The sequence below is a fragment of the Bacteroides sp. 43_46 genome, from assembly GCF_001915455.1.
In the GTDB taxonomy this organism is placed as follows: Bacteria; Bacteroidota; Bacteroidia; order Bacteroidales; family Bacteroidaceae; genus Bacteroides; species Bacteroides caccae.
Genome location: NZ_MNQN01000099.1, coordinates 1 through 95,415 on the forward strand (window position 1 = coordinate 1; position 95,415 = coordinate 95,415).

69 protein-coding genes, 1 tRNA gene, 1 pseudogene and 1 riboswitch are annotated in these 95,415 nt (G+C 44.1%); of the genes and pseudogenes, 47 read left to right on the top strand and 24 right to left on the bottom strand.

The window, feature by feature from the left end; translation table 11 throughout:
• Positions 1-504 precede the first annotated feature (504 nt).
• From BHV72_RS08255 to BHV72_RS08275, 5 genes are read left to right on the top strand one after another with little or no spacing between them, the layout of a single operon-like run.
• The gene (locus BHV72_RS08255) at positions 505-3,681 is read left to right on the top strand and encodes a SusC/RagA family TonB-linked outer membrane protein (protein ID WP_122294775.1); all 3,177 of its coding nucleotides are present in this window, start codon (positions 505-507) and stop codon (positions 3,679-3,681) included.
• Positions 3,682-3,736: 55 nt separating this feature from the next.
• The gene (locus tag BHV72_RS08260) at positions 3,737-5,668 is read left to right on the top strand and encodes a RagB/SusD family nutrient uptake outer membrane protein (protein WP_286855576.1); all 1,932 of its coding nucleotides are present in this window, start codon (positions 3,737-3,739) and stop codon (positions 5,666-5,668) included.
• A gap of 19 nt (positions 5,669-5,687) precedes the next feature.
• On the top strand, positions 5,688-6,878 hold the full coding sequence (locus BHV72_RS08265) for a DUF5000 domain-containing lipoprotein (RefSeq protein WP_122295074.1): 1,191 nt from the start codon (positions 5,688-5,690) through the stop codon (positions 6,876-6,878).
• A gap of 15 nt (positions 6,879-6,893) precedes the next feature.
• Positions 6,894-8,096 carry a DUF4998 domain-containing protein gene (locus BHV72_RS08270; RefSeq protein ID WP_122294779.1) on the top strand — a complete coding sequence of 401 codons (1,203 nt, stop codon included), beginning with the start codon at positions 6,894-6,896 and terminating at the stop codon, positions 8,094-8,096.
• Between the two features lie 32 nt (positions 8,097-8,128).
• The gene (locus BHV72_RS08275) at positions 8,129-10,318 is read left to right on the top strand and encodes an alpha-galactosidase (protein WP_373141819.1); all 2,190 of its coding nucleotides are present in this window, start codon (positions 8,129-8,131) and stop codon (positions 10,316-10,318) included.
• 427 nt (positions 10,319-10,745) lie between these two features.
• Here the strand turns inward: BHV72_RS08275 and BHV72_RS08280 are convergent, their stop codons facing one another.
• Entirely contained in the window at positions 10,746-13,157 is a 2,412-nt protein-coding gene (locus tag BHV72_RS08280) for a glycoside hydrolase family 95 protein (RefSeq protein WP_286855577.1), read from the bottom strand.
• Between the two features lie 187 nt (positions 13,158-13,344).
• On the opposite strand from BHV72_RS08280, the gene BHV72_RS08285 reads away from it, so the two are divergent.
• The 4 genes from BHV72_RS08285 to BHV72_RS08300 all read left to right on the top strand — a co-directional run bounded on the left by BHV72_RS08285 (position 13,345) and on the right by BHV72_RS08300 (position 23,068).
• The gene (locus BHV72_RS08285) at positions 13,345-17,364 is read left to right on the top strand and encodes a hybrid sensor histidine kinase/response regulator transcription factor (protein WP_195414442.1); all 4,020 of its coding nucleotides are present in this window, start codon (positions 13,345-13,347) and stop codon (positions 17,362-17,364) included.
• 141 nt (positions 17,365-17,505) lie between these two features.
• Positions 17,506-19,530, top strand: coding sequence for an alpha-galactosidase (locus tag BHV72_RS08290; protein WP_195414441.1), 2,025 nt, complete (start codon positions 17,506-17,508; stop codon positions 19,528-19,530).
• Positions 19,531-19,548: 18 nt separating this feature from the next.
• Positions 19,549-21,099 (top strand): glycoside hydrolase family 43 protein, encoded by a 1,551-nt coding sequence (locus BHV72_RS08295; RefSeq protein WP_195414440.1) that lies wholly within the window; start codon positions 19,549-19,551, stop codon positions 21,097-21,099.
• Positions 21,100-21,109: 10 nt separating this feature from the next.
• Entirely contained in the window at positions 21,110-23,068 is a 1,959-nt protein-coding gene (locus tag BHV72_RS08300) for a sialate O-acetylesterase (protein ID WP_286855578.1), read from the top strand.
• An 85-nt stretch (positions 23,069-23,153) separates the two neighbouring features.
• Here the strand turns inward: BHV72_RS08300 and BHV72_RS08305 are convergent, their stop codons facing one another.
• Positions 23,154-24,026, bottom strand: a complete 873-nt coding sequence (locus BHV72_RS08305) for an NAD kinase (RefSeq protein WP_005679819.1) — start codon at positions 24,024-24,026, stop codon at positions 23,154-23,156.
• Between the two features lie 310 nt (positions 24,027-24,336).
• Between BHV72_RS08305 and BHV72_RS08310 the strand changes: the two genes are divergently transcribed.
• The 14 genes from BHV72_RS08310 to folE all read left to right on the top strand — a co-directional run bounded on the left by BHV72_RS08310 (position 24,337) and on the right by folE (position 36,071).
• Complete coding sequence (locus tag BHV72_RS08310) at positions 24,337-25,050, top strand: pyridoxine 5'-phosphate synthase (protein ID WP_005679192.1); 714 nt, start codon at positions 24,337-24,339, stop codon at positions 25,048-25,050.
• The gene (locus tag BHV72_RS08315; protein ID WP_005679193.1) at positions 25,050-25,769 is read left to right on the top strand and encodes a MotA/TolQ/ExbB proton channel family protein; all 720 of its coding nucleotides are present in this window, start codon (positions 25,050-25,052) and stop codon (positions 25,767-25,769) included. Before BHV72_RS08310 ends, BHV72_RS08315 begins: the two co-directional genes overlap by 1 nt.
• Before the next feature lie 42 nt (positions 25,770-25,811).
• Entirely contained in the window at positions 25,812-26,228 is a 417-nt protein-coding gene (locus BHV72_RS08320) for an ExbD/TolR family protein (protein ID WP_022042298.1), read from the top strand.
• Positions 26,229-26,236: 8 nt separating this feature from the next.
• Complete coding sequence (gene tolA / locus BHV72_RS08325; RefSeq protein ID WP_022042299.1) at positions 26,237-27,109, top strand: cell envelope integrity protein TolA; 873 nt, start codon at positions 26,237-26,239, stop codon at positions 27,107-27,109.
• 25 nt (positions 27,110-27,134) lie between these two features.
• Positions 27,135-27,686, top strand: coding sequence for a DJ-1 family glyoxalase III (locus tag BHV72_RS08330; RefSeq protein ID WP_005679197.1), 552 nt, complete (start codon positions 27,135-27,137; stop codon positions 27,684-27,686).
• Between the two features lie 7 nt (positions 27,687-27,693).
• Positions 27,694-28,353 carry a 2-C-methyl-D-erythritol 4-phosphate cytidylyltransferase gene (locus BHV72_RS08335; RefSeq protein WP_022042301.1) on the top strand — a complete coding sequence of 220 codons (660 nt, stop codon included), beginning with the start codon at positions 27,694-27,696 and terminating at the stop codon, positions 28,351-28,353.
• Positions 28,354-30,450 carry an ATP-dependent DNA helicase RecG gene (gene recG / locus BHV72_RS08340; protein ID WP_005679200.1) on the top strand — a complete coding sequence of 699 codons (2,097 nt, stop codon included), beginning with the start codon at positions 28,354-28,356 and terminating at the stop codon, positions 30,448-30,450.
• 223 nt (positions 30,451-30,673) lie between these two features.
• Positions 30,674-31,138, top strand: a complete 465-nt coding sequence (gene ndk / locus BHV72_RS08345) for a nucleoside-diphosphate kinase (protein WP_022042302.1) — start codon at positions 30,674-30,676, stop codon at positions 31,136-31,138.
• Positions 31,139-31,157: 19 nt separating this feature from the next.
• Positions 31,158-32,033: a peptidoglycan DD-metalloendopeptidase family protein gene (locus BHV72_RS08350; protein WP_122294794.1), complete on the top strand. Its 876-nt coding sequence runs from the start codon at positions 31,158-31,160 to the stop codon at positions 32,031-32,033.
• 125 nt (positions 32,034-32,158) lie between these two features.
• Complete coding sequence (locus BHV72_RS08355) at positions 32,159-32,701, top strand: DUF1599 domain-containing protein (RefSeq protein ID WP_005677047.1); 543 nt, start codon at positions 32,159-32,161, stop codon at positions 32,699-32,701.
• Positions 32,691-34,082, top strand: coding sequence for a BT_3928 family protein (locus BHV72_RS08360; RefSeq protein ID WP_122294796.1), 1,392 nt, complete (start codon positions 32,691-32,693; stop codon positions 34,080-34,082). Before BHV72_RS08355 ends, BHV72_RS08360 begins: the two co-directional genes overlap by 11 nt.
• A 120-nt stretch (positions 34,083-34,202) precedes the next feature.
• Positions 34,203-34,961 carry a triose-phosphate isomerase gene (tpiA, locus tag BHV72_RS08365; protein ID WP_122294798.1) on the top strand — a complete coding sequence of 253 codons (759 nt, stop codon included), beginning with the start codon at positions 34,203-34,205 and terminating at the stop codon, positions 34,959-34,961.
• A gap of 59 nt (positions 34,962-35,020) precedes the next feature.
• On the top strand, positions 35,021-35,470 hold the full coding sequence (locus BHV72_RS08370; protein ID WP_122134289.1) for an SPOR domain-containing protein: 450 nt from the start codon (positions 35,021-35,023) through the stop codon (positions 35,468-35,470).
• A 7-nt stretch (positions 35,471-35,477) separates the two neighbouring features.
• Entirely contained in the window at positions 35,478-36,071 is a 594-nt protein-coding gene (gene folE / locus BHV72_RS08375; protein WP_005677051.1) for a GTP cyclohydrolase I FolE, read from the top strand.
• 119 nt (positions 36,072-36,190) lie between these two features.
• On the opposite strand, the gene dnaG is transcribed toward folE, so the two are convergent.
• The 9 genes from dnaG to BHV72_RS08420 all read right to left on the bottom strand — a co-directional run bounded on the left by dnaG (position 36,191) and on the right by BHV72_RS08420 (position 48,425).
• On the bottom strand, positions 36,191-38,293 hold the full coding sequence (gene dnaG / locus BHV72_RS08380; protein ID WP_122294800.1) for a DNA primase: 2,103 nt from the start codon (positions 38,291-38,293) through the stop codon (positions 36,191-36,193).
• 115 nt (positions 38,294-38,408) lie between these two features.
• The gene (locus tag BHV72_RS08385; protein WP_005677055.1) at positions 38,409-39,182 is read right to left on the bottom strand and encodes a prephenate dehydrogenase; all 774 of its coding nucleotides are present in this window, start codon (positions 39,180-39,182) and stop codon (positions 38,409-38,411) included.
• Between the two features lie 206 nt (positions 39,183-39,388).
• On the bottom strand, positions 39,389-40,450 hold the full coding sequence (locus BHV72_RS08390) for a bifunctional 3-deoxy-7-phosphoheptulonate synthase/chorismate mutase type II (protein ID WP_005677057.1): 1,062 nt from the start codon (positions 40,448-40,450) through the stop codon (positions 39,389-39,391).
• Between the two features lie 4 nt (positions 40,451-40,454).
• Positions 40,455-41,642, bottom strand: coding sequence for a pyridoxal phosphate-dependent aminotransferase (locus BHV72_RS08395; protein ID WP_286855579.1), 1,188 nt, complete (start codon positions 41,640-41,642; stop codon positions 40,455-40,457).
• On the bottom strand, positions 41,617-42,465 hold the full coding sequence (locus BHV72_RS08400; protein ID WP_005677059.1) for a prephenate dehydratase: 849 nt from the start codon (positions 42,463-42,465) through the stop codon (positions 41,617-41,619). Before BHV72_RS08400 ends, BHV72_RS08395 begins: the two co-directional genes overlap by 26 nt.
• A gap of 342 nt (positions 42,466-42,807) precedes the next feature.
• Positions 42,808-43,770 (bottom strand): tetratricopeptide repeat protein, encoded by a 963-nt coding sequence (locus tag BHV72_RS08405; RefSeq protein ID WP_005677060.1) that lies wholly within the window; start codon positions 43,768-43,770, stop codon positions 42,808-42,810.
• 41 nt (positions 43,771-43,811) lie between these two features.
• Positions 43,812-45,716, bottom strand: coding sequence for a RecQ family ATP-dependent DNA helicase (locus tag BHV72_RS08410; protein WP_022042307.1), 1,905 nt, complete (start codon positions 45,714-45,716; stop codon positions 43,812-43,814).
• Positions 45,709-47,427 (bottom strand): single-stranded-DNA-specific exonuclease RecJ, encoded by a 1,719-nt coding sequence (gene recJ / locus BHV72_RS08415; RefSeq protein ID WP_005677064.1) that lies wholly within the window; start codon positions 47,425-47,427, stop codon positions 45,709-45,711. Before recJ ends, BHV72_RS08410 begins: the two co-directional genes overlap by 8 nt.
• Positions 47,428-47,990: 563 nt before the next feature.
• Positions 47,991-48,425, bottom strand: coding sequence for an acyl-CoA thioesterase (locus tag BHV72_RS08420; RefSeq protein WP_005677066.1), 435 nt, complete (start codon positions 48,423-48,425; stop codon positions 47,991-47,993).
• A 78-nt stretch (positions 48,426-48,503) separates the two neighbouring features.
• Between BHV72_RS08420 and BHV72_RS08425 the strand changes: the two genes are divergently transcribed.
• From BHV72_RS08425 to glmM, 8 genes are all read left to right on the top strand, one after another.
• On the top strand, positions 48,504-49,067 hold the full coding sequence (locus BHV72_RS08425; protein ID WP_286855580.1) for an L-threonylcarbamoyladenylate synthase: 564 nt from the start codon (positions 48,504-48,506) through the stop codon (positions 49,065-49,067).
• A complete protein-coding gene (locus BHV72_RS08430; RefSeq protein ID WP_005677068.1) occupies positions 49,068-50,861 on the top strand; it encodes a chloride channel protein in 1,794 nt (597 codons plus the stop codon).
• A 61-nt stretch (positions 50,862-50,922) separates the two neighbouring features.
• Positions 50,923-51,891 (top strand): methionyl-tRNA formyltransferase, encoded by a 969-nt coding sequence (gene fmt / locus BHV72_RS08435; protein WP_005677069.1) that lies wholly within the window; start codon positions 50,923-50,925, stop codon positions 51,889-51,891.
• Between the two features lie 64 nt (positions 51,892-51,955).
• Complete coding sequence (rpe, locus tag BHV72_RS08440) at positions 51,956-52,606, top strand: ribulose-phosphate 3-epimerase (protein ID WP_005677081.1); 651 nt, start codon at positions 51,956-51,958, stop codon at positions 52,604-52,606.
• 3 nt (positions 52,607-52,609) lie between these two features.
• On the top strand, positions 52,610-54,739 hold the full coding sequence (locus BHV72_RS08445; RefSeq protein WP_286855584.1) for a ComEC/Rec2 family competence protein: 2,130 nt from the start codon (positions 52,610-52,612) through the stop codon (positions 54,737-54,739).
• 46 nt (positions 54,740-54,785) lie between these two features.
• A complete protein-coding gene (locus BHV72_RS08450) occupies positions 54,786-55,823 on the top strand; it encodes a DHH family phosphoesterase (protein ID WP_005679834.1) in 1,038 nt (345 codons plus the stop codon).
• A 118-nt stretch (positions 55,824-55,941) separates the two neighbouring features.
• Positions 55,942-56,595, top strand: coding sequence for a BamK family beta-barrel-assembly machinery protein (bamK, locus tag BHV72_RS08455; RefSeq protein WP_022042309.1), 654 nt, complete (start codon positions 55,942-55,944; stop codon positions 56,593-56,595).
• 36 nt (positions 56,596-56,631) lie between these two features.
• Positions 56,632-58,023: a phosphoglucosamine mutase gene (gene glmM, locus BHV72_RS08460; RefSeq protein ID WP_005677088.1), complete on the top strand. Its 1,392-nt coding sequence runs from the start codon at positions 56,632-56,634 to the stop codon at positions 58,021-58,023.
• A 111-nt stretch (positions 58,024-58,134) separates the two neighbouring features.
• Here the strand turns inward: glmM and BHV72_RS08465 are convergent, their stop codons facing one another.
• Positions 58,135-60,513, bottom strand: a complete 2,379-nt coding sequence (locus tag BHV72_RS08465; RefSeq protein WP_182423234.1) for a TonB-dependent receptor — start codon at positions 60,511-60,513, stop codon at positions 58,135-58,137.
• Positions 60,514-60,702: 189 nt separating this feature from the next.
• On the opposite strand from BHV72_RS08465, the gene BHV72_RS08470 reads away from it, so the two are divergent.
• Positions 60,703-62,037, top strand: coding sequence for a WD40-like domain containing protein (locus BHV72_RS08470; protein WP_055172297.1), 1,335 nt, complete (start codon positions 60,703-60,705; stop codon positions 62,035-62,037).
• Between the two features lie 19 nt (positions 62,038-62,056).
• Here the strand turns inward: BHV72_RS08470 and BHV72_RS08475 are convergent, their stop codons facing one another.
• From BHV72_RS08475 to BHV72_RS08490, 4 genes are all read right to left on the bottom strand, one after another.
• A complete protein-coding gene (locus BHV72_RS08475; RefSeq protein ID WP_005677091.1) occupies positions 62,057-62,659 on the bottom strand; it encodes a response regulator transcription factor in 603 nt (200 codons plus the stop codon).
• Between the two features lie 6 nt (positions 62,660-62,665).
• On the bottom strand, positions 62,666-64,327 hold the full coding sequence (locus BHV72_RS08480) for an NAD(P)/FAD-dependent oxidoreductase (protein ID WP_138333507.1): 1,662 nt from the start codon (positions 64,325-64,327) through the stop codon (positions 62,666-62,668).
• 57 nt (positions 64,328-64,384) lie between these two features.
• Positions 64,385-65,752: a DNA repair protein RadA gene (radA, locus tag BHV72_RS08485; RefSeq protein ID WP_005677094.1), complete on the bottom strand. Its 1,368-nt coding sequence runs from the start codon at positions 65,750-65,752 to the stop codon at positions 64,385-64,387.
• 220 nt (positions 65,753-65,972) lie between these two features.
• Positions 65,973-67,010 carry an asparaginase gene (locus BHV72_RS08490; protein WP_149921662.1) on the bottom strand — a complete coding sequence of 346 codons (1,038 nt, stop codon included), beginning with the start codon at positions 67,008-67,010 and terminating at the stop codon, positions 65,973-65,975.
• Positions 67,011-67,408: 398 nt separating this feature from the next.
• Between BHV72_RS08490 and thrA the strand changes: the two genes are divergently transcribed.
• The 3 genes from thrA to thrC are packed head-to-tail and all read left to right on the top strand — an operon-like array spanning position 67,409 to position 72,380.
• Positions 67,409-69,850: a bifunctional aspartate kinase/homoserine dehydrogenase I gene (gene thrA, locus BHV72_RS08495; protein WP_250539453.1), complete on the top strand. Its 2,442-nt coding sequence runs from the start codon at positions 67,409-67,411 to the stop codon at positions 69,848-69,850.
• Positions 69,851-69,856: 6 nt separating this feature from the next.
• The gene (locus BHV72_RS08500) at positions 69,857-71,065 is read left to right on the top strand and encodes a cofactor-independent phosphoglycerate mutase (protein ID WP_286855581.1); all 1,209 of its coding nucleotides are present in this window, start codon (positions 69,857-69,859) and stop codon (positions 71,063-71,065) included.
• A 13-nt stretch (positions 71,066-71,078) separates the two neighbouring features.
• Positions 71,079-72,380, top strand: coding sequence for a threonine synthase (gene thrC / locus BHV72_RS08505; RefSeq protein WP_005677101.1), 1,302 nt, complete (start codon positions 71,079-71,081; stop codon positions 72,378-72,380).
• Between the two features lie 176 nt (positions 72,381-72,556).
• Here the strand turns inward: thrC and BHV72_RS08510 are convergent, their stop codons facing one another.
• The 3 genes from BHV72_RS08510 to BHV72_RS08520 are packed head-to-tail and all read right to left on the bottom strand — an operon-like array spanning position 72,557 to position 76,053.
• On the bottom strand, positions 72,557-73,183 hold the full coding sequence (locus BHV72_RS08510; protein WP_005677102.1) for a thiamine diphosphokinase: 627 nt from the start codon (positions 73,181-73,183) through the stop codon (positions 72,557-72,559).
• Positions 73,180-73,785, bottom strand: a complete 606-nt coding sequence (pnuC, locus tag BHV72_RS08515; RefSeq protein WP_005677103.1) for a nicotinamide riboside transporter PnuC — start codon at positions 73,783-73,785, stop codon at positions 73,180-73,182. Before pnuC ends, BHV72_RS08510 begins: the two co-directional genes overlap by 4 nt.
• Before the next feature lie 15 nt (positions 73,786-73,800).
• A complete protein-coding gene (locus tag BHV72_RS08520) occupies positions 73,801-76,053 on the bottom strand; it encodes a TonB-dependent receptor (protein ID WP_005677104.1) in 2,253 nt (750 codons plus the stop codon).
• Positions 76,054-76,150, bottom strand: a riboswitch (TPP riboswitch).
• Positions 76,151-76,244: 94 nt separating this feature from the next.
• On the opposite strand from BHV72_RS08520, the gene BHV72_RS08525 reads away from it, so the two are divergent.
• Positions 76,245-77,156: a mechanosensitive ion channel family protein gene (locus BHV72_RS08525; protein WP_005677106.1), complete on the top strand. Its 912-nt coding sequence runs from the start codon at positions 76,245-76,247 to the stop codon at positions 77,154-77,156.
• 102 nt (positions 77,157-77,258) lie between these two features.
• Here BHV72_RS08525 and BHV72_RS08530 read toward each other — a convergent pair whose 3' ends face one another.
• Both BHV72_RS08530 and BHV72_RS08535 read right to left on the bottom strand, forming a co-directional pair.
• Complete coding sequence (locus tag BHV72_RS08530; protein ID WP_005677108.1) at positions 77,259-77,498, bottom strand: hypothetical protein; 240 nt, start codon at positions 77,496-77,498, stop codon at positions 77,259-77,261.
• A gap of 66 nt (positions 77,499-77,564) precedes the next feature.
• Positions 77,565-78,851 carry an O-acetylhomoserine aminocarboxypropyltransferase/cysteine synthase family protein gene (locus BHV72_RS08535; protein ID WP_005679842.1) on the bottom strand — a complete coding sequence of 429 codons (1,287 nt, stop codon included), beginning with the start codon at positions 78,849-78,851 and terminating at the stop codon, positions 77,565-77,567.
• A gap of 177 nt (positions 78,852-79,028) precedes the next feature.
• Between BHV72_RS08535 and BHV72_RS08540 the strand changes: the two genes are divergently transcribed.
• From BHV72_RS08540 to BHV72_RS08585, 10 genes and pseudogenes are all read left to right on the top strand, one after another.
• Positions 79,029-79,499 (top strand): Lrp/AsnC family transcriptional regulator, encoded by a 471-nt coding sequence (locus tag BHV72_RS08540; RefSeq protein ID WP_005677110.1) that lies wholly within the window; start codon positions 79,029-79,031, stop codon positions 79,497-79,499.
• Between the two features lie 129 nt (positions 79,500-79,628).
• Entirely contained in the window at positions 79,629-80,429 is an 801-nt protein-coding gene (locus BHV72_RS08545) for an IclR family transcriptional regulator (protein WP_229095614.1), read from the top strand.
• Between the two features lie 32 nt (positions 80,430-80,461).
• Positions 80,462-82,219: a YncE family protein gene (locus BHV72_RS08550; protein ID WP_005677112.1), complete on the top strand. Its 1,758-nt coding sequence runs from the start codon at positions 80,462-80,464 to the stop codon at positions 82,217-82,219.
• A gap of 11 nt (positions 82,220-82,230) precedes the next feature.
• Positions 82,231-83,325 carry a chorismate transformation FkbO/Hyg5 family protein gene (locus BHV72_RS08555; RefSeq protein ID WP_055256615.1) on the top strand — a complete coding sequence of 365 codons (1,095 nt, stop codon included), beginning with the start codon at positions 82,231-82,233 and terminating at the stop codon, positions 83,323-83,325.
• A gap of 35 nt (positions 83,326-83,360) precedes the next feature.
• Positions 83,361-83,930, top strand: a pseudogene (locus BHV72_RS08560) (cupin domain-containing protein); the annotation flags it as partial.
• Positions 83,927-87,340, top strand: coding sequence for an SUMF1/EgtB/PvdO family nonheme iron enzyme (locus tag BHV72_RS08565; RefSeq protein ID WP_122271502.1), 3,414 nt, complete (start codon positions 83,927-83,929; stop codon positions 87,338-87,340). The pseudogene BHV72_RS08560 and the gene BHV72_RS08565, both read left to right, overlap by 4 nt.
• Before the next feature lie 12 nt (positions 87,341-87,352).
• The gene (locus BHV72_RS08570; protein WP_286855582.1) at positions 87,353-89,767 is read left to right on the top strand and encodes a cytochrome c biogenesis protein CcsA; all 2,415 of its coding nucleotides are present in this window, start codon (positions 87,353-87,355) and stop codon (positions 89,765-89,767) included.
• A gap of 21 nt (positions 89,768-89,788) precedes the next feature.
• Positions 89,789-90,673 (top strand): beta-propeller domain-containing protein, encoded by an 885-nt coding sequence (locus BHV72_RS08575; RefSeq protein WP_005677119.1) that lies wholly within the window; start codon positions 89,789-89,791, stop codon positions 90,671-90,673.
• A 207-nt stretch (positions 90,674-90,880) separates the two neighbouring features.
• Positions 90,881-91,513, top strand: a complete 633-nt coding sequence (locus tag BHV72_RS08580; protein ID WP_022042998.1) for a CatB-related O-acetyltransferase — start codon at positions 90,881-90,883, stop codon at positions 91,511-91,513.
• A 174-nt stretch (positions 91,514-91,687) separates the two neighbouring features.
• Positions 91,688-92,230, top strand: coding sequence for a glutathione peroxidase (locus tag BHV72_RS08585; RefSeq protein ID WP_122264606.1), 543 nt, complete (start codon positions 91,688-91,690; stop codon positions 92,228-92,230).
• On the opposite strand, the gene BHV72_RS08590 is transcribed toward BHV72_RS08585, so the two are convergent.
• The 3 genes from BHV72_RS08590 to BHV72_RS08600 form a co-directional block, all read right to left on the bottom strand.
• Positions 92,208-92,726: an NUDIX hydrolase gene (locus BHV72_RS08590; RefSeq protein WP_055172258.1), complete on the bottom strand. Its 519-nt coding sequence runs from the start codon at positions 92,724-92,726 to the stop codon at positions 92,208-92,210. The genes BHV72_RS08585 and BHV72_RS08590 overlap by 23 nt on opposite strands.
• A gap of 58 nt (positions 92,727-92,784) precedes the next feature.
• The gene (locus BHV72_RS08595; RefSeq protein ID WP_055172256.1) at positions 92,785-94,005 is read right to left on the bottom strand and encodes an S-adenosylmethionine:tRNA ribosyltransferase-isomerase; all 1,221 of its coding nucleotides are present in this window, start codon (positions 94,003-94,005) and stop codon (positions 92,785-92,787) included.
• A 113-nt stretch (positions 94,006-94,118) separates the two neighbouring features.
• Positions 94,119-94,192: transfer RNA gene (locus tag BHV72_RS08600), tRNA-Pro, on the bottom strand.
• 536 nt (positions 94,193-94,728) lie between these two features.
• Between BHV72_RS08600 and BHV72_RS08605 the strand changes: the two genes are divergently transcribed.
• Positions 94,729-95,415: phage integrase SAM-like domain and Arm DNA-binding domain-containing protein (locus tag BHV72_RS08605; protein ID WP_286855583.1), on the top strand; the 687-nt coding region annotated here is incomplete at its 3' end.

The window sequence follows — 95,415 nt, forward strand, 5'->3', positions numbered from 1 at the left end:
GAAATTATCGGGTCGACATCTTCGAAGGTGGTAATTTGATAGGCTCGCAGACATTTACGCTAAACTGATAGGCTTATAAATACACTTGGTAAAACGGGTGTTTGGTTATAATAAAAAGACGTATGCAATTGCTCAGATTTATAGGAGCAATTGCATACGTCTTTTTATATTATACCTTATTTGTATAGATGTGGCTGAGTTCTACATTGATAATTTTTCTGTTATAAGTGGTGATAGTGATATTCTATTTTAGCGTAAATACGCCAAAAAATGAAATATTTGTGTCTTTTGTGTGGTGCCGCACCCTTTTTGGTGTAAAAGTCTTATTTTTTTCTTTATTCATAGACGGTTTGCGATAAATAAACTCTATACATTTGCCATTGCTCTGGCAAGAGACCATAATTTAATATGAATGAAATAACGTTTCTTAAAACTAATGCAATGGTAAATTTACAAATGAAACGAGGCAATAAATGCAATGGATTGTCTCATGAAAAACAACAAATGAAGGAGAAGAAGTTTCTATTTTCCCGCATAGTCGGTGTTCTCCTGTTAATCTTAATCTCTACATTACCGCATTCTGTTGTTTTTGCAAATACAGAAATGCCTAATAGTATTGTTCAAGCTACATTACAGAACTTAAAGGGTAAAATTGTTGATGCGACTGGAGAGCCACTTCCGGGAGCTACGGTTCAGTTAAAAGGTAGTACTAAAGGAGTAATATCTGATATGGACGGTAATTTTGAGTTTAGTAATTGCTCGGCAGGTAGTATTTTAATTGTGTCTTTTGTCGGAATGGAGACGAAAGAGATTAAATACAATGGAGAGGATTTCCTGAAAATTACATTGAAACCTAAAACAGACGAACTGGACGAAGTCACCGTTGTTGCTTTTGCAAAGCAGAAAAAGGAAAGTGTGGTAGCTTCTATCACTACGGTAAAACCTGCGGAATTAAGAGTTCCAAGTAGTAATCTTACTACTGCTCTTGCCGGTCGTGTCGCAGGTTTAATATCTTTCCAACCTAGTGGAGAACCCGGACAGGATAATGCGAATTTCTTTATTCGTGGTATTACAACTTTCGGAGCGGATGCCAAAAAAGATCCTTTAATTCTGATTGACGGGATAGAATTGACCACAGATGACCTGGCACGTCTGAATACAGATGATATTGCAGCTTTTTCTATAATGAAAGATGCGACAGCGACAGCTCTTTACGGGGCGCGTGGAGCAAATGGAGTTATTTTAGTGACTACAAAAGAGGGAAAAGAAGGAAAGGTTTCTGTCAATGCTCGTGTAGAGACCTCTTTCTCATCTCCGACAGAGCGTGTAAAGATTGCAGATCCGGTCACTTATATGCGTATGCAAAACGAGGCAATTAAGACTCGTGACCCGATGGGATTAGCCATGTATTCGGAAGAAAAAATAAGCATGACTGCTGCCGGACGTTATCCTCATTTATTTCCTGCGATCAATTGGTACGATACAATGTTGAAGGATGTGACCTCCAATCAACGAGCAAACGTCAGTTTGAGCGGTGGTGGTCCATTGGCGCGCTATTATGTTGCAGCTAATATATCCCATGACAACGGTAATATAAAAGTAGATAAAAGGAATAACTACAACAATAATATTAGTTTGATAAAATATGCCTTCCGTTCAAATATCAATCTGAATCTGACAAAATCAACGGAATTATATTTGAAATTAAGTGCTTCATTCGATGATTATAATGGTCCGATCGACGGAGGTACGGAAGTATATCGTATGGCTATGCAGGCTAATCCCGTACTATTTCAACCTTATTATGAGGCAGATGAGCAGTATTCGAACGTAAGACATATATTATATGGTAATTATGGAGACGGTAATTATGTGAATCCGTATGCACAGGTACAGAGAGGATATCGTGAGTACAGTAAGAATACGATGCTTGCCCAGTTAGGCTTTAAACAGCAACTGGATATGGTAACGGAAGGGCTTTCGGCACGAGCTTTTGTAAATATAGACCGTTATGCCGAGTTTTCCGCAAGACGTGAATGGACTCCATTTTATTATGGTATCTCAAACTATAAATTATTGGATGGAAGTTATACGTTGAAAAGATTAAAGAGTGGAAGTGATGGCTTGAACTATGCCGCAGGGGATAGGTATATTAATACAGCCTTTTATCTGGAAGCCGCATTGGAATATTCACGTATGTTCAAAGAGAAACATAGTGTAAATGGGTTGTTTGTTTATACAATGCGTGAAGCCAAACAGTCCAATCCGTACATAACCAGTTTGCAACTGTCTTTGCCCAATCGTAACATTGGTTTTGCAGGACGTATGGCTTATAATTATGATTACCGTTATATGTTGGAATTGAACTTTGGTTACAATGGCTCCGAACGTTTTGCAAAGAATAATCGTTGGGGTTTTTTCCCTTCTATTGGCGCAGGATGGATGTTATCTAACGAAAAGTTCTTTAAGCCTTTACGTAGCATATTTGACCAGTTTAAGATTAAGGCTACTTATGGTATGGCAGGTAATGATCAGATTGGTAATAATGAAGATCGTTTTTATTATATGTCAGATGTAAATAACGGGGCTGACAATACAGTGAATTGGGGAGAAAGATTGGACTATAATCCTGGCGGCGGCTTTTATGTAAATCGTTATGCAAACGACCAGATTGGTTGGGAAAAATCATATAAATTGAATACAGGCATTGAGTTTACTACTACGTTTGGGTTGGGAGGAAATATAGAATATTTCCATGAGAAACGTGATAACATATTATTAGGACGTACAATTCCGTCAACGACTGGTATTACCCAAGGAGTAAAGGCCAACTTGGGCGAGGCAAAAGGTAGTGGTATTGATATGGAAATTAATTATGATAAAATTATCAACAAGGATTTCTGGCTACAAGCCCGTGGTACATTTACATACGCGGCGAGTGAAGTTTTGGTATGGGAGGAGCCGGATTATACCGATACTCCATGGGTTTCAGCTGTAGGGCAATCTATCGGACGTATTGGGGGGTATATTGCCGAACGCCTTTTTATTGATGAGGAGGAAGTCAAAAACTCTCCGGTGCAATTTGGTGACTATACAGCGGGTGATATTAAGTATAGAGATGTGAATAATGATGGTAAGATAAATGAGTTGGATAAGGTAACAATTGGTTTTCCGAATACCCCGCAGATAAATTATGGTTTTGGAGTATCAGCAGGATATAAGGGAGTGGATATTTCTTGTTTCTTTCAGGGATCGGCACGCCAGTCATTCTTGCTTAATATTCCGGAGATAACTCCGTTTCATAATATTCGCGGTGACGGATTGATTGGTGCGAATGTAATACTTCAGGATATTGCAAACAGCTACTGGTCTGAAACCAATCCTAATCCGTATGCTTTTTGGCCTCGTTTGCAGAATGGGGTTAATGAAAATAATAATCAGCCAAGTACATGGTGGTTGCAAGACGCTGGCTTCTTGCGTTTGAAATCAGTTGAAATCGGTTATACTTTTCCACAAAAAGTGTTGAAAAAACTAGGAATGAATAATTTGCGTTTATATTGTAGTGGTACAAACCTGTTGTGCTGGAGCAAATTTAAAATGTGGGATCCGGAGTTGGCTGGTAGTGGACTGAATTATCCTCTCCAGAGAGTTTTTAATGTAGGATTGAATCTTGGGTTTTAATTAAATAATACTATAGAAAATGAAATCAATTTATAAATATATAGCCAGTATATGCATGATATTATCAGTTTCATCATGTAACTATTTGGATATAATGCCTGATGATACTGTGACAGTGAACAGTATGTTTGCCGACCGTTATACTGCTGAACGTTATTTGGCGACTTGTTATCGTGGATTACCGCGCTTGGGAGAGACCAACCGGAATCCCGGATTGGTGGGAGCTATGGAAATGGTATACAATACTACTACTGATATGGTAAACAATGCTTGTATGAGATTGGCTTTGGGGCAAAACAGTGCTTCTTCCAATGTTATTGATTATTGGCAGGGGACTGACGGCTGTTATGCCTCTATCCGTGTTTGTAATGATTTTCTGGAAGGCATTGATGGAGTGACTGATTTGCAGCAGTACCAGCGTGAGCGAATGAAAGCGGAAGTAAAGCTAATAAAAGCCTATCTGCATTTTTACCTGATTAAATATTATGGTCCTATTTGTCCGATGCGTGTTAATATTGCAGTGGATGAATCGACTCAAGGGGCGCGTGTATATCGTGAAAAGGTAGATGATTGCTTCTCTTACGTTCTGGAATTATTACAGGAGGTAATCGATAGCCAAGCACTTCCGGTGATTATTGCTAATAGGGCTACGGAGTTGGGGCGTTTCACGCAGGCAGCGGCTTATACATTGAAAGCAAAAGTTTTATTATATTGGGCAAGTCCATTGTTTAATGGAAATACAGATTACAATGACTTTTTAGATCATAATCAGGAACCTTTCTTCAATCAGGTTGAAGATAAGGGGCGTTGGAATTTGGCGGCAGAAGCCTGTGAGGATGCGATAAATGCCTGTACACAAGCAGGAATCCGCTTATATCAAAAAGAGGATTATGTTACATCACAGTTGCTGACGGATGAAACAAAGTTAGTCAATGCCATTCGGAATTCTGTTGCCGAACCATGGAACTGTGAGTTAATTTGGGGATGTACCCGTTCATTGTTAGATCCCGGCTTCCAGAGTTCGTGTCTTCCCAGATTGGAGGATGGAGGTACGGCTGTAACATCTGCTACTATTAGCCTTCCATTTTCCACAGTTAATGCTTTCTATACGAAAAACGGGTTGCCTGTCGAACAGGATGCAAACTATTATAAAGATGGAATGTATTTTCCTGTAAAATACTCTAAGGACAATTCTGAGTTTACAGAGCATTATGATTTTGATTATAACTATCGTTATGTGATTGAAAATGAAACTACGGCTGGAATGAATTTTGACCGTGAACCTCGTTTCTATGCTTCAGTAGGTTTTGATAGAGGAGTTTGGTATGGCAATTCATATAGTGATCCGGCTGGTGACCAAAGTGAGTCGCAAGCTGCATATAGATATCCCAGAAATCGTTTTGGTGAATTTTCCTCGGTTTGGAATTCCACTTGGTATAATGTTACTGGCTATTGGGCAAAGAAACTGGTCGCTTTACGTTCCACTTTTACAGGAAGCGATAATGTCTCTTTCTATTCTGTTCCTTTTCCGGATATGCGTTATGCAGACTTGTTGTTAATGGCGGCAGAAGCATGGAATGAAGCAGAAGAAACGCCTAACGAGAAAGTATACGATTATTTGGACCAGGTGAGAGAACGGGCTGGATTGGAAGGTATTAAAGAAACATACGCTAAATATGCAAGTGTGCAATATAAAGACTATCCTTCCCATAAATCTCAGATGCGGGATATTATTCATCGTGAACGGCAGGTGGAATTGTCATGTGAGGGATCTTACTATTGGGATACTCGTCGTTGGAAGACAGCAGAGAAAGAACTGAACCGTATTGTACAGGGCTGGAATGTTTTAAACGGAGAGACTGCGGAGGATTATTATATTCCTACTAATATATATAACCAGCAATTTACCCTCAGAGATTATTTCGCTCCGATACCGGATGGTGATATTATCAGGAATCCTCAGTTAGTTCAGAATCCATGGTGGTAATTATTAAATTATGAGTATTATGAAAAAGATATATATATTAATTACTTTGTCTTTAATGATATTGGTCTCCTGTACGGAAAAGCGCCTGGAACCAATTACAGAGAGCTTAGGGATGCCGACCGTACCGACAGAAATCAGTGTTGAACCAGTTTCCGGAGGAGTTGTCATATCATATCGTGTTCCTGATGTAGAGGATATTTTGGGTGTGAAGGCTGTTTATTCATTGGCTGACGGAAAGCAGCGCGAGGTAATTTCGTCCTATTATAACAATCAAGTTCGAATTATGGGATATGACGATATGGAAGAGCATGAAGCGGTGTTATATACAGTGAATCGTGCAATGGAATTATCAGAGCCTGTTACTGTATCTTTTACTCCCTTAGAATCTTCTATCAGTAAGGTTTCGAAAAGTATGAAGATTATACGTGATTTTGGCGGAGCTCAATACAGTTGGACGAATGACGAGCGTGAGTCAATAACGATGGAAATGCTGACTAATGATGAATCGGGTAACATGGTTGCTATGAAGATAATGACAACTGCTTCAAAAACGGGGACTTATGCTTTGAGAGGATATGATATTGACCCGCGTTGGTTTGCAGCCGTTGTGCGTGATAATTATGGGAATGTGTCAGATACGATTTATCCCCGTAATGAATCGGGTGAGAAAATGCAGATAGCTCCTTTGTATGAGCAAAAGTTGAATAAATCGGCAATGCGAATAATGATATTAAATAATGATACACCTTTCAATGACTTTGGAGGTAGTAATGCGAATATGATTGATGATAATCTGGAGACTTTCGGACATAGTAGTAACGGAACGATGCCGGCTTCTTTCACTATTGATTTGGGAGAGCCTGTAAAACTTAGCCGTGTGGTTCTTTATCAACGCAACAATGAACCTTATGGCTGGGGAAATCCTCGGGTATTCGAAGTTTATTATTCCGGCAGTGAACCGGAACGAAGCGGGGATTGGGGACAATGGACTAAATTATTGGATTGTGAAGTAATTAAACCATCTGGTATGCCGATTGGTACCAATACAGATGAAGATATGGAGGCGCTTAAAGAAGGACATGATTTTAGTTTTGATGTTGATCAGGAGCCGGTACGATATCTTAGGTTTAAATTTATAAAAGTGTGGACCAGTTCAACCTTCTGTCATCCTGCTGAATTTACGTTTTATGGAGATCCTAATGTCGAATAAAATATTGATGATAATATGAAAAGAATATATGATAATTTGTTATTATTGTTGTTGTGTCTGTCTGGTCTCTGTTCTTGTGATGATGTGATGGATACACATAAGGCCTTTATTCAAGGTGGGGAAATTATCTATGCCCCTATGCCCGATACAATATTTTTTGTTGCCGGGAAGAATCGGGTCGAGCTAAACTATGAAATATCGAAAGCGCCGAATGTGAAATTTATGAATGTTTATTGGGATAATGGTGCGGGGTCGCTTGTGGTTCCGTTGGAACTTTCTTCCGGAACAGAAAAAGGAAAGGTAATTTTAGATGATATGGAAGAAAAGTCATACACGTTTACTGTTGAATTGCAAGATTCGTATGGACATAAATCTCTAAAGACCACAGGAATAGGCTCTTCGTATGGAGAAACATATCAGGCTAGCCTGTCTCAAAGGCGTATTAGTAGGATGGCAACAAGTGATAATGGAGGGATTATTGAGTGGAATATTGCTTCGGAAGATTTGATATATACTGAAGTGAAATATACGAATGTAGCTGGTGAAGAAGTGTTGTTGGAGATGGATGCCAATCAAAACGCTCTTGATTGTCCGGGAGCGAAACCGGGAGGAACTGTGGAATTTCGCTCTGCTTACCTTCCGGAAGAAAAATGTATTGATGTTTTCTATACGCCATGGGTACGTTCGGATGAATTGGGAATGATATTTCCGCATGTTTACACAATGGAAGAAGCCGATAGGCAAAATTGGGAACTGTTGTACTATGATAATACGGACCCCGAAGAAGGAAGGCCTGAGTATATTTTGGATAATAATCCTTCTTCCTATTGGCATTCCAATTATCGGGATGGCCAGCAGAAGCCCTATCCTTTCACCTTTGTCATAGACATGAAGGATGAACTTATGGTAGGAAAATTGGGTGCCATGTCTCGTGAGAATAACTACTATACAAAAGGCATCAGTTATTATATCTCTGACGATGACGAGTTCACCGCCGGAAATCCGGACGGAAATCAGTGGACCTATATTGGTGAGATTGAACTGTTGAAACAAAATGGAATGCAATGGAGTGAAGTCATAACCAGTACTTTGGAAAAACAGGTGAAAGGACGCTATTTAAAGATTATATGTACCAGTGGACATGGAGCATCCCATTTGGGGGCTATTGCAGAAATTACGGTACAAAAAGTAACCGCAATAGACGGGGAAGATTTGTAACTAATTGGTTGTTAAATATAAAATAAAGTATGATGAAGAAAATTCTTTTTGTGACATTGGTGTGTATATGGAGTGTAGTCTCGATGTATGCATGGGACCGGAATATCTTGATTTCGACTAAAAATACCTCGTTGCTGTTTGCAGCACAGAACGATGGAGATTTGCGGTTTGCATATTACGGTGATAAGATAACTCCGGATCAAATAAATCAAATCCACGATATATGGGCAGGTCTGAACAGACCTGCATATCCGACGTTCGGTTCGGAATATTCGTCGGCTACGGCACTTCAGGTAGTGCATCCGGATGGAAATATGACTCTGGATCTTATCGTGAAAGATGTAACGACAAAAAATGTAGAAAACGGAGAACAGACGGTAGTGACTTTAAGAGATAAACACTATCCGTTTGAAGTGAAGATGAACTATAAAGCCTATAATAACTCAGATATCATCGAGATGTGGGCGGAGATCTCCCATGCCGAAAAGAAAGCGGTTGTCTTGAAACGGTTTGATTCGGGATGTATGCCTATCCGCAGAGGAGACGTATGGATTTCTCATTTGCACGGGAGTTGGATTGCAGAATCAGATGTTACTTCCGAGCCATTGAAGCCGGGCATGAAAACAATAAAGAATATGGATGGAGCACGCAATGGTCAGGGAGACCATGCGGAGGTTATGTTCTCTCTGGATGGGCGTCCGCAGGAAAATACGGGGCGTATGATTGGAGCCGCCTTGTGTTGGAGTGGAAATTACAAACTTCGTATTGATACGGATAATAATTATTCTCATAACTTCCTGGCAGGAATCAATGATGAAGCATCCGAATATAAACTGGAACCAAAGGAAGTTTTCGTAACCCCTAAACTTGCCTTCACGTATAGTGAAGAAGGGCTGAGTGGCGTAAGCCGTAATTTTCATCGTTGGGCACGTAACGGTCAGATTCATGGTGGTAATAAGCTTCGTGACATTCTGTTGAATAGTTGGGAAGGTGTCTATTTTGACATTGACGAGCAGAAAATGGACCAGATGATGGGAGACTTTGCTGCAATGGGCGGTGAGTTGTTTGTTATGGACGACGGTTGGTTCGGTGACAAGTATCCGCGGAATAATGACCATTCTTCATTGGGCGATTGGGTGGTGAACAAACGGAAGTTGCCTAATGGAGTGGATGGTCTGATTGCGACAGCCAAGAAACATGGAATAAAATTTGGGATTTGGATTGAACCGGAGAGTGCCAATACCGTCAGTGAACTGTATGAGAAACATCCGGATTGGGTGTTGAAAGTTCCTAATCGTGATCCTCGTTATGGGCGTGGTGGTACACAGATGCTGTTGGACTTGTCCAATCCCGAAGTACAGGACTTTGTATTCCAGGTAGTTGATGATTTAATGACCAACTATCCTGATATCGCCTATATCAAATGGGATGCTAATGCGTCTTTGGTGAATTACGGATCTCCTTATTTGCCTAAGGACAAGCAATCTCATATATACATTGATTTTCATCGTGGATTGCAGAAGGCGGTAGAACGTATTCGTGCCAAATATCCGGATCTGGTGATGCAGGCTTGTGGTGGCGGCGGCGGTCGTGTTGATTATGGAGTGATGCCCGGATTCGATGAGTTTTGGGTGAGTGATAATACCGATGCGTTGCAGCGTATATTTATGCAGTGGGGTACCTCTTATTTCTATCCTTCTATGGCTATGGCACAGCATGTCAGTGCTTCTCCCAATCATCAGACGGGAAGGGTAATCCCTTTGAAATTCCGTTTTGACGTAGCTATGAGCGGTCGTCTCGGAATGGAAATTCAACCAAAGACCATGTCTGACGAGGAGAAAGAATTCTCGAAACATGCGATTGCTACTTATAAGGAAATTCGTCCGGTTGTGCAGTTCGGCGATTTATACCGCTTAATTTCTCCTTTCGATAAGCTGGGGGTTGCTTCTTTGATGTATTGTACTCCGGAGAAAGATCGTGCTGTGTTCTTTGCTTATAAAATCGAGCATTATATGAATCAGGTATTACCTCGTTTCCGTATGGCCGGACTGGATGCGAACAAGAATTATCGTATTCGTGAACTGAATTTGCCGCAAGGCGAGAATCCGTGTTATTTGCATGACAAGGTTGTAGCAGGTAGTATTCTGATGAATACAGGAATGGAAGTTCCTTTGGGGGCAGAGTATGCGAGTCGGGTGTTTGAACTCATAGAGGTTAAATAGAAGAGAGTAAGTAAATGAATGGAAAGCCTCGGACGATACTTCGTCCGGGGCTTTTTAAGTAATACCGGTTTAAGTTAGGAATAGTAGACGTATGAAATACATGATATAGGCACGAAACTGAACATACCCCGCTAAACATATCATATACAACCGCTATACATCTGTTATCCGGTAGGTATTGTTCTGTCAGGATACCGATATTGCTAATTCGCCACGGCCGTGGAGAGTATTCGTCACACCCGTGGTAATATCTCGCCACGGCTGTGGAGAGAACTCTCCACGGCTGTGGCAGACTAACTAAATCGGTACTCTAACCTAATCATACCGGTATTCCAATCTAACTATACCGGCTTCCCTTCCTATAAAGTCCCACTTAATAAACCGGCAGGCAAGTTACTTGCCTGAATATAAACTGATAGCCGTTCGGTTATTTGATTTCCAATAAATCTCCGGCTTTCATAGGTATAGTTATGATACGGTGAGTGTCAGGAACCGTTTTGATTGTTTTTCCATTGAGCAGGATTCTGTACGGCTTGTTTTTGTTTTGAGGTATTTTTATGGAGAAAGAATTTGCAGCGGTAGCTTTAACCGAAGCATAGTTGATGACAGAGTTGTTCCAGTCAGCCGAGACTTCCGCGCCACCACGGACACATAATCCTTTATAACTTCCTTTATTCCATTGTTCCGGTAAGCAAGGAAGAAACTCAATATATCCTTCATGGCTTTGGATGAGCATTTCACCGATACCGGCAGCTCCTGCTGCATTTCCGTCAAAGATGAATATGTCATAAGGTGCTCCTGCGATACCAGCCGGAGATATGCTCAACAGATTCTCACGGGCAAAATCACCAACTAAAATACCGATACTCTTATGCGCGTTAGCAGCATCTTTGAGACGGGCATAAAAACAAATCATATTTGCCCTACTCCATTCCACATCCTCCCAGCCCGGTGCGCTAAGCCTGTCTTCTATCGTTTTTCTTGCCCCTGTTGCTAATTCCGGAGTTTTTGTCAAAGATATCTGATTGAAAGGGTATAATGCGAGCAAATGGGAAGTGTGCCGGTGATTGGGACTGGCTTCTTCATAGTCTTCGTACCATTCACGGATCGCTCCGTTGGCACGTAAACGAATTGGAGGGAACTTACCCAGTGCATTCTTCAGACTATCGCTGAAGGCTTTATCTGTATTAAGTATTTGGGCAGCTTGTATGCATGAACGGAATATTTCATAAGCTAAAACGCGATCACAGGTAGGCATCATTGAGGCACATAAGGTGGTGCCCTGATAACGGAAATTATTTTCAGGAGAAATGCTGGGGCCTGTGACCAGATGACCGCTGTTCGGGTCTTCCGTCATATAGTCTAACAAAAATTCCGCATTTCCCTTTAATAAAGGATAAGCTGTCTTGGCTAGAAAATCCTTGTCCAACGTATACTCATATTGACTCCAGAGATGTGAGGCAAGCCATGAACTGGCTGTAGGAAAAAGTCCCCAGCCTATGTTGCTTGAAGGTGCGGTACATCCCCAGATATTGGCTGTTGTATGCGCTGTCCAGCCTTTGCAGCCATATACTATTTGTGCGGTTTTGGTGCCGTGTATGGATAAGTCTTTGATATAGCTGAAAAGTGGAATGTTGCATTCCGGCAGGTTTCCGATGTTGGAAATCCAATAGTTCTGTTGGGTGTTTATATCCAGATGATAATCGTTGGTCCAACTCATGTTGCATGCCAGATTGTCGTTGAAGAAACCTTGTAATGCGACGGGTAGCGGAGAGTTCTCGCGTGAAGAAGCGAGTAATAAATAACGTCCGTATTGAAAGAAAATTGCATCAAGCCCGGGATCGGTGGCGCCTGATTTGATACGTTCCCACCTTTTGTCAGTAGGCAGCTTATCGTACCGGTTGTTGCCGAGAGTCAGAGAGACGCGGTCGAACAAAGGAGAAAAGTCTTCAATGTGCCTGCGCTTGAGTTCTTTATATTCTTGTGCCTCTACCTCCTTAATTGTTTGCTCGCATAATTGCTTATATTGATCATTCTTGTAGTTGGTACGTACATCAATAATAATAGTCAGTTCATCAGCATTTTGTACGGAAAGTAGTCCCGGTTTCGTCTGAAAAGTACCTTTGGGAGCAATAACGGATATTTTACCTATAAAGGAAACCCCACCGGGACCTTGTTGGGGAAAAGATACATCTCCTTCAAAAGTTATCTGCTGATCTTTTATTTGCACAGAAGCCTCCCGTAGCAGATCAAGGGACAAGTCGGCTGTGATACTTCCTTTTTTATCGGCGGACGTGTGGAGGATTATTGCGTCGTCCGGATTGCTCGCAAAACATTCACGAGTGTATTGTATAGCTCCAACTTTATAAGAAACTGTACTCAATGCCTGATTCATATTCAATGAACGTTTATAATTGGTTATTTTCCCTTCGGGATATGTGAAACTTAGTTTCAAGTCTCCAATAGGCAAATGGGTACCGAACGAATGTAGTAGTCCTCTCAGGTTCTCCCCGGCAATCTGATTCCCTTCAACCAGTTTTCCGTCGAAGAATAATTGCCGTAACTCCTTCATCTTTTCTTTCCCGAAAGGTTGTTCTTGGTGCGGATCGTGAGCTCCGGACCACATGCTGGATTCGTTTATGGCGATAATCTCTCCCAGTACTCCACCATAAACCATAGCGCCTAAGCGTCCGTTTCCGACAGGAGTCGATTTCATCCATTCGTCCGCAGGCTGGTCATACCATAATTCTATGGGAGGATTAGAGCCTTTGGCCGATAGGATTGCCGGAAAGACGAATACTGCTATTATACAATAATTACGGATAAATGTAGATTTCATGTGCTCGATAGTTTTCATTGATACATAAATTTGTGATTGAACATACAAATGTAGCCTGTTTCGGAAAACGGTCGAATCACAGGTGCGTCAATAACTAACAAAAATGACGCAAATATAAATTTGTACCGTTTAAAATGCCTATATTTCGTGCGTTTACGTATTTTTGTACCGCAATAATATGAATGATATGAAAAAGGCACTGTTGACTTTATTATTGGTTTTATTACATTTATCTGCTATACCCAATAATTATTCTAGCTACTCTTTCTTGCATATAACAGGTGACAATGGACTGTCACAAAGCCATGTAAAGGCTATCTTGAAGGATAGTTATGGTTTTATGTGGTTCGGCACCAAGAATGGGCTGAATCGTTATGACGGTACTTCTATTTTACAGCTCGACTGTGATGACTACGTGGCAAAGAAAGGGAATCACAATATTTCAGCTCTTTTTGAAGATAAAGATAAGAAGCTATGGGTCGGGACTGACCGAGGAGTGTATTTATATGATATGATGCTGGATACATTTACTGCTTTGGACGATAAGGCTGAATCCGGTGCCAGTCTGGATAATTGGGTATCTAATATTGTAGCCGATTCTGTGGGGAATATCTGGGTGGTGATACCGGACCAGGGAGTGTTCAGATATGCCGGGAAGAAACTATACTTTTATGAGATAATAGACCGGAATAACTTTAAGAAAGAGACTCCGGATTGCATTCATGTCACCTCGAAGGGAGAAGTCTGGGTGGGAACCTGGGGCGCGGGCTTATTCCGTTATGACACAGCAAAAGATAAATTCGAGCAGTACAAGGCAGATAAAGACAATAATTCTTTGACGGCACTCTCTATCAATTCAATATGTGAAAGTGACGGTTGGCTGATAATGGCTATCCAGAATGGGCGTATTATGAAGTATCATCCCCGGCAGAACATTCTTCGTAGTCTGGATCTTGCAGATGTCAGCCATACATTTGTCAGGAATGTTTCAATGCATGGAGATGAAATCTGGGCGGGAACTCATGAAGGGGTATATATTATTAATGAGAAGAAAGGTACAGTGGTACATTTAAAGTCTAATCTCATTGAGCCTTTCAGCTTGTCTGACAATATAATATATACAATGTATGAGGATGATGAAGGTGGTATGTGGCTGGGCACTATGTTCGGGGGCGTTAATTACTTGCCTAATCGTGGGTTGATTTTTGAAAAGTATGTCCCTTTGAATACCGGGCAATCGTTGAGTTCCAAGAGAATACGCGAACTGGTTGAGGATAAGAAAGGGAATGTATGGATCGGAACAGAAGACGGAGGCGTTAATATTCTATCTAGATCCGGACAAATCACCCGGATGAAATCAAATGATAAGGAACAGCGAAACCGGACTATTCTGAATATGTCCATATATGGGGAGAACATCTATTGCGGATTGTTCAAGGAGGGACTTGATGTGATAAAACCTACCGGGGAAGTTGTTCATTACTCTGACAAGGCTCTGAATATTGAAGAGGGAAGTGTCTGGGCATTCTGTATCGACAAGAAAGGCTGCAAGTGGATAGGAACCGGTTCCGGTTTGTTTATGGCGGATAAAGATTCTTTCTTGTTTTCGAAAGTGAATGAAGTAGGATATGACTGGATTTTTGACATCTTTGAAGATCGTGAAGGTAATCTGTGGTTTGCATCTATGGGTAGTGGAGTCTGGAAACATAATCCGCAGGCGAATTCTTTTGAAAAGTATATCAATAAGGAAGGTGAGCCTAACAGTTTAAGTTCGAACTCGGTCAGCTCGGTCATGCAGGACAGCAAAGGGCGTATATGGCTCTCGACCGATAGAGGTGGCATTTGCCGGTATAATGCAGAGACGAATGATTTTACTTCTTTCTCTATAAAGGAAGGGTTGCCGGATGATGTGGCTTATGAAATATTGGAAGATGATGCTCATAACCTTTGGTTCGGGACTAATAAAGGGTTGGTGAAATTCAATCCGGAGACGAAAGATATTCATGTCTTTACTACCAAAGACGGGCTGCTGGGGAACCAGTTTAATTATAAGTCAGCTTTGAAAGTAGGCGACGGCAGGTTTTTCTTTGGAGGGATTAATGGGCTTATTGCTTTTGACCCGAATATCTCCCGGCAGCAGTTAGCTCCTCCTTCTCCTATTTATATCTCAAAGTTCAGCATTTACAATAAAGAAATAACGGTACATACTCCCAATTCTCCTTTGAAGAAGAATATTGTAGGCACGGAAGAGATAGTTTTGCCTTATAATCAGTCGAATATCAGTTTTGATATTGCTTTGCTGAGCTACTCTACCACAAAATCGAATCAGTACTATTACCGTTTGGACCCGTTGGACAAAGATTGGGTAAAGGCGATTAGCAATCAGAATATCTCGTATGCCAAACTGTCGCCGGGAAAGTATGTTTTTAGGATACAGGCCGATAATAGTAACAGTCAGTTGGCTAAACGTTCTTTGTCTATTGTTATTTTACCTCCCTGGTGGTTGTCGGTATGGGCGTATAGTTGCTACGTCTTCTTCTTCATATCTTCTATTTGGGCTTGTTTCTTTTGGTATAAGCGACGTAAGGAACGGCAAATGACGGAGAGCCAGAAACTGTTTGAAATACAGAAGGAAAAAGAACTTTACGAGTCGAAAGTAGAGTTCTTCACCGAAATTGCTCATGAGATACGTACGCCGTTGACTCTCATTAACGGTCCTTTGGAAGTGATCCGGGAGATGCATTTTGAAGATGTAAAACTGAACAAGAACCTGAATGTCATTGCGCAGAATACAAAACGTCTGTTGGATTTGGTCGCTCAACTGCTCGACTTCCAGAAGATAGGAGCGAATAAACTGAAACTCAAATTTGAAACGGTAGATGTAACGTCGTTATTGAAAGAAATCTGTGAGCGTTTTGAACCTACTATACAATACGAGAAGAAGGAGTTGTCTCTCCAAACTCCGGAGGAAGTGATGACAGCGGTCGTTGATAAGGAGTCTGTCACAAAGATAGTCAGCAATCTGCTGAATAATGCATTGAAATATGCGAAGAAAGAAATACAGGTGAAGTTGGAGAAGAAAGATGATAGTCTGACTATTCGTGTGGTAAGCGACGGGGAGAAAATTCCGGAAGATATGCGCGAACAGATATTTGCTCCTTTCTACCGAATGGAATCTAATATGCAAAAGGCGAAAGGTATTGGAATCGGGTTGTCTTTGGCTAAATCATTGGCTGCTTTGAATAAAGGGAAACTGTATTTGGAAATGGCGGACGAAGTATACAACACATTCGTGCTCGAACTTCCGCTTAGTCCGACCGGGCAGGTGGAACAACAGCAACAGGCGGTGGATACGGTGCCGGGGATATTGCCGGATGACGGTTTGGTGGAGAATGAAGAAATAGATAAATATACGATTCTGCTGGTTGAAGACAATGATGATATGTTGAACTTCATACTGGAACGATTGAAGGAGAATTTTATAGTGGAAGTGGCTCATCATGGTCGGGAAGCATTGGATATACTGAGAGATAAACGAATCGATTTAGTGATAAGCGATGTAATGATGCCGGTCATGGACGGCTGGGAACTGTGCAGGACATTGAAGTCGGATATGGAATTATGCCATATACCTATTATATTCCTGACAGCCAAGAATGACTTGGATAGTAAGATAAACGGCTTGAAAATGGGGGCTGAGGCTTATGTGGAAAAACCTTTCTCATTTAATTATCTGAAAGTTCAGATTTTGTCATTGCTGAATAACCGGAGAAAGGAACGCGAAGCATTCTCCAAACATCCTTTCTTCCCTGTGCATAACATGCAGGTGAACAAGGCTGATGAAGAGTTTATGGGCAAAGTTATTGAAATCATAAACGAGAACCTGACGGATGAGAATTTCAATGTGGAACGCATGGCAGATATCTTGTGTATGAGCCGTTCCGGACTATTGCGTAAGATAAAAATGTTGTTCAATCTTTCTCCGGTGGATTTCATCCGGTTGATACGCTTGCGGAAAGCGGCGGAACTCATTCAGACAGGACAATATCGTGTTGGAGAGATCTGTTATATGGTCGGTATCAATTCGCCCTCTTATTTTAGTAAGTTATTCTTGAAGCAGTTTGGTGTGTCGCCTAAGGATTTCGAGAAGCAAAGTCTGGGCGGGAAGGAAAAGATTGATATTGACAGCTATTTAAAAATGAAATAAATGAAGACAAAGATGTAATATTTGCGGATTTGTGGCGGATTATCCGCCTGTTTGCGTCAATAGTTATATTTTATGTTCTATTTATAGGAGGACTCTTCTTCTGCATCGTTTAAATTTGCAGTGTTTTTTAATACTGATATTATGAAGAAAGAATGTAGAAGAATGTTTCTTTGTATGTTTCTGTTATTGGCGGCCGTCCAGTTTTCGGGATGTAGCCGGTCTACTTCAGAATGTTTAAAGGTAAAAGACTGGGAGATTATTTATAATAGTCGGTCCGGGGGAGTTGATATTTATAAGAATTCATTGCCTCTTTGCGGTTCTGTTTATTCTTCTTTTAAATATCAGGAGAAGCTGATAAAGTCTTGTGATTATCCTAATCACCGGATCTCTTCCCGGAAGTATGAAGATGAGTTTGGAAAAGGGTATATATATCAGGTTGTCTGTACGGATTCTGTTCTTCCTATGCTTGTTCAGACCTTTTATATCTATCCGGATTATGACTATGTATTGACTGACTTTACAATAGAGGACGATCAGGAATTATCTTCCAACTATATGGCTCCGCTTATTATTGACTCACTGGCGAATGGCTCTTTTCTGTGGAATGCGGATAGCCGTGTCTTGAAAGTACCGTTTGATAATGATAAATGGGGACGTTATCGTTCGGTGCCCTTGCCTTTCGAACAACTAACGAGCTATGAAGTGACGGCTCTTTTCAATAATGAAGAACGGAATGGGATCATAGTCGGCTCGGTAGAGCACGATACATGGAAGACAGCAGTTTCAATAGGTAAAAGTTCGCTATATAACATGGGGAGTTTATGTTGCTATGGAGGTGTGGCAGATGAGCAGACACGAGATTCCAAACCCCATGGGAGTCTTGTGGGACGGCGTTTGAAGTCGCCCAAAGTCTTTATCGGATACTTTTCGGATTGGAGGGACGGACTGGAAGCATACGCGAATGCGAATGCTACCATAACTCCTCCCCGGAAATGGGAGGGGGCTGTTCCTTTCGGTTGGAATAGCTGGGGAGTCTTGAAGTTTGATTTGACTTATCAAAAAGCGGTAGAGGTTTCGGAATATATAAAAGACCATTTGCAAAACCGGTCTTTTGTCAGTCCGGCAGGCACAGTGTATGTAGGACTGGATTCCGGCTGGAATAGTTTCACAGAACAGCAACTGGCTTCTTTTGTGAAGATATGTAAGGATAATGGGCAGAAGGCGGGAGTATATTGGACGCCCTTTACGGATTGGGGGCGCAATCCGGAGAAAGTATTCGAAGATTGTCCCGAATACAAATACAAGGACGTGTATCTTTATGCGAATGGGGCACCACAGGAACTGGACGGAGCTTATGCACTGGATCCTACTCATCCGGCGGTAGAGGCTGCCATGAAAAACAAATCGGATTTGTTCCGCCGGGTAGGATTTGAGTATGTCAAGATGGACTTTATGACTCATGGAGCAATGGAAGCGGATCAATGGCATTGTGATACTATCCGGACAGGAATACAAGGATATAATTACGGAATGAAGCTACTGAACAAGTACTTTGGGGATATGTATATCAATTTATCTATATCTCCGGTTTTTCCTTCCCAGTATGCACAGTCACGACGGATAGCTTGTGATGCCTGGAATAAGATAAAAGATACGGAGTATACGATGAACGCCGTATCCTATGGCTGGTGGCAGGATTTGGTCTATCAATATAATGACGCCGACCATATTGTTCTGAAAGATGCGACCGAAGGGGAGAACCGCGCCCGGATAACTTCAGGGATCATTACGGGATTATATATCTTGGGAGATGATTTCAGTGTTGATGGAGACGCGTCGGCAAAGAGCAGATCTCTCAGTCTGTTGACTAGGGAAGAAATAAATAATGTTGCGACGGGAGTCGCGTTTCGTCCCGTAGAGGGGAATGGAGAGGCTTCGGAAAACCAGTTTGTGAGACTCAATGAAGACGGAAGCTGTGATTATGCAGTATTCAATTATTCTGATGAAGAAGTAGAAGGAACGGTGCCTTTGGATAGGCTCGGGTTGAAGACAAATAAAAGATATACAGTGAAAGAGCTGTGGAGAAACCGTGAAGAAGAAGTCGGAGCAAGCATGAAGTATACAATTCCGGCTAGAGATGTCTTATTATTCAGATTCTATAAATAAACTAAACACTGTCTTACTATGGTGCGATTTTCTATCTTTCTTTTAGTGATACTGATATCTGTTACCCTTTCCGCACAGAAGAAAACAATGAGCTGGGGAGATCAGGGGAACGGGACGTACGTTAATCCTATTTTGAATGCGGATTACTCTGACCCGGATGTGATTCGGGTAGGAGAGAAATATTATATGATCTGTTCCGATTTTCATTATTTGGGTATGCAGGTTCTGGAGTCGGACGATATGGTAAACTGGAAAGTGATTTCTCAAATCTATTCCCGTTTTTCCCATGATGACTGGAATCATAACAAGAGATACGGAGCCGGTTCGTGGGCACCCTCTTTACGTTTTCATGATAATAAATATTGGATGTTTGTCTGTACTCCTCATGAGGGGCTGCTGATGAGCTATGCGACAGATCCTAAAGGCCCGTGGTCGCCGCTACATGTGGTTGAGGCTGCCGAAAGGTGGGAAGATCCTTGTCCTTTGTGGGATGATAACGGAGAAGCCTATTTAGGGCGTAGTCAATGGGGAGGAGGGCCTATTATCGTTCATCGTATGAGTCCGGACGGCAGAAAATTGTTGGATGAAGGAGTCACGGTATATACCGGGCCGGTTGCAGAAGGTACTAAGTTCTATAAGATGAACGGATATTATTATATCAGTATTCCGGAAGGTGGAGTGAGCACTGGTTGGCAGACCATCTTGAGGTCAAAGAATATCTATGGACCTTATGAGAAGAAAGTTGTATTAGAACAAGGCACTACCAATGTAAACGGCCCTCATCAGGGAGCCTTGGTCGACACCCCTTCCGGTGAATGGTGGTTCTATCATTTCCAGGCGACGGAACCTCTGGGGCGCGTCGTACATCTTCAGCCGGTTTGCTGGAAGGAGGATTGGCCTATGATCGGAGTCGATATAGATATGAACGGTATCGGTGAGCCTGTGCGAACCTGGACAAAACCGGTCATAAACAAGACATCTGATCGGTTCTTACCCCAAACGGATGATGATTTCTCAACGGAAAAACTAGGATATCAATGGCAATTCAATCATAATCCGGATGATGAAAACTGGAGCATGTCTGAACGTAAAGGCTGGATGATGATTCATTCGACCAAAGCGAAGAACCTGCGTGAAGCACGTAACATGATGACGCAGAAATGTATGGGATACATCAGTGAGGCGGTAACGGAGCTTGACATCAAGCAAATAGCCGACGGACAACGTGCAGGAATATTGGGAATCGGCAATGTATTCAATGGAGCGGGGATAACACGTATCGAAGGAAAAAATTACGTATATTTGGAGCAGAATGGGGTAGCAAAGACTATTTGTGAATGGAAGGGCAACAGGATATTTCTGAAGGCTCGTTTCAATGCTCCGGAGAATCTTCATCAATTCTATTATAGTGCGAATGGAAAGGAATTTACGGCCTGCGGTGATTTATATTCGTTACATAGTGGAGACTGGAAAGGTATTCGTACAGGTATCTACTCCTATAATGTGAATGATGAGAGAGGGAAAGTGTTCTTTAATAGTTTTATTTATCACATGGATGACTTTAATTAATATAAGTAAAATGAAAAGGAGATTTGTACTATTATTACTACTGTGTATTGTTCATATAGGTGGGTATGCGAAGATTACTTTGCCAGGTTATTTTGCGGATAACATGGTACTGCAACAACAAACTAAAGTTCTTATTAGCGGACAGTCTTCCGGACAGGGGGGCGTTGAACTAAGAGTGGGTTGGGATAAAAAAGTGTATAAGGCGGACATCGGTACAAGCGGTGAATGGAGTATAGAAGTGGAGACTCCCAAGGCCGGCGGCCCCTATGATATAGTTTTATCTGATGGTGAGGAGTGCTTCTTACATAATGTGCTGATTGGTGAAGTTTGGCTTTGTTCGGGGCAGTCTAACATGGAAATGCCGCTTGCCGGCTGGGGCAAGGTTATGAATTATGAGAAGGAAATAGCGGAAGCCGATTATCCGTCAATCCGGTTGTTTCAAGTTAAAAAAGAAACCTCATTGAGCCCCAGGAAGAATCTGGCTTCTACTATGGGAGGTTGGAAGGAATGCTCTCCCGCAATGATTCCGAACTTCTCGGCAGTCGGTTATTTCTTTGCACGTAACCTGTGGAAAGACTTGAACGTGCCGGTTGGAGTGATTGATTGTACGTGGGGTGGTACCCCTGCGGAAGGTTGGGCTAGCTATGATGCGATGAAAAAGATACTGGGATTTAGTAAAGAAGTGGAAAATGCTCAGGCTTTAAAGTTTAATGCAGAACTATTGAGGAAGAAATATGATGAGGATAGAAAAGAATGGCAGCAAGGCCTGAATGACTCTGACAGGGGATATTCGGGTAACCGGAGTCTTTGGACGCCAACCGGCTATCCTGATGAGAACTGGGGTGCTATGTCTCTGCCCGGATATTGGGAAAATAAAGGAATGAGTAATTTTGATGGGATTGTATGGTTTCGTAAAACGATCGACATACCGGTGGACTGGAGTGGAAAACAGTTAAAGTTAAGATTGAGTATGATTGATGACGAAGATATCACCTATTTTAATGGGATTGAGATTGCTCGTGGATATGGATATAATTCACCACGTGAATATATTGTTCCTGCTGAAGTGGTGAAAGTGGGTAAAGCGGTCATTACAGTCCGCGTTTCCGACTTTGGGGGAGAAGGTGGAATTCATGGGCAACCGGAAGATTTGTGGATTTCTTGCGGTGAAGCGGATAAGATTCCGTTGGCCGGAGAATGGAGATATAAGGTTGGGGTTTCTATGAAAGAAGTTCCGCGGGTTCCGCTATCACCGGTTGATAATGCCAGTTATCCAGCTGCAATTTACAATGCAATGGTGAATCCGCTGATACATTTTCCTGTGAAGGGAGTTATTTGGTATCAGGGAGAAGCCAACGTGGGACGTGCAGCTGAATATGCGGACTTGTTTCAGTCATTGATTCAGGACTGGCGCGATAAATGGCAGAATCCGGAGATGCCTTTTTACTTTGTTCAGCTAGCCAGTTATCTGGAACGTAAGGAGATACAGCCGGACTCGGAATGGGCCGCTTTGCGGGAAGCGCAAAATAAAGCATTGCATTTGTGTAATACAGGAATGGCAGTAGCTATTGATATTGGTGATGCTAACGACATTCATCCCAAGAATAAACAGGAAGTGGGACGCCGTCTGTCCTTACTTGCTTTGCAGAAAACGTATGGCAAAGGGAAAGTAACGGATATCATGTCCTATAAGGATTATGTCGTTGAGAATGACAAAGTCCGTTTGATATTTGAAGGTAATACGAAAGGGTTCCAACCCTCAGATCTCTTGACCGGATTTACAATTGCAGGTGCAGATCATGTGTTCTATCCGGCAAAGGCGCAGATAAAAGGGAATGAATTATTGGTTTGGTCGCCGGACGTCTCCAATCCGGTAGCTGTGCGCTATGGTTGGGCCGATAACCCGGATTGCAATTTATATGATAGAACAGGATTGCCGGTCGCTCCTTTCAGGACAGACTGTTGGTGATTGCCCTTGCTTTATTGGTGGATATGATATGGCTTTGAATCAATTCTAAATGATGCGAAACGGGAATACCCCTGTAATCTGTTTCTTATCGTCTGCCGTCCGCCCCCCACATCATTTTACTGCGAAGCGTGTCAAAGAAAATATGATTAAAGCGTTTTACTACTTTGACACTGTAATCTGCCCGGCGGATAGTGAGTTGGGTGGTTTCTTTGCACGTTTCACTTCGGCCGTCAATGGCAACGAGGAAGTTATGGCTGCGGCTTTCCACGTCCAATGTGATTTCCCAATCGTCTCGGATAACGATAGGACGGACGTTGAGGCTATGCGGAGCTACGGGAGTAATAACGACGGTGTTGGAATGGGGCACCATGATAGGACCGCCTACACTTAACGAATAGGCGGTGGAACCGGTGGGCGTGGCAATCACCAGCCCATCAGCCTGATAAGTGTTCAGGTATGCGCCGTTGATGGCTGTCCGGATACTAATCATAGAAGAACTGTCCCGTTTGAGAACGGCAATTTCGTTGAGGGCATAAGGGGCATCTTGCAAATGCTTGTCGTCACAGATGAGTTGAAGTACGCTTCGTTCTTCCACGCTATATCTTCCGGATTGAATTTCATCGAAGGTTTCTTCCATTTCTTCTGGAGAAATGTCTGCCAGAAATCCCAGACGTCCGGTATTAATTCCTAGAATGGGAATCCCTTTCTTTCCTACGCGGCGGGCGGCTTTCAGAAACGTTCCGTCGCCTCCGATACTGATTACCATATCGGCGGTAAAATTATCCCCGTCGAACAGATAGTCGGCATGAACATCCATTTTTAACTCTGCGGTCAGGAATTGATAAAAGTCCCTGCACATACATACTTCCGCTTTTTGTCTTCTCAACAGTTGGAATAGCCTGAGGGCATGCGAAGACTTCTTAGCTTGATAAGTATTTCCGAAAATGGCAAATTTCATAAGCGACATCATTAGTTATGGTTGCAAATTTGGCACTTTTTTCTGAGATAGCCAATCAGTTTGCGAATATTCGGTTTGGCGATATAGTAAAAGTGCCCGTAACTTCAACGGTGCTTTCACAAAATGTAATGATTTGCATAGTATTACAAATATGCGTCGGGTGGAAGGAAAGTACACAAAAGTATGCTTATTCTGTGTTTTCTTGTGGTTTTCTACTTTAAATAACCAAAAAAGAACCTATAATGCGTTTCGTATTATTAGGCAACTAATAATAATATTTGTATTTTTGCGCCAAATATTACGTAGAACTATGACTAAATTAAGTGTAAACATAAACAAGATTGCTACGCTGAGAAATGCTCGCGGAGGGAATGTGCCCGATGTAGTAAAGGTGGCGCTTGATTGTGAGTCTTTTGGCGCAGACGGCATCACTGTTCATCCCCGTCCTGACGAACGCCACATTCGTCGTTCGGATGTATATGATTTGCGTCCCCTGTTGAGGACTGAATTCAATATCGAAGGGTATCCGTCACCGGAATTTATAGATCTTGTGCTGAAGGTAAAGCCACATCAGGTCACATTGGTTCCCGATGATCCTTCACAGATCACTTCTAACTCCGGTTGGGACACGAAAGCTAATCTGGAATTTCTGACTGAAGTCCTCGATCAGTTCAACAGTGCAGGTATCCGCACTTCTGTTTTTGTAGCTGCTGATCCCGAAATGGTGGAATATGCGGCAAAAGCCGGAGCCGACCGCGTTGAACTTTATACCGAACCCTATGCGACGGATTTCCCGAAGAATCCGGAAGCAGCCATTGCCCCTTTTATCGAAGCGGCCAAAACTGCCCGTAAACTGGGTATCGGCCTGAATGCCGGACACGACCTGAGTCTTGTAAATTTAAACTATTTCTATAAAAACATTCCCTGGGTGGATGAAGTCTCTATCGGTCACGCATTGATTAGCGATGCACTGTATTTGGGACTGGAACGTACTATCCAGGAATATAAAAACTGTCTACGCTGATGAATGCAATGATCTTGTTAGCCCAAGGGGCTATGAATATGGCTGACTCGCTGGCTACCGCCAACCCCGTACTGACGGAGGTAAACGCTCCCGAAATGAATATGCTTGATATGGCTATCAAGGGTGGTTGGATTATGATTGTGCTGGGTGTGTTGTCCGTAGTCTGCTTTTACATCTTGTTCGAACGTAATTATATGATTCGCAAGGCGGGAAAAGAAGACCCTATGTTTATGGAACGTATCAAAGACTATATTCATAGTGGTGAGATCAAAGCAGCCATTAACTATTGCCGGACGATGAACACTCCTTCGGCCCGTATGATTGAGAAAGGTATCAGCCGTCTGGGACGTCCGATCAACGATGTACAGGCCGCTATTGAAAATGTGGGTAACATTGAAGTTGCGAAACTGGAAAAAGGGCTGACTGTAATGGCGACCATTTCCGGCGGTGCCCCGATGCTCGGATTCCTCGGTACGGTGACAGGTATGGTGCGCGCATTCTACGAAATGGCGAACGCCGGAAGCGGAAATATTGATATTACATTACTTTCCGGCGGTATCTACGAAGCAATGATTACTACTGTCGGCGGTCTGATTGTCGGTATTATTGCCATGTTTGCTTACAACTATCTGGTGATGCTGGTAGACCGCGTGGTAAACAAGATGGAATCTCGTACCATGGAATTTATGGACTTGCTGAACGAACCGGCTCAGAAGTGATTCATATTCCCCGAACTTATAACTTTATAATAACTCATAAACGTGGGATTAAAAAGAAGAAATAGAGTATCGCCCAATTTCAGTATGGCTTCCATGACGGATGTCATTTTCCTGTTGCTGATATTCTTTATGATAACCTCTACGGTGGTATCGCCCAATGCTATAAAGGTGTTGTTGCCGCAAGGCAAGCAGCAGACCTCGGCCAAACCGCTGACGAGAGTCATCATTGATAAAGACCTGAACTTCTATGCCGCTTTCGGTAATGAGAAGGAGAAGCCGTACGCCTTGAACGAACTGACTCCTTTCTTGCAGAGTTGTGCGGAAAAGGAGCCTGAAATGTATGTGGCGTTGTATGCGGATGAATCAGTACCTTATCGTGAAATAGTGCGGGTGCTGAACATTGCGAATGAGAATCATTTTAAGATGGTGCTGGCTACACGCCCGCCGGAAAATAAATAAGAAGAACGATGGACAGAAGAAAAAAGGGTGAATACGTAGGAGCGTTGGGTGCATTGTTGGTGCACGTGGCAGTGATTGCTCTTTTGATTCTGGTGAGCTTTACTGTCCCTCAACCGGATGAGGACGCAGGCGGAATCCCTGTAATGATGGGGAATGTGGATGCTGCGCGTGGCTTTGACGACCCATCGTTGGTCGATGTCGATGTGTTGGACGAAGAGGCCCCGGCTCCTGCTCAGACTCAGCCGGAACTCCCTTCGGAACAGGATTTGTTGACGCAGACCGAAGAAGAAACCGTCACTCTGAAACCGAAGACGGAGGAGCCCAAGAAGGAAACGGTAAAACCGAAAGAAGTAGTGAAACCGAAAAAGCCTGTGAAGAAGCCGGAGAAGACCGAGGCCGAGAAAGCGGCGGAAGCGAAACGCCTGGCTGAAGCGAAAGCGGAACGTGAACGTAAAGCTGCCGAAGAGGCCGCGAGAAAAAAAGTGGCCGGTGCTTTCGGCAAAGGTTCACAAATGACAGGGAACAAGGGAACATCAGCCGGTGGCACGGGAACGGAAGGCAGTAAGGAAGGTAATTCTTCCACCGGAGCAAAGACCGGAACGGGCGGTTACGGAACTTTTGACCTTGGCGGACGTTCTTTAGGTACGGGCAGTTTGCCCAAGCCTGCTTACAATGTGCAGGAAGAAGGACGTGTGGTGGTGAACATTACCGTGAATCCTGCAGGACAGGTTGTTGCAACCAGCATTAACCCTCAAACGAATACTGTAAACTCTGTTTTGCGGAAAGCCGCCGAAGATGCGGCCAGGAAAGCTCGTTTCAATACAGTGGACGGAGTGACCAACCAGACAGGGACAATCACTTATTATTTTAATTTGAGATAGTATCATTAACCAAAAATATAGGATTATGGGAACTGTATACGCTTTTTTTGCAGACGGGTTTGAAGAAATTGAAGCCTTTACTGCTATTGACACGCTAAGACGTGGCGGACTGAATGTGGAAATCGTATCCGTTACACCGGATGAAATTGTAGTAGGTGCACATGATGTATCTGTTCTTTGTGACATCAACTTCGATAATTGTGATTTCTTTGATGCCGAACTTCTGTTGTTGCCCGGAGGAATGCCGGGAGCAGCTACGCTTGATAAACATGAAGGATTGCGTAGATTGATTCTCGATTTCGCCGCCAAGAACAAACCGATTGCCGCTATTTGTGCTGCTCCGATGGTACTGGGCAAGCTGGGTCTGCTGAAAGGGAAGAAGGCGACTTGCTATCCTAGCTTCGAGCAATATCTGGAAGGTGCCGAATGTATCGATGCTCCGGTTGTTCGTGACGGAAATATCATTACGGGTATGGGACCGGGCGCTGCCATGGAATTTGCTTTGACTATCGTTGACTTGTTGGTAGGTAAAGAAAAAGTAGACGAGCTGGTAGAGGCGATGTGCGTTAAACGCTAAGTTGTCCATGAAGAAATATGTAATCATTGTTGCCGGTGGAAAGGGCTTGCGTATGGGGAGCGACCTCCCCAAACAGTTTCTTCCTGTCGGCGGTAAACCTGTATTGATGCATACACTGGAAGTTTTCCGGAAGTATGATGCGGCAATTCAACTTATTTTAGTCCTTCCACGGGAGCAGCAGGACTTTTGGAAGCAGCTCTGTCGGGAACACGATTTCGATGTGGAACATCGGGTGGCAGACGGAGGAGAAACTCGTTTCCATTCGGTGAAGAACGGTTTGGCATTGGTGCAGGCTCCTGGGCTGGTGGGAGTGCACGACGGTGTCCGTCCGTTTGTCTCGGTAGAAGTGATCCGTCGTTGTTATGATTTGGCAGAACAGCATAAAGCGGTGATTCCGGTTGTTGATGTAGTTGAAACGCTGCGCCATTTAACGGAAGTCGGAAGCGAGACTGTGAGCCGCAATGATTATAAATTGGTGCAGACGCCGCAAGTCTTTGACGTCGAACTGTTGAAGCAGGCTTATGAGCAGGAATTTACTCCGTTCTTTACTGATGACGCCTCGGTTGTGGAAGCAATGGGCGTACCCGTGCATCTTGCAGCAGGTAACCGTGAAAATATAAAAATAACGACTCCTTTCGACCTGAAAGTCGGGAGTGCTCTTTTGTAAATGTTTGATTTAGTCACACGCGACATAAAATTTATCTCCGGTGTAGGTCCTCAGAAGGCGGCTGTATTAAATAAGGAGTTAGGAATCTACTCCTTGCATGATTTGATTTACTATTTCCCCTACAAATACGTCGACCGGAGCCGCATCTATTACATTCACGAGATAGATGGCAATATGCCGTATATCCAACTGAAAGGTGAAATCCTTGGTTTCGAAACGATCGGTGAAGGCCGGCAGCGTCGTCTCACAGCTCATTTCTCGGATGGTACGGGAGTCGTGGACTTGGTGTGGTTTCAGGGAATAAAATACATCCTCGGCAAATACAAACTTCACGAAGAATATATCATCTTCGGCAAGCCGACCGTATTCAACGGGCGCATCAATCTAGCTCATCCCGATGTAGACAAGACGGATGACTTGAAACTTTCCTCCGTGGGACTTCAACCTTATTATAATACAACGGAGAAAATGAAGCGCAGCTTCCTCAACTCTCACGCGATTGAGAAGATGATGGCAACTGTCATTCTGCAGATACAGGAGCCTCTGCCTGAGACTCTCTCTCCCAAACTGTTGTCGGAACATCACTTGATGCCTTTGACAGAGGCTCTGCGGAATATCCATTTCCCGACTAATCCCGATTTATTACGCCGGGCGCAATATAGGCTTAAATTCGAGGAGCTCTTCTACGTACAGTTGAACATCTTGCGCTATGCCAAAGACAGGCAAAGAAGGTATCGCGGCTATATCTTTGAAAAAGTGGGCGACGTATTCAACACGTTTTATACAAAGAACCTTCCTTTCCAACTGACAGGCGCACAGAAACGAGTGCTGAAAGAAATTCGGAATGACGTGGGTAGCGGTCGGCAGATGAACCGTCTTTTGCAGGGAGATGTAGGTAGTGGGAAAACTTTAGTCGCCTTGATGAGTATGTTGCTGGCGTTGGATAACGGCTACCAAGCCTGCATGATGGCGCCTACGGAAATATTAGCGAACCAGCATTACGAAACGATTAAGGAGTTACTGTTCGGTATGGATATCCGCGTGGAACTGCTGACGGGCTCTATCAAAGGAAAAAGGAGGGAAGCCATTCTCACCGGTTTGCTGACAGGAGATGTGAAAATACTGATCGGGACCCATGCGGTTATTGAGGATACCGTTAATTTTTCTTCTCTCGGTTTTGTGGTTATTGACGAACAACACCGCTTTGGCGTGGCGCAACGTGCCCGCCTTTGGAGTAAGAATATTCAACCGCCGCACGTGCTCGTCATGACCGCCACTCCTATTCCCCGGACGTTGGCGATGACTTTATACGGTGACTTGGATGTGTCCGTCATCGACGAACTACCTCCGGGACGGAAACCGATTGCTACTGTTCACCAGTTCGACAACCGCCGGGAAAGCCTGTATCGCTCTGTACGCAAGCAGATTGAGGAAGGACGGCAGGTTTATATTGTCTATCCTTTAATAAAGGAAAGTGAGAAAATAGACTTGAAGAACCTCGAAGAAGGCTATCAGCATATCCTGGAAGAATTTCCCGAATGTACTGTATGTAAAGTGCATGGCAAAATGAAGGCTGCCGAAAAGGATGAACAAATGCAACTTTTCATTTCAGGCAAAGCGCAAATAATGGTTGCCACTACAGTGATCGAAGTCGGCGTGAACGTACCGAATGCTTCGGTGATGATTATAGAGAATGCCGAACGTTTCGGACTTTCGCAACTGCATCAGTTGCGCGGTCGGGTAGGGCGTGGCGCCGACCAGTCTTATTGTATTCTGGTGACAAATTATAAACTGACCGAAGATACTCGTAAGCGACTGGAGATAATGGTGCGCACAAATGACGGCTTTGAAATAGCGGAAGCTGATTTGAAGTTGCGCGGTCCCGGTGACTTGGAAGGGACGCAGCAGAGTGGTGTCGCCTTCGATTTGAAAATTGCGGATATTGCCCGTGACGGACAATTGCTGCAATACGTCCGTGCGATAGCCGAAGATATTGTAGAACATGATCCCGGTGCACAGAGTCCGGAGAATGAAATACTGTGGCGGCAACTCAAATCCTTGCGGAAAACGAATGTTAACTGGGCTGCCATTAGTTGAAAAACGGTTAAACATGCAGTTTATTTGCGGGAATGTGTTGCAAAACATGTTTTGCTTCTATTCTCCCTATTCATAGGGATTTAACGCCTGAATGTTTGTCTTATTTCCGGCTAATCATCTGAAAAATAGTTAATAACTCTCTTGTTGTTTCATCGGAAAATGCTACCTTTGGAGGAATTTTTTTAGTAAATGTATAGTTTAACCATTAGAAAAGTCGTATATCATGCTTGAAAAAACGCTGGTCATTTTAAAGCCTTGTACCCTCCAACGGGGATTGGTTGGTGAGATTACTCATCGTTTTGAACGTAAAGGACTGCGGTTGGCCGGCATGAAGATGATGCAACTGACTGATGAATTATTGAGCGAACATTATGCCCACTTGAGCAGCAAGCCTTTCTTTCAAAGAGTGAAAGATTCCATGATGACAGCTCCTGTCATTGTTTGTTGTTTCGAAGGTGTGGATGCTATTCAAACTGTCCGTATGTTGGCGGGTCCGACAAATGGACGTCTGGCTGCCCCGGGAACTATTCGTGGGGATTACAGTATGAGCTTTCAGGAAAATATAGTTCATGCTTCTGATTCTCCGGAGACCGCAGCTATCGAGTTAACGAGATTTTTTAAACCGGAAGAAATATTCGATTACAAACAGGCGACATTTGACTACCTGTATGCAAATGACGAATATTAATTGAATTGACAAAGAACGAATGAATTTCAATTGTATTATTAAAACAGGATTGGTAGCTGTTGCGACTATGGTTAGTTTGAGCTCTTTCTCACAAGACCTGATTGCTCGTCAAGCACCGATAGACAAGAAATTAAAAACAGTAGACTCTTTGGCATTGCAAAAGCAAATCCGTGCCGAACAGTCGGAATATCCCGCCCTAAGTCTCTATCCAAACTGGAACAACCAGTATGTACACGCTTACGGAAACGCTATTATCCCTGATACTTACACTATCGACCTGACAGGTTTCCACATGCCGACTCCCAGCACGAAAATCACTTCGCCTTTCGGTCCCCGTTGGAGAAGAATGCACAACGGTCTGGACTTGAAAGTAAATATCGGTGATACTATTGTAGCAGCTTTCGACGGTAAAGTGCGTATTGTGAAATATGAGCGCAGAGGATATGGTAAGTATGTCGTTATCCGTCATGATAATGGATTGGAAACTGTATACGGACACTTGTCCAAACAACTAGTTGAAGAAAATCAGCTGGTCAAGGCCGGTGAAGTAATCGGATTAGGTGGTAATACCGGACGCTCAACCGGTTCTCATCTTCATTTTGAAACCCGTTTCCTCGGAATCGCAATCAATCCTATTTATATGTTCGACTTTCCGAAACAAGATATCGTAGCCGATACCTATACGTTCAGGAGGACTCAAGGTTCGTCGAAACGTGCCGGTTCTCATGACACGCAAGTGGCTGACGGTACAATCCGCTATCATAAAGTTAAGAGTGGTGATACTTTGTCGCGTATTGCCAAGTTGCGTGGTGTATCAGTCAGTACACTTTGTAAGTTGAATCGTATCAAACCGACTACAACTTTGCGCATCGGGCAAGTTTTGCGCTGTTCATAAACAGCATTGCTTATAAAACAGTAATACAACAATACCTTTAGAAGAGGGCACTTTAATATAATTTAGAGTGCCCTCTTTCTGTTTTCACTTAATTATTGTTACCTTTGCGCACTATTTGGAAGAAAATGAAAGATACCAAGCAACAATTTGAACATGTCATCGCTATTTGCCGTGACTTATATTCCAAGAAGCTGCACGATTACGGGCCTGCATGGCGTATTCTGCGTCCGGCTTCGGTGACTGACCAGATTTTTATCAAAGCCAACCGGATTCGTAGTATTGAAACAAAAGGTGTAACTTTGGTTGACGAGGGAATTCGTTCCGAGTTTATTGCGATTGTCAATTACGGTATTATAGGGCTTATTCAGTTGGAACTGGGGTATGCCGAGTCTGCCGACATCAGCATTGAAGAAGCGTTGGCTTTGTATGATAAATATGTCAAAGAGGCTCTGGAACTGATGCTTGCCAAGAACCACGACTATGACGAGGCATGGCGCAGTATGCGTATCAGCTCTTACACAGACTTGATTTTAATGAAAATATACCGTACCAAGCAGATCGAAAGTCTGTCTGGCAACACGTTGGTGTCCGAAGGAATCGACGCCAATTACATGGATATGATTAATTACTCTGTATTCGGATTGATTAAGATAGAATTTGAAGGTTAAGAATTTACATATCATTCAGGAGGTAATAGCGAATATCAGTCGCTTTATTTTGGCGGCTGCATTTATCTTTTCCGGATTTGTAAAGGCAGTAGATCCACTGGGATTCCAGTACAAGATACAGGACTATCTGGCTGCATTCGGAATGGCTTCCTGGTTTCCTTCATTCTTCCCGTTATTGGGAGGTATCGCATTATCTGCCATAGAGTTTTCAATCGGTATCTTTTTGTTCTTTGGTGTCCGGAGAACAGTGGCTTCCACGTTGGCGTTGATGTTGATGAGTTTTATGACACCGTTGACATTGTATCTGGCAATCTTCAATCCGGTGTCCGACTGCGGGTGTTTTGGAGATGCTTGGGTGCTGACTAATTGGGAGACATTTATCAAGAACGTACTCTTGTTGCTTGCTGCAATCGGAGCGTTCAAAGGCAGGAAGATGTTGGTCCGCTTTATCAGTCAAAAAATGGAATGGCTTGTTTCTCTGTACACGCTGTTTTTTGTGTTTACGTTGTCGTTCTATTGTCTTGACCGTTTGCCGGTATTGGACTTCCGTCCCTACAAGGTAGGAAAGAATATACTGGAAGGAATGACGATGCCGGAAGGAGCGAAACCGAGTGTATATGAAAGTGTCTTTATTTTGGAGAAGAACGGAGAAAAGAAAGAATTTACACTGGAGAATTATCCGGATAGCACATGGACATTTGTTGATACACACACTGTACTCAAAGAAAAAGGATACGAGCCGGCTATTCATGATTTCTCTATGATAGAACTGAATACGGGAGAGGACATCACGGAAGATGTACTGACTGATATGGGGTACACATTCCTGTTGGTCGCCCACCGGATTGAAGAAGCGGATGACAGTAATATAGACTTGATTAATGAAGTCTATGATTACTCGGTGGAGCATGGCTATAAGTTTTATTGCCTCACTTCTTCACCGGAGGAGCAGATAGAACTGTGGAAGGATAAGACCGGGGCGGAATACCCTTTCTGCCAAATGGATGATATTACACTGAAGACGATGATTCGCTCTAACCCGGGATTGATGCTGATTAAGAATGGGACTATTCTGAACAAATGGAGTGACGAGGATATCCCGGATGAATACGTACTGACCGACAAACTGGAGAATCTGCCGTTAGGACAACAGAAGGTCGGTAATGATGTGCATACGGTTGGCTTTGTGTTCTTGTGGTTCGTTATTCCATTACTGCTGGTGCTTGGAGTAGATGTGTTGGTCGTTCGTCGTAGGGAAAGGAGAAATACCAGAAAAGCTGCGGAAGCTAAGAAGCAAAAGAGTGAAGTGCAAAACATCGTTCCGAAGGTTGGTGAAGAACAAAAAGAAGAGGAGCCGGTTACTGATGGCAGTGATGATTGATAAATTGATACTATCTTCATCTTCCGGAAGGAGGAGAGTGGAGATACTACCGAGACTGATTGTCCGGCTTTGATATAAAGAATGGAAATGGATTTATTAACCCTTTAAATAAAAAACAAAATGAGAAAGAACATTGTTGCAGGAAACTGGAAAATGAACAAAACCCTTCAAGAGGGTATCGCTTTGGCAAAAGAACTGAACGAAGCATTGGCTAATGAAAAGCCTAACTGTGATGTAATCATCTGTACTCCGTTTATCCACCTGGCTTCTGTTACTCCGTTGGTAGACGCTGCCAAGATTGGTGTAGGCGCTGAAAACTGTGCAGATAAAGCATCTGGTGCTTATACAGGTGAAGTTTCTGCTGAGATGGTCGCTTCTACAGGTGCAAAATATGTAATCCTGGGTCACTCTGAACGCCGTGCTTACTATGGCGAAACAGTAGCTATCCTCGAAGAAAAAGTAAAATTGGCTTTGGCTAACGGTCTGACTCCGATTTTCTGTATCGGCGAAGTATTGGAAGAACGCGAAGCTAACAAGCAGAACGAAGTAGTAGCTGCTCAAATGGAATCTGTATTCTCTTTGTCTGCTGAAGACTTCTCTAAGATTATCCTGGCTTACGAACCTGTTTGGGCAATCGGTACAGGAAAAACTGCTACTCCGGAACAAGCACAGGAAATCCATGCTTTCATCCGTTCAATCGTAGCTAATAAATATGGTAAGGAAATCGCTGACAACGCTTCTATCCTTTATGGTGGTAGCTGCAAGCCTTCCAACGCTAAAGAACTGTTCTCTAACCCTGACGTAGACGGTGGTCTGATTGGTGGTGCCGCTCTTAAAGTATCTGATTTCAAGGGAATCATTGATGCTTTCAACGCGTAATTAAAACTTATTTCGGGCACGGGCGGATTATATAGTCCGTGCCTAAATACAATTATCAAATGAAGAAACTAGCTTTACTTATCTTGCTGTTTGTTTTGGCTGGCGCCAGTGCACAGGCACAGAACATTGTGAAAAGCCTCGAACGTAACGTTCCGGGACAAGGAAAGGTGACCATTCACCAAGATCCCCGCATTGAAGCGATGATTGGTATGGAACGTCCTGCAACCGGTGAACAGAAAGTCATGAAGGGTTCCGGCTTCCGGATACAGGCGTATGCCGGTAACAATACTCGTCAAGCAAAGAATGATGCTTATCGTGTGTCATCACAGGTAAAAGTGTATTTCCCGGAGCTGGCAGTGTATACGTCGTTCAATCCGCCCCGTTGGCTTTGTCGTGTGGGTGATTTCCGGAGTATAGAAGAAGCTGACGCGATGATGCGCAAAATGAAAGCTACTGGTGTGTTTAAAGAAGTTTCTATTGTAAAAGACGAGGTTAATATTCCTTTATAAATCTATCATGTTAGGAAAAGAAGAAATTGTCTCTCCAAATCTGGAGGAGTTGAAAAGTCATTATCACAGTATTATTACCTTGTTGGGCGAAGACGCCGAACGGGAAGGTTTGTTGAAAACTCCGGAACGGGTGGCTAAAGCAATGTTGAGTTTGACAAAAGGTTATCACATGGACCCTCACGAGGTGCTCCGTTCTGCTAAATTTCAGGAAGAATACAGTCAAATGGTGATTGTGAAGGACATTGATTTCTTCTCTCTTTGCGAGCATCACATGCTGCCGTTCTACGGAAAGGCACACGTGGCTTATATTCCCAACGGCTACATCACCGGGCTGAGTAAGATTGCTCGTGTAGTCGATATCTTTTCTCATCGCTTGCAAGTGCAGGAACGTATGACGTTGCAAATCAAGGAATGCATCCAGGAAACATTAAACCCGCTGGGGGTAATGGTGGTAGTGGAAGCTAAACACATGTGTATGCAAATGCGTGGTGTGGAAAAACAAAACTCAATTACTACTACTTCTGACTTCACAGGGGCTTTCAACCAGGCAAAGACGCGTGAAGAATTTATGAATCTTATCCAACACGGAACAACATTATAGGGGAAGTTGCCGTGAAATGGATAAAGTTATGCTCCGGCATCAATGAGAAAAGGTATTTGGTTTTGATAAAGGAGATGCTTCCTGTCGGAGGCTACCGCACATATGGCGACGAAAATAATTTATCGCAATACGACTCTGTCTCCCAAACGTTTTGCCATAATACTTTGTATCCCTCTCAAGTCATTATAACGTATCATTAAGGCATTACATTTTTCTTCGTCATGTGCAAGAGCCGGATCCTGCAAGGCATAAAGCATGTGTTTTAATTCTTCCGTGACAATAGCATATTTGAAATTAATCATCAACATCGGAACCAGTTCGTAGAGCCGTTCTTCATCTGTCACAATCTTCTGGGACTTGGAGTGGTATTTGCTAAGTTGATAGCGGACATTAATCAGGTCTACGCTCAATTTGCTGATGACAGGATCGGGATGTGCCAGAAAATATCGTTCCGCTACGAATCCGGCATTATGTATATGTGCGGCAGCCTCCGACAGGATTTGCCGGTGCAACGGGTTGTGGAAAGCCAGATCGTCTTCCTTTAAATCGTTGATAACATATTCAATTACGGTTACCGGAATTTCATTCCCTTCCTCATCTGTTAGGTTACACATAATCTTTTCTCCGTAACGGACCACGGCTTGTAAAATCAACCGTTCAAATTTATAGAACTCCTGTCCCTCTTTACCTTCCTGTGGGATGAAAGAAGCGTAATTGTCTTCTTGCAGGGCAGGTGGAACGTTCAGATAGTTACCGTCGCCATCTACTTCGGGAGCTAGCATGACATCTTCAGGAGGCATAGGTATGCCGTTGTCGGAAGAGGGAGATGCAGTTGCACCGCCTTGTGTCATGTTAGCCGTTCTTTCAGCGATACGGCGGTCACGTTCTGTTTGTTCAGCTCGTTTCTCCGCTTGCGTTTCCCGTCTTTTGGCTACTTCCGATACCAGTAATTTATCTTCTATGTGCAGCAGCTGCGCACATTCTTTGATATAGACGTCGCGTACAATCGCTTCCGGTATGACGGAGATGCTTTGCACCAGATTACCGATAAGCTCTGCACGTTTGATCGGGTCTTTTCCTGCATCTTCCAGTAATAAGTTGGTTTTAAAACGGATAAAGTCCGTTTCATGTTCTGCAATGAAGGCTTGAAACTCCGTGGAGTTATGTTTGCGGGCAAAAGAGTCCGGGTCGTCACCGTCGGGAAGAAGGCAGACTTTGATGTTCATTCCTTCTTCAAGGAGCATATCAATGCCGCGGATAGAAGCCTTGATACCTGCTGCGTCACCGTCGTAAAGTACGGTCATGTTGTTGGTGAAACGGTGAATCATGCGGATTTGTCCCGGTGTAAGAGCAGTTCCTGAAGAAGCGACCACATTCTCTATGCCGGACTGATGCATGGAAATGACATCCGTATATCCTTCCACAAGAAAACAACGGTCTTGTTTCACAATCGCCTGTTTGGCAAAATAAATGCCGTATAATTCGTTACTTTTATGATAGATTTCCGATTCGGGAGAGTTGACGTACTTAACTTTTACGCCTTTTGTGGCACTGGCAAGCACACGTCCACCGAAGGCAACTACTTTGCCGGAGAGAGTGTGGACAGGGAAAATGACACGTCCCCAGAAACGGTCCCGCAAACGGTGGTCGTCGGTTTCGTAGCAGAGTCCGGTTTTTACCAGATATTCTTTCTTATATCCTTTTTGTAGCGCTTCCTTGGCAAGTGCATCGTGGCTCTCGGTACAATATCCCAACTGGAATTTCTCGATGATATCATCCCGGAAACCGCGGTTGCGAAAGTAAGCCATACCGATACTGCGACCGTCTACGTGGTTCTTCAGTATATTCTGAAAATAGTCGCGGGCGAAGTTATTGACAATGAACAGACTCTCGCGCTCACTTTGCACCAGCTTCTCTTCATCGCTCAACTCTCTTTCTTTAATTTCGATATTATACTTCTTGGCAAGGTATCTCAGTGCCTCCGGATAAGACATCTGTTCGTGCGCCATGATAAAGTGCACGGCGTTGCCCCCTTGTCCGCAGGCGAAACATTTGCAGAGTCCTTTAGCGGGTGAAACATAAAAGGAAGGAGTTTTGTCACTGTGGAACGGGCACAAACCAACATAATTGACACCGCGCTTGCGCAGGGTGACAAAATCTGAAACGACATCCATAATCTGTGCCGCATCCAATATCCGGTCTATGGTAGCTTGATCTATCATTCTTTCTTTTCTCCTGTGAATCCGTTTTTGCGGATACAAAGGTACACATAAAAAAATCCCCTGCAAAGAACTTTTTTGCAGGGGACCGTTAAATCTTACCTATATCGGCCGGGGATTATTTAATCTTTTCCCGGATCTTCGTCAGATACTTTTTCATGCCTTCCGCATCTTTATTCTCAATGATTTCGAGAAGGTTCTTCAGCTCTGTCCGGATATTGGTTACTTGGCCCGGAGTGCGCGGGTTGAACAGGATTTCCTGAAGCAGGTAGTCGTCTTCGCTGAGCAGTCCTTTGGCAATGGCCATGTGTTTTTTGAAAGTAGTTCCCGGTGCTTCCTGATGTTTCATAACCGCTGCGAATACGAAAGTCGAAACGAACGGGATAGACAGGGAGTAGGCTACCGTTTCATCGTGTTCATCGAAAGTATATTCGAAGATGTTCAGTCGCAATGTCTGATACAGGTCTTTGAAGAATATCTTTCCGAGGTGGTCTCCTTCACTGATGATAATGGCATTTTCGCTGCTTAGGTTGCTAAGGCTGGCGAAAGTCGGGCCAAACATCGGGTGACTGGATACATATCGGAAGCCGCTTTCTTCGTAGAACTTCTTCAGTCCTGTTTTTACAGAGGCAATATCACTAATGATGCAGTCTTTGGGCAGTACGGGCAGCACTTTGCGAAAAGCGTCCAACGTATACTTTACTGTCACGGCATTTATGACCAGTTCGGGCTCAAATTCCTTAATCTCCTCCAATGTGGTGAAACGATACGTGTTATAGACGAAACGCAGTTGGTGCGGGTTGACGTCGAACACGGCCGTCTCATGTTGAAAGCTCAATATGTCAGTAAAGAAGGAGCCCATTTTGCCGGCTCCGAGGATTAATATTCTCATATTCTTATTTATTAAAGTTTCGCATATACTGCCTTCCGTATGGCTTTCTCTCTCAGAGGGAAGGGTACCGGTAGGGATGAGGTATATTTTTCTTTTAAAAAGGTATATTCATTATTTTTCCTACCACCTCCCCCTACGGGTACTCCTCCTTCCCGAAGGAGGAGAAGCTATGCAGAAAGCTTACGAAGCTTCAGTTTATTACCTGATTATTTATTAATAATTTCCATTTGTTGACGAACGGATTCTTCATGGATTGCTTCAAATATTTTTTTCATAAACTCTGCATCCATGCCGCATTGTTCACCTTGTGCACCGCGCTTTTCAAGAATCTCATTATAACGTCCGGCCTGGAGAACGGTGATTCCGTGTTCTTTCTTGTAAGTACCGATTTCGCGGGCGATGCGCATTCTTTTTGCTAATTCCTGAATGATGTTATCATCGCATTCATCGATTTGCTTACGAAGTTGGGACAAGCTTTCGGTAGTCTGGGTTTCGGTGCGGATAACCAGTAAATTGAGGATGTAGTCGAGTACGTCCGGGGTCACTTGTTGTGAAGCGTCGCTCCATGCGCAATCCGGGTTACAGTGACTTTCCACAATCAGACCGTCGAAGTTCAGGTCCATAGCCTGCTGGCAAAGCGGGGCTATCAATTCACGCTTTCCTCCGATATGGCTCGGGTCGCAGAAGATAGGCAGATTAGGAATGCGGCGGCGCAATTCGATAGGAATGTGCCATTGGGGGAGGTTGCGGTATATCTTTTTATCGTAGCTGCTGAAACCGCGGTGGATAGCACCCAGACGTTTCAGACCTGCATTGCTGATACGTTCCAAAGCTCCGATCCACAGCTCAAGATCCGGATTCACGGGATTCTTGACCAATACCGGGATATCAACACCTTTCAATGCATCGGCGATTTCCTGTACGGCGAAAGGGTTGGCAGTGGTACGTGCGCCTACCCAAAGAATATCGATTCCGGCTTTCAGGCATTCGTAAACGTGCTTGGCAGTAGCTACTTCAGTAGAAACATACATTCCTGTTTCCTTCTTCACTTCTTTCAACCAGGCAAGACCCTCTACACCGATTCCTTCGAAACCTCCCGGTTTGGTACGTGGTTTCCAGATTCCGGCACGGAATATTTTCTGTCCTTTGGCTGCCAGTTGTCTGGCGGTATCCATTACTTGTTCTTCAGTCTCTGCGCTACATGGGCCGGCGATGACGATTGGTCTTTTGGCTTCTATGCCCGGTAATAAAATTGATTCGAGTTCCATATTCTTATTTGTTTTTTATTCTTTTAATTCTTTCCAGTGCTTCTGCTAACTTATTGTCTTTGCAGCAGAGCGAGATACGGATATATCTTGCTCCGTTGCTGCCGAAGATAAATCCCGGTGTGATGAACACTCTCGCTTCATGCAATACTTTCTCCGTCAGTTCTTCCACATCCTTGCAGGAATCGGGTATCTTGCCCCAGAGAAACATACCGACTTGTTTCTCATCGTAGGTGCAACCGAGTGCTTTCATTATTTCACCGGCAAGGTGACGGCGGTTCCGGTAGTTCCGGTTGTTTCCGTCGTACCAGTCGGCTTCGGCTTCCAGGGCGGTTGCAGCCGCCAGTTGCATGGCGCGGAACATTCCACTGTCGATGTTGCTTTTCACTTTCAATATCCATTGTACGAATTCGGGATTTGACGCTAACATTCCGATACGCCAGCCCGGCATATTGTGGCTTTTGCTCATGGAATTGAATTCAATACAACATTCTTTAGCTCCCGGCACGCTCAGAATACTAATTGGCTTTTCGTTTAGGATAAAGCTGTACGGATTGTCGTTGACAATCACGAGATTCTTCCGGCGGGCAAAGTCAACGAGACGTTCATACAGTTCCGGAGTGGCGTTTGCGCCTGTCGGCATATTCGGGTAATTGGTCCACATCAACTTTACGCGGCCCAAATCCATATTCTCCAGAGTTTCGAAATCGGGCATCCAGCCATCTTTCTCTTTCAGGTCGTAGTTGATAACTTCCGCGCCGAGTATCTTGCTCAAAGAAGTATAAGTGGGATATCCCGGGTTCGGTACCAATACCTGTTCTCCCGGATTGACGAAAGCCAGTGTGACATGGAGGATTCCTTCCTTCGAGCCGATTAAAGGTTGTATTTCCGTGTTCGGGTTCAGGTCGACTCCATACCAGCGTTGATACCATGCTGCGAAACCTTTGCGAAGTTCGGGGATACCTACATACGGTTGGTAACCGTGTCCGTTCAGGTCGTGGGCATTATTGCACAATGTTTCGATTGTCTTTTCCGAAGGTGGCATATCAGGGCTTCCGATACCCAGACTTATCACGTCTTTTCCTTCCGCATTCATTTGTGCTACTTCTTTCAGTTTCTTAGAGAAGTAGTATTCGCTTACACTTGCCAGTCTGTCGGCGGGAGCGATCTTATACGTTTGATTTACCTTCTGCATATTCGCCTAATATTTTAAGTTCTTTGGTTAATGGAGTGATTGCTGCGATCGATTGTTTGTATCTCAGATAGTCGTTGAAAGCTACGTCCACATAAAACTGGTATTCCCATTCCCGTCCGATAATCGGCAACGACTGTATCTTAGTGAGGTTGATGTTGTAAAACGACAGGATAGACAACACTTGTGACAAGCTGCCTTCCGAGTGCGGCAGTGTGAATACCATGTTCGCCTTATTGATCGTGTTTGTGCGGTGCTGGCGGAGTTCGTCCACTTGCCACGGGTCGGCAACGACTAGAAAACGGGTAAAGTTATGCTTATTTGTTTCGATACCTTCTTGAAGGACTTTCATTCCATAACGTTCGGCGGCTATCTTGGAGCAGATAGCGGCGTGTCCTTTCAGATTTCCGTTCTTGATAGCCTCTGCGCTGCGTGCCGTATCTTCACCTTCCACTACTTTTAGTTGTGGGTGCTGGTTCAGGAAATCACGGCACTGCATCAGGGCGATAGGGTGGGAGTTGACTTCCGTCAGGTCTTCCCAACTTTCATCGGGCAGGCAGACGAAGCTGTGCGAGATGCGCAGTTTGTATTCACCGATAATTTGTGTACCGCTTTGTCTCAACAACTCGTTGTTGTGCAGCAAGCTGCCTGCAATCGTATTCTCTATGGCTAGCATTCCGATAACCTGACTGTCTTTACGTATCGAGGTAAACACGTCTTCGAAACTGGCACAACAGATTAACTCTATTTCTTCTCCCTCGAAGTACTTGTGTGCGGCGATATCGTGATATGAGCCGAGTGTTCCTTGAATTGCTATTTTTTTCATTGTTATAAATGTATTATATAAAAAAATCCCGCGTCCATATTGGAGCGGGATTCATATGATTGATTTCTCTTATTCAGTCCTTAAGCATCATGTCACTTGATACATACAAACTCCCGCTCTACTTTCTGGCTAAAGTAAAAGTAAAAAAAGAAGTAATATGCATAAGTAAATGATCTCATACGAGTCTTTGTTTTTTTGCTTTGGTTTCTAATTCTGGGGCAAAAGTAATACTTTTCTGCTAAACGCAAACAAAAAGCGATACTTTTTTTGTTTTCTCTGCAAAAAAGAATGAAAAAGACATGGGATACCCTCTGTCGGAACGGGTTGAATGACTTCCGCCAATCAGAAGATTCCCGGCAATGCTTCCTGTTTTGGGCCGAGGTTCTTGAATTCTCCGTTCAGGCTGGCCTCATCTTTCGGATTCAGTTCCAATGACCTCTTCATATCTTCTACAGAACCGTCTTTATCTCCATTCAGCAGTTTGGCGCGGCCGCGTTCTTTGTATGCTTCTGCAAAGTTGGGGTTCAGTTCGATTGCTTCGTCGAACAGACTGATAGCTTCTGTCAACTTCTTCTGGTTGATGAAAAGTTGTCCCAGGTAGAGATATGCCTGTTCGTTGAAAGGATTCACTTCTGTTACAAGTTGGTAGTCGGCTTCTGCTTCTTCTTCCTGTCCGTTGGCTTCTTTCACTTTGCCGCGCAGGAGGATAGCGGTTTCTTCTTCCGGGTTCTGTGCCAGTACGGCGTCAATGTCTTCCATTGTTTCTTTATATTGCTTCATTTTCAGCAATGCTTCCGCACGCATCAGGCGGGCTTCGATGAAATCATCTTTCAAGGCAATCGCTTTTGTCAGGTGGGCAATCGTCATTAGGTCGTCGTCCTGTCCTTTACGGGCTTTGCCTAACAGATAGTGTGCCACTGCATTTCCCTCCTCGATAGCGATCGCTTTGCTGGCAGCTTCTTCCATTGCTTTGTAGTCCTCCTGTATGAAGCACACATTGGCCAATGTCAGGAATGTGTTTGTCACATGAGGTTCCATGATTGCCATTTTTTCCAGCAGTTCGCGGGCCTTTTCGGTTTCGCCCGTCTGGATATAAAGCTGGCTGAGATAACCCATTGTCTCGAAATCTTCTTCGATAGCAAGGGCCTCTGTGAAACATTTTACTGCGTAATCCGGACGTCCCATACGTTGTGCACGCAGACCGTCATATTTGAAGATCTCGAATCTTTTCCGGTCGTTTTTCTGTTTTTCACTTTCCGGTGTTTCTGACTTTCCGGAGAAGAAAGATTTAAAAAAGTTCGGCATGATGATATGTTGTTTTTGAGTTTATCTGCAAATGTAATAACTTATTTTGATATATGTAACATTCCGTCCTGCATCTTCAGCTCACCTTCTTCCAATAAATATTGGATTACCCGGCTGATATCTTCTCTTTCTGCTTCAATGGCATTCGCTATTCCGGCAGGGGGCAAACTTTTCCGGGCAAGCAGTTCCAGGATTTGTTTTCTCATTTCTCTGAAAGAGTCTTCGGGCAGGCAGTCCGTTTCGTGACGATTCAGACAGACGTCGCATTGCTTGCAGTTATGCTCATTTTTTTCTCCGAAATAACGAAGCAACATCCGGCTCCGGCAAACGCTTTCGGAAGTGACATATTCTTCCATGGCTTTGATACGTGCTTCGTACCGGGCTTTGCGCTCTTCGTAGACAGAAGCCGGAATGTGCAGGTAACGTAGTTCCAGCCGCTCGCGCGTGTATATTATATAAGGTGTCTTTTTGTGCGGGATATAATCTACGATACGGCGTTTGGTCAGTGTCACCAATATATTATAAATTTGCTGGCGTGTCAATCCGGTGCGGATAGCCAGTGTGTCTTCGCTGATATAAGCATAATCGGTAAATACTCCCGTGTAGGAACGGAGAATGGTCTGTATCAGAGTTTCCGCTTCCGTACCCATTTCCCGTAGTTTATACAGCTCGTCCCGCCGGATTGTAAAAAGAATGCGGGAAGCATTGTCCTGTTCGTCCGTATACTCCAGATAGCCGGCTTGCGTCAGTATTTTCAACGCACTGTCCACCGGCACGGGGAAGTATTTGAACTTCCTGCAAAATTCTTCCAGGTTGAACTCACGGATACATTGGAATCCGTCACCCATGGCCATTTGGTAGTAATATTGCAGATGTTCGTATACCTGGAGGATATATTCTTTTTCGGGGAAAGTGTCCGCCACCCGTTTGTGCAATGTCATTTTGTCGGATTTGGCATACAGGATAACGGCATAGGCTTTCAGCCCGTCCCTTCCTGCCCGTCCGGCTTCTTGAAAGTACGCTTCGGGAGAGTCGGGAAGGTCGATATGCAGTACGATACGGACATCAGGCTTGTCGATGCCCATGCCGAAAGCGTTGGTGGCTACCATGACGCGGATTTCTCCGTTCTGCCAGCGTTTCTGCCGGAGGTCTTTTACGGCATTGTCCAGTCCGGCATGATAGAAGTCGGCGGTAATGCCTTCCTGCATTAATAATTCGGTGATTTCTTTGGTGCGTCTCCTGTTGCGGACATAGATAATTGCGCTGCCGTCTATCCTTTTCAGGATATGTAGCAGTTCTCCCGTCTTATTGTCCGTTTTGCGGACGATATATGCCAGATTCTTCCGTTCGAAACTCATACGGAAAACATTCTCTTCGCGAAAGTTCAGCCGTGACTGAATATCTTTTACGACTTCCGGAGTAGCCGTTGCCGTTAGTGCCAGCACCGGAACACCCGGCAGCAGTTCCCGTATTTCTGCTATCTTCAGGTAAGCCGGACGGAAATCATACCCCCATTGTGAGATACAGTGGCTTTCGTCTACCGTAATCATGGAGACCTTCATTGAACGAAGTTTGATACGGAATATTTCCGTATCCAGCCGTTCCGGAGAGATATAAAGGAACTTATAGTCGCCGAAGATACAGTTTTCCAGCGCAGTGACAATCTCCTGACGTGTCATGCCAGAATATATGGCGAGCGCTTTGATTCCGCGTTTGCGCAGATTCTGCACCTGGTCTTTCATCAGGGCGATGAGGGGGGTAATGACAATACAAAGTCCACTCTGGGCGAGAGCGGGCACCTGGAATGTGATAGATTTGCCACCTCCGGTCGGCATTAGCCCCAGCGTGTCCTTACCTTCGCCTATACTGGTGATGATCTCCTCCTGCAAGTCGCGGAAGGAGTCATATCCCCAATATTGTTTTAATATCTCCTGATACTTATTCAATCGGCTTTATATCTTCGATTTGAAGTTGGACTTCGCCACGCTTGTGCGTGTTTTCTTCAATGGTGTAACAAATGTCGAAGGAGCGCTTTGTCTTGATATAGCGCACGTGCGAACTTTGTCCGAATGCGATACCGTTCATTACATTGTTCGACTTGTTGTCAACCAGTTCCAATTTGATATGTTCCTGGTCGCGTCCCACCACTTTGCTTGTACCGTAGTCATATACATGATGCGTACAGAAAATCGGCTTCATATTGTCCGGGCCGAAAGGATTGAACTTCTTCAGGTCACTGAAGAACCTGGGCGTAATATCCCTGAAATCAATTTCAGCATCGATGTCGATTACCGCACTGGTCTGTTCGGGCAGGATATGCTGCGAAACGAAGTCCTCGAACCGCTTGGTGAAAGCCTCCACATTCTCTACTTTCATGGATAATCCGGCAGCGTATGTATGCCCTCCGAAGTTCTCAAGCAAGTCGCGGCAATGTTCGATCGCCTTATAAACATCAAAACCGGAAACGGAGCGTGCCGAACCGGTTGCCATGTCATCTGTCCGTGTCAGTACGACGGCGGGACGATAATAAACTTCTGTCAGGCGGGAAGCTACGATACCGATCACCCCTTTGTGCCATTCTTCATTGTAGAGAACGATAGAACGCCGTTCGGCCAATCCTTCCAGATTGGCGACAATGTTGTTGGCTTCTTCTGTCATGCTCTTGTCGAGGTCCTTGCGGGTTTCGTTGTACTGGTTGATTTGTCCTGCTTTCTCCAGTGCAACCGAGAAATCTTTCTCCGTGAGCAGGTCGACCGCTTCTTTTCCATTCTGGATACGTCCCGAAGCATTGATGCGCGGTCCGATTTTGAACACGATATCGCTGACAGTGATTTCCCGTTCGGAGAGTCCGCAGACGTCAATAATTGCTTTCATTCCCACACTCGGGTTACTGTTCAGCTGTTTCAGTCCGTGAAAAGCAAGAATACGGTTCTCGCCCATAATCGGCACGATGTCCGAAGCGATACTTACCGCTACCAGATCGAGCAGAGGAATCAAGTGATGAAACTCGATACCGTTGCTGATAGCAAATGCCTGCATGAACTTGAAACCGACACCGCAACCCGAAAGGTGTGTGTACGGATACGTATTGTCCGGACGTTTGGCGTTTAGGATGGCTACGGCAGGAGGAAGGATGTCGTCCGGCACGTGGTGGTCGCAGATGATAAAATCAATACCTTTCTCTTTGGCATACGTTATTTCCTCCACTGCTTTGATGCCGCAATCGAGTACAATAATCAATCCTACACCGGTTTCAGCGGCATAGTCCACTCCTTTTTTAGAAATGCCATACCCTTCGTTATAGCGGTCGGGTATGTAATAATCCAAGTTCGAATAGAACTGTTGGATAAACTTGTAGACCAGTGCTACGGCGGTAGTTCCGTCTACATCATAATCTCCATAAATCAGAATACGCTCTTTCTTTCCCATAGCCTTATTCAGACGTTCTACTGCAATATCCATGTCGTTCATTAGGAACGGATCGTGCAGGTCGGGCAATTGCGGGCGGAAAAACTTCTTGGCGTCAACCGCCTTCGTTATTCCCCGCTGTACCAAAAGTTGTCCAAGTATCGGGCTAATCCCTAATTCCTGGGCCAATGTCTGGCTTGTCTCTGCCTGTTCGGGTGTAATGGGTTGATAATTCCATTTGTGATTCATTTTATATATTGTTTTTTCTTTTTCTGCTCTCAGGGGTCAGAAAGGCACTTCTTCCCAACAAGGGGTAAAAGTACGAAAAAAACCGGAGGTGAGTGTAGATATGACGAAAATATTTCAAAGGGGATAGAAAATCGGAAGTTTGCTAATGGTGGCATTAAGTGTTTACGGTGGCTTTTTAATAGATGACTTCTTTGGCATTAAGATCAAAGTTCTCCGGAATTAAAACTAAACTTCTCTTGGATAAGGATTGAACTTTTTTCGGATAGGAATCAATCTATAAACGCAAGTTCTGTTTTTATAAACGAAGCCTTCATTTATAAAAACGAAGCTTTCATTTTTATAATCAAAGCTTGCGTTTATAGATTGATGTTAGGCAACGATAACTTTGTCACTGGATGGGCGGAAGTTTGTAATAAACAGACAGCAACTTTGCTATACTCTTATGATAAATAAAGATTCTGATCCTGTTGGAGTGCGGCTATATATATGACTTATATCAAACCAGCTCTTTCCAATATGATAAGGTTGGAAAGAGCTGGTTTGATATTGAGAGGTATATGTTTTTATTTCTTCTTTCTTAAATCCCTGCCTTCATACTTGCAGATCGCTTCTATCCATTCCTCCGTCAGAGGCATGGACTCATGTCTCTCCAGGTCGAAAGTTACCATGATTGATTTGCAGATACATTTTATCTCGTTCGTCTTTGTGTCGATCACCCGTTGGAGCAGATGAAAGCTTTTCGTTCCTACTTCGGAAACGGCAGTCTGTACGGCGATATGGTCTGATGCGAAGATCTGTTTGACGAAATCTGCTTCGATATGGACAACGACAATGCCGGTCTTCTCCCAGTCGACTCCGGGACATACGGAAGCGAAGTATTCAGTCTTGCCCAAATCGTAAAAAGAAAAATAAACAGTGTTGTTGACGTGACCGAATTTATCTACGTCATTGAAGCGCAACTGAATAGGTAGCGTGTGGTGAAATACGATTTCTTCCATTGTTTTCACTTAATCTTTTTGAATTCGACGCAAAAGTAGTACTTTTGCGTGTTATTCTCAACTGAAATTACTCAAGAAATGATAGAAGATATTAAAAAAGCCTGTCAGGTGATGAATGAAGGAGGTGTCATCCTTTATCCTACCGATACCGTTTGGGGCATAGGCTGCGACGCGACTAACGAAGAAGCTGTACGTCGGGTATATGAGATTAAGAAACGTGCCGATAGCAAAGCTATGCTGGTGCTGGTTGATTCGTCTGTCAAGGTGGATTTTTATGTACAGGATGTTCCTGATGTGGCATGGGATTTGATAGAAGTTGCTGATAAACCATTGACGATTATCTATTCCGGTGCACGCAATTTGGCTCCGAACCTGCTTGCGGAAGACGGAAGCGTGGGAATCCGTGTGACGAATGAAGCGTTTTCCAAACGTCTTTGCCAGCAGTTCCGCAAGGCAATCGTGTCTACATCAGCCAATGTAAGCGGCCAGTCGGGAGCTGCCAACTTTAGTGAAATCAGTGACGAGATCAAATCGGCAGTAGACTATATCGTCGGCTATCGTCAGGACGATATGAGCAGACCGAACCCCTCAAGTATTATAAAACTGGACAAAGGTGGAGTGATTAAGATAATTCGCGAATAAATGAAAGAGGAAAAACTTAGTTTATTGCAGCGTTGCATCAAGTGGCGGGAAAATAATATCAAGGAGAAACAGTTTATCCTGATATTGAGTTTTCTGGTGGGGATTTTCACTGCGTTTGCCGCTTTACTATTGAAGTTCTTCATTCACCAGATACAGAACTTCTTAACAGATAATTTCAATGCGACGGAAGCCAACTATTTGTATCTGGTGTATCCGGTAGTCGGAATTTTTCTTGCAGGCTGGTTTGTGCGTAACATTGTGAAGGATGACATCAGCCATGGGGTCACCAAGATTCTGTATGCTATCTCCCGTAGGCAGGGACGCATCAAGCGGCATAACATTTGGTCGTCTACCATTGCCAGTGCCATTACGATCGGATTCGGCGGATCGGTAGGGGCGGAGGCGCCGATTGTGCTGACGGGGTCGGCGATCGGTTCCAATTTGGGTAGTGTGTTCAAAATGGAGCACCGGACGTTGATGTTGCTGGTAGGATGTGGCGCGGCAGGTGCGATTGCCGGAATCTTTAAGGCTCCGATCGCCGGACTGGTGTTTACGCTGGAAGTCCTGATGATAGATCTGACTATGTCTTCTTTACTCCCGTTGCTGATTTCTGCAGTGACGGCGGCAACCGTTTCGTATATCACTACCGGCACGGAAGCCATGTTCAAGTTTCATCTCGACCAGGCATTCGAACTGGAACGTATTCCTTTCGTTATCCTGTTGGGGATTTTCTGCGGTCTGATTTCGCTGTACTTCACACGTGCTATGAACTCGGTAGAAGGAGTTTTCGGTAAGCTCAACAATCCTTATAAGAAACTGGCTTTCGGCGGTGTTATGCTGAGTGTGCTGATTTTCCTTTTTCCACCTCTCTATGGTGAAGGTTACGATACAATCAACCTGTTGCTGAACGGAACGTCTGCGGCGGAGTGGGATACGGTGATGAACAACTCCATGTTCTACGGCTACGGCAATCTGTTATTGGTCTATTTGATGTTGATTATCTTATTGAAGGTATTTGCTTCCAGTGCGACGAACGGTGGTGGTGGATGTGGTGGTATATTTGCTCCTTCACTTTATCTGGGATGTATTGCCGGATTTGTATTCTCGCATTTCAGCAATGATCTTGCTTTTTCAGCTTATCTGCCCGAAAAGAATTTCGCTTTAATGGGAATGGCGGGAGTGATGAGCGGAGTGATGCACGCTCCGTTGACGGGTGTCTTCCTGATTGCTGAACTGACCGGAGGATACGACTTGTTCCTTCCGTTGATGATTGTGTCTGTCAGTTCTTATCTTACGATTATAGCATTTGAGCCTCATAGTATCTATTCGATGCGTCTGGCAAAGAAAGGACAACTGCTTACTCATCATAAGGATAAAGCGGTATTGACATTGATGAAAATGGAGAATGTCGTGGAGAAGGATTTCGTAGTGGTTCATCCTGAAATGGATTTAGGCGAACTGGTGAAGGCTATCGCCGCTTCCCACCGGAATGTGTTTCCCGTGACGGATAAGAAGACTGGCGAACTGTTGGGAGTTGTACTGCTCGACGATATCCGGAACATCATGTTCCGTCAGGAACTTTATCATCGTTTTACTGTTAATAAATTAATGACATCCGCCCCGGCCAAGATATTCGATTCGGACGGAATGGAACAGGTGATGCAGACTTTCGATGATACCAAAGCCTGGAATCTTCCCGTGGTGGATGAGGAAGGACGTTATCAGGGATTTGTCTCTAAATCGAAGATATTTAACTCATACCGGCAGGTATTAGTACATTTTTCAGAAGACTAACCACCCGCCGTCCGACAAGGTACCGGGGCCTGGGTTCTATGTAGATAAAAGTGATTAGATTATGAAGAAAGAAGATTTAAGAATAGTATATATGGGTACTCCCGATTTTGCGGTGGAGGCCTTGCGTCAGTTGGTAGAAGGCGGATATAACGTTGTGGGCGTGATAACGATGCCCGATAAGCCGGCCGGACGCGGACATAAGATTCAATATTCTCCCGTTAAACAATATGCGCTCGAACAGAATTTGCCGTTACTCCAACCGGAGAAGTTGAAAGATGAGGCGTTTGTACAGGCGTTGCGTGAATGGAAAGCGGATTTGCAGATTGTGGTTGCTTTCCGTATGTTACCGGAAGTGGTGTGGAGTATGCCGCGGTTGGGAACTTTCAATCTCCATGCTTCTTTGCTTCCTCAATACCGGGGGGCCGCTCCTATCAATTGGGCGGTAATTAATGGAGATACGGAAACGGGTATCACTACTTTCTTCCTGAAGCATGAGATAGATACGGGAGAAGTCATTCAGCAGGTACGTGTACCTATTGCCGATACGGATAATGTAGAGATTGTGCATGATAAACTGATGATGTTGGGCGGAAAGCTGGTCGTTGAGACGGTGGACGCCATTCTGAACGGTGTGGTAAAACCGGTTCCGCAGGAAGAAATGGCGATTGTCGGTGAGCTTCGTCCTGCTCCGAAGATATTCAAAGAGACTTGCCGGATCGACTGGAATCAACCGGTGAAGAAAGTCTATGATTTTATTCGCGGACTCTCTCCTTATCCGGCTGCCTGGAGTGAATTGGTCAGTCCTGAAGGAGAAGTGGTGGTCGTGAAGATTTTCGAAAGCGAAAAAGTTAGTGAAGCGCATCAATTGTCTGCCGGAACGATTGTGACGGATGGGAAGAAATATATAAAGGTGGCTGTGCCCGATGGGTTCGTGTCTGTCCTTTCTTTGCAACTTCCCGGCAAGAAACGTCTGAAAACGGATGAATTGCTTCGTGGATTCCGTCTGACGAACGAATATAAAATGAACTGACCTGATAATAGATAACATGAACCGTCTCGAGTTTGAGACAAACCGAATCTAAAATAAAAGAATTATGAAACCAATTATCGCTCCTTCCATTCTTTCCGCTGATTTCGGATATTTGGCGAAAGATATTGAAATGGTAAACCGCAGTGAGGCGGAATGGGTACATATTGATATTATGGACGGGGTATTTGTCCCTAACATCTCATTCGGCTTTCCGGTACTGAAATATGTGGCAAAGCTGAGTAAGAAACCGTTGGATGTGCATCTGATGATTGTTAATCCGGAGAAGTTTATCCCGGAAGTAAAAGCATTGGGAGCGCATACGATGAATGTGCATTATGAGGCTTGCCCTCATTTGCATCGGGTGGTACAACAGATTAGAGAGGCAGGGATGCAACCTGCCGTGACGATTAATCCGGCAACTCCCGTAGCTTTGTTGCAGGACATTATCCGAGATGTATATATGGTGCTTGTCATGAGCGTGAATCCCGGATTTGGTGGGCAGAAGTTCATTGAACATTCCGTAGAAAAAGTCCGTGAACTACGTGCTTTGATTGAACAGACTGGCTCAAAGGCTTTGATTGAAGTGGACGGTGGTGTGAATCTGGAAACGGGTGCACGTCTCGTTGAGGCGGGTGCAGATGCTTTGGTAGCTGGTAATGCAGTCTTTGGAGCACCGGATCCGGAAGCAATGATTCACCGGTTACACGAGTTGTAGAGAATTGTGGTATCATATCTCCATAGATATCCTTATATACGCCTGGTTATCCCTTGGATAGCAGGCGTTTTTTGTGGTGATCGTTTCTTCAACGGTTCGCTGGAGCTCTTTTGGGGAATCCTTGCCTTTTGTTTTTTAGCCGGTCTCTCTATAGGTTGTTATTTCCTTGGACGCTATTCTCTGCGTTGGTGCTTCGGAATTGCGATTCTTGCTCTTTGTTTTACAGGTGGCTGGGTGGGAATAACCTGGCAGCTACAACATGCAACGGGATATACTTTCCCGAAAGAGGAAACGGTTTATCGGGGGTGGGTGACGGATACTCCCGAAACTAAGGAACATACTTTTCTTTGCCGGGTATTGTTGAAAGAACAGCGTGATTCGACAGCTATTCATTCGATAGATGATTGTAAGGCTATTCTATATCTGCAACGGGATTCGGCGGCTGCCGGATTAAAGCGGGGAGATGAATTATGGGTGTCTGCTCGTATTTCTCCGCCTGTAAATGGACAGAATTTCGATGAGTTCGACTATGCCCGTTATCTGATGCGGAAGGGAATCAGTGGAACAGGATATGTCGTGTCCGGAAAATGGATGCTGGTATCTTCAGAAATGTTATCTTCCGGTAATGGAAATATTGCTCGGAAGAGCACTCTTCTGGAGGTAGCCGGTTCTTGTCGCGACAGAATACTTTCTCTTTATCGCCAACTTGGTTTTGAAGGTGACGGACTGGCTGTACTTTCTGCTTTGACTGTAGGTGATAAAACCGAACTAAGTGACTCTGTTCGTGAAAGTTATTCGGTAGCTGGTGCCAGTCATGTGCTTGCATTGTCCGGGTTGCATATCGGGCTGTTGTATGCCTTGCTCTTTTTTATATTGAGTCCTGTTGCGAAGAGAGGGAACGCAGGCAGATGTTTGCGGGCTGTATTTCTTCTTATCCTTCTTTGGGCTTTCGCTTTTTTTACCGGACTTTCACCATCGGTAGTCCGTTCGGCTTGTATGTTTTCGATCTGGGCAGTGGCGGATATTTTTAATCGTCAGGCTTTATCTTTGAATACGTTGGCGGCGACTGCATGGGTTATGTTACTTTGTAATCCGGTATGGCTGTTTGATGTCGGTTTTCAACTATCCTTCTTGGCTGTTGCTTCTATTCTACTGACATATAAACCCATTTATCGGTTACTTCCGGTAAAGAGTAGGATCGGGAGATATTTCTGGGGACTAATGAGCGTATCTATTGCGGCACAGCTAGGCACTGCTCCTCTTGTTATGTTTTATTTCTCCCGTTTTTCAACTCATTTTCTGTTTACTAATTTAGTAGTCATTCCTCTGGTTACCATCATTTTGTATTCTGCCGTTGTTATGCTTCTCCTGACTCCGCTACACTGGATACAAAATTTTATAGCAGAGGGCGTCAAGTTTCTTCTGGATGCACTTAATACTTTCATTCATTGGGTAGAACAGCTTCCTTATGCTTCTATTGACGGAATATGGCTATATCAGTTGGAAGTACTCGGCCTTTACCTCTCCGGCGGTCTGGTGTTTTACTATTTCGCAAACCGGGGATTAAAGAATCTTCTGATCTGTCTCTTTTCAATATTATTGTTAGGTGTCTATCATGTGTCTATGTCCTGGGTGGACCGTCCTCTGGATAGTATTGTTTTCTATAATGTTCGCGGTTGTCCGGCAGTTCATTGTATAGACAATAATGGGAATTCACGGATAGTTTATGGAGATAGTCTTTCTGATAAAAGGCAGTTGTATCGTGTTGCAACAAATTATTGGAATCATCACCAATTATTGTCGCCGTTAGAGGTGACAGCCGATTATCAAGATACCGCGCTCTGCTGCCGGGAGCAAATACTGTCTTACCATGGACGACGCATTTGTATGGTGACCGATCATCGCTGGCGGAACAAATCTGCCGCTACTCCGTTATATATTGATTATCTTTACTTATGCAAAGGCTATAACGGTCATTTGAAAGAACTCAGGTTGCTCTTTGCTCCGGAGTGCATTATATTAGATGCATCCCTTTCGGAACATCGCAAGCAACTCTTTGAAGAGGAATGTAAACAGTCCGGTTTGCGTTTTATCTCTTTATCCGAAAAAGGTTCTGTGCGGTTTTTGCTCTAAGTACAAAGATTTATCGTACATTTGCATCTTGATAAAGTATTATAGTATGTTGACGAAAGTAATTGAACAAGCCAAAATAGATCATTTTACCAAATGGTTTGAACGGGCTGACAAAATAGTAATTGTATCTCATGTATCTCCTGATGGTGATGCTATCGGTTCTTCACTAGGATTATACCATTTTTTTGATTCACAGGAAAAGACAGTAAACGTAATCGTTCCCAATGCTTTCCCCGATTTCCTTCGGTGGATGCCGGGCAGCAAAGACATTCTCTTGTACGACCGTTACAAAGAATTTGCGGATAAGTTGATAGCCGAAGCAGACGTAATCTGCTGTCTGGATTTCAATGCATTGAAACGTATTGATGATATGGCGGATGCGATAGCAGCTTCTCCCGCACGTAAAATAATGATCGATCATCATCTTTACCCGGAAGAATTCTGTAAGATTACGATGTCTTACCCGAAGATTTCTTCTACTTCCGAATTGATCTTTCGGTTGATCTGCCGTATGGGCTATTTTAGCGACATCTCTAAAGAAGGAGCCGAATGTATCTACACAGGTATGATGACGGATACAGGCGGATTCACCTACAACTCCAACAATCGGGAAATCTATTTTATCATCAGCGAACTTCTTTCCAAAGGGATTGATAAGGATGATATCTATCGTAAAGTATATAATACGTACTCGGAAAGCCGTTTGCGTCTAATGGGATATGTGTTGTCTAATATGACTGTTTATTCGGACTACAATGCAGCCTTAATCACATTGACAAAAGCCGAACAGAGTAAGTTTAATTATATAAAAGGTGATAGCGAAGGGTTTGTGAATATCCCTCTTACTATTAAAAACGTTTGTTTCTCCTGCTTCCTGCGTGAGGATACGGAGAAACCGATGATTAAAATTTCCCTTCGTTCGGTAGGGAACTTTCCATGCAATCAGTTGGCTGCCGAATTTTTCCACGGAGGCGGACATCTCAATGCCTCGGGCGGTGAGTTTTTCGGAACAATGGAGGAGGCCAAAGCTGTCTTTGAGAAAGCACTGGAGAAATATAAACCTTTACTCACAGCAAAAAGCTGAGTGCGGAAGGTTAAAAGTGAATATTGAAAGGTTAAAAGATACGAACTTTCAACATTCCTCTTTCAACTTTTAATGATTTTGAGATACATTTGTGCGGAATATAGCTAATTAACAGATAATGAAGAAACTTATATTTTTATTTCTCTCTGTGATAGCAGCCGGAAGTCTGTTCCAGGCATGCGACAATTCTAAGACTTATGCAGAAATGCTGGAGGATGAAAAGAATGCGGTGAATAAGTTCATCAAAGATAGTGCAATTAATGTGATCTCCTTAGAGGAGTTCGAACGGGATACAATTACCGATCTGTCAAGAAATGAATATGTTGCTTTCTCAAATGGCGTCTATATGCAGATTGTAGATCGTGGAAATGAGGATGATCCGGAAGATACTTTTGCTAATAATAATGTGATTTGTGCCCGCTATCTAGAAAAGAATATAGCGAGTAATGAGTTGACTTGTTTCAATGTTGTCCTTCCTGAATATATTAATGCTTCTGATTATTATAGATCTCCCCTTACATTCCGTTATGTCAACGAAAATTCATCAGCTTATGGAATTGTTTTAAGCACTCCTCTTGATTATGATTATTTGTGGACAGCAAATTCGTACGGAACAGCTATTCCCGGTGGATGGCTGTTGGCATTGCCATACTTGCGGGATAATGCTCATGTACGTTTGATTATTCCTTCAAAAATGGGGCATAGTATTTCGCAACAGAATGTGATTCCATATTATTATGATATCTGGAAGTTTGAAAAAGCAAAAAGTTAAAGCACTAACATTAAATAAATCTATTAGTTAAAACCTATGACTCTAATCAAATCTATCTCTGGAATCCGCGGAACAATCGGCGGAGGAGCGGGCGAAGGATTGAATCCGCTCGACATCGTAAAATTCACTTCGGCTTATGCTACTTTAATACGTAAGACTTGCAAAGTAAAAAGCAATAAGATTGTTGTGGGACGTGATGCCCGCATCTCCGGTGAAATGGTAAAGAACGTAGTAGTCGGTACCCTAATGGGAATGGGCTGGGATGTTGTAGACATCGATCTGGCTTCTACTCCGACTACCGAATTGGCTGTAACAATGGAAGGCGCGTGTGGAGGTATTATCCTGACAGCCTCTCACAATCCGAAACAGTGGAACGCACTGAAATTACTGAATGAACATGGTGAATTTCTGAATGCAGCCGAAGGTAACGAAGTTCTTCGTATTGCTGAAGCTGAGGAATTTGACTATGCAGATGTAGATCATCTGGGTTCTTATCGTAAAGACCTGACCTATAATCAGAAGCATATTGATAGCGTGCTGGCTCTTGACTTAGTGGATGTAGAAGCCATTAAGAAAGCCGGTTTCCGTGTAGCTATCGACTGTGTGAATTCGGTAGGCGGTATTATTCTTCCTGAATTGCTTGAGCGTCTGGGCGTGAAACATGTAGAAAAACTCTACTGCGAGCCTACCGGAAACTTCCAGCACAACCCGGAACCACTTGAAAAGAACTTGGGTGACATCATGAACCTGATGAAAGGTGGAAAAGCTGATGTAGCTTTTGTAGTAGACCCGGACGTTGACCGTTTGGCTATGATTTGCGAGGACGGTGTAATGTATGGTGAGGAATATACATTGGTTACTGTTGCCGATTATGTACTGAAACATACTCCGGGTAACACTGTTTCTAACTTGAGTTCTACCCGTGCTTTGCGTGATGTGACTCGTAAGTATGGTATGGAATATAATGCTTCTGCCGTAGGCGAAGTAAACGTAGTAACAAAGATGAAGGCAACCAATGCTGTTATCGGTGGTGAAGGAAACGGTGGAGTAATCTATCCGGCCAGCCACTACGGTCGTGATGCATTGGTTGGTATCGCATTGTTCCTTAGCCATTTGGCTCATGAAGGAAAGAAAGTCAGCGAACTCCGTGCTACTTATCCTCCTTACTTCATTGCCAAGAACCGTGTCGACCTGACTCCGGAAATTGATGTAGACGCTATCCTTGCTAAGGTAAAGGAAATCTATAAGAATGAGGAAATCAACGATATCGACGGTGTGAAGATTGACTTTGCAGACAAATGGGTACATTTGCGTAAAAGTAATACGGAACCGATTATTCGCGTATATAGCGAAGCTTCTACAATGGAAGCTGCAGAAGAAATCGGTCAGAAGATTATGGACGTAATTAATGAGTTAGCGAAGAAATAACGCTTCATTGATATTGGATAAATAAAAAAGGAGGAACTTAATCAGTTCTTCCTTTTTTTATTCGAAGTAAATTATTGTAAGAGCGGGGATCTCCGCCCTCCTTATAGTTCCTTAGAATCGGCAGCGAAGATCTATCCCAAATTGCATCGGACGTCCTTGTTGCATGAACCCTTTGTTCATCGTTTCAAAGTAGAAGGCTGCATAATCTTTATTCAAGAAGTTACGTGCCCAAAAACTAATCATTGCATCACCTATTTCTAAGTTTGTGCGCCAGTTGAGAGTACCGTAGAAGGATTGGCTGACGTTATTTTGCTCAGTCCAATAGATTCGTCCGGCAGCGTTATAGTTTGCTTGGAACACTACGCGGTCAAAGATAGAACGGGGATTGCAAGTAATAGCGTATTCTCCGCCGATATTTAATGTATGCTTGGGGACGAAGGGTACATACTTGCCGTTATATGACTTATCCGTAAGATTACCCTCACTGTCTTTTTGCTTTGTTACATAATCTGTAAAGGTGGCATACGTATATCCGTAGCTTGCATTTAGACTCAACTCATTTGTCAGGCTGGTACGTAGGGCAGCTTCGACACCATAACTTCTGCTTTTTCCTGCATTGATTGTGACACGTCCCAAACCACTTTCTGCCATTTGAGAAATTTGTTGGTCGCGTGTATCCATGTAGAAGGCGGCAAGGTCAGCCCAAAGTTTACCTTCCCACAAAGTCAGGTGAGAACCTATTTCATAGTTCCAGGAATATTCGGGCTTGTATTGAGTCGTTGCTTTCACCTCCGGCAGTTCATCTTTCATTCCTAATATTCTCTCCGCCATTAAAGAAAAGTTCGGGTCGGCAGCTAATGCATCCAACATTGAATTTTTTAAAGCTCCTTGTGCTAAATCAGAAAACATCTGAATATTGTAGCCTCCCGAACGATATCCCTTGGATACAGTTGCATAAATACTGTTTCCTTTTTCCCATTCATACTGGAGAGCGAATTTAGGAAGTAATTGTACGTAGTCGGTGGATTCCTTGCCAATGAATGAGCTTATAGCTTCCAAACCTTTACTGGTAATATTCATAGGTCCCATTGCTAAAGAGAAGTCAAAGTTTAGAGGGTTGCTGATAGAATTATACTCCATCTTAATCTTCTCGTAGTCTAAACGTAGACCGATTGTGGCAGATAGTCCTTTGATAAACAGATTATTGAATGTTGACTGATGAAAAACAGCTCCATTTAATATCGGAGTGTCAAAACTACCGCCAACTCCCAATATGGAATTATTGGCTGTCATGCGCATCTTGGGACCAGCAAGCCCTTCAAATATTTTGTTTACATTACTTTCAATTACAGTTTTTACGCCTTCTTGCCTGAAATCTACCGGGCCGCTTGTATGTAACCACTGATAGAATCCGGAAACTCCGGTTGCCCATTGCCAACGCTTTTCCGGCTTTGATTTGAATACGATCTCTTCAGAAATTGTATTTGCTCTTTGTTTCTGTTCCAGAGTATAAATGTCTTTTTCTGTAAAGTCCTGATCGAGAAACATACGGTCATTCAGGTTTTGGTAGCCTGTGACCGCATTTAAAATAAATGTCCTGGCTTGATATTCTATATTAACTCCGGAGTTTAATAATCCGCGACGATAGCTACTGCGTTCGTTGTTGGCGATTTTTCCGATATATTCGGGGCGAGTTTCTTCTCCTTCTGTAACACCTGTATATTTATAAGGATATCCCCCCTGGTCACTATATTCGTAGCTCAATGTCATATCGACTTTCAGATTCGGTGTCGGCAGATAAATACCGCGGAAGCGTCCGCCTCCGGCGTTGCTTTTATCTATTTTCTCATTGTTGCGTACTGCATTCTCAAAGAAACCTCCTGTATGTTCATAGAAACCTCCGGTGGAGAAAGCAAAACGGTCGGAGATACGATGATAATGTGTCAGTGAAACATTATAGTCGTTGTAGGTGGCGGCTCCCATTCGGATATCAGTCCCTTGATAAGTGAAAGGAGATTTGGTATGTATCTTGATTAGTCCGCCCATTGTATTACGGCCGTAAAGAGTACCTTGCGGACCACGAAGAATGTCGATACGTTCGATATCAGCGTAGTTGAAGTCGAAAGCGGACTTATCTATATAAGGGATATTGTCTACATAAAGCCCTACGGAGGGGGTGTTGATACGTGAACCGATTCCGCGGATATAAATAGAAGTAGTAAGTTTGGAACCATAGTCCGGGATGAACAGGTTAGGAACGATGCCTGTCAGGTTTTTCACGGAGTGTACCTGATTTGCTTGCATATCTTTTTGAGATAATAATGTGGTAGCTACCGGCAACTCACGTAGTTTACGGTTCTCTTTCGGAGTAGCGATTACTACCACTTCTTCGATATCTACCACTTTCAGTGAGTCTTTCGGGAAATCTTCCGCCCATGCTGTCCCTGTCGTTAGGAGCGTGAGGGCAATCATAATATTCTTTGTCTTCATCTGTAGTTAATTTGTCCGGTGCAAAGTAACGGCAAATATCGTTGACAGGCAATCCTCATTTATTAGGATTATGCAGTATAGAAAAACAAAATATGCTATGAATATCCGGAAGATTTTGTCGGAAATATTCTTTATTTGCCTGATAATATCATATCTTTGCCCGACAACAGAACTAAATAGAAACGGATTATGACAAAGAATAAACTATTCGCTTGGGCTATAACACTTCTCTGCTTTTCGTTGACCTCTTGCAGCGATGAAAAGGACGGCCCGTCAGAAAAGATATTGGTGACTAATGCAGGGGTGACGGAAGCTAACCAAACGGTTAAACCGGGAGATATCGTTCATATTTATGGTGATGGTTTTCAGGAAGGCGACCAGGTGGACTTTGACTTTCGTTGGGATCTTGGAGAACCCTTGTTCCCGGAAGGATATCTTGGACCTGTCAGTGCGGAGATTGTAGAGAGGCATTCGAATGGAATGAGTATCCGAATGCCTTATCGCAAGCCGGAGTCACGTGTTGAGATATTCCTGAACAGGGCAAGTGAGAGAATGTCGTTGGGAAAAGTACTACTTGCAGATGGACAAACGCCTAAAGATTTCAGACTGTATGGAATAAATGAGACCGACAAGACAATAGAGCGGGCGTATGCTGAAGAAACCGTCACTGGTAAAAAAACGTGGGATATGAGTGCACATCCGGACTTCCGTTCGGTTGTCAATCTTCAAAAGACTTATGGGCTGTGCGGGCTGGCAAAAGAAAATGGTGTGCAGCAACCCTTCTTCCTTGATTTCTGTACAGGCGAGTGGAAAGCTTTAAGTTTCTACGATTATAATACACTGGCATTGGTTATTGGCAGCGGAAATGATATTGCGGCCATTCAACAGAGAGGTAAAGGATATTCATTATATAATGTTTCCGCAGGTTTGGAACAAAGTAATTATGCAACTAAGACGCGGAGTAATTTTCCTATGCCGGAACCTCAATTTGAACTTCCGGAAGGATTTACTCCTGAACAATTCGGGGATTATCCGGGTGTGTTTATGCAAGGTAATGAGATTATTTTATTGTCGGCAAGGAAAGGAAACGGGAAATGGGTTCCCATGTTGTATAATTATAGAAATGGCTTTTATGTACTTGAAGGGATTGAAGCAGATGCCATTATTCCGTTTTATTTCGGAATGGCACTTCCCGATAGCGGTAGTCCTTCCTTATTATACCAAAAGAAGGTCGGTTACATGATTTATTACTCATCAGGTGACAATCGTGGCAGCAGTTTCCGTCTTCTTGAACCGGATAAGGAGAGCAGCAAGTTACAGTTACAAGAACCGTTTGTTCAATTGTCCGATAAGAAAGTTGTTTCAATAACTAACAGACCTGACCGTATCGGTACAATCACCGTGCTCTTTTCCGATAAAGAAGAAGGGCGCACCACTTCTGATTTTGATTGGAACAGCAAAGAGTGGACAGATTACACCGATCTTTCTGATATGCCATATAACTCAGTAGTATGGGCTAATTGATAGTCAATAGTAAAAACACTTATATCCGGTCTGCTTCTATATATCCGTTCATTACGGCATAAATAGTCAGACCGGATACCGATTTAATACCTAATTTCTCTGTTATGTTTTTCCTGTGAGTGATAACGGTAGTCAGGCTGATATTCAGTTTATCTGCTATTTCTTTGTTGATTAACCCTTTGGTAATCAGCACGAGTACTTCAATTTCGCGAGCAGATAAAAGTACCTGAGGATGTTCTGCAGGAATCATCGGAGGCATATCCTTCACGGGATATCCGTTGTGATGAGCATGTTGATGAAGTTTCAGGATATTCTTTACCAGTTTTTCTTCCGACTCATAAATATTGAGTACCGGAACACCGGAAAGTTGGAATTGCGGGCTGTCACTGGCAAGGACAATCGTTTTTCGCTTCCGGGGAAGGAAGAAAGCGTTATGCTCCACATAGATTTGTGCGGAGATAAAATAATGGGCGTACATATCCGGCGTATCATCCATTAACTCATTGAAGTTATGGAAGGTACGGATCGTTGCCATAGGGATGATCTCTTCCAATATGGATTTGAGTCCCAGGCTACAGAGAGTATTTGGCTCAATAATTGCTATTTCAGGTTTGTAGTTCATTCTTTTCTATTGTTCGGATGATTGATTCAGATAGTTGGCTACTGCTTCCGCACACCGTTCTCCGTCTACTCCGGCAGAAACGATTCCTCCGGCATAGCCCGCACCCTCTCCGCAAGGGAATAGTCCGCGAACGGTTACGTGTTGAAGCGTCTCTTTATCTCGTATGATGCGGACAGGGGAAGAGGTACGTGTTTCTACCCCGATCATAACGGCTTCGTTGGTCAAGAAGCCATGACTGCTGCGTCCGAATTGTTGAAAGCCGAGTGATAATCTCTTGCTGATAAACTCCGGCATCCAGAAGTGAAGCGGAGAAGAAATCAACCCCGGACTATATGAAGATTCCGGTAAGTCATAACTTAGCTTCTTGCGGGTGAAATCCAGCATACGCTGTGCCGGAGCTGTCTGGCGTCTGCCGCCTTGCAACCAACATTGACGTTCCAATTCTTCCTGAAAGTGCAGGGGGAGAAGTTGGGTATTGAACATCGAAAGTTGAGAGCTACTGAGAGAAGGGTTAAGAGCGAGTAGTTGTTCATTTTGTTGCGCAGCTAACTCTCCACTTTCCATTCTCAACTCTTCATTTATGAAATCTTCCGGCTGTATCTCTACCACCATTCCCGAATTACTCCAGCGCGAGCCACGATTGGAAGGCGACATACCGTTCACTACCACTTGCTCCGGTCCGCTGGCTGCAGGGACGATAAAGCCGCCGGGACACATACAGAAACTATACACGCCTCTGCCTTCAACTTGGGTGACGAAACTATATTCTGCAGCAGGGAGATATTTTCCCCTTCCGTTTTTATTATGATATTGTATCTGGTCGATCAGTGTTGCCGGGTGTTCCAGACGGACACCGACAGCGATACCTTTTGCCTCAATCGTTACATTATTAGCTGCGAGCCAACGATAAACATCCCTTGCCGAATGCCCGGTTGCAAGTATCACAGGACCTAGAAAAGTCTTTCCTGTATTTGTCTCAATGCCTTTGATCTCGTTATTCTCAATAATCAACGCATCCATTCTTGTCCGGAAATGTACTTCTCCGCCACATTCGAGAATCGTATTCCGCATATTTTCAATGACACGCGGCAACTTGTCCGTTCCGATATGCGGATGTGCATCAGCCAGTATAGCCGTAGAAGCTCCATGCTGGCAGAATACATTGAATATCTTGTCTACATTTCCTCTTTTCTTACTGCGGGTATAAAGTTTCCCGTCCGAATAAGCTCCTGCCCCCCCTTCTCCGAAACTATAATTGGATTCCGGATTTACCGTATGTTCCCTACTGATTTGCGCCAGGTCCTTTTTCCGTTCACGCACATCTTTTCCGCGTTCTACAATCACCGGGCGTAATCCGAGTTCGATAAGGCGCAGAGCGGCGAACAATCCGCCGGGACCTGCACCAACCACAATTACTTGTGGTTTTCCTTCCACACTATTATATACCGTATGCTCGTATTCATCTTCTTCAGGCATTTCGTTGATGTAGGCCCGTATTTTCAGATTGACGAAAATCGTTCGCTGACGAGCGTCAATGCTTCGCTTTAAGATGCGGGTAGCATTGATATTGCGTAAATTTAGTCCTTTCTCTTCAGAGAGATATTCTTTCAGCCGTTGTTCGTTCGCTGCGATTTCGGGAAGTACGCGGAGTTGGTATTCTTGTATCATTTGGTTGTTGTTACTTTAGATTATAAAAAGATAAGGCAGATAACATAAATCAGTGTCTTATCCGAATAACGCCCTGAACGCCTCTTCTACCTTTCTTACGGGCACTAACTCTATCTTTAGCTTCTTCGTATCAATGCCTTGCAAATTATATTTGGGCAACAGGAAACGCTTGAAGCCAAGCTTCTCGGCCTCTCCGATACGTTGTTCAATCCGGTTCACCGGACGTATCTCTCCCGACAAACCGATTTCTCCTGCCATACAGACTTCCGGTTCGATAGCTGCATCCATATTTGAAGAAAGAATGGCACTGATAACTGCGAGGTCGATGGCCGGGTCATTCACTTTCAGTCCTCCGGCGATATTCAGAAATACATCTTTCTGTGCAAGCTTGAACCCGACACGTTTTTCGAGGACGGCCAGAAGCATATTCATTCTTCGTATATCAAATCCGGTTGCCGAACGTTGGGGATTACCATAAACAGCGGAGCTTACCAGAGCCTGAGTCTCAATCAGGAAGGGACGTACTCCTTCGATAGCAGAAGCGATTGCTACTCCGCTCATTCCTTCATGGTCTTGGCTAAGCAGTAGTTCCGAAGGATTGCTCACCTGGCGTAGCCCGTCCTGCCGCATCTCATAAATACCCAGTTCGGCCGTACTACCGAAGCGATTCTTGATACTGCGTAAAATACGGTACATATAATGTTGGTCACCTTCAAATTGGAGAACTGTATCAACGATATGTTCCAGCACCTTGGGGCCTGCAATGCTCCCTTCTTTATTTATATGTCCGATAAGCAAGACCGGCGTATGAGTCTCCTTTGCGAAACGTAGGATAGATGCCGAACACTCTCTGACCTGAGCGATACTTCCGGGAGACGATTCGATGGTTTCCGTAGAGATAGTCTGTATGGAGTCGATAATAACCAAATCCGGATTCGTATTTTTGATATGGACATAAATCTGTTCAAGGGAAGTCTCACAAACGATGAAGCAGTCGCTGGAAACCTCAGAAAGACGGTCGGCACGTAATTTTAATTGCCGTGCACTTTCCTCACCGGATACATAAAGGATTTTCTTTTCCGGCATACGGAGTACGGTTTGCATGACGAGAGTTGATTTTCCGATTCCCGGTTCGCCGCCGATCAGTACTAAAGAACCCGGAACAAGTCCGCCGCCCAGTACGCGGTTCAGTTCATTATCATGCATATTGATTCGCGGTTCATCGTCCGCTATGATCTCACTAAGAATAACCGGCTTGGGCTTTTGCGTTTCTATGCCCGATACCGGCCGGCGGTTAACCGGCTCTTTCCGTACGATTTCCTCAACATACGTATTCCATTCTCCGCACGACGGACATTTGCCTACCCATTTCGGTGAATCCTGTCCGCAGTTACTACACACATATACGGTCTTTTCTTTAGCCATTGTATTCTTATTAGTTTTCTAGAGAATACAAAAGTATGTATAATCTGTTCAACGCGCAAAACAAATCCCGGCAAAATCAGTTTATTGTTCAATCATCCGTTTCCAAACTCATCGTTATTGCTGAAATGTTATTAACTGTTGGACGGTAAGGAAAGAAGTCCTCATCGGTACCGGATACCTTCCTCAATGCCGGACGGAACGTTATATAGAGCCGGTAAGTTTACAGAGTTATTTCTCCCGCTATTGAACGGTTCATCCGGTCACGCACCTCGTCCGGCGTATAGCCGTGTCCCAACAGAAACATTAATTTGGTAACGGCGGACTCCGTCGTACTGTCATATCCGGAGACGACCCCTGCCTGCAACAACTGATATCCGGTTTCGTAACGTTCCATTTCTACGGTACCTGCACTACATTGTGTCACGTTGACAATGATGATTCCCCGTGCACTGGCCTGGCAGAGCAAGCGGATGAACCATTCCTTCCGGGGAGCGTTGCCGGAACCGTACGTTTCGAGTACTACCGCTTTCAATCCTTCTATTTTCAGAATGGCAGCCACTACATTCTCCTGAATGCCGGGGAAAAGTTTCAGAACGACCACATTGGTATCCAGTAAATAGTGCGGTTTCAATTCCCGTTCTTCTCCGTTCACATGAATCTGTACATTATTATATTTAATATGAATCCCTGCTTCGGCCAGTACCGGATAATTGAATGACCGGAAAGCGTTGAAGTTTTCGGCATTTATTTTGGTAGTGCGATTTCCCCGCATCAAATGGTTCTCGAAGAAGATACAGACCTCCGGGACAAGCGCTTTTCCTTCCTTATTCTGTGCAATGGCAATTTCAATACTCGTCATCAGATTTTCCTTTCCGTCCGTGCGGAGTACCCCTATCGGCAGTTGCGAACCTGTCAGAATAACAGGTTTGCCCAGTCCTTCCAACATGAAGCTGAGTGCTGACGCAGTGTACGCCATTGTGTCCGTGCCATGCAGAATGACGAATCCCTGATAGCGGTCGTAATTTTCGTGAATGATACAGACCAGCTTCCGCCACATATCCGGTTCCATGTCCGAAGAATCCATGGGAGGGTCAAACTGGTAAGTATCAATTGGAAAGTTGAATTTCTGCAATTCGGGAACGTGTTTCTGAAGTTGTTCGAAGTTGAAACTCTCCAAAGCACCGGTTGTGGTGTTTTCAATCATACCAATTGTTCCACCTGTGTATATTAACAATACGGAAGTATTTAAAGGGTACATAAGCTAATTTTCTGCGATTGTTTTCGCAAATATAACAATATAATTGATAAATAAGTAGCAAAATGTCATAAAAATGCTGTCTGTTGATTGAGGAGAAAAGAAACGTAGGATTCTTTTTATCAGAAAAAAACGGGAAAAAGTGATAGATTGAATGTTTTTATTATTACTTTTGCGACACTTATCAAAAACAAGAGTAGAAACAAGGACTATGATGAAGTACTATCCGCATACAGTCACATCCATGTGCACCATGACCCTTTGGGGTTGAGGGATAGTATTTGTGTATCTACGTGATTCACGCCTGTGTAAGTAGGCAAAATTCAAATTAAACTTTTTCGTAAACAACCAATCGTTCTGTAAAACTATACACAGGACATTGCATTAAAATAAGTATCTTCATGAAAGTAATGAAATTCGGCGGAACGTCCGTAGGTTCCGTGAACAGCATTTTAAGTGTAAAGAGAATTGTAGAGTCGGCATCGGCCGGCGAACCGGTTATTGTAGTAGTTTCCGCATTGGGAGGCATCACTGATAAATTGATAAACACATCGAAAATGGCGGCTACCGGAGATTCGGCCTATGAGGGTGAGTTCCGCGAAATTGTTTATCGTCATGTGGAAATGATTAAAGAGGTGGTTTCTGCCGGAGAAGGGCAAGTGGCGTTGCAACGTCAGATTGGCGAATTGCTGAATGAATTGAAGGATATTTTCCAGGGTATTTACCTGATTAAAGACCTTTCCCCGAAGACTTCGGACACAATCGTAAGCTATGGCGAGCGCCTTTCATCTATCATTGTTGCCGAGCTGATTAAGGATGCCAAGTGGTTCGATTCGCGTACTTTTATCAAAACTGAAAAGAAGCATAACAAACATACGATTGACGCTGATCTGACCAACAAACTGGTAAAAGAGACTTTCAGCTCTATCCCGAAAGTAGCATTGGTGCCGGGCTTTATTTCTTCCGACAAGACAACCGGAGAAGTAACCAATCTCGGTCGCGGCGGTTCGGATTATACGGCTGCCATCATTGCTGCGGCGCTCAATGCCGACAGTCTGGAGATATGGACAGATGTGGATGGCTTTATGACTGCTGATCCGCGTGTAATTTCAACGGCTTATACTATCTCCGAACTTAGCTATGTAGAAGCAACCGAACTTTGTAACTTCGGTGCGAAAGTAGTTTATCCGCCGACGATTTATCCCGTATATCATAAGAATATTCCTATTATAATAAAGAATACGTTCAATCCGGATGGAGTGGGGACCGTCATCAAACAAGAAGTCTCCAATCCGCATAGCAAGGCGATTAAAGGAATTTCCTCTATCAATGATACCAGTCTGATTACCGTTCAGGGATTGGGTATGGTAGGTGTGATTGGTGTGAACTACCGTATCTTTAAGGCGTTAGCGAAGAATGGAATCAGTGTATTCCTTGTTTCGCAGGCTTCATCGGAGAACAGTACTTCTATCGGTGTACGCAATGCGGATGCAGACCTGGCTTGTGAAGTGCTGAACGAAGAATTTGCGAAAGAGATAGAAATGGGAGAAATTTCCCCGATTCTCGCCGAAAGAAACTTGGCGACAGTCGCCATTGTAGGTGAGAACATGAAGCATACGCCGGGCATTGCAGGTAAATTGTTCGGTACGCTGGGACGCAACGGTATCAATGTGATCGCTTGTGCACAAGGCGCATCGGAAACCAACATCTCTTTCGTTGTCGATGCAAAATCATTACGTAAATCGCTGAACGTTATCCACGACTCTTTCTTCCTGTCCGAATATCAGGTCTTGAATTTGTTTATTTGCGGTATCGGTACGGTAGGCGGGAGCCTGGTAGAGCAGATCCGTTGTCAGCAAGAGAAGCTAATGCTGGAAAACGGACTGAAACTGCACGTTGTAGGTATCATTGACGCAACGAAAGCGATGTTTAGCCGTGAAGGGTTCGACCTCGCCAATTTCCGTGAAGAGTTGCAGCAGAAAGGAAAAGACAGTAATCTGCAGACAATTCGTGACGAGATTGTAGGAATGAATATCTTCAACTCCGTATTTGTAGATTGTACGGCCAGTCCCGATATTGCTTCACTCTACAAAGATCTTTTGCAACACAATATTTCCGTTGTAGCTGCCAACAAGATTGCCGCTTCTTCGGCATACGAAAACTATCGTGAACTGAAGACGATCGCCCGCCAGCGTGGTGTGAAATATCTGTTTGAAACGAACGTAGGTGCCGGACTTCCGATTATCAACACTATCAACGACCTGATTCATAGTGGTGACAAAATCTTGAAAATCGAAGCAGTACTTTCGGGTACATTAAATTATATCTTCAATAAGATTAGCGCCGACATTCCTTTCAGCCGTACTATCAAAATGGCGCAGGAGGAACGTTACTCCGAACCCGACCCGCGCATCGACCTGAGTGGAAAAGACGTTATCCGCAAGTTGGTGATTCTGGCGCGTGAAGCCGGATACCGCATCGAACAGGAAGATGTGGAAAAAAATCTCTTTGTGCCGAACGACTTCTTCGAAGGTTCCTTGGACGACTTCTGGAAACGGGTGCCCAGTCTCGACGCAGACTTTGAAGCTCGCCGCCAAGTATTGGAAAAAGAGCATAAACATTGGCGTTTCGTTGCCAAACTGGAAGACGGAAAAGCTTCTGTCGGTTTGCAGGAAGTAGGAGCCAACCACCCGTTCTACGGTCTGGAAGGCAGTAACAATATCATCTTGCTGACTACGGAACGTTATAAAGAATATCCGATGATGATTCAGGGGTACGGTGCCGGTGCCGGAGTGACGGCTGCCGGAGTATTTGCCGATATTATGAGCATCGCAAACGTTTAATGCCTTATGAAACATATTATCATATTGGGTGACGGAATGGCCGATTGGCCTGTGAAGTCATTAGGAGACAAGACGCTCCTGCAATATGCCAAAACGCCTTACATGGATAAGTTGGCCCGCATGGGACGTAACGGGCGGTTGATAACCGTAGCCGAAGGCTTTCATCCGGGCAGTGAGGTTGCCAATATGTCCGTACTGGGATATAATCTCCCGAAAGTGTACGAGGGTCGCGGACCACTGGAAGCGGCAAGCATCGGTGTAGACCTGCAACCGGGAGAAATGGCAATGCGTTGTAATCTGATTTGTGTGGAAGGGGAGATTCTGAAGAATCACTCTTCCGGACATATATCTACCGAAGAAGCGGACGTGCTGATTCAATATCTGCAAGAAAAACTGGTCAACGACCGCGTGCGTTTCCATACAGGAGTACAGTACCGTCATTTGTTGGTTATCAAAGGGGGAAATAAAGAACTCGACTGTACCCCTCCGCACGATGTGCCTTTGAAACCTTTCCGTCCGCTAATGGTGAAACCTCTGGCACCGGAAGCGCAGGAAACGGCAGACTTGGTTAACGACTTGATTTTGAAATCGCAGGAACTGTTGAAGAACCACCCGTTAAACCTGAAACGCATGGCAGAAGGCAAGGACCCTGCAAACAGTATTTGGCCCTGGAGTCCGGGGTATCGTCCGCAAATGCCTACCTTCTCCGAAACTTTCCCGCAAGTGAAAAAGGGAGCGGTAATCTCGGCTGTTGACTTGATTAACGGAATCGGTTACTATGCCGGTTTGCGTCGTATTGCTGTGGAAGGGGCGACCGGGCTTTATAATACGAATTACGAGAATAAAGTAGCTGCCGCACTGGAAGCCCTGAAAACGGACGATTTTGTTTATCTTCACATTGAAGCCAGCGATGAGGCGGGGCACGAAGGGGATATCGACCTGAAACTTCTCACGATCGAGAATCTCGACAAACGTGCCGTAGGACCTATTTACGAAGCAGTGAAAGACTGGAACGAACCGGTAGCGATTGCCGTTCTGCCCGATCATCCTACCCCCTGTGAACTTCGCACGCATACGTCCGAACCGATCCCGTTCCTTATCTGGTATCCGGGCATCGAACCCGATGAGGTGCAGGTATACGACGAGGTAGCTGCCTGCAACGGTAGTTACGGTGTGTTGAAAGAAGACGAGTTTATAAAAGAATTCATGAAATAAGTCACCACAGATTATGAAATATTATAGTACGAATAAACAAGCACCAATGGCTTCCCTCCAGGAAGCAGTGGTGAAAGGGCTTGCAGCCGATAAGGGACTGTTTATGCCTATGACTGTCAAACCTCTTCCGCAAGAGTTCTACGATACGATTGATACATTGTCTTTTCAGGAAATAGCCTATCGTGTTGCTGATGCGTTCTTTGGCGAAGATGTTCCTGCCGATACACTGAAACAGATAGTATATGATACATTAAGTTTTGATGTGCCTTTGGTAAAGGTAGCGGACAATATCTATTCTCTGGAACTTTTCCACGGACCGACACTGGCTTTCAAAGATGTAGGCGGCCGTTTCATGGCACGTCTGCTGGGGTACTTCATTAAAAAAGAAGGACAGAAGAATGTCAATGTGCTGGTAGCTACTTCCGGTGATACGGGAAGCGCTGTTGCTAACGGCTTTCTGGGGGTGGAAGGTATTCATGTATATGTGCTCTATCCGAAAGGAAAAGTCAGTGAGATACAGGAAAAACAGTTCACTACATTGGGACAGAATATCACTGCACTTGAAGTAGACGGAACATTCGATGACTGTCAGGCATTGGTAAAAGCCGCTTTCATGGATAAGGAACTGAATGAACATCTTTCCCTGACTTCCGCCAACTCTATCAATGTAGCCCGCTTCCTGCCGCAAGCATTCTATTATTTCTATGCTTACGCCCAGTTGAAGCGTGCCGGAAAAGCGGCTAATGCTGTGATTTGTGTTCCTAGCGGAAACTTCGGAAACATCACTGCCGGATTGTTCGGAAAGAAAATGGGATTACCCATCAAGCGTTTTATTGCCGCCAACAACCGTAATGATATCTTCTATCAGTACCTGCAGACAGGCAAGTACAATCCCCGTCCCTCCATTGCTACGATTGCCAATGCTATGGATGTAGGTGACCCGAGTAATTTTGCCCGTGTAATCGACTTGTACGGCAATTCTCATGCCGCTATCTCTGCCGAGATTTCGGGTACGACTTACACTGACGAGCAGATTCGCGAAACGGTAAAAGAAACCTGGAAAGAACATCACTACCTGCTCGACCCTCACGGGGCTTGCGGATACCGTGCCTTGGTCGAAGGACTGAAAGAAGGCGAGACCGGTGTGTTCCTTGAAACGGCTCATCCGGCCAAGTTCCTTGAAACAGTAGAAAGCATTATCGGCGAATCGGTAGAGATACCTGCCAAATTGCAGGAGTTTATGAAAGGCGAGAAGAAAAGTTTGCAGATGACAAAGGAATTTGCAGATTTCAAGAACTATCTGCTTTCTCTTTAAGTATTCTTTCCTGTTGCCGCATTTTTCAACGTACAGGTAGCAGCTGGAAGGGTTCCTGATAAGGGTGTGTGCCACCGCCTTGGCACGATTGTGACAACGCTGTGTCACAGTTGTGCCAAGCCGATGGCACAACTGTGTCAATGGGGTGGAACAAACTTGGCACAGCGATGTCTGTTTTACATAAAAGCAAGGAATACTAAATACTCTCCCGTGCAATGAATTGTAAACTCATCGGAAGTCGCTTCATTGAGCGTGCCTTGCCACCAATTGGTGAAATCGCTTAGCGGATAAACCAATCCTTCTCCCTGCAATCCTTTCGCTCCGAAATTGATAATGGAAATCTGCTGTCCGGGATGAGCAGCAAAGGTTTGTGTATCTTTTGCAGGAACAAATACTCCATAATCAGTAATGGTCCGTACTTCCATGCCGCTTTTCATATAATCCAGCAGTAGGCTGATATTTCCCAATGTATGGTCTTCCCGTTTGCCGGTCGCTCCGACAATGGCAATTCTCCGGAATCCTCTCTTTTGCAGATACCGGACGGCTTTAGTCTGGTCGTTCGTTTCCTGATCGGGTATCTGATGTATAATAGGGGAGAAGCGTTTGTGGTATTCTGTTGAAAGAGAGTCGCCGTCGCCGACAATCACATCCGGAGTATGTCCGCGGGAAATGTACTCATTGGCTGCACCGTCACAGCAAGCAACAAAACTTGCTTCTTCCAGCATTGTCAGAGGAACGGGGCAAGTTGGGTATTCACCGTTGGCCAGTATCACTGCCTCGGGAGTATAGTGTTCGTTTATCATTGTATGTTCATTAGTTTTTTCCACTTGAAGTAGCCAAAGATAGCTATAATGGAGTAAAGTCCGTACAAAGCTGAGGTGAAATAGAGGTCTTTATAGATATAAAGTCCGCAGCAGACGATATCGACGATAATCCAGGCAAACCATTGTTCAATGTATTTGCGTGCCAGCATCCACATTCCGACAATACTCAAGGCAGTGGTAAAGCTATCCAGCCACGGAACGTTACTGTCGGTATATTCGATAAGTATCCATGCAATGCCGATAAAGGCGACAATGAATACAACTGCCAGTGGAAGGTAACATTTCCACGGAGTGTGCACGATAGGGAGGTCTTTGGAGCGACCGGCGGTTGGCTGGTCTGCCGGCCGGCACTTCTTTTTCCGGTGTCCCCACATCCAGAAAAACCAACCGTAGACAGCGGCTATCAGATAATAGATATTGATGCCAAAGTCGGCATACAGTCCCGCCTTGTAATATACAAAGATGTAAATGGCAGGCATGACGACACCTGCTATCCAAAGATAGATACTAGCCCGGTATTCCAACCAAAGGTAGACTAAACCGACCAGCGTACCGAATATTTCTAAAAAGTCCAGTTCCATAATCTGCTGATGTCATTAAAAGCGGAAAGACACGTGTCCCAAGACGTTTGTTCCGGCTTGTGCGGCATAGCCGGCATAGTTTCCCCGGTTTTCCACTGTATCGGTGTAATCGCTTGAAGCCCAACCATTGTTTTCATACTCCTCGTTAAAGAGGTTGTAAACGGTGAATCCCAATGTGACTTCTTTCAGAATCTTCTTGGGACGGAAGGTGTACGCCAGATTGAGATTGCTGACAAAGTATTTGTCAAGAGTCAGTTCTTCTACTTCCGCATTGGTCATATACTGTTTGCTTACAAACTGCGATTGCAGGGAAGCCTCGAAGCCTTTATAATTGAAAGAAAAACGGTTGTTGAGCAGGAAGTCCGGCGAAAAAGCGATGTGGGTGTCTTTATGCTTTATCAGGACAGTTGGAAGGGAAGTTACTGTTTCATCTGCGTTATAATGATAGCCCGGCAGACTTTCCACAAAATCCTTGATGCGATTCTTGCTCCATGTGGCATTGATGTCCCACTGAAACCATTTGCACGGTTTGATACCGAGCATTAATTCGATTCCCATGCGGTAGCTGTCCGGAATGTTTTCGGTCAGTGCTTCACCAATATCATTTAAAGCACCGGTCAGGACAAGTTGGTCGGTGTAATCCATGTAGTAGAAGTTGGCACCTGCCGTCAGCCATGGGTTGGCAAACGTATATCCCGCTTCGTAATCAAGCAGTTTTTCGGCTTTCGGGTAGGAGTCGGGATCGCCGTCCGTATAATTGTTTCTTGTCGGTTCTTTCTGTGCTACGGAGAAAGAAGCGTACAGGCGGTGATTGGGAGTTATATTCCAGTTTAAGCCGACTTTCGGATTGAAAAAATCGAATTTCTTATCTACGGCTAGCGGGCGCAGGGCGTTTTTATTCCAGTCATATTTATCGTTTACTCCATCGATTGTGTAATCAATATGGCGGTATTGCAGGTCGGCATAAGCGCTTAACGTGCTGGTCAGATCATAGTTGGCTTTCAGATAGATATTCCCGTCGGTTTTCTTTGATTTGTTGCGGTAATATTCATGTTCGGGAGACAGGTTGCCGATATAGTTTTTCACCCATGTCACTTTTCCGAAGTTATTTCCCCGGTATTGGTTGAGGCCACCTCCTAAGGAAGCGGTCAGGCGGTTTCCTGTATAATTAAGGGAGAATACACCTCCCCCGAATTTGTTGTCCATTTTCTTTTGTCGGACAAGGTCGCTTTCGTTAGTTTCCGTTCCGTCCGGGTTGAATGGTTTTAACCCGTATTCCACCAGGCTGCTTCCGGGTTTATATTCTTCATAATACCCGTCGCCTTTGGTATAGTGTAAGGCTACGTTCAGATTCCATGCGGTAGAAAAACTATGGTTAAGAAGTAGTTGGTAGTTCTTTTGCAGGTAGTTGTCCGTTTGGTCCGTATAATAATGTTTGTTGCCGTCAGCGTCGGTATACATTTCCCCGCAAGGATTATATCGTCTTCCGAATTTCTCCATTTCCTCCTTCGTTGCATATCCCCAGGCATGATAAGTCTTTTCTTTTCCGGCAAATGCAATCAGTTTGACGGAAGTGTTCTCTGCGAAATATCCTCCTTGCAGATAGTAAGAGTTGAGGTCTACTGAAGCCCGGTCGATATATCCGTCCGTACCGATGTTGGAAAGACGGGCGTCAAAAGTCCAGTGGTTGTTCAGCAGTCCAGTTCCTACTTTCACCGTTTCCTTGTGCGTATTGAAAGAACCGTAAGAGCCGTTGAACTCGGCATACGGTTTCATTGCCGCACCTTCCGTCTGCATATTGACGCTGGCTCCGAATGCACCTGCCCCATTGGTGGACGTTCCTGCACCGCGTTGCACTTGCATATCCTTTACGGAAGAAGAAAAGTCCGGCATATTTACCCAAAACAAATTATGGCTTTCGGCGTCATTCATCGGTATCCCGTTCACGGTGATGTTGATGCGTGTACCATCGGTTCCGCGTACACGGAGGGTTGTGTAACCGATACCGGCTCCCGCATCCGATGTGGTCAGGGTAGAAGGAGTCATGCTCAACAGGTAAGGAATATCCTGTCCGAAGTTTACTTTTTTAAGTTCTGCTTTTCCTATATTGGTGAATGCCATCGGTGTTTTTGCTGTGGCACGTGTAGATACTACCTGCACTTCTTGCAGGTTAATTACTTTCAAACTGTCGGATTCTGCACTCGTTCGTGCATGGACAGTAATGCCTACGCCCAATAAGGCGACGACACTCCATACTATTTTTTTCATCTTGCTTATTAATTAGTTCTCTACGCCGGCATTACCCGGATCAGATTCTATGGGTATGTTCTCAGCCCGTCATGTTAAGGCACCCCTACCAGTGAATCGGTGACAAAATTTAGATTTGCTTAAAACAATGTAACTTTGTCGTTTGTTGAAATAACCAAACAACAGTTTATTCATTTTAATTCAGATAAATTATGCTACTATTATTTCAAGCAACAGCAACACAGGTTGCGGATTCTACGCAGGTCGTTGCAGATAAATTAATGAAAGAAGCGATTGCTAATGCCGACGGCTTAGATAAACTATCGCTCATCACCCAACAACTGCTGGATTTTGCCATTCGTGCCGGAGAGCGTATCTTGATTGCGGTCATCGTCTTTATTGTAGGACGTTTCCTTATTTCAATGCTCAACCGCTTTGTCGGACGTCTCATGGATAGAAGAAAAGTGGATATCAGTATCAAGACTTTCGTCAAAAGTCTGGTAAATATTCTGCTGACCATTCTGTTGATTATTTCCGTTGTCGGTGCTTTGGGAGTTGAAACGACATCATTTGCAGCTTTGTTGGCTTCGGCCGGTGTCGCTGTCGGTATGGCTTTGTCCGGCAATTTGCAGAACTTTGCAGGAGGACTGATCGTGCTTTTATTCAAACCTTATAAAGTAGGCGACTGGATTGAAAGCCAGGGAGTTTCCGGAACGGTAAAAGAAATCCAGATCTTCCATACCATTTTGACTACGGGAGATAACAAAGTGATTTATATACCGAACGGTGCAATGAGCAGCGGAGTAGTGACGAACTATAATACGCAGACTACCCGTCGTGTGGAATGGATTGTAGGAGTTGACTATGGTGAAGATTACGATAAAGTGCAGCAGATCGTGACTGATATTTTGGCTGCGGACAAACGTATCCTGAAAGATCCGGCTCCATTTATCGCTCTTCATGCATTGGATGCCAGCAGTGTGAATGTAGTAGCCCGTGTATGGGTGAACAGCGCCGATTATTGGGGAGTTTATTTTGATATCAACAAGGCAATTTATGCCACCTTTAATGAAAAAGGCATTAACTTCCCGTTCCCGCAACTTACGGTACATCAGGGAAATTGATAATTCTACGCTATATGCAAAAACGAGAGAGTTTCACTTCAGTGAGGCTCTCTCGTTTTATAGATGAAAAATTGTCTGGTGTGATTGGAAAAGGAATTTCTTTTATTTTATGCCGAAATCTTCGGCCAGTTCGTATCTGTCTTCTTTCATCCCCAGCACATGGTTGATCTTTCTTCTTTTCTCCAGATCCTTAAAATAGTTTTCCACCACCATATAAAGGTCGAAATTAGTGGTTGACCCTGCGGCCATATCGAGTGATTCCACCATTTTTTCTACTGCTTGGTGAATTTTCTCTGCGTCTATCAGATGCAGTTCGTTGCTGTGTATTAAATATTTTTCCATGACTGCAATGTTTTAATGTTATATTGGTATAACGTTCGGCAGTCATGGAAAGTTCAGTGTTCCGGACTAGACTCTAGCAAGTGCCTGTTCCAAATCGGCAATCAAATCGTCGATATGCTCCGTGCCGATAGACAAACGGACAGTGCCCGGATAAATTTCCTGTTCTGCAAGTTCCTGCGCGTTGAGTTGCGAATGAGTGGTACTTGCCGGATGAATGACCAGTGATTTTACGTCAGCCACATTGGCCAGTAAAGAGAAAATTTCCAGGCTGTCAATAAAGCGATGTGCTTCTTCCTGTCCTCCTTTTATTTCGAAGGTGAAGATAGAACTTGCACCATTCGGGAAATAACGTTGATATAGTGCATGGTCCGGATGATCGGCCAGTGAAGGGTGATTGACCTTCTTTACTTTCGGATGATTGTTCAGGAAGCTTACTACTTTTAATGCGTTTTCTACATGGCGCTCTACACGCAATGACAGCGTTTCGAGTCCCTGCAACAGAATGAAGGCGTTGAATGGGCTGATAGTAGCTCCGGTATCCCGCAGTAGAGTGGCACGGATACGAGTTGCATAGGCAGCCGGACCGGCAGCGTCCACAAAGCGTACTCCATGATAACTGGGGTCGGGCTCGGTGAGTTGCGGGAATTTGCCCGAAGCCACCCAGTCGAATTTACCAGAATCTACGATTACTCCTCCTAGTGAGGTACCGTGTCCACCAATAAACTTTGTGGCAGAGTGTACTACAATATCTGCACCGTGTTCGATAGGACGAATTAAGTACGGTGTGCCGAATGTATTATCAATAATCAAAGGAATTTTATGGCGGTGAGCGATTTCGGATACTGCCTCTATATCGATAATGTTGGAGTTAGGGTTGCCTAATGTCTCTATAAATACGGCTTTTGTATTATCCTGAATAGCCTTTTCAAAATTGGAAAGGTCGCTCGGATCAACAAAAGTTGTTGTAATTCCATAACTGGGCAAGGTATGTGCCAGCAGGTTGTAACTTCCTCCGTAGATCGTCTTGGCTGCTACAATATGATCGCCCGCACGGGTAATGTTTTCGAAAGCATAAGTGATGGCGGCAGCACCGGAAGCAACTGCTAACCCTGCTACTCCTCCCTCAAGGGCAGCTACGCGTTCTTCGAAAACGCCTTGTGTAGAGTTTGTCAGGCGTCCGTAGATATTTCCCGGATCTTGCAGGCCGAAACGTGCGGCTGCATGAGCGGAGTTATGGAATACATAGGAAGTTGTCTGATAGATAGGTACTGCACGGGCGTCTGTTGCCGGGTCTGCCTGTTCCTGTCCTACATGAATCTGTAATGTCTCGAAGTGTAAGTTCTTTCTTTCCATAATCGTATGTTTTTAAAGTTTAATATTTTGTCTTTATTTTCTTGCAAAGTTAGACGGCGTAGGAATATCGAACAATATATAGCTAAAATATAGAAAATAATACTATTTTTGTACCGTTATATAGAATAAGGATACTGTCTTGTTCTCGATATTCACCCTTTAGAAGAATATTTTTCTATGGATACTTTTGATAAATTGGATAAAGTGGATTTGCAGATACTCCGTACTCTGCAAGAGAATGCCCGATTGACGACAAAAGAGTTGGCTGCACGGGTGAGTCTTTCATCAACTCCTGTCTTTGAACGGCTCAAACGGCTCGAAAGCGGCGGATATATAAAGAAATATATTGCTGTGCTGGATGCTGAAAAGTTGAATCAGGGATTCGTCGTGTTTTGCAGTGTGAAGCTCAGACGGCTGAACAGGGATATTGCAGCAGAGTTTACGCGAATCATACAAGATATTCCTGAAGTAACCGAATGCTATAATATATCGGGAAGTTATGATTATCTGCTCAAGATTCATGCTCCGAATATGAAGTATTATCAAGAGTTTATTCTAAATGTACTGGGCACTATCGATAGTCTGGGGTCATTGGAAAGTACTTTTGTCATGGCTGAGGTGAAACACCGGTATGGGATACATATTTAGTGCTCTAAATATGTTATGTAGCATACTTAACTTCTTTTTGCACATTCATAGCTCCATTTTATAGCAACATCCCTAATTTTATCCAAAAGCTGGAATGGTATTTCAAATATGGAAAACAGATTGCCAAATATGGAAAATACAGAGCAAAGTCTGGAAAAAACAGACGATAATTATAAAGTGCCCAATCTGGAAAAAGGCATTGCGGTGATTGAATATCTTTCTTCGAGATCGGAAGGAGAAACATTGCAGGCAATCAAGGTGGCACTTGATATATCACAGACTACCGCCTACCGTATCTTGAATACATTGGTACGTTTGGATTATCTTTCTTTCGATGAAGATACGAAGCGGTATAAATTAACCCGGAAATTGTTAACTCTGGGATTCCGTTCGTTGAATGAACATAATCTGCTGGAAACAGTCTTGCCACATTTACGTGATTTGAGAGACAGGGTGAAGGAAACGGCCTGTTTTGGCGTATTGGGCGATGAAAAAGGCATTTTTATCGAACAAGCTAGAGGAGATCACGCTTTTTGCTTTGTCCTGTCACCCGGTAAACCTTTTGAACTGCATTGTTCTGCGCCGGGAAAAGCAATTATGGCCTATCTGCCGGTCACTGTCCGGAACCGTTATCTTTCTTATATGACTTTCCCTCGTTACAATTCCCGTACTATCACTTCGCGCGAGGTTTATCTGGAAGAATTGGAGAAGGTTTATCAACAGGGATACGCTTTGGACAATGAGGAAGAATTGAGCGGGGTGATTTGTGTAGGCGCACCTGTCTTGAATTATACAGGATATCCTTGTGGCTCTATCTGGATTTCGGGACCGAAAGACCGTTTGACGGAGGAACAGTTGCGAAGTACGGTGCAGATTATCAAAGAGATAGCCGGACAAATCTCAGCAGAACTAGGATATAGAAGAGTATAACAAAAGATCATGCTATAAAAATACGAAACATTATGATAAGGAACTTTTTGCTAATTTGCTTGCTCGGTTGCGGCATATCTTTGGCAACAGCCGGAAACCCTCCTTTCTTTACTACAGGTACTGCTGTTAACGAGAAAGGAGAATTATTGATGACCCAGAAAGGAACCAGACAGTTGGATGTATTTGCTGCCGACGGGAAAACTTTGCTCCGTTCGTACCCGTTTAAGGAAACTCCCACAGGAGTTTTACTTGATGGTGATAAAGCGTATGTGACTACTTTCGAGAAAACCGGGCGGTTGGAGGTCTTGTCGTTGAAGTCGGGACAGATAGAAGCAGCTATTCCTACCGGTTCGGGAGCTTGCTATCCGATATTCTCGGCGGACAAGAAGCATATCTATGTATGTAATCAATTTGCAGGTACAGTAAGTGAGATAGATCCGGCAACGTGTAAAGTTGTCAGAAGCGTGAAAGTCTTACGCGAACCAAGGTCCGCTATATTCAGTAAGGACGGACGATATCTATTTGTGGCTAACTTTCTGCCGGCACAAAGGGCGGACTTGAACATAGTGGCGGCTTGTGTATCTGTAATTGAAGTGAAAAGTTTCACTAAAGTAAAGGATATCCAACTGGCAAACGGCAGTAATGCTTTGCGGGATATGTGTATTACTCCCGACGGTAAGTATATTTATGTATCTCATAATTTAGGGCGTTTTATGGTACCTACCTCTCAATTACAGCAGGGGTGGATGAATACAAGTGCTTTCAGTATCATCAACGTAGAAAAGCAGGAATTTGAAGGAGCCGTATTGGTGGACGAACCCGACCGGGGCGCTGCCGGTGTGTGGGGGATTGCCTGTGATGAGAAGCACATCTACGTAGCCCATAGCGGGACACATGAAATAAGCGTAATCGACCATTCCCGAATGTTGGATAAGTTTCGGAATTATGCGGATAAAGGTCGTTTGGACTATGACCTGACTTTTCTTTACGGACTCCGCAAAAGGATTCCTTTGCAGGGCAACGGACCACGTCATCTTCTTCTCTCGAATAATAAACTGATTATTCCTACCTATTTCGCCGATGTATTAAATATGGTAGATCTGAATACGTTCTCGGTAGCTGCCGTTAATATGAATGTGGGGCGTACCGAGACGAAAGAACAAAAAGGAGAGAAGTACTTTAATGATGCGGGACATTGTTATCAGGGGTGGCAAAGTTGTAACGGATGTCATCCCGGAGACGGCCGTACGGACGGTATGAACTGGGATTTGATGAACGATGGAGTAGGGAATCCTAAAAACTGCAAGAGCCTGCTTTATAGCCACGTGACGCCTCCCAATATGATTTCGGGTATTCGTGCCAAAGCTGAAGTAGCTGTACGTGCAGGATTCCGGTATATTCAGTTCTATGAGCCGGAAGAAGAAATGGCCGAATGTGTGGACGCGTATATGAAGTCTTTACGCCCGGTTCCGAGCCCGTATTTAGTAGATGGAGAATTGTCGGAAAAAGCGAAGGCGGGAAGAAAAGTCTTTGATAAGTTGAAATGTGGCGATTGTCATAACGGTCCTTTCTATACGGATCTGAAAATGCATCGGATTGGTGAAGATGTCGAGTTTGAGAAAGGATGGGATACACCTACACTGGTAGAATGTTGGCGTACGGCTCCTTATTTGTTTGACGGACGTGCTGCCACTATGCAAGAAGTGTTCGAAGTTCACAAGCACGGAATTGACAAGAAAGTATCCAAGAAAGAAATAGAGGAATTAACTGAATATGTAAATTCTCTTTAAGAAGAAAGTGTATGAACTATTGTGATAAAATACATTACTCCCTGTTGACTGCTTCCCCGGAAGATTTTCCGTCGATGATAGACAGTTTATTGTCCCGGTTGCCCGAAGAAGAACGTATACTACGTTTGGTCTTGTTCGGTACGCCGGTTTTAAAAGATGAATATGTCACTCAACGTCAGCTATTCAAAGCGAAAGCGCGCCATTTCTTTGGAGACAGCGAACCGGCTCTTAGTTATGTTCTGCAACCCGTACCGGATGCTCCTTTAGTCATGGAAGTACATAGCTATCGTCCTGAAAGCGATGAACGGATTTTGTATCGGCATTATGATAATATTCCTTACGTATTGTTGGAAAATGAGTCGGGACGTTTCATGTTTGCCGGAGGATTTCAGGGCGATGACCCTTGTGCAGATATGGAACAGCGGTCGGTAGAGGCCTTCCGCCAGTTGAAGGGAGTTTTGGAGAAAGAATCGTTTCCTGTCAACAGCATTATTCGTCAATGGAATTATATAGAACAAATCACCGGATATGACGGAGCCGGCCAACATTATCAGTCGTTCAATAATGTGCGTACAGCGTTTTATGCAGGAAGTGATTGGTCGAACGGCTATCCTGCCGCTACGGGAATCGGGATGAACATGGGAGGTGTGCTGATTGATGTGGATGCGGCAATGTTTCACACTCCTGATGTTTTTGCCACTCCTATTGATAATAAACTGCAAGTTGCTGCCCACGCCTATTCCGAGCAGGTGCTTGAAGAAGCCCGGCAGAAAAAAACAACCCCGAAGTTTGAACGGGCCAAGAGTATGACTTTCCGGGAGCGACGTCTGGTTTATATCTCCGGTACAGCCGCAATCAGAGGAGAAGAAAGTCTGAAGGGAGTCGGTTTGGAACGTCAGTTGCAGATTACTATGGAGAATATCGCTCAATTGATAGATGATGCCCGTTTGGTTATGTTACGTGTTTACCTGAAGAACGAGTCTGATTATGAAGAAGCTCGCAGGGGACTTGAAAGTTATGGACTGAATATTCCTGTTTCCTATTTGCGGGCCGGTGTATGCAGGGAAGAACTATTGATTGAAATAGAGGGAATAGCGATAGATTAAATACGGAAATAATATTAATAATAACAGATAAAGCTATGACTAATTTGAAAAAGTACACAAATGCCGATTTCTACAAGAACGGTGTATTTCAGCAAGAGATTGCCATAGAGGCAATGAAAGAAATGTTTGTCCACTATAACATTCCCTTTACCGGATTTATGGCCGAGAATATGTGGGTAACGGATTTTGGTCTGGGAGACTTTGAAAATGTGGGTATGGGAGGTATCTTTTGGGTGAATGACCCGAAATATGGTTACTTTGCTCATGCCATTTATTTGCTTCCGGGACAGATGATTCCTGAACACGCTCATGTGAAAACAGACTTTCCGGCCAAACATGAGTCATGGATGGTGGAGAAAGGTTGGGTTTATAATTTCTCGGAAGTAGGAGAAACGACTCCGAATGCTCCGGCGATTCCCGCCACGCATGGGCCTGTCAAAAGCAAGAATTGCGTGATACAGAAAGTAGGCGATATTTTGCGATTGAAAGAAATGGAGACTTTTCACTTTATGATGGCAGGTCCGGAAGGTGCCGTTGTTTGTGAATGGGCAAACTATCACGATAATGCCGGACTGCGTTTCACTCACCCTACTGCTACGTTATGAAAAACTGGTACCGCATATTAATATTGTTTTTAGTATCTTCTTCTTTGCTGACTTTTACAGCCGCAGCTCAACAGAAGAATACTGATACTGAGCGCGCGCTCGTCTTGAAACTGGCTGCCTACTTGAAGGATTCTTCTTACATAAAGAATACGATTCGACAAATAGAGACTGAAAAGAAAGTCGAAACCCAAATCACCGGATATCAAAAACTTCATAAGCAAGTGCAACGTATGCTTCTGTTGCAAAGCGAATTGAAGTGGCTGAATATGGAAGCGATTCGTCTGGCTTATGAGGACATGAAGCGGATCGAAGGCTTCGATGCAGTAAAGTACCTGCCTATTTTGACCGAACTGGAACAGCAAGTAAAGCAGGGATTCGGCAATATATATAGCGGTGATGAGGCTGTTTTGGCAAATGCGGAAAAGGCCGTAGCCAATAAGCGTGCTATTTTACTGGCCAACCCATTGTTGAACGGCGATAAGATATTGACCGTTCGTTATCAACTGGGAAACAGGGATCGTCGGGCAATGGCTCCCGAACTGGGTACGCAGTCGAACAACTGGAGTAATCAGGAATCAGCCCGCCGGAAAGGTTTTAACGCCGATATTGTTGAGTTAAGTAATTTGCGTGATGAAGTACAAATCCGCACTATTTATAAGCCTGACAATACTTCTTCCATTGCCGATTTGAAACTGCATTGGGATGGAGACCGTGCGATGTTTACCCAGACAATGTCTGACAATCGTTGGAATGTGTTTGAAGTAAAACTGAATAACGGCGATTGTAAGAAATTGATTGATAATCCCGAACCTGATTTGGAATTTTATGACGGGACTTATCTGCCGGATGGACGTATCATAGCCAATTCGAACATCGGTTACCAGGGAGTACCCTGTGTCAATGGGAGCGACCCTGTAGGAAACATGGTACTTTATACGCCGCAGAGTAAAAATCTCCGCCGTCTGACATTTGATCAGGATGCAAACTGGAATCCGGTGATTATGAATAACGGACGTGTGATGTATACTCGTTGGGAATATACTGACCTGACTCACTATTACACCCGTATTGTGATGAACATGAATCCTGACGGGACGGAGCAAAAGGCACTGTATGGAAGTGGTTCAATGTTTCCCAACAGTACATTTGACGTGCAACCTTTACCCGGTTATGCTTCTGCCTTTGTCGGAATCATTTCGGGACATCACGGGGTGGCACGTTCGGGACGTCTTATTCTGTTCGACCCGGCAAAAGCGCGTAAAGGAGCCGCCGGTATGTTGCAGGAGATTCCTCATCGCAACCGTCCCATCGTTGAAGAAGTGAAAGACAGGTTGGTCGACGGGGTATGGCCTCAATTTATCAAGCCTTCTCCACTCAATGATACTTATTTTCTGGTTGCCGCAAAATTGGATAAGAATGATTTGTGGGGTATCTATCTGGTAGATAAGTTTGATAACGTGACTTGTCTGCATAAAATGGAAGGGGAAGGATATATCAGTCCGATAGCCGTGCGCAAAACGGTGACTCCGCCTGCTATACCCGACCGGGTGAAACTGGACGATAAGCAGGCAACGGTCTTTATACAGGATATTTATGAAGGTGAAGGATTGAAGGGGATTCCGCGTGGAACGGTGAAGTCGCTCCGTTTACACGCTTATGAGTATGCTTATGTCCAGACACAATCTGACCATAACTGGCATGGTATCCAGTCGGGTTGGGATATTAAACGTATGTTGGGTACCGTACCGGTGGAGGAAGACGGCTCGGTTATTTTTAAAATTCCTGCCAATACTCCGGTTTCTATCCAACCCTTGGATAAGGATGGAGTGGCTGTACAATGGATGCGTAGCTGGCTGACAGGGCAACCGGGAGAGATTGTCTCTTGTGTGGGATGTCATGAAGATCAGAACCAGATTGTAATCCCGAAACGTGTGATTGCTTCACAGAAAGCACCGCATGCTCTCACTCCCCCGGAAGGAGGAACCCGTTCATTTACTTTTGATCTGGAGGTACAACCTATTTTGGATCGTGCCTGTATCGCTTGCCACAATGGTGAGGGAAAAGCATTCGATCTGCGTGGGGGCAAGAAAGATGGCAAGGGATATGGAACATCCTATCTCAATCTTCATCCTTATGTGCATCGTCAGGGCGGTGAGGGAGATATGGTGGTACTTTATCCTTATGAATATCATCCTAATACCAGTGAGTTGGTCCGTCTTTTGAAAAAAGGACATTATAATGTGCAACTGACGGATGCGGAGTGGAGGAAAATTTATAACTGGATTGACTATAATGCTCCCGACAAAGGATATTTCAATGCTAATGTTCTGAAATCGTTCCCGTATCAGGGATACGACCAGATAGAACGCCGCAAGCAACTGACCGATAAATATGCGGGCGGTGCCGGAGTGGATTGGAAAAAAGAGATTGCCGATTATGCTGCCCAACTGAAAAACAAAGGTGAGATAAAACCGGTAATGCCCAAGAAGGTGAGTCCTGTGAAGGAGAAAGTCCTGAAGGTAAAAGGGTGGCCGTTTGCTCCGGACAGGGTAAAGGAAATGCTAGCCGATGAGAAAGAGACCGTTAAGGTGTTGGAAATAGCTCCGGGCGTTCAAATGACATTTGTACGTATTCCTGCGGGTGAATTTGTTATGGGCAGTTACCATGGGGAGCCGGACACTTATCCCACTACCAAGGTGAAGATAGATAAAGCGTTCTGGATGGGCGAACTGGAAGTGACTAACCAACAGTATAATACTATATTCCCGCAGCATGACAGCCGTTATGTGGATCAACAGTGGAAAGATCATGTCGTTCCGGGGTATCCGGCTAATAAACCGGAGCAGCCTGTTATCCGCGTAAGCTATAATGACGCAATGGAATATTGTAAGATATTGAGTCAAAAGACCGGACTGAACATTACGCTTCCTACCGAAGCGCAATGGGAATGGGCGTGTCGTGGAGGAAGCGACGAGGATTTCTGGTTTGGTAACTTGAATGCGGATTTCGGTAAGAAAGATAACTTGGCCGATGTGACAACCAACAAGTTTGCAGTGAGTGGAGTCGATCCGCAGCCGATGTCTCCCGAATCGCCCTGGTACAAGTATTATACGTTCCTTCCTAAAGCAGCCAATGTGGATGACGGAAGTTTGGTGCAGGTAGGAGGAAAGAAGTATGAGGCAAATCCGTTCGGATTATACTGTATGCATGGCAATGTTGCCGAATGGACGCGTTCGGATTATGTCCCTTATCCGTATAAAGAGAATCCGAAAAAGGTTTCCGAATATAAAGTGGTTCGTGGCGGTTCGTATATTGAACGGCCGAAATATTCCACAGCATACTCACGTAAGGGATTCTATCCTTATCAATGTGTGTTTAATGTCGGTTTCCGTGTCATTATCGAAGATTAATCGAATATACTAATGAAAGCTACTCTGAAAAGACTGATTTCCTCTTCAACAACGACTATTGTGTTGTTGCTTGTATATGGCGCAGGTTTGGCGATTGCTACTTTTATTGAGAAGTATCAGGGGAGTGAAGTAGCCCGATCGGTGGTGTACTGTTCTCCTTTGTTTTTCCTTCTTCAATTTTTGATAGTACTCAATTGGTTGGCTATCGTTATCAGGCAACGTTCGCTGAAAATGCGCAAATGGGGAATGTTAGTTACTCACGGGGCTTTCATTCTAATTCTGCTGGGAGCATTGGTATCTCATCTTTATGGTGAGGAAGGTATTCTTCATTTGCGTGAGGGAGAGACGAGCAATCGCTTCGCTGTCCGTCACGCCGGTGAAGTGACTTACCATACGCTGCCTTTTAGTGTGGAACTGATAAATTTTACATTAACCCGTTATCCCGGTTCGTCCAGCCCGTCTGCGTATGAAAGTGAGTTGCTGGTACATCTGGATGGAGAAGTCATTTCGGAACGGGTTTATATGAATAATGTGCTGGATGTGAAAGGTTATCGTTTCTTTCAGGCTTCTTATGATCAGGATGAACAGGGTACGGTGCTTTCTGTCAACCGTGATGTGGCTGGACGTACCATCACTTACACCGGATATGCTGTTCTGTTGCTCGGTCTGGTATTGTGTTTTGTAGACAGGCGTTCACGCTTTATGTTACTCAGCCGGCGGTTGAAGGAGTTGCGTTGTTCGTTCTTCCTTATGTTGCTGACGCTCTCTTCTTTGACGGTTCATGCCGGTGAGACCTCGGTACAAGCGAGGGAGGCAGTGCTGAAAGACGTCATTGATAGCGGGCATGCTGCCCGTTTTGGTGCATTGCCTCTTCAGTCGGGAAGAGGGCGTGTACTTCCTGTCAATACCTTCTCGTCTGAAGTATTGAGGAAACTGCATAAGTCTGATTCCTTTTATTCTTTAAATTCCGACCAGTTTCTTCTTAGTGTTTTGACAATGCCGGAACGTTGGACGTATATTCCATTTATTGCTGTTCCCGGCAAGGAATTGAGTGACTTTTATCAGTTGCCGTCCGGACAATGCGCCTATATGGATGTATTTGATGCGGACGGGAATTATAAATTGCAGAAGAAGTTGGAAGAAGCATACGGTAAGATGCCTGCTGCGCGGACTCGTTTTGATAAAGACCTGATTAAGTTTGACGAGCAGATTAACATCTTTCATCAGTTGCTTAATTGGCAGCTGTTGAATCTCTTTCCGAAAGAAGACGACCCGCAACATACGTGGTATGCTCCGGGGGATGATTTGTCGGCTTTTTCGGGAAAAGACTCGATGTTTGTCTCCCGGGTGTTGGCTTGGTATGTGGAAGAAGTACAGACTTCCTTGCAGAGTGGCGACTGGACAAAGCCTGATGAAATAGTAGGTATGATTTCCACTTATCAACAGGCAAAGAATAAGATAGCCGGTGTCACTTCCGGGAAAATGGAGGCGGAGATAAAATATAACCGTTTGGATGTGTTCAGCCAGTGCAAGAAAGGATATCTGATTTTTGGCGGGTTATTGCTGGTGTTTGCTTTTGCTTCTTTATTCAAGCGTGCCCGTTGGATGCGTTGGGCAAGTCGGGCACTTGGTGTGGCTGTCCTGGTGGTTTTTCTTTTCCATACGTACGGAATGGGGATGCGCTGGTATATTGCAGGATATGCTCCGTGGAGCAATTCATACGAAACAATGGTCTACGTTGCCTGGGCTACGGTTTTTGCCGGTTGGCTGTTCGTGCGTCGTAGTCTGCTGACTTTCGCTTTGGCTACGTTGTTCGGTGGAGTCATCTTGTTTGTATCGGGACTGAACTGGATGGACCCGCAGATAAATCCGCTTGTTCCTGTTCTCAAGTCGCCGTGGCTGATGTTTCATGTAGCTGTTATTGTAGGTGCATACGGATTCTTCGGTATCAGTTGCCTGCTCGGACTGGTCAATCTGGTGATGATGAGTCTTAAGAAGGCAGTGCTGGCACAGCGGATAAAAGAATTGAGTATTATCAACGAAATGTCTCTTCTGATTGGACTGGCTTTGATGACGATAGGAACATTTCTTGGAGCTATCTGGGCTAATGAGTCGTGGGGACGTTACTGGGGGTGGGACCCGAAAGAGACGTGGGCGCTGGTTACGATGATCGTTTACGCCATTGTCACTCATCTTCATCTGGTGCCGTTCAGAAACAGCCTATGGCTGTTCAACATAGCTTCGGTAGTCGCTTTTTACAGTGTGTTGATGACGTTCTTCGGAGTGAATTATTTCCTGAGTGGTATGCATTCCTATGGACAAAACGACCATGTCGGAGGAATGTTTGTCTATCTTTTGCTGTCGGTACTTTTGGTCGCGCTGATTGGATTTATCTCTTTCGCGAGAAGGCAGAAACAGAATAGCTAATCGAATGTAATGATGTGTAGTATGAAGAATTTTATATTGTTAGTTGCTTTATTCCTTGTTGCACCGTTTGCTCAAGGCAGTTCCCCTCAGCATCTGTTGGTCGGTGGTTCCGGCTGGAATAAGATTGCCATAATCAATAAAGACACAAAAGAAATAGTCTGGGAATATCCTCTGGAAAAAGGCTGGGAATGTAACTCGGTGGCAGCCACGAAAGCGGGAGAAATTCTTTTTTCCTACTCCAAAGGAGCAAAAATGATAACCCGTGACGGGCGGGAACTTTGGAATATCGCCGCACCCGCAGGATGTGAGATGCAGACGGCACGTATATTGCCGGACGGTAATGCATTAGTAGCTTGGTGCGGTCATCCGTCTACCATTCTGGAGGTAAATATGAAAGGAGAGGTCCTTTCTAAAACCGAGTTTGAAACAGGGATCGAACGTCCTCATGCACAATTCCGTCAAATAAACAAGAATAAGAAAGGCAATTATCTTGTGCCTTTATTTGCCACTTCGGAAGTGCGCGAAATTGCCCCTAATGGTCAACTGCTGAATAGTGTAAAGCTCTCCGGTACTCCTTTTTCCTCTGCTTTTCTGGACAACGGAGACTGTCTGGTTGCTTGTGGAGACGCTCATTGTTTCGTGCAACTGAATCTTGAATCGAACCGGATTGTTCGCCGGGTGAATGCCAATGACATAGAAGGTGTACAACTCTTTTTTGTAGCCCAACTCTTTCCTTTGCAGAATGGGGGACTTTATATCTGTAACTGGCAAGGGCACGACCGCGAAGCCGGTAAAGGGAAACACCCCCAGTTGGTCGAGATTGATTCGGAAGGCAAAGTGGTGTGGCAACTGAATGATAAAGTTAAATTCGGCATGATTTCTACTATTTGTCCGATTCGAGAATAGTGTCGGACCGTTTATTTTGTACATTTGCCGGGTGATATAAATCCTATTCTTCTAACGCAATGAAATGGCAACTCTGTAAATAGCTTCGCTTATATGGATGGTGAATAACGGAAAGAACTGTTGTCCCCAACTGTCTGTGGCTTTACATAAGTCGCAGGGTGTTTTGTCAGTCTATATCGGAAACTATATAAAAGAAGTTATAATACAATGAATACGAAAGTATATCCTCGCACCAATGATTTTCAGACTATCTATCTGAATACAGTCATAAAGAATCCTGCCATTATTGTAGGCGATTACACTATATATAATGATTTTATAAATGACCCGCTTGATTTTGAGAAGAACAACGTTCTATATCATTATCCTATTAACAAAGACCGGTTGATAATTGGTAAGTTCTGTTCTGTTGCTTGCGGAACCAAGTTCCTTTTTAACAGTGCGAACCATACCTTGCGTTCTTTATCCAATTATACATTCCCTCTTTTCTTTGGAGAATGGGGCTTAGATAAAGAAGATATCGCTTCGGCTTGGGACAACAAAGGTGATATAGTGATAGGTAATGATGTGTGGATCGGGTATGAAGCAGTTATCATGTCCGGAGTGCATGTTGGGGATGGAGCGGTCATAGCATCACGGGCAGTAGTTACGAAAGATGTGCCTCCTTATACGATAGTAGGAGGAACGCCTGCCAGGGAGATACGGAAACGTTTCGATACCGATACAATCACTCAATTGCAGGAATTGCAATGGTGGAATTGGAGCATGGAAAAGATATCGAGATGCCTGCCTTGTATAATGGACGGGAAGATGGATGAATTATTGGAATTTCGACCATGACTTGATTGAAACATGATATGTTTTTCGTTTCTTCATACGTCCGATAAGCTGATTAGTAATGGTCGGCTCTGCCTCTCTGGTATCGGGTAAAACATTGATAAATAACCTAATTTGAATCAAACATTTTTCCATATCGGTTCGTTTAATAAAAAACGAACTTAATATGTGTCAGGTATGAAATCTTTTATTTTAATGGTGATAGCCATGGTGTGTGCGGTTTCTTTGGAAGCACAGAGTAAGTCTTTTTATGACTTCACTGTGAGAACAATTGACGGTAAGGAATTTCCTCTTTCATCTTTGAAAGGGAAGAAAGTGCTGGTAGTGAATGTAGCTTCCAAATGCGGACTGACTCCACAATATGCCAAGTTGCAGGAATTGTATGAGAAGTATAAGGATAAGAACTTTGTTATTATCGGCTTCCCTGCTAATAATTTTATGGGGCAGGAACCGGGAAGTAATGAGGAAATTGCCAAGTTCTGTTCATTGAACTATGATGTCACTTTTCCGATGATGTCCAAGATTTCTGTTAAGGGCAAAGATATGGCACCGCTTTATCAATGGCTGACAGAAAAGAAACAGAATGGGAAAGAGGATGCCCCGGTCCAGTGGAACTTTCAAAAGTTTATGATTGACGAGAACGGAAACTGGATTGGGTTCGTTACCCCCAAAGAGAGTCCGTTCTCCGAGAAAATCCTTACTTGGATAGAGAAGAAATAAGGGATACTTTCTTCAACTCCTCTTCAAAGTTGGGAGTGAAAATGCCTTTGCCTAAGTTTTCTTTTATTTCTTTGACCGTCCAAAACCGTCCTCCGTCCAGTTCGTCGCTGGGGTGGATCTCACCGTCGTAAACTGTTTTATGAACAAATACGAGCTCTTTTTCACGTTCGGACTCGAACACATAATGAGTCAGAAGTTCAGGAGTAAAGTCCGTGATGCCTAACTCCTCACGGACTTCCCGCTTCAGAGCTATTTCTACACTTTCTCCTAAATCAATATGTCCGCCTACGGCTGTATCCCATTTCCCGGGCTGGATGTCTTTCCATTCGGGACGTTTTTGTAGATACAACTCTCCTTTGGTATTGAAGATGTGCAGGTGGACAACCGGATGAAGCAATCTGCTGCCACTATGACATTCTCCACGAGTGGCGGCTCCGGTGATATTTCCCTGTTCATTGACAACGGGAAACATTTCTTGGTTATTATCACTTGGCATAATAGTCGCTATTATTTTCTTATCAGCAAGATTATATCGTAACTTACAATAGATATTTTTACGGTATTAATAAGGAAGAATCTCCATAACTCAGGAATCTGAAATCGTGGCTCAGGGCATAATCGTAAATCGTGCGCCAGTTCCCTTTCACGAAAGCGGAAACCAATAGAAGCAAGGTACTTTGCGGCTGGTGGAAATTAGTAACCATTGCTTTCACTATTTTATACTGATAACCGGGAGCTATGATGATCTGCGTACTGGTATGAAGTGCTTCAAGCCCGTTTCTGTCGAGATACCCCAATATCTTTTGTAGGGCAACAACCGGAGGAATCTGGTCGTACTTTTCGTATGGCTGCCATTGTCTGACGTGCAGTTCCTGTTCCGTAGCGTCCGGATGATCGGCCAATGTGACCCCTATATGATACAAGCTTTCGAGCGTGCGCACGGAAGTGGTGCCTACGGCAATGGCGCAACCGTCATGGTCGATCAATTTCTTGATTGTATTCCGGTTGACGGATATATATTCCGTGTGCATCTCGTGTCCTTCAATTTCCTCGCTTTTCACCGGCTTAAAAGTTCCTGCCCCTACGTGCAATGTCAGTTCCTCAAGGTCTATGCCTTTTTCCTGCAATGCTTCCAGTACTCGCGGGGTGAAATGCAATCCGGCAGTAGGTGCGGCTACCGAACCTTTTATTTTGGAGTAAACAGTCTGATATGTTTCCTTGTCGCTTTCCTCCGTATTCCGGTTCAGATAGGGTGGGATAGGAAGCTCTCCGAACACTTCGAGGATATCGGCGAAAGTTACTTCGGGGTTATTCCATGCGAAGTCTACCCAATGGCTGGTACCTTTGCATTCTCCTCTCGTTGCTGTCAGAGTAATAGGAAAGCCTTTGACGGTCATTTCCCGTTTCAGTGTCCCGTCCTTCCATTTCTTCAGATTGCCGATCATGCAGAGCCATGCGGCGTGTTCCGTTTGCTGGAAGTTCAGTACATAATCATTGGGCTGAATCGGTTCGAGACAGAATACCTCAATCAGTGCACCTGTTTCTTTGCGGAAGTGAAGGCGCGCCTGGATGACTTTTGTATTGTTGAATATCATTAGGCTTCCTTTCGGCAGATATTCCGGTAAGGAAGTGAAAGTATCTTCGGTCACTTCACCGTGGCGATACACCAATAGTTTCGACTGGTCGCGAACGGGTAGCGGGAATTTGGCAATACGTTCATCCGGCAATGGATAGTTGTATTCGCTAATATGGATATGTTTCGGATTCTCTTTCATTGTTGCTTGGTATAATAAGTTCTATTTGTTGCTTGTCCCATATTTTTTAGCTTTCATCCTGGAATAAAAAGAAAGAGGTTAGATTTTACTCTAACCTCTTGAAGATCAATTCGTCGGGATGACAAGATTCGAACTTGCGACCACACGCCCCCCAGACGCGTACTCTACCGGGCTGAGCTACATCCCGAATTGCGGATGCAAAAGTAGTGCTGCAAAAGTAGTGCTTTATTTTTAATCTGCAAATAAATCGCTGTAAAAATACAAGTGAACATCTTCTATAATTATCGTATATATCTTGTTATTAATGAAATATGGTTGTATCGAAAACTGCTATTTAGACAATATTCTAAATAATACCAAGTCTGTTTCGGGGGCTGTTTGGTATCCTATTCAGTGCAAAATATATGCAAAAAGTCCCGACTTATAGCAATAAAAAGCGTCTAATCATCCCGAAACCTTAATCAAACCTTAATCGAACCTTAATCAAAAAGCAGGACGAACAAGTGGGATGCAAATAGATTGCAAAGTTAATGTAGGTTAAAGTCTGTCCCAATTTCGCAATGTTTTAAGGAACCTTCCTTGTTGAGTCATTGCAATGATGTAGTTTTAATCATCGGAATTATCTATCTTTGCATTGAGCGAGAGTGAAGCTCTATACTTTAGCCTTATGTAAAGTATAAAATAATTTCGTCGGCCATATAACTTAAAAAGAAAAACAACAACATGGCAAGGACAAAAATCGTGCTTTTCAAAAGCAACATTAGAAGGGACGGAAGCTGCCCCGTCTGTTTAAGGGTGGCAAAAGAGGACAAAACAAAGTACATCGACTTGCAACTGTCGGCAACGAAAGGACAATGGGACGAATTGGCATCCCGATTTAAAAAAGACAAGCGTGTCAATCCTAACTACGAAAATTACAATGCGTTGCTGAACCGTTATGAAGTCCGAAAGGATGAAATCCTACAAAAGTTCATGGAGGAACGGGTAAACTGGACGCTTAACCAGTTCGAGGAGGAGTTTCTTGGTATGTCAAAGCAGGGTAAGGTTTATGACTACTTCATGCGACAGGTGGAAAACCTAAAAGCCACAAGGCATATCGGTAACGCAAAAGTCTATGAGCGTACTTTGCATATGCTGGCAAAGTATGACGACAAGATTGAGGAACGGCTGTTTTCCGAGTTAGATGTAAAGTACATCAATCGGTTTAACCTTGAAATGGAAAAAGACGGCTGTTGTGGAAACACCCGTAAATACTACCTCAAAACATTGAGAGCGGTTATGAACAAGGCGATAAAAGAACGTGAAGCCCCGTCAAACACCTATCCTTTCGGTAAGGGTGGCTTTGAAATCGGTAAGCTGGCAGAGGAAACAGCCAAACGCTACCTTTCACCACATGATTTGGAGCTGATA

Excerpts from the sequence above, each read along its gene's own strand:
- fmt (WP_005677069.1), top strand. The coding sequence starts at position 50,923 with ATGAAGAAAGAAGATTTAAGAATAGTATATATGGGTACTCCCGATTTT.
- BHV72_RS08590 (WP_055172258.1), bottom strand. The coding sequence starts at position 92,726 with ATGCCAAGTGATAATAACCAAGAAATGTTTCCCGTTGTCAATGAACAG.
- BHV72_RS08535 (WP_005679842.1), bottom strand. The coding sequence starts at position 78,851 with ATGGAAAGAAAGAACTTACACTTCGAGACATTACAGATTCATGTAGGA.
- BHV72_RS08500 (WP_286855581.1), top strand. The coding sequence starts at position 69,857 with ATGAAACATATTATCATATTGGGTGACGGAATGGCCGATTGGCCTGTG.
- BHV72_RS08465 (WP_182423234.1), bottom strand. The coding sequence starts at position 60,513 with ATGAAGACAAAGAATATTATGATTGCCCTCACGCTCCTAACGACAGGG.
- BHV72_RS08585 (WP_122264606.1), top strand. The coding sequence starts at position 91,688 with ATGAAATCTTTTATTTTAATGGTGATAGCCATGGTGTGTGCGGTTTCT.
- BHV72_RS08520 (WP_005677104.1), bottom strand. The coding sequence starts at position 76,053 with ATGAAAAAAATAGTATGGAGTGTCGTCGCCTTATTGGGCGTAGGCATT.
- radA (WP_005677094.1), bottom strand. The coding sequence starts at position 65,752 with ATGGCTAAAGAAAAGACCGTATATGTGTGTAGTAACTGCGGACAGGAT.
- BHV72_RS08450 (WP_005679834.1), top strand. The coding sequence starts at position 54,786 with ATGTTGACGAAAGTAATTGAACAAGCCAAAATAGATCATTTTACCAAA.
- BHV72_RS08385 (WP_005677055.1), bottom strand. The coding sequence starts at position 39,182 with ATGAGAATATTAATCCTCGGAGCCGGCAAAATGGGCTCCTTCTTTACT.
- BHV72_RS08475 (WP_005677091.1), bottom strand. The coding sequence starts at position 62,659 with ATGAACTACAAACCTGAAATAGCAATTATTGAGCCAAATACTCTCTGT.
- thrA (WP_250539453.1), top strand. The coding sequence starts at position 67,409 with ATGAAAGTAATGAAATTCGGCGGAACGTCCGTAGGTTCCGTGAACAGC.
- BHV72_RS08285 (WP_195414442.1), top strand. The coding sequence starts at position 13,345 with ATGAAAAAGGCACTGTTGACTTTATTATTGGTTTTATTACATTTATCT.
- thrC (WP_005677101.1), top strand. The coding sequence starts at position 71,079 with ATGAAATATTATAGTACGAATAAACAAGCACCAATGGCTTCCCTCCAG.
- BHV72_RS08545 (WP_229095614.1), top strand. The coding sequence starts at position 79,629 with ATGGAAAATACAGAGCAAAGTCTGGAAAAAACAGACGATAATTATAAA.
- rpe (WP_005677081.1), top strand. The coding sequence starts at position 51,956 with ATGAAACCAATTATCGCTCCTTCCATTCTTTCCGCTGATTTCGGATAT.
- BHV72_RS08595 (WP_055172256.1), bottom strand. The coding sequence starts at position 94,005 with ATGAAAGAGAATCCGAAACATATCCATATTAGCGAATACAACTATCCA.
- BHV72_RS08305 (WP_005679819.1), bottom strand. The coding sequence starts at position 24,026 with ATGAAATTTGCCATTTTCGGAAATACTTATCAAGCTAAGAAGTCTTCG.
- BHV72_RS08255 (WP_122294775.1), top strand. The coding sequence starts at position 505 with ATGAAGGAGAAGAAGTTTCTATTTTCCCGCATAGTCGGTGTTCTCCTG.
- glmM (WP_005677088.1), top strand. The coding sequence starts at position 56,632 with ATGACTCTAATCAAATCTATCTCTGGAATCCGCGGAACAATCGGCGGA.
- BHV72_RS08310 (WP_005679192.1), top strand. The coding sequence starts at position 24,337 with ATGACTAAATTAAGTGTAAACATAAACAAGATTGCTACGCTGAGAAAT.
- tpiA (WP_122294798.1), top strand. The coding sequence starts at position 34,203 with ATGAGAAAGAACATTGTTGCAGGAAACTGGAAAATGAACAAAACCCTT.
- ndk (WP_022042302.1), top strand. The coding sequence starts at position 30,674 with ATGCTTGAAAAAACGCTGGTCATTTTAAAGCCTTGTACCCTCCAACGG.
- BHV72_RS08295 (WP_195414440.1), top strand. The coding sequence starts at position 19,549 with ATGGTGCGATTTTCTATCTTTCTTTTAGTGATACTGATATCTGTTACC.
- BHV72_RS08275 (WP_373141819.1), top strand. The coding sequence starts at position 8,129 with ATGAAGAAAATTCTTTTTGTGACATTGGTGTGTATATGGAGTGTAGTC.
- BHV72_RS08300 (WP_286855578.1), top strand. The coding sequence starts at position 21,110 with ATGAAAAGGAGATTTGTACTATTATTACTACTGTGTATTGTTCATATA.
- recJ (WP_005677064.1), bottom strand. The coding sequence starts at position 47,427 with ATGAATCACAAATGGAATTATCAACCCATTACACCCGAACAGGCAGAG.
- BHV72_RS08270 (WP_122294779.1), top strand. The coding sequence starts at position 6,894 with ATGAAAAGAATATATGATAATTTGTTATTATTGTTGTTGTGTCTGTCT.
- BHV72_RS08540 (WP_005677110.1), top strand. The coding sequence starts at position 79,029 with ATGGATACTTTTGATAAATTGGATAAAGTGGATTTGCAGATACTCCGT.
- BHV72_RS08260 (WP_286855576.1), top strand. The coding sequence starts at position 3,737 with ATGATATTATCAGTTTCATCATGTAACTATTTGGATATAATGCCTGAT.
- BHV72_RS08555 (WP_055256615.1), top strand. The coding sequence starts at position 82,231 with ATGAACTATTGTGATAAAATACATTACTCCCTGTTGACTGCTTCCCCG.
- BHV72_RS08395 (WP_286855579.1), bottom strand. The coding sequence starts at position 41,642 with ATGCAGAAGGTAAATCAAACGTATAAGATCGCTCCCGCCGACAGACTG.
- BHV72_RS08550 (WP_005677112.1), top strand. The coding sequence starts at position 80,462 with ATGATAAGGAACTTTTTGCTAATTTGCTTGCTCGGTTGCGGCATATCT.
- bamK (WP_022042309.1), top strand. The coding sequence starts at position 55,942 with ATGAAGAAACTTATATTTTTATTTCTCTCTGTGATAGCAGCCGGAAGT.
- BHV72_RS08570 (WP_286855582.1), top strand. The coding sequence starts at position 87,353 with ATGAAAGCTACTCTGAAAAGACTGATTTCCTCTTCAACAACGACTATT.
- BHV72_RS08355 (WP_005677047.1), top strand. The coding sequence starts at position 32,159 with ATGAAAGATACCAAGCAACAATTTGAACATGTCATCGCTATTTGCCGT.
- BHV72_RS08525 (WP_005677106.1), top strand. The coding sequence starts at position 76,245 with ATGCTACTATTATTTCAAGCAACAGCAACACAGGTTGCGGATTCTACG.
- BHV72_RS08370 (WP_122134289.1), top strand. The coding sequence starts at position 35,021 with ATGAAGAAACTAGCTTTACTTATCTTGCTGTTTGTTTTGGCTGGCGCC.
- BHV72_RS08290 (WP_195414441.1), top strand. The coding sequence starts at position 17,506 with ATGAAGAAAGAATGTAGAAGAATGTTTCTTTGTATGTTTCTGTTATTG.
- folE (WP_005677051.1), top strand. The coding sequence starts at position 35,478 with ATGTTAGGAAAAGAAGAAATTGTCTCTCCAAATCTGGAGGAGTTGAAA.
- BHV72_RS08405 (WP_005677060.1), bottom strand. The coding sequence starts at position 43,770 with ATGCCGAACTTTTTTAAATCTTTCTTCTCCGGAAAGTCAGAAACACCG.
- BHV72_RS08350 (WP_122294794.1), top strand. The coding sequence starts at position 31,158 with ATGAATTTCAATTGTATTATTAAAACAGGATTGGTAGCTGTTGCGACT.
- BHV72_RS08510 (WP_005677102.1), bottom strand. The coding sequence starts at position 73,183 with ATGATAAACGAACACTATACTCCCGAGGCAGTGATACTGGCCAACGGT.
- tolA (WP_022042299.1), top strand. The coding sequence starts at position 26,237 with ATGGACAGAAGAAAAAAGGGTGAATACGTAGGAGCGTTGGGTGCATTG.
- BHV72_RS08490 (WP_149921662.1), bottom strand. The coding sequence starts at position 67,010 with ATGTACCCTTTAAATACTTCCGTATTGTTAATATACACAGGTGGAACA.
- BHV72_RS08400 (WP_005677059.1), bottom strand. The coding sequence starts at position 42,465 with ATGAAAAAAATAGCAATTCAAGGAACACTCGGCTCATATCACGATATC.
- BHV72_RS08530 (WP_005677108.1), bottom strand. The coding sequence starts at position 77,498 with ATGGAAAAATATTTAATACACAGCAACGAACTGCATCTGATAGACGCA.
- dnaG (WP_122294800.1), bottom strand. The coding sequence starts at position 38,293 with ATGATAGATCAAGCTACCATAGACCGGATATTGGATGCGGCACAGATT.
- pnuC (WP_005677103.1), bottom strand. The coding sequence starts at position 73,785 with ATGGAACTGGACTTTTTAGAAATATTCGGTACGCTGGTCGGTTTAGTC.
- BHV72_RS08335 (WP_022042301.1), top strand. The coding sequence starts at position 27,694 with ATGAAGAAATATGTAATCATTGTTGCCGGTGGAAAGGGCTTGCGTATG.
- recG (WP_005679200.1), top strand. The coding sequence starts at position 28,354 with ATGTTTGATTTAGTCACACGCGACATAAAATTTATCTCCGGTGTAGGT.
- BHV72_RS08330 (WP_005679197.1), top strand. The coding sequence starts at position 27,135 with ATGGGAACTGTATACGCTTTTTTTGCAGACGGGTTTGAAGAAATTGAA.
- BHV72_RS08470 (WP_055172297.1), top strand. The coding sequence starts at position 60,703 with ATGACAAAGAATAAACTATTCGCTTGGGCTATAACACTTCTCTGCTTT.
- BHV72_RS08315 (WP_005679193.1), top strand. The coding sequence starts at position 25,050 with ATGAATGCAATGATCTTGTTAGCCCAAGGGGCTATGAATATGGCTGAC.
- BHV72_RS08390 (WP_005677057.1), bottom strand. The coding sequence starts at position 40,450 with ATGGAACTCGAATCAATTTTATTACCGGGCATAGAAGCCAAAAGACCA.
- BHV72_RS08580 (WP_022042998.1), top strand. The coding sequence starts at position 90,881 with ATGAATACGAAAGTATATCCTCGCACCAATGATTTTCAGACTATCTAT.
- BHV72_RS08430 (WP_005677068.1), top strand. The coding sequence starts at position 49,068 with ATGAAAGAGGAAAAACTTAGTTTATTGCAGCGTTGCATCAAGTGGCGG.
- BHV72_RS08480 (WP_138333507.1), bottom strand. The coding sequence starts at position 64,327 with ATGATACAAGAATACCAACTCCGCGTACTTCCCGAAATCGCAGCGAAC.
- BHV72_RS08575 (WP_005677119.1), top strand. The coding sequence starts at position 89,789 with ATGAAGAATTTTATATTGTTAGTTGCTTTATTCCTTGTTGCACCGTTT.
- BHV72_RS08265 (WP_122295074.1), top strand. The coding sequence starts at position 5,688 with ATGAAAAAGATATATATATTAATTACTTTGTCTTTAATGATATTGGTC.
- BHV72_RS08280 (WP_286855577.1), bottom strand. The coding sequence starts at position 13,157 with ATGAAATCTACATTTATCCGTAATTATTGTATAATAGCAGTATTCGTC.
- BHV72_RS08425 (WP_286855580.1), top strand. The coding sequence starts at position 48,504 with ATGATAGAAGATATTAAAAAAGCCTGTCAGGTGATGAATGAAGGAGGT.
- BHV72_RS08565 (WP_122271502.1), top strand. The coding sequence starts at position 83,927 with ATGAAAAACTGGTACCGCATATTAATATTGTTTTTAGTATCTTCTTCT.
- BHV72_RS08420 (WP_005677066.1), bottom strand. The coding sequence starts at position 48,425 with ATGGAAGAAATCGTATTTCACCACACGCTACCTATTCAGTTGCGCTTC.